The sequence below is a fragment of the Bacteroidota bacterium genome, from assembly GCA_016721765.1.
In the GTDB taxonomy this organism is placed as follows: domain Bacteria; phylum Bacteroidota; class Bacteroidia; order UBA4408; family UBA4408; genus UBA4408.
The window spans coordinates 115001-230343 of the sequence record JADKHO010000003.1 but is presented as its reverse complement, the minus strand read 5'-3'; the positions used below and the strand labels follow the sequence as shown (position 1 = coordinate 230343).

The window sequence follows — 115343 nt, the reverse complement described above, 5'->3', positions numbered from 1 at the left end:
TTATGGCATCTAACAATCGTTTATTACTCGTTTTACCACTTGGGATGGCAGTTGATTTTAGTTTAGCCGTTGCGTAAATATCTGCATACTCGGCAGCAGTATCAGGAATAACAGGTGCTTCGCCAAAAGCAATTTCAATTCCCTGTTCAATTTTTTCTTTTATTTCTTTTCGGTAAGCCGATATAATTTCCTCCGTAAGTACCGCTTCATCCAATAGATATTTTTCAAAAGTGATTAATGGATCCTTTTTTGCCCACTCTTCAAACAATTCTTTCGGAACGTATTTGGTACCTGAAGCTTCCTCATGGCCACGCATGCGAAAGGTCATACACTCCAGCATAATAGGACGCGGGTTTTCGCGAATGGATTCGGCAATTTTTTTAACGGCCTCATACATTTCCAGCACATTGTTTCCATCTACTTTTACCGCTTCAATTCCGTATCCAATGGCCTTATCCACAAAATTTTTGAATTTAAATTGTTGGTTAGAGGGAGTTGAAAGTCCGTAGCCATTGTTTTCGATCACAAAAATTACCGGTAAATCCCATACAGCTGCTACATTTATGGATTCGTGAAAATCACCTTCGCTGGCACCGCCATCTCCTGTAAATACTGCCGTTACATTTCTCTCCTTATTTAACAGGGACGCCAAGGCAATTCCATCGGCAACGCCCATTTGCGGGCCGAGGTGAGAAATCATGCCAACAATGTGGTATTCATTTGTGCCAAAGTGAAAGGAACGTTCCCTTCCTTTTGAGAAACCGGAATATTTGCCTTGAAACTGCGCAAATAATTTTTCGTAAGGGATACCACGACCGGTAAATACGCCCAAATTGCGGTGCATGGGTAAAATATATTCATTTGCCTGCAAAGCTTGAGTGAGTCCTACGGAAATTGCTTCTTGTCCAATGCCCGAAAACCATTTCGAAATTTTTCCTTGACGCAACAAGAGTAGCATCTTTTCTTCAATCATGCGGGGTTCAAGTATTCCTTTGTATAGATTTAGGAGGACATCGTCGCGGTGTTTTTTTCGATCAAACTTCATAATGAGATGTAGCAATAGGATTTAAAATACTGATTTTTTGGGAAAAGAAATAGTGAATTTGTGCGGGTAAAAGTATTAAAAATATTAATTTTGAGGCGCTAAGAGATTCATTCATGAATATTCAAGAAATTATACTCGCCCTCGTTTTTGTGCTTTCAGTTTTTTTTATCGGAAGGCGCATTTATAAAAGCATTTCGGCAAAAAGCTGCGCCAAAGGTTGCGGGGGGTGCAGTACCATTGATTTTTCGAAAATCGATACTTCAAAATTCGAAGCAAAATAAAGGTAATTGAAATAGAACGCGGATTAACGCGGATGATTATGATTTGCGCGGATTTGATTTCGGTCAAATGGAAACAGCTTAGCTTTTTAGCAAATTAAATAAACAGCATTGCTAAGTTTAAGAAGTTTTAGAATAGAACGCTGATTAACGCGGATGATTATGATTTTAGCGGATTTGATTTCGTTCAACTGGAAACAGCTTAGGTTTTTAGCAAAATAAATAAACAGCATTGCTAACTTTAAGAAGTTTTAGAATAGAACGCTGATTAACGCGGATGATTATGATTTTAACGGATTTGATTTCGTTCAAATGGAAATAGCTTAGGTTTTTAGCAAATTAAATAAACAGCATTGCTAACTTTAAGAAGTTTTAGAATAGAACGCGGATTGACGTAGATGATTATGATTTTAGCGGATTTGATTTCGTTCAACTGGAAACAGCTTTGGTTTTTAGCAAATTAAATAAAAAGCATTGCTAAGTTTAAGAAGCTTTAGAATAGAACGCGGATTAACGCGGATGTTTATGATTTGTGTGGATTTGATTTCGATCAAATTCAAATTCCTTAATACTTTTCATAAATCAGACAAAAAAAAATCCTTTCGGTACCGAAAGGATTTTTTTCTTTTTGGAAAAAGAAATTATTACTTAGTCTCTTCCATTTTCTTTGTTGTGTCTGCAGTTGCAGCAGCAGCCATTGAATCTGCAGTAGCCTGAGCTTTAGCAGCTTCCATTTCAGCGTTAGCAGCTTCAGCAGCAGCAATAGAGTCAGCTTTAGCTTGTTCCATTTTAGCTTTTTCTTCTGCACTTGGTCCACACGCTACGAATGCAAACATTCCAGCGATAGCAATTAAAGATAATACTTTTTTCATTTTTGTGTTAAATTGATTATTTAAAAATTTTTGCAAATGTATGCTTTTAATTTAAAAATAAAAACATTATTGATTTTTTTATCTAGCTGAGCATCAATCAAATTAAGAAGGGGTAGTTGAAATTATATCAACTACCCCTATTTTTTCAATTGAAAAAGAGCTAATAAGCAGGGATTATCCTCTGTCTTTATTAAGTTCCTTTACATTTTCCTTTTGTTTTTGCTCTGGAGTTTTAGCTTTTTTTACCGCTCCTTTTGCTTTGCCTTTCATTGCTTCTGCAGCAGCAGCAACAGAATCGGCGATCGCTTTTGCTTTAGCTTCTGCTTCAGCAGCAACCTTAGCAATAGAGTCTTGAGCAGCTTGCGCTTTTGCAGCAGCAGCTTCAGCCTCAGCAGCAGCAACAGCGGCAACAGAATCAGCAGTAGCTTTTGCTTTTTTTGCCATTTCTTCGGCGCTAGGTCCGCAAGAAACAACCGCCATAATGCATAAAGCGGTCATTGATAATAATACTTTTTTCATTGTGTGATTTTTAATTAATTAAATTTAAATTTGGTTAACCGGGCGCAAAAGTAAATTTTTTTGACTGAAAACAAAAAAAATAGTGGCTATTAAAAAAATAGTTTACCTTTGCGGCTCAAATTAAGAATCAAACAATTCACAAAAAATAATCAAACAAAAAAAAAATGAAAAAGAACATCATTATTTTATCATCAGCACTTTTTTTAGGCGCTACAACCTTAATGATTGGTTGTAAAAAAGACGATACTACTGCTCCTGTGGTAACATTAAGTGGTTCAGACACACAAACACTTTCTTTGCAAGGAACATATTTTGAGTTGGGTGCAACTGCAAATGACGATGAAGATGGGGATTTAACTAGTGCGATTTCCATTTCAAATACCATTAATAAGGATTTAACAGGAACTTATACCGTTACCTATAGTGCAACTGATGCTGCAGGAAATGAAGGTACAGCAACAAGAACAATAACTGTTGTAAACGATGCTGCGAAATTTGAAGGAACGTACGCCGTTACAAATCTTTCCTTTTCACCAGCCACTTGGATGCAAACAATTAAAGCTTCAACAACTAAAAACAACCGAGTTATATTTAGTCAATTTGCTCAAAGAACCGGAAATGATAAAGTTTCGGCTGATTTGAACGGTGATTTTCAAGTTGTAGCTTATACAACTGGTCCTTTAGGAACTAACAATTGTACCTTTAATTATGCTACTTCATCTACTTCCGGAACTGTTCCTGCAAAAAATGCATCTGGTAAATGGACCTTTAAATTAACTTATACTGAAGGCAGAGGTGCTGCAGGTGATGTTGGTGCTTGTTCATTCGTAGCTCCTACACCGTTTGTTGAAGATTTCGTTCAGAACTAAGAAATTATATTCATATTATTAAAAGAGGCTGTTCCTAGTGAGCAGCCTTTTTTTTGCCTTTAAACTTCACAATATGTGCTTTGAAATATAGTAACGCTATGTGAAATACAAAAGTAACAACTAAACTAAATGCGTTTCTACTTTCGCAATTTCAATTTTCAATAGCACGCATCTTTTAATGACACGCGAGAAAAATGATAACAGAATCAAAATAAACTGCTCCCTTTCAAAAACAGTTCAATTGCAGAATAGGATGCTTGGAAGGAAGAGAAAAGTAAGAATCAACTATAAACCATAATAAAGCCTCAATCCTATTGCATGCTGCAATTTTAAAGGAGCATTTTGTTCTACTTTTATTTGCTCATAGGAGGGATTGTACACCAATTGAATTTTTGTTTTGGGATTTACATTAAAATTGAAACCCGCCCCTGCAAAGGCTCCAAAACCCACTCCTCCAGGCCTTCTTGCAGTTGCATTTGAATTAGGATTATTAATATCATAATAGCTAGTTAAATCGATTTGCAAATTATTAATTTGAATTTGGTTTTTATCGAATTTAGCCATAGTGACATTTAGTCCACCTTCCACCAAAAAATTTATTTTTTCAGCTGCGTCACCTGCTAAGTGCTGATACCCAACTTGTAGCAAAAGTCTTTGCTCACCTCCAACGATGGCAAAGGTCTGCACCGTTTTTTGTAATTGATTGCCATTGGAATTGGGTCGGGTGGTGATGGTAAAATTGCCGCTAACACTTAATTTACTTGCATTTGCATGAAACACTATGGCTCCATTATCGCTTACCGCATAACGTCCATTTAGTCCTACCAAAAATGCAACATTGTATCTCATATTTACCGGCATATCACTTACGTCGAAATTCCAATCACCGGGTTGAACACCCAACTCTTGCGCAATATAATCAGGTTGCCCGTATGCACCGCTGTATTGGAAATTAATTTTGGTATTCATAAAACTTGTTTCAAAACTATTGCGTTGGCCGCCTAAATCATATCCATATCCATCGTAGTTGTATGCCGAATGTTTATTGGCGAAATAAGAACCAATGTACAAGCCTACCAGAAATTTCTTTTTCTTGGCAGTTGCAACTTGAGTTTGTTCGGGTTCATCGGTATTGGAGTCTTGTGCGATAGCCGGTGCAACAATAAGAAATAGGATAACTAGTAGAAGTTTATTTTTTTTCATGTGCTAAAATTAATTCTATTTTTTCTTTAAAGGTTCAAGTAGTTTCTCAAGTCCATTTAATTTTATTTCGTAAATTGTTTGAAGCAATACACCCAATTTACCTTCCGGAAAACCTTTTCGGTTAAACCACTCCAGGTAAGCCACCGGTAAATTGCACAAAAGTGTGTCTTTGTACTTCCCAAAAGGCATTTTCATTGTAACCAATTGTAGTATTAGGTTGGGATTGGCATCCATAAATAAAGCGCTAATTAATGTTTAAACAATGATAGAAACAAATTTGATTTGTTTTACGTTGAAATAATAGGTATTTTTGAAAAAGAATAAAATTTTTGGCAGCGCACAATAAATTAAAATTACTTGCGTTAGCATATCAATTTTAACAGTTATTAACCTTAAAACCGGGAACCTCTTATAGAAAAATTTCTACTTTTTTATTTACATCATTTTAAAAAAGGAGGTTTCTATGCACACTTCACATCTAAGCGACAGCGAGCTTGTCAGCATGTATCTAAGCGGCCATGAGGCTTCATTAGGAATATTAGTAACGCGCCACAAGAGCCGGGTATTTGGCATGATATGGCAAAAGGTTCAAAACCGAGAACTCGCTGAGGACTTATTTCAGGACACTTTTATTAAAGTCATCAATACTTTAAAAAAGGACGGTTATAATGAAGAAGGCAAATTTGCGCAATGGGTGTTACGGATAGCCCGCAACTTAGTAATGGACCATTTTAGGGACGCCAAGAAATTAAAAACCGTAAGCGGCGGAAATGAATACAACATTTTTGACACCTTGAATTTAAAGGTTTCAAATATTGAAGACCGTATTATTAAAAAGCAAATTCATACCGACTTACGAAGGATGATAGATGCTTTGCCTCGGGATCAACGAGAGATAGTAATGATGCGTCATTTTGAGGAATTAAGCTTTAAAGAAATATCTAAAATTTTAAATATCAGCATCAATACCTCTTTGGGGCGCATGCGTTACGCAATTCTGGGCTTACGCAAGATGATGCATGAAAACAAAGTAATTTTATCGTAACAACAACCTGATTATTGATTCGCCGGAAAAATTTTTCGGTGAATTTTTTTTTGGGGGATACAATATTTTAAAATGAGCTGCGTTAGGGAGGTATATTCATCAAAACAAAAACTATGAGTAAAACCTCTACACTTAAAAAAACAAATTCAATTTCAGCTCATTCAAAATCAGAGAATACGCATTCCTTTGAAGGGCAAGAGCCTTCCAATAGTGTGATACAAGCGATTCTTAATTACTCCAAAGCACTTAGTGTGCAAGCGTCGAAAAACATAAAACATGTGGAGTTGATTTTGAACTAAAAGTAAGAAAGTGAAAATGGAAAGCCGGTTGAACAGCCGGCTTTTTTATTTTTAGCATCTTTGAATCCATTAAACGCAAAAAATTGACACGTAAGGAGCGCTTCGAAAAAGTCATTGACTATTTTAGTATTAATCATCCGATAGCTGAAACAGAGCTACAGTATTCCAATCCTTATGAATTGCTAGTAGCTGTTATACTCTCAGCGCAGTGCACCGATAAGCGGGTAAACATGGTTACGCCTGCTCTATTTTTAGCTTTTCCTAATGCCGAAGTACTGGCTGCGTCGAGCGCTGATGCCGTTTTTCAATACATAAAAAGCATTAGTTATCCAAACAATAAGGCCAAGCATTTGGTGGGAATGGCCAATATGCTGTATAAGGATTTCAACAATGAAGTTCCATCCGAAATTGACCAATTGCAAAAAATGCCGGGAGTAGGAAGGAAAACCGCGAATGTAATTGCTTCGGTAGTTTTTAATAAGCCAGCAATGGCAGTTGATACGCATGTTTATAGAGTTTCGAATCGCTTAGGCTTAACACTAAATTCGAAAACACCGTTGGAAACAGAAAAGCAATTGGTGAAGTTTATACCTGAAAACAAAATCGCTACAGCTCATCATTGGCTCATCTTGCATGGAAGGTACGTGTGTTTGGCGCGAAATCCTAAATGTGGGGATTGTGCCATTAGCCGCTTTTGCAAGTATCATGAAAAAGAAATTAAATCACCCAAATGAAGCTAAATGTGCATCAATAACAGCGATGGCCCTTTTTAAGCGATGCTCATTTGATCCGGAAATTATGCAGTAGTTGGCATTTGATTCACGCAATTCACGTTCGTACCAGCTAAAGAAAAACTCCCTTCGTTCGGGATGCTCCCGCTGTGCATCATATTCCCAAGGCAAATCAATTTGCATTAAGAGATGAAGTGAATAATCATTAGCCGTATACTTTTCGGAAATAAATTTTGGGCACTCGTTAAATGCATTTTGTGCCCAAATCTTAGTTACCAATAAAGTGGTATCGCAAATAAGTATATCTGATGATACTTTAGCCAAGGCTTGCTCCTGAAGCAGCTGCATTCTTGCAATCTCAATAATATCTTCCAAAAGGTAAGGACGATTTAATTTGGCGATATAGGCTCTCGCCACCTCGGGAACAAACTTGCAAGCATAATGTGCGGCCAATTGTTCGGAAAGTACTGATTTTCCTGTAGATTCAGGTCCAACAATTGCAATTTTTAGAAGTTGTTCTTTTGCCAAAATATTTTTTTTTGTTGGATTGCCTTTTGTGAGCTAATAAATTTTACTTTTGGTCAAAGATATTTTTAAAAATCAATCCATTAAAACCGCACGTAACATGAAATTAAAATCAGCTAAAACAGGATTGGCAGCACTTGCTTTTCTTTTTATTTCAAACTTGACTTTTGCCCAAAAAGTTAAAGTGGTTAAAGACAAATTATTGGATAATAAAGTATATGAAATTGAAATAAATGAGGATGGTGCGAAGAAGCCGAAGCCAATTAAAGATGAAATGTCGTTTAAAGCTCAAAAAATAAAATCCAAATATATGGATGAAAAATTCATGCTGAACTCCGGTTTGTATGTAGTGGAAGTTGACACAGCTTATGTAGAGGGCGAAACTGAAGGTTCACAAGTAATGGAAAAAACCATCAGTTTTACAGCTGAAAGCGTGAATGGCGACAAAGAAAAATTAGCTTGGACAGGCTCGGTAACCGGCGAAGATATTGAAGGTACGATTATCCTTTCAAAAAAGGAAAAAGTAAAAAAGCAATGGACTTTTAGCGGCACTCAAAAATCGAAAAAGAAAAAATAATTTCAATTCGAAAGCGTTAAAGAGGTGATTCTGAAAAGAGTCACCTCTTTTTTTTGAGTTATAATAAATCACGTGGTATTGAAAGTTTATACAAAGATGCAAGCTGAAAACAAGTGCAAGGATGAATTTGCAGCCATACGAATCTTTGTTGTTTAATTATTTTATCCGAATTATTTATTGACCTTTAGGTTTTACAAGCAAAATAAAAATATGTTGCTTTATTTAAAGCGGTTTTTGTGGTTTGCTTTTGTAAGCTTCCTTCCTCAATTATCAATGGCTCAGGAACTATGGGGAGCTGCAAACAGTAATTATGCAGGTACTATGGGGCATGAGTTAAATCCTGCATCCATAGTAGCTTGTCCATTTAAGTGGGAGATACATCTCCTTTCGGGGGATGTTTTTGCGATGAATAATTATTTATTTCTTAGTAAAAAGAGTGAGGCAATACGCAAAAGCATGCGTGGTGAAGCCATTGCTGCGGATCGCATTGCCGTAAGAACCAACACACAAGATAAATCCGCTTATGCTTCTGCCTTTTTAAAATTACCAGCATTTATGTATTCCACCCCTGCTTGGGGTCTTGGATTTCATGTATCCACCAGGGTGTTATTAAGCGCTCGCGGGGTTCCCTATCACTTGGCAAATTTTATGAAAGAGGGATTTGATTTTAAACCGCAGCAAAAAATTACCTACACCGGTGGTAAATCAAAGGTAGGTGCGATGAATTTTCATGAGGCCGGAATTACCGGTGGTATTGCTCTAAATACAAGTCCCGAAAATTATTTAACGGCAGGAATTAGCCTAAATTACTTATATGGTTTGAATAGTTTTTATCTTTTGGTCAACAATATAAATTACAATGTGCAGTCTGATTCCTTGTGGGAAATTTATGTAGCCAATGTAGAGTACGGGCACGCCACAGTTGACATAGGAAATACGAGCAATCTCTTTCAAAAAAAAGGTAGCGGATTTGGAGGCAGCATCGGAATTCAATATTACAAAAACAGAGATGAAGCGGCCTATAAGAGTTGCCCCGGCTCAAAGAAATTGAAAAAATACGATTACAAAATTGGTTTTTCAATTATTGATATAGGAAGAATAAAATTCAAAACCAATGCTTCCACTTTTGAATTTAATGATTTGGGTACTGATTGGTTTGGGATAGATACTATAAAAATAAAAAGCATCGGAAATACTGATTCTACTTTTAGTAAGCAGTTTTTTGGTACAAGTAACGGGAGTAAAACTGGATCGGCTTATGCCTTATGGTTACCTGCAGCAGCTTCACTGCAGGTGGATTATTCGGTGACACCTACTATCTATATTAATTTAAGTTTGATACAACGCATTCCTATTAATCCCTATACACTGCGTAGGCCAAATCAATATTCAGTTGCATTGCGGTATGAACGAAAACGATTTGAAGTTTCGATACCCTACAGTTATTACGATTATTTCAGGCATCGAATAGGCTTGTGTTTGCGCTTTGGGATACTCACCCTTGGGACAGATATGATTGGGCCCTATACAGGATTAGCAGATGCTTATGGTTTGGATTTTTACTTTGGTTTGAAGTGGCAGCATTTCGAAAAATGTAAAAAGAAAAGTAAGGTTAGAAGAGATTATATGGGGGAGTGTTTTCAGGAGTTGTAAGTGCGTTTTCATGGGGAAAAGGGAGCTCACAGATTTCGCAGATTTCACAGAATTTTATAAGTCGGCGGCGGTGGCTATTAGTTCGGCTACGTCGAGTACTTGTATGTGTTGTTCTTGTTCTTTTAGTTTTACACCATCTCGCATCATTGTCATACAAAAGGGACAGCCTGTTGCAATTACATTTGGCTTTAATTCAAGGGCATCCTCGGTGCGTTCGATATTTACTTCTTTGAATCCTTTTTCGGCTTCTTTAAACATTTGAGCGCCACCGGCACCGCAGCATAATCCGTTGGCGCGAGAGCGTTTCATTTCGGCTAATTCGGCATCCAATTTTGAGAGGACCTCACGAGGAGCTTCATATACGTCGTTTCCTCGGCCAAGGTAACAAGGATCATGAAATGTAATTTTCTTGCCGGAGAAAGTTCCACCTTCTACTTTAATTTTGCCTGTGTTGAGTAACTCCTGAATCAATTGCGTATGATGAATAACCTCATACTTTCCGCCCAATTCGGGGTATTCGTTTTTTAGTGTATTAAAACAATGGGGGCAACCGGTTACAATTTTTTTTACTTCGTATCCGTTTAGCACCTGGATATTAGTCATGGCTTGCATTTGAAACAAAAATTCGTTTCCTGCGCGTTTGGCTGGGTCTCCGGTACAGGATTCTTCGGCACCAAGCACTGCAAATTTTACATCAGCTTTGTTAAGAATACGCACAATTGCTTTGGATATTTTTTTTGCTCTATCATCGAAACTTCCGGCACAACCCACCCAAAATAATATTTCAGGAATTTCGCCTTTAGCAAGGCATTCGGCCATCGTTGGAACTACTAATTGATTTTCCATATTATTTTATTTCAAAAGCTTAATAAACGATTAATTAAGGTTCTTCTCATTTTTTCTGAATAGAGGCAGTAAGGGAATAGATTCAATAACAGGCATCTTGCTATTTAAGGTGTTCCTATTATTTAAGTTTATAAGTAGATTCGTTTATTCATTTAATTTTCAGTTGCCCAATTCAGTCTATCAGCCGGTGAAAACTGCCATGGAGCTCCGTTGTTTTCAATATTGGTGAACATCGCATTTAGAGCAGCAGGTGCAGCACTTTGTTCCATCACTAAATAACGCCTTAAATCTACAATGATTGAAAGTGGGTCAATGTTAATGGGGCAAGCCTCAGTGCAGGCATTGCAGGTGGTGCAGGCCCATAATTCTTCGGCAGTTATATAGTCTCCTACTAACGATTTATTATCTACAAAATCCGGTCCATGCGCATCCAAATTTTTTCCTACTTCTTCCATCCTATCGCGGGTATCCATCATAATTTTACGCGGAGAAAGCAATTTACCAGTTTGGTTGGCAGGGCAATTGCTGGTGCATCTGCCACATTCAGTGCAACTGTATGCATCCATTAATTGTTTCCAACTTAAATCCGCAATATCCTTTGCTCCAAATTTTGCGGGAGGTGCGTCAGCCGGGGGAAGTGGAGCTGAAGGATCAAGCATTAGTTTAACTTCGTTGGTTACGGATTCTAAATTTGTAAATTGACCTTTGGGTTTTAAATTGGCATAAAACACATTTGGGAAAGCAAGCAAAATGTGGAAATGTTTTGAGTATGGAATATAATTCAGAAAGGCAATTATTCCAATGATGTGAAACCACCAGCATCCGCGCTCTATATAATGCAAGGCAATAGGATTGCTTGGTAAAAAGCCTGTAAGGTAGGTGCTCACCGGAAAATACAATCCTGAACCTACAACCGCATTTTCGCCAAATATTTTATTGGCAGCTTCCGCAAACTCCGGCATGAGCATTCCACCGGTTAATTTGCTAAAACTCATGATAACACCATCGGCAGCATTCATAAATAAAAAAGCTGACATCAAAAGAATTTCGGTGATGAGAATAATATTTGCATCGCTTCTGGGCCAACCATCCAATTCCTTATTCATAAAGCGCTTTAATTTTAAAACGTTTCGACGGACTAAAAATACTGCGCATCCAATTATCACGGCTAATGCTAAAAACTCAAATGAAGCGATCAAGAAATAATAAAAGGAACCCATAAATGCGAAAACTCGGTGGGTACCAAGTAGGCCATCGATTAAAATTTCGAGTACTTCGATATTTATAATAACGAAGCCGAGGTATACAAAAATGTGGAGTATCCCGGCAACAGGGCGCACCACCATTTTGCTTTGGCCGATGGCCACTTTTGCCATAAGTTTCCAGCGTTGGGAAGGATTGTCGTTAATATCAATTTGGCGACCAAGGTTTATGTTGCGTTTAATTTTAGCTGCATTGCGTGCAAACCAAAAAATACCTCCACCAAGTAATAAGGTAAAAAGCAGATTATCTATCCATTCCATAGTTGTGTATAGCTTTAACTAAGTGAATTTATTTGTGTAATACGCGTCTCTTTTATTATTTATCTTTTTTACCAAACACGCTCAAGTGCACATATCGACCCGGATGCTGATTTAAATCAATGATTAATTTATCGAGATTTTTGGAAGCGGAAGTAAGGTTGTTGTAGAGCGAATCGTTATTCACTAAGAGCCCCAATGAGCCTTTTCCTGAATTAATTTTTGCAGCAATGATATCCACGTTTTTAATAGCGGAATTGGCATTGTTGATGGTAGTTGCAATGTTTGCTTTTGCTAAAGAATCGCTAATGCTATTAAAATTTTTAAGAATGTTGGCGAGGTCCTTGTTTCCATTTTTTAAATTCCCTGAAATAGATTCCACATTGGCTAGGATATTATCGAGACGAACTTTTTCGTCGGTTAATAATCCATCTGCTTTAGCGGTAACATTGTTTAAATTCTGTAAAGCGCTTTTCAAATTATTGCTTCCACCTTGATTCAATACACTGTTGAGGTTGGCTACTAGTGAATCGATGGTAACAATTAATTTTTCGGCTTTGTTTTTTATGGGTAAAACCTGATCGCCAATATCATCGAGCATTTTTGATTTTACATCTCCGGCAAGGGTATCGCCACTTTCGGCAAAAACTTTTGCATCGCCCAAGACCAAATTAACGGCTTGTGTTCCAAGAAGTCCGTTCGAAAAAACCATAGCAACTGTATTCTTTGGAATGGTTAAATCGTTTTCCTTTAGGCTAATTTCGACAATCATACTTCCGGAATTATCGGGGTGAAAAAATATTTTATTTACTTGCCCTACTATAAAGCCATTGATAAATACGGGGTTAGCTTCCGTGAGTCCGTCTACATTTTTATAGATGGCATAAAAATGTGTTCTGTTTGTGAAAATATTTTTGCCTTTGAGGAAGTTTAAGCCATACACCAGCAAAAAAATTGCGCCGGCTACCACCAATCCAATTTTTGCTTCTCTCGATAAATTAAATTTCATAGTTTTTACCATTGATGCCGCTTCCTTTTGGAGTGCGGACTTTGTAATTTGTTTTATTTTTTTTGCATCAGTAAGGCATCCTTCATGTTAATTCGCTTGCCCTCTTTAAATGCAACCACAAAAGCTTCTTTAAATCCCTTTTCGCGCATTTGTCGTTGCATTTTTATTGCCTCGTTCGAATCCTCAAAGTTCCCGGCTGTGTATTTAAACATACCATTTTCTTTGTATTCCGAAACGTTTTCAATGTTTTTAAATTGACTCGAAGTTAATGGAATTTTTTTATCTGAACTGGTGAGTTGCACTTTAAAGCTAACAGATTTGTTGGCCAAATTGTTTTGCGGCAGCGGCTCAGGAATATTCGTTTCTACTTTCTTAACTGGCTCTTCCTTTTTGATCGTCGGTAAAGTATCCTTTAATACAGTTGTTTCTTTAACCGTAGTTACATTTGTAGTAGGCTTGTGGTAAAGATTATCTTTAGGTTTTTCCTCCTCGTCAAATGATTTTTTTTCTTCCTTGCGGATAGATTCCGGAATTTTTTCTTCATCCACGTCCCCTTTATATCTGCGGAAAGCGCGATAAATGCTTTCGGCAATTCTTTGCTGGCCTTTATCCGTAACCATAATTTTTTCGTCGTCGGCATTTGTTAGAAAGCCTGTTTCAATTAAAATACTGGGCATGGCAGTATAAACTAAAACGAGAAATCCTGCTTGTTTTACGCCGCGATCAAAGCGTTTATCGCCCTCTCGAAATTCATCCTGAACCAAGGAAGCCATGGTTAAACTTTGTTCTAAAAAAGCATTTTGATAGAGTGTAAAAATGATACTGGCTTCGGGTGAATTGGGATCGAAGCCATCGTATTTCGTTTTGTAATCCTTTTCAAGTAAAACCGATTCGTTTTCGCGTTTTGCAACATCCAAATTATCGGCAGTGCGGTGCAAACCCATACTAAAGGTTTCGACACCAAATGCATTCCCTTTACCTGAATTACAATGAATGGAGATAAATAAATCGGCATGATTGCGATTGGCGATATTGGCGCGTTCGTGCAATTCAATAAACTCATCCTTATCTCTAGTGTAAACTACTTTTACATCGGGATTATTATCGGAAATTAATTTTCCCAGTTTAAGCGCTACCGATAGGGTTACTTCCTTTTCCTTGCCTTTTCGGCCGTGACAACCGGGATCGTGCCCACCGTGACCGGCATCAATTACAACTGTTTTAATTCCTTTTCCTTTCTTCTTCACACCCAACGTTTCTGCCTTCATTGTTGAAATGCAAATACAGCTGAATAGTAGTATTAAGGATAGTTTGAGCGCTAATTTCAAATTTTAATTTACTGCTTTAACACTTATTACGATTTAGCCAATTAACTATTTTAATTAGCTTTGAGCCTTTGTTTCTTAGGAATTTTCACAAAAATAGGATTAAATACTTGCAGCTTAAACGCCCAATACAACTTTTTATTCTCTTCGCATTGTTGATTTCTCAATCAATGGCGTTTGCGGCATTCACAAGCGATTCAACAACAGTATCTAAACCTGCTGAAATAAGCGATTCTACAAAAACAGTTGCTGCTGCTCAGGATTCTGTGAAAATTTCAAAAAGCGCTTTAAAATCGAAGGTTGTTTATTCGGCGCGCGATTCCATTCGTTTAGAAGTGGAGCTGCAAAAAGTGTATTTGTATGGCGATGCGCATGTAACTTATGAAGATACAAAGCTGGATGCCGAACAAATTATACTCGACACCAAAAACAACTTTGTTACCGCCCACGGCATTGTTGATAGCACAGGCAAACGCATTGGGGATCCAAAGTTTACCGATGGCGGACAAGAATTTTCATCGAAAGGAATGAGCTATAACTTTGAAACCAAAAAGGGAAAAATTAATGAAGTGATTACAAAGGAAGGCGAAGGCATTTTGCATGGGGAGCAAGTAAAACGAGATAGCAGCAACAATTTTTTTGTGCGTCATGGAAAGTACACCACTTGTGATTTGGAGCATCCCCATTTTTACATTTCAGCGTCCAAAGTGCGGGTAATTCCTAATGATAAAATTATTACTGGGCCTGCTTATTTGGTAATTGCTGATGTACCAACACCATTAATGCTTCCCTTTGGATTTTTCCCGAATAAAAAAGGGCAAAAATCAGGTATCTTAATTCCCACTTATGGGGAATCGCAAAGCCAGGGCTTTTTTTTAACTGATGGTGGCTATTATTTTGGGATAAGTGATAAAATGAATTTATCAGTTCGTGGCGATATATACAGTAAGGGAACATGGGGTGCTAAGGCGCAAAGTAATTATGCAAAGCGCTACAAATATAATGGTGCGGTTACCTTAAGTTATGCTAATCAAAAATTTGGTGAAAAATATTTGGATACCTATACCAGCTTGCAAAATTTTAGGGTAAATTGGACGCATAGTCAGGACCCGCGTGCTCGACCTGACAGGCGATTCTCGGCAAGTGTTAATGCGGGTTCAAGTGGTTTTGGCAGATATCAAAATACAACATCGCGTCAGTATCTTCAAAATGAATTAAATTCCTCTATTAATTTTAGTAAAAACTGGATTGGCAAGCCATACACCTTTTCTACCTCAATAAACCACAATCAAAATACACTTACAAAATCCATCAGCATTAAATTACCGGATCTAAATTTTTCGGTTGCACGCATACTTCCTTTTCAGAACATTGAAGCAAAGCCGGGCACAAAATGGCTTAAAACATTGGGATTTAGTTACAACACCAATCTTAGCAATCAGTTGGACACTTATGACAGTTTGTTTTTTAAAAAAGGTGTAGACATGACCGCCCGCATGAAGAATGGGATGCATCACAGTATTCCCATTAGCACCTCTATAAAATTATTCAAGTATTTTAATGTGAATCCTACCTTCAACTACAATGAAAACTGGTATTTGCAAACCATTCGTAAGAGTTATAGTTATACGGATGCCGGTGTAGGTGTGCTAAAAATTGATACAGTAAATAAATTTAGTGCCACACGCGATTATGCTTTTAGCACCAATTTAACGACCACAGTGTATGGTATGTATCAGTTTAAACGTGGGAAATTAAAAGCCATGCGGCATGTGCTCACACCTACCGTAGGTTATGGTTATGTTCCGGGCTTAGGCAAGCGTATTTACGGTCCTTGGGGTACCAACGGTTCAAAATCGTCGTATACTATTTACGATGAAACGATATTTAAAGGACCTAATACCAATGAATCGAGCGCTATTAATTTTGGTTTGTCTAACAATTTGGAGTTAAAAGTAAAATCAAGTAAGGATACCGTTTCGGGCTTTAAAAAGATTGGCATATTTGATAATTTATCGGCTTACTCTTCCTACAATATGATTGCCGATTCAATGAAATTGGCACCATTTAATTTGAATATGCGTACGCGTTTGTTGCAAAATGTGGATTTGATTGTGAACAGTACGCTCGACCCGTATCGCTTGGATTCGATGGGTGTGCGAAGAAAAGAGTATGTGTGGACCGAAAAAAATTCACTTGGTAGAATCACAAATAGTAATGCATCGATCAGTTTTAGTTTGAAGAGCAAAGACAAAGTGGCAACCAAATCGGAACCCGAGAACACCAACAATCCTGGAAAAATACCGGGAACAGTTGACGATGATTATGTTGATTTTAGTGTGCCTTGGAGTTTGAATGTGAGTTATAACTTAGCTTATTTTAAACCGGCTTTGGAAAAAACAATTACGCAAACCTTAAGTTTTTATGGAGATGTAAGTATTACCGAAAATTGGAAGGTATCGATTAATTCGGGATTTGATTTTAACACCAAAAAACTTTCTTATACATCGGTAAACATACACCGCGATTTGCATTGTTGGGAAATGCATCTAAATCTTGTTCCACTGGGTCCGCGAAGGAGTTATAGTTTTGAATTGCGTGTGAAATCGAGTGTGCTATCGGATTTAAAAATTCCTAGGAAGCAGGATTGGTATGATTTGAGATAGCTAGCTTTGATTTAAATAAAATCCTAATAATGCTAGTGCCACGAAGACGCAAAGTCACTAAGTGTATTTTTCTCCTTTTTTTTTGAAGTTTTTTGTAAGAAAACCAAAGTATGTTTTAAGTTGATGTTACTTCAGCATTTCCTGCCAAACAAAACACGATTTAAATTGCTTTTGTAAATCTACCTGCGCATTAAACAATCCATACACAGCACTACCGCTTCCGCTCATTGCGGCATATTCAGCACCGGCAGCATAAAGTTTTTCCTTGATTACTTTTACTTCCGGAAATTGCGGAAACACAGAATCTTCAAATTGGTTGTGCACTGCATTTTTCCAAGTGTTAATTGGCTTAAGAATTAGTTTTTCGAGCGATTGGGCAGGCTTTTGCGGTTTTACATTCGCGTAAGCTTCCTTGGTACTGATGTGAATGGGAGGTTTTATTAAAACTAAATACTTATCTTTTAGATTTACATTTATGTGTTCCATTTCATCGCCTTTTCCTTCGGCAAATACGGGCTGATTGCTGATAAAGAAGGAGCAATCACTACCCAATTGGCGGGCATAGTGATGCAATTCGCCAAATGATAAATTAAGTTCGAATACGGTATTTAATGCTTTTAAAAAAAATGCTGCATCGGCCGAACCTCCGCCTAAGCCGGCACCAATAGGAATAATTTTATGTAGGTGAATTTTTATTGGGGGCAAATCGTATTGCTTGGCCAGTAAATGATAAGCTTTAACGCACAGGTTTTCGCTACCCTTTCCGGGGATGGGAATTCCGGTGCTTTTAAATTGTACTTGCTTTTTTGATTTTCCTTTGTATTCAAGCACTTCTAGCACATCGCTAAGGCCAATGGGATAAAAAACGGTCTCGATGTTGTGAAAACCATCGCTCCGCTTTTCAACGATATTTAGACCTAAATTTATTTTTGCATTAGGGAAAACAATCACTTTTGATTTTATCTGGGATGCGAAGTTATTAAAATTGATTGCAATTATTTTTGCTAATTCAATTGGAGTTTTTTTTTAACACATTGGAAGATAGATTTCATAGTCACATGGGGTTAAACTTAAAAGAAAGGTGTTTTAAATTTTTATATTTCTGATGATTTTTAGCTGAGGGTCCTTCCCCGAAAAGGGAGAAAATTTTTTTTATACATTTGCTCTACAAATCCAAAAAAAGAACATGACGATTTTAGATTTTGAAAAACCCATAGGGGAGCTGCTGGAGCAGATTGAAAAGATGAAGGGAGTAGCTGAAAAGACTGGTGTTGACGTATCCAAAACGATTAAAGATTTAGAAGATAAACTCAGCGAAAAGCGCAAAGAGATATATGGCAACCTTACTCCGTGGCAACGTGTTCAACTCTCGCGCCATCCGGACCGCCCCTATACTTTAAGCTATATTAATGCCATTACTGATAATACCTGGATTGAATTATATGGCGATCGAACGGTAAAAGACGATAAAGCCATGGTGGGAGGATTTGGAAGTTTGGATGGACAAACAGTGATGTTTATTGGGCAACAGAAAGGTATCAACACCAAAATGCGTCAGCTGCGAAACTTTGGAATGGCTAATCCCGAAGGCTATCGCAAAGCCTTGCGTTTGATGAAGCTGGCTGAGAAATTTAATAAACCCATTGTCACCATTATTGATACGCCCGGTGCTTACCCCGGATTAGAAGCCGAAGAGCGTGGACAAGGCGAAGCTATTGCGCGCAATTTATTAGAGATGGGACAACTTAAGGTTCCTGTAATATGCATCATTATAGGTGAAGGCGCTTCAGGTGGTGCTTTGGGTATTGGAGTGGGAGATCGTGTGTTGATGCTTGAGAACACGTGGTATTCGGTAATTTCGCCGGAATCTTGCTCTTCCATCTTATGGCGCAGTTGGGACTTTAAAGAAAGGGCAGCCGAAGCATTAAAACTTACGGCAAAAGACATGATGGCGTTGAAGTTGATTGATGGAATTATTGAAGAACCGCTAGGTGGCGCGCATACTTTCCAAAGTGAAGCACATCAAATTGTAAAAGCAGAGATTAAAAAGCATTTAAAAGAGCTTTTAAAACTATCTCCCGAAAAACGTATCGATCAGCGTATTGCTAAGTTTTGTGATATGGGTGTGGTGGTTGAAAATTAATTTCTAGCGGTTGTACAAGAGCTGAAAATCGGCTATTGAATCGACAGCGGTGATTGTATTGACAAGCATTCCTGACGTTAAATCATACATTTTAATAACTTTTCCTTCAGCGGCAAGTACTTGATTATTGCTTGGATCGTAGCGCATTTTTGTTGCACCGGTGCCCGCTTTAAACAAGACATAATTTAGGGGATTGTAAGTAAATTTAAATATTCCGTTTTCGGTACTAATTAAATACACCTCGCTGCTCAGTGCCACCACAGATTTTATTTTTCCTTGCAAAGTAGATGGATAAGAATACGAAAAATTAGTGCCGGAAGCGCCATAAATACTTAGCATTCCGGTATTCCCCTGGTTGTAAAACACAAAAAAATCATTGTCTGTTTTAGGAAACATTTCTACCACATCACCGCTAAAATTTAATTCTTGTACCGCTCCACCGGAAGGATAAAAATAGAGCACCAGTTTTTTTGTACTGCCTGTAAATGCAGCCTGTTCAGATAAAACATATTTTGAGGAGACTCCTGATTTTATTGGATAAAATACATTTTGGGTGGCACTAGCCGTAAATCGAATTGCCCCATCTGCATCATAAGCTTTAACAAATCCTGCATTGTAACTTACAAAACTTAATGCGTTTGCTGTAGTGATATTTCGGTAGGTGGGATAAACTGTTCCTACCGGGTTTTCGCTCCAGGCAACAGAATAATCTCCTAAACGAGTTGCCAGTAGCTTGCCGGAAAATCCACCTGAAGTAATGAGGCGTTTAAGTCTAGAATCAATTGAAGCACCAATAAAATCGCCATCTAGCGAATAAGCAGTAGTAATAGAAAAAACAGAATCCACTTTATATACGGTGTATTGATTTAACGCTTTTCCAATCATATAAACAGCCTTACGTTGCAAGGGCAATTCCTGAATCCCAATTTTACGTATTGTGTTCTCTTCGTTCTCGCCATCGCTGCTGCGCACTGTGAGGTAGTAGCTACCACTTTTAATAGCAGTATTGTCAATTAAGATCGGTTGATCGATGGTTTGCCCATCTTGCACATCATGCAATGTAATAGCCGACAATATTTGTTGTTGGTTTTCATCCAGCACAGAAATTTGTACATAGTCAATTTTTGTTTCATCACTTACTTGAAACTTCACCGGAATAGTTTCTCCCACAGTAAAACTTTGATTTTCTTGAGGTGAAATAAAACTCACAAATGGGGCCTGCGTATCCGATTCCTTCTTGCACTTACATCCCCCGAAAAGGGTAACTATAAGAAGAATTGAAATTACAAATTGCTTCATGAGATGAAAATACAAAATTTGATTGAAAGCGCTAGTCGGCTGCTATGAAATTTATACTATTTGTTGTTGTGTTTGTTTGAAATACTCCTATATGCCGTATTTTCAATGGTGTTTTCTTACTTTTTGCTTGATCAAAAAGTAAGAAAAAAATCAAGGCTGATGCGCGATTGACTAAATTTTGAGTTTGTTTTAAAATCAATAATGCGTTATTAAAATTTCAGTTAATAGCTTATCGACCTCTATCGTAATCCACTATGAGGGTTGGTGTGAGGGCTTGCGATTGGCAGGTTAAAATAAATCCTTCATTAACTTCCGATTCGAGCAGGGCGTAATTCACTTTCATGTTTACTTTGCCTTCTATAAGTTTAGCACGACAGGTACAGCAAGAGCCACCTTGGCATGCATAAGGAGCGTCCAATCCCGCAGCTAAAGCACCCTCTAAAACTGTTTCATCGGGTTTTAATTGAATAACAACTTCATCGTCATCGCAAATAACAGTTACTTGGCTTGCTACAAAACTTAGAGTTGAATCCGCTTTCTCATTGCTTACAGGTGCTGTAAAATATTCCACATGTACTTTTTCTTTAGGCACATTTGATTCCTGCAAAGCAGTCACAACGCTATCCATCATACCGGTTGGGCCACAAATAAAATACTCGTTAGCTGTATTAGTATCAACAAATTTTGAGAGCAACATTTTATTTTTTTCAACATTCATTATGCCTTTAAAAGTAGCATCAATAGGTGTTGAAGGGTTATTTAAAATATGGTAAACACTTAAACGATTTTCAGCATTTGCAGCTAATTCATCGAGTTGACTTTTGAAAATAATGGCGGCTTCTTCTTCATTTCCATAAAACAAGGTAATGGTACTTTGCGGCTCCGCGTTTAAAACCGATTTAATAATGCTCATCATGGGTGTTATGCCACTCCCACCGGCAAATAAAACATAGCTAATTTTATTTGAAGCGAGCAAAGGTGTATGAAAATTTCCCATGGGTGTCATTACTTCCAAGGCATCTCCGGCTTTTACTTTCTCGTTAATATAAGTAGAACCTCTCCCGTCTTTTACTTTTTTAATGGCGACTGTAATTTTTTCATCCGTTAAAGGTGAGCTGCACACGGAGTATGACCTGCGAATTTCCTCGCCGTTGATATGAAGTTTAAGTGTAAGGTATTGGCCGGGCAAATAATTGAATTTGTCTTTTAACAGCTCCGGAACATCAAATGAAATAGCCACGCAATCTTTTGTTTGCTGTGTTACCTCACTCACTTTTAAGGAATAAAAACCCGACATGATGTAGTTTTAAAATTTGAGCGGCAAAATTATCATTTCTTATTAGTATACACACATAGCAGCCATAATTTATCTATTTTCGCGGCCTTTCAAGCCAAGTATGCTAACTATTTATCATAAAACAAACTGCCAAACCAGCATTTCGGTGCTAAATCTGATTAAAGGTTCCGGAAAAAAATATAAAATTAAACTCTATCTCGAGCAACCATTAAACTTGGAAGAGTTAGAAAAATTGCTGCTACTACTGCAGCTGCCGCCAGAAGCTTTGGTCCGAAAAAAAGAAAAAATTTTTCAGGAAAAATATGCACACAAAAAGTTAACCGGTTCTGATTGGCTAAAATTAATTGCGAAACATCCCATATTAATGGAAAGGCCCATTTTAGTAAAAGGGAAAAAAGCAATTATTGGCCGGCCCATTGAGCAAGCAGCAGCGTTTATTTAATAACTGATCTTTATCACAGTTCCTCATTTTTATTCAGCGGGAGTAATTTCTCAAGCCATTTTTAGTTAATTTTACCCACAACAAACGTTTATTTCTTATGAAATTCAGAATCGAAAAAGATACCATGGGCGCTGTAGAAGTGCCGGCTGATAAGTATTGGGGCGCACAAACAGAACGCTCACGCAATAATTTTAAAATTGGTCCAGAAGCCAGTATGCCTAAGGAAATAATTTATGCCTTTGCCTACTTAAAAAAAGCTGCGGCCCACGCAAATTGCGACTTAAAAGTGCTTAGTGCTGAAAAAAGAGATTTAATTTCACGAGTTTGTGAGGAAATATTGGCAAAACAACTCGACGCTGAATTTCCTTTGGTGATTTGGCAAACCGGCTCAGGAACTCAAAGTAACATGAATGTGAATGAGGTAGTGGCCTATCGTGCACATGTGCTTTCGGGGGGTAAATTAGAAGACGAGAAAAAAATTCTGCATCCCAATGACGATGTAAATAAATCCCAATCGAGCAACGATACTTATCCAACTGCCATGCATATTGCGGCATACAAGCAGGCTGTTGATATTACCCTTCCGGGGATGCAAAAATTGCGAGATGCATTAAAGAAAAAAGCAGATGCATTTCAAGTATATGTAAAAACTGGGCGCACCCATTTTATGGATGCAACACCATTAACATTAGGACAAGAGTTTAGCGCCTATGTTCAACAACTTGACAATAGCATGCGCGCTATTAAAAATGCTTTAGAAATGGTTGCCGAACTTGCGCTAGGTGGCACTGCGGTTGGTACAGGTCTAAACACACCAAAAGGTTATGATGTATTGGTAGCGAAAAAGATTGCTGAGTTTACCGGTTTGCCTTTTGTTACTGCTCCTAATAAATTTGAAGCATTGGCCGCACACGATGCCATGGTGGAGCTTTCAGGAGCTTATAAACGAGCAGCTGTTTCATTGATGAAAATCGCAAATGATATTCGTATACTTTCTTCGGGTCCACGCTGTGGAATTGGTGAAATAATTATTCCTGATAATGAGCCGGGATCCTCTATAATGCCGGGAAAAGTAAATCCCACCCAGCCGGAAGCGCTTACAATGGTAGCTGCTCAAGTAATGGGCAATGATGTTGCCGTAAGTATTGGCGGCAGCAACGGGCATTTTCAATTGAATGTGTTTAAGCCATTGATAGCAGCAAATGTGTTGCAATCGGGCCGTTTAATTGGAGATGCTTGCGTTTCTTTTACAGATAATTGCGCTGCAGGTATTGAACCCAACATCCCAATCATTAAACACAATCTCGAAAATTCATTGATGCTTGTTACTGCCTTAAATACCCATATTGGTTATGAAAATGCAGCCAAAATTGCGAAAAAAGCACATAAAGAAAATACCACTTTACGTAAGGCAGCCATTGAATTAGGTTTGCTTACCGATGAACAATTTACCGCATGGGTAAAACCTGAGGATATGTGCGGTTCACTGTAATTCGTGAGCTTTAACATGCGCACAGTAATTTTAATTTTGCTATTTGCCTTTGGGCCGATGTTGGTTTGCGCCCAAGAAGAAATTCATGCCAAGGACACAAAGCAAGAAATCACCATCAAAAAAGATCGCTTTCTTAAAAAAACAAATTGGATTACAGTTGGCTTTGGATACGGACAAAAACTCAATACTACCGATTATTCTTTTCCGGGTTCCTTGAATGCCTATTTTCATGTAAAGAATGTGTATTTCAATGCCGGAATTATGCGCAGTAAATTGGATGTATTGATTGCAAAATACAGTGGCGATTTTTTAACCGATATTCATGGCACCGTTGGTTTCCGCACCGAGAGCCGCAAGAACAGCTTTTCTTATTTTGCCGGACCTAGTTATGTGCATGGATTACTTGACAGTGCTACTACTTATAAAGGAATTGGAGCCTACGCCGAAGTTCAATACATTCAAAAAATTTATTACGATATTGGATTGGGTTCTTCTGTGTTTGTGAATTATAATCGATACTACCCTATTATTGGCATTCGCTTGGATTTTTATTTTAGCAATGCTTTTAGAGGAAGGACAGTTGAGGATGATCGTTTACACTAGTATTGACGAGAAGTCAAATAAGAAAAATTCAATTGCACAAAAAAAGCGCTCAACATTGCTGCTGAGCGCTCCAAAAAATTTATTAAACTTTTTATTTGTTGTGAGAATTGGACGATTTTTTATCCTCTTGCTTCTTCATGTCACCCGCTCTGTCAGCTGATTTATTGTCAGACGATTTTTGATGGTCCATATTTTTCATTTTGTTGTCTTTGTCGTGAGATGCGTTTTTATCTTCGTTTCTCATGTTGTTTTGATTTTTGTCCATTTGATTTTTTTTTTTTGCAGAAGATGAATTTCTACTACGATGTAAAGGTGGGCTTGTTTGCAGCGGGGAGTATTATATAAATTTTTAGAAGTATTACATTATTTACTGAATAGGTAAAATTACCAATCCAAAACATTTCTTCCCTCTAGCTAAACTTTATTCCGAGCGGACTAAAGTGCATTAGTGCTGCATCACATAATTTGAATTCCTAAGTTTTACTTTAGTGTTAAGAGCTGTATTAACAACTGAAAAGTTTATCATTTCCATACTTAACCCTGGGCCAAAAGCGCAGGTAAAAATATTTTTTCCTTGTTCCTTTTCCTGCACTTTAATCTTATCCATTATTCTACGCAACACAAATAGGATAGTGGGTGAAGACATGTTGCCATAATCTTCCAAAACACTCAATGAATCCAATACAGCTGAATCTGATAAACCCAAACTTTGTTTTACAGCTTCGACAATTCGAATTCCACCCGGGTGAATTGCCCAGTAATCGGGGGTGCTGTCATTTTGCTCCAAAAATTCATGTACAGTATCATAAATATTCTCACCAATAGCACTCACAATATGTTTGCTTAAGAACATTTGGAAGGCTCCGGAAGTGATATTCCAAGTCATTAAATCGAGTGTATTTGGGATGTTGGCAGAAGTGGCAGCATCGATACTTAAAACCATTTTATTCTTAGCATGTTTATTATTGTTACCGGTAACCAATACTGCTGCTGCACCATCGGCAAACAATAAATTAGAAAGCACATCTTCATCCGCAATGGAGGGAGAAAAATGAAGAGAGCAAAGTTCGGCACACACAATTAGTATGCATGCATTGGGAACTGCTTGAGCAATATAATTTGCATGCTTGAGTGCTTTGATAGCCGCATAACAACCTAAAAAATTCAAGCCTAACTTCTCAACTTGATTTAAATTATAGTGTTTTGCAACTAAAAATTCAAACCCAGGGGCAAATATTCCGGTGCAACTAACTGTAATGAGATGCGTTATTTCAGAGGGTTCAAGTGTATTAGCAAGAAACAATTTATCAATTGCTGTAATTGCCAAAGGCATTATATTCTCTTTAAAAATTTCGGTTCTTTTTTCAACCGATGGATTATAATTTCCATTCGTAAATAATACTTGTTGTTCTCCCTTAAAATCAGAAATACAACTGTAACGGTTTTTAATTTTTGTTTTATCAGATAAGAAATTCAATTTACGCGAGATAGGATCCTGTCCTGAATCATTCAACGCATGGCTATAAAAATTAACTAATTCAGCATTTGAAACGGCGTATTGAGGAACAGCTGTGGCAATATCTATAAGGTAAGCCATTATAAAAAAATTAAGAACATTTTTGAAAGAAAATAAAAATCAGAATTGAAAGTTGTTGCATCTACTGCGTTATTGTTTAAGGATTTAAAATCCATATAGAATAATTTAAAAAGGTAGCAAAAGAAACCCAAGCTAGGTAGGGAACAAGCAGCCATGCAGCAGGTTTAGAGTAACGCGCGAAACTCACTGTTGTAGCAATAATCAGCGCAAGCATTAAAATTATATCCATTAAAGCCAGCAGTGGATTGTGCATTCGAAAAAAAATAATGCTCCAACTAAAGTTTAGAAAAAGTTGAATCCCGAAAATAAAATACTGTTTGCGCTTATTCACTTCAGCAACCTTATTTTTCCATATTAACCAAAGCGATATTCCCATCATCAAATAAAGAATGGTCCAAACGGGAGCAAATAAATACGGGGGTGGATTCCAAGAAGGCTTATTTAAAGCATCAAACCAAGCATTGTTGCCAGCGTTTGAGAGTAAAGCGCTAAGAATACCCACACTTTCGCATAAAAGAATTGCAAGAATGAACTTGACGAATACTGATATTCCTTTTTTATTACCTAAGCCGGAACTATCGTCTTTAAATGTTTGATCCATCTCTAATCCGGCAAAACCTGCCGCACCTTTTTCTAAATGCTTTTCGTTCTTTAACATTTTGTTGAGTCCTATATTAAAATCTTAAATGCTGCGCACTTTAAATATGTCATTTTACTCACCATCCCTATTTATATTTCGAAGTCAAAAATTCTTAACAATTAAAAAGCGAAAGAGTTTTTACTACCTCCTTCGCTTAAGCTTTATTATTCTTTAAAAAGGAAAAACAAGCGATTCAACATTAGGCTTCTACTAATGTATCACGTAAAGCTTTTACATTGTCGTGATCAGCCTTAATTAAGGCATGCTGTGCATTTAACATCGTTTGTTGTTCGGCCGTGAATTCTTCCTTATTGTTAGCCATTGCATTTGTGTACGTTTCAACTGCAGCGTCTTCTCCAAATTCGCAAGAGTTCAAAATTGTTTTGCGGTCTTTGCCTGTTAAAGCGGCTTTAACATCCATCCAAACACGAAAAAATTTTCCAGTTGTTCTAGTTCCTTCATCCGGTATCCCTCCCAATTTTGTAACTTCTCGAACCAATTCTTGTTTACATTTTTGGCTTGTCGCAATAGATTTGCTAAACAAAGATTTTAGTTCTTGTTCTTCTGTTTCTTTTGAGGCGGTTTCGTAACCTTCCATTCTATCATTGTTTATAATGATGAGTGAATTCAATACTTCTATTGATTTTTCCATTTTTATGTGTTTTATATGCGTGAATAATTTATTTCATTTTTGATAATATTTTTTGACAAACTAAGGAGTGATCAAGATGCAATCTTAAATCAGGTAATGTTGCCGTTGCCCATGCCTTAATATCAAGGTCGGTGCTTTCGTTTGAAGCGGTTTCAAAAAGCTTAATGGCATCTTTGTGCCCATCCACCATCATTTGTGCATAGGTTTTGTCAAAATTAATTCCTGATTTGTCGCTTAATTTTTTATAAACTTCTTGTTCCTTCTCGGTTTGGGCAGCTGGAATAGAAATATTTTTTGTTGCAGCCATAGCAGTTAAGTTAAGCAAGGATTTTGTGTGTGCTTTTTCCATCATTTTGCCTAATTCCTTAACATCGCTTGTTTTGCCACTTTGCTGCGCCAATTGTCCTAAGCTAATCTCCTCCCTATTAATTTCGGCTGCGTTTACTAAAAATTGTACTTCCTTTTCATTTTTATTGTTTTCAAATTTTGCATCATTATACGCTTCCGCAACTTCCTTAGAGTCTTCGGTTTTTTTATTCGAACAAGATGAGTAGCCAAGCATTAAGGCACTAATTAACATAGCCTGCAACATTTTTGATGTGAAGTTTTTCATTTCCCTTTTTATAATTTGAAATATTGTTTTTATAATTAATTGCATTGACCCAACAGCATCCAAATTATTACAAATACTATTATAGTACCTAAGCAACCGCCGCCTAATTTTTGAGCCCCGTATCCTGCAATTAATCCTTTAAAGATGTTATTCATGTTGGAAACTATTACTTCTCAAGCGAGGAATTGCCTTGGTCGATCGGGTTTCTTTGCCCCTCCTCGTTTCCAAGTTGTGGCTCATCAATACCTTCGATACCTTCGTAAGAATCATTTGATTCTCCTTCATCATTTGCAACTACTTCGCGCTTTTTACTTTCTTCACTTTCATCCTCACCTATTTGATGAGTTCTATTTTGCTTGGGGTAAAGAGGACTTGGATTTTGAGTGTCGTTAGCCTGACTTTTTTCTTGTGTGCCATTCTCATTCTTTTGCGTGTGATTATCATTTTTAGTATTGTCCATTTTTATGTGATTTAAGTGTAACGGAATTATTACAATGCAAAATTGAACATCTGTATTCTTGTTTTATTACACAATTCTTTAAAAACCGACCATGATTCACAGCTAATACATAGACAAATGGTTGACGCTACAGCTAAGCATTGTACTTAGTTATATTTGTTTAAGTGCCTATAAATAGGTATTGCCATTCTTAAGAACAAGTGAAATAAAGAGGGCACCAGAAAATCAGAATTTGATAAAACCCTTTAAACATAATGGCATTTTAAGATACATGAATGAAACTTGTTTCCTTGTATCGGATGGATTATTTAGAAAGGAATACATACAGCCTAAACTTAGCTGCTGCGCAAAATTTTATCAATCTTGCGGCCTTTTGCCAGTTCATCTACCAACTTATCCAGGTAGCGTACTTTTTGTGTCAACGGATTTTCAATTTCCTCCACGCGATAGCCACAAATAGCACCGGTAATGAGTTTTGCATTTGGATGGATGGTAGCTTGTTGAAAAAAAGCTTCAAATGTCACTTTCTTTTCAATAAGATGGAAGATTTGTTTTTCTGTGAACCCTGTTAACCATTCAATCACTTCGAGCAGTTCCTTTTGTGTTCTACCCTTCTTCTCTACTTTTGTCAGATACAAAGGATAAACAGTTCCGAAAGTCATTTTCGCTATGCGTTCATTGTGGGTGGCGGTTGTTTTCATTATTAATATCAATTATAATTAGATAAAAGAAACAAACATTAAATCTTGTTATACAATCCAATTCATCAACTATTTTTACGAATCATTCATCCCAATTAAGCTTTGATGACTCACTGTAAGTAGTTTCTTTATACTTTATGCTTCGTACGATACCATACTTTTATTCAGGGCATAAATCATTACTGAAGAAATTACACACATCACTACCGCTGCAAACACTAATGAATTTTCCTTAACCGTTATGCCGATGAGCAAATCTCCTACAAACATTACCAAAAAGAAAATATAAGCCAAAGTGAGCATTGGTATAGATTTTTTTACTGTAGCAAAAGCAAAAATAAATCCCAAGGCAAATTGGCGCGAAGCCCACATGTAAAATAAATAGTCGACGCCCTTTGCAGTTAGGTCAACCGTTTCAAGTACCGATTGAGGAGAAAAGCAAATGGAAAAACTCACCATAATTTCCATTAATGCAAAAATTCCTGATACTACTAGAATCCATTTTGGTACTGTTTGCGATGCTGTTGTCATGATTTATTTAAGTTTAAAAATCGGTTAAAGTTGCTATGTTCTGATTTGCCTTTGAACTAATTTAAATTAAATGATAACATAATGACTTAGGAACATAAATGTAAGCCTTTCTTAAAAAATAGCATCCAAAAAATTGTCATTTCAAATCTATTCTTCATAATTCATTACATCCGGATATTTAAATGAAAAATTCAATTTGCCTTTTAATTTAGCATTGCTCACAATTTTATAATCACACGAAGATTCCTCCTTAAACTTAGGTTGAACCAGTCCTAAACGAAGCGCTTCTTTTGTAAAGAATTCTCTTCTTTTAGGATGTGTATCGGCGCAAGCATTAAAGGTTTCTTGCCAAATATTCTTTTCAATAATTTCCATTATAATGCGAAGGCAATCGTCTCTATGAATAAAATTTACGGATCCATCCGGGTTGCTGATTTTGTGGCCCGAGGGATAAAAATTCCCTGGTTTTCTATCGTAACCAAATAAACCTGCAAATCGAATTATGCAGCTTTCAAAAACGCTGCTATTCCTAAACAAATTCTCGATTTCAACTAACGGTGAATCCAACACTTCAGACGTTTCGGTTACTATATCGTTTGTATTTGGATAAACTGACGTAGAACTAATAAAGAGTACCTTTTTAACCGGCGATTTTTCGATTTCAGTAATCAAGTTTTTAAAGTCATTCACATTTTTTGAAGGCACTGCAATGATCAAAACTTCAGCATCCAAAAAACCAGTCGCTTCATAATTTCTTTGAGATAAATTTATTACAAAAGGCAAAACTCCATTTGACCTCATTGTTTCGAGTTTATCCGTATTGGTAGTTGACCCTTTAACAGTATACCCCATTTGAACTAAATGAATAGCCAGAGGCATTCCCAACCAGCCGCATCCTAAAATACTTATGCTTTGACTCAATGTTTGCTTTGTTTAGTAATTAAAATTAAATGTTGCTGCATAAACTCTTTTGCTCCGAAAACAATATTCAATAAGGTTATGAAATTTCAAAAAATAGATCCATTTCTAAACATCAAACCGCTTCTAATTCCTTGATTTTGCCTTCCATTTCCAGTATTTCAAGAGCAGCAACTTTTTCAATATGTTTATCAATATTTAGGAATTGCAATACCAACCAGGCTAGGGAAATAAATAACGCGAAAGCGAAGAGCGAAACTTGCCAACTAAAATGTTCCTTCACCGGGCCAATTAAAGCCGCAAATGACATTTGTCCTAAGTTGGCTATTGTCATATACAAGGTAAATTGACTCGCCGAAACTTTTTTCCAACAACATTGCATCGCCATTGCAAAAGTGCCAATACAAGCAAAAGTATAGAGTACATTTTGTATCACCATAAATGCATATATAAAATTACGGTTAACCCAATAGATTTTTGAAAATGTGAACACTGAAATTAAAATCACCAAGCCTAAAAAGTAAATATTCATCATTCGCTTTTTACCAAACTTATCAATTAAAATACCTCCCAGTAACATACCAACAATGCCTCCAATTAGCTTTGCTGTTGAATAGTACTGCGAGTAATCTAAATTTGTCCAGCCCAATTCCTTCACTGTGAAAATGGGGAGCAGGGTGGAAACATATTTAAAGCCGCCTTGACTAATAAATAAAAGCATAGCAATTACTAATGAGTTGCGTAATTTAAATACACTGTACAAGGATTTAAAAATGCGTCCCCAACTTTCTAATTGCAAATTTTTTGTGTCGGGTGAAGCTTTTCCAGCCGACCAAGGCACCATTTTTTCACCCGGTCGTTCTCTTAAAAATAAGGGCACCAGCATGATTACACTAATTACAGTTGCCATCATCAGCATTGAGCTTGTAAAACTATATTTGCTCAACACCCAACTTCCAACTGCCAGTGAAATTGATATGCCAATTATCTTTGAACCCCACATAAATCCATTTGCCTTGGCTTGTTGGTCAATTGGAATAATATCTACCGCCATGCCATCGGTAGCTACATCTTGAAAGGCTCCAAAAAAAGAAACAATAAAACCAGCGAGCATCAATTGATTCAGATTATTCAATGGATCGGGAATATAGGCCATGTAGATACAACTTAGCACTAAACCCAATTGACCTAAAATAATCCAAGGTCGTTTTCGGCCCATAGGCAAATAGGTATAGCGGTCCATTAAAGGCGCCACAACAAATTTTAAGCTCCAAGGCAATACGGTTACAACTGCAAAACTTGCAATCTCTCCGGGAGATTTACCGTTCATAGCCATCCATGCCGGAATTCCAAAAGTGAGCATTCCTTCGGGCACACCCTGTGCGAAATACAAGGCAATAAAATTAAAATAGCGTAAAAAAGTATGGTTAGAAAGTGATGTCATAATAGCTCCTTTTAATTAATAACATAACTCTCAATTAATAATTCGAATAAACTGCAGTTACTTTTTATAGTTCGCTTCATACATAGCGATCCATTCCTTAGCACTCATTTTTTTCATCAATTCACCAATGAGTTTATATGGAATTTCTTCCATCTTTTTAAAGCGCACACAGCTTTTTCCCATATCTAATTTTTGTTTACTGTGCTTAGGATACTCGTTCACAAACCAATTCAGTAATTCAGGATCAGCATAAATTCCCATGTGGTAAAAATTGATAGAACCTTTCTGTGAAGCGATACCTGCAAATGGCAGCGGCTCAATCGGCTTGCAGTGGTACCCTGCAGGATAAAGCGAATGTGGAATTACATAGCCTAGTCCACCATAACTTATGGCCGGCTCAAAGCCTTTCGGCAGATTTTTAACAATCACATCATGCAGTTTATTAAATGGTTCAACCCTATCTGCCGGAAGGTTGATGAGTATTTCTTGTACTGTTTTTCCGTTTGCTTTCATCTGATGGTGTCTATTTCAAATAAGACTTTAAAAAATTGGTTGTAAAAGTTAGCATATTGAAAAATAAAGTTTAATACGTTTATGGCTTAAAAACTTACCCTTTTTTCACTTTCTCTAATTTATTTTCATCCTTCCTTTTATTAAAAGACGTTCATAAATTATTAATCCTTGTAAACGTTTCTTATGATTTATCCATAAGGTAATTCAGCTCCGTTACCCCGCACGAAAATTGATGCGTTGAAACGAGCTTAAGTTTAATTTTGTCTTTAATATCAACAAACAAGGGAATACCTTTTCCAAGAATAATAGGATTCACAAATAGCCAATACCCGTCGATTAAGTTATGTTGCATAAGTGAATGCGTTGCTCCTGGACTGCCAAAAATTAAAATGTCGGCTCCATCCTGTTGCTTCAGTTCGTTAATACTAGCAGGAAGGTTTTCGTTAATAATTAGTGTATTTGTCAAATCCTCAGCCTTCATTGTTTTTGACAACACCACTTTGCGCACTTTGCTGTACCATTTTGAATGCTCTCTGTCGTGTTTGCTGGCATTAGGTTTATCGGCAGCTGTTGGCCAGTAATTTTCCATCATTTCAAAAGTAACTCTGCCATAAATAGCAGTATCGCCTTCTCCAATGCGTTTAGCCCCGAAATCAAAAATTTCTTCATTCACTTTAATCCAGTCCATTTCTCCCTTGGGTCCGGCAACAAAGCCGTCGAGCGAGATGTGCATAAATGAAATTATTTTTCTCATACTAGTAAAATTATAACTGTTGTTTAAAGTTTGAGATTGTTTTTACAAAATTAATGCTTCTATAAGGCCCTAAAAAATGATTTAGGAATGTCGTTTATCCGCTGTTCTACAGCAAAAAATAATGCACCCAAATAAGCAATTTTTATTAAAATAAGCAAGCTTTCATTAAACCTTTATTGCGAGGTTATGCAAATTACGAACGAATCCATTGCTTTGGAATTGTTGCTGGTGGTGCTAGACAGGCAATTGCATTTCACATTGGATAGATTGCTTTGGAACAGCAAAACGGGGAATATCGGCGATTAAATGGGGGACTATTTTGGGAATCAAAAGCACAATCGCAAACCAAGTAAAAGTGATATTATTTAATGCCATTCCTTGTAAATGCATATTTTGAAAGCCTAGCATAAAATGTGGACTAGTGAAGAAAGCAGGTTGCCTAAATGCAATAAAAGCGAAGTATTTTATTTCCCTTAAGTTTGTAATTAATTTGCTATCATTCAACTGAAAGGAATTTAATTAATGGCAAGCTTAATTTAAAAAATATACATTGTCGTTAATTATGCCAACAAGTGTTATTATCAATTTGAAAATAAGATTTAAGAGTTAGGCCACAAAGTCCTAGAAACATTCTTAACTTAGTTGCTTATAGCCTTGGTGGCAAAAGAGTAATTGTATATTTAATCGATTGCATTTTCGGTGTCATTGCGGAAAAACAAAAAAAAACATGAAATCCCTTTTCCTAACTTTTTTTCTCCTTTTAGTTTCCATAAGTTTATTTTCACAAAATTGTATTCAAGCAATAAAAGTTGATACTGCTGGTTTTACCATTAAAGATGCACAACGCCGAAACGATGGCACTTTTGTTGTGTCGGGCATATTCGGACAAATAAAACCCATTCAACTTGATACGCTCCTGAATACTGCAACGGATTCTGTCACTAATTTCATTGCCATTCAAGATTCAATAGGGCATTACACTAAAGCGGTCATAGTAAGTCATCATGCTGCTGCTACTGATGAATTTAATATTGCAAAAATAGGTACTTCACCCGATGGAAGTATTTACCTTGTTGGCTCTTATGCCGGAAATAATGTTTATTTGAATAACGCTTTACTTCCGGCTACTTACCGAAATAAACTTATCATTATCAAATATAATTCAAACCTCCAATTTCAATGGGTGAGGGCTAGCAAAAAATCAAATGATTTCTGCGGAGCCTCAGACGTATCAGTAGATTTAAACAACAATGTTTTTGTAAGCGGGTCATTTTCAGCTATCGCTTTTGAGTTTGCTGATACCATCATCTACAATCGTCTTTACAACAATTTCTTTACAAAGTATGACGCAATCTTTATGAAATTGGATTCCGCAGGAAACTTAAAATATATTAAATCGTTAGGCTCAAATTCGAGTGAAGTGGTCAATACATTAACAGCTGACAGTAGTGGTAATATTATCATTACAGGCACTACAAGTAATGCCGCCGGTGGTAGCTTTGATTTTGATGTAAATTACACCTGCCTAGGTTCGCATTTGAGCACTTACTCATTTTTTATGGCTAAATACAGGGGAAGCGATGGTCATTGCATTTGGGGAAAATTGGCAGAATCAGCCACTTCCGGTGAGGGATTTGCTGCCTACAAAACTTGCCTTGCAGAAAATAATAGCATTATTTTAAGCGGCACGGTTCAGGGTCGAATATTTTTTCCTCCCTATACCTATAATAGCCCTACTTCTAAAGGATTTATTGCAAAAATTGATTCCTTAGGTAATAATCTATGGTTTGAAATTGTTGGCGGAACTTACTCAAGTTATGGTAACAAGGTTACGTCCATTGCTTACCAGAACGGAATAATCGCAGTCTGCGGAAAATTATTGGGTAGTTATCCTTATATAGGCAGCTTTCCTTTGTGGGCCGAGCAAACACCAGTGCCAAATAATAATTTTGAAGCATTCTGTGCACAATTTTCGAGTGCCGGTAAATTGCTGTGGGCAAGATCAAATAGAGCCGCGCAATCAAACCTGCTTGAAAATAATGCTGTTTTATTTGATGATGCTGGGAATCAGCTTGTTTGGGGTAACTTTATGTCAAGTCAAACGTGGTACCCCATAACGCTTTCATCTAACAAATCTATTTCATTCTTTGTAAAATATGCAGCTTTTTCTGCAAACCCTGCTTTTACTGTTTCGGCAGGCCCTGATGTTACCATAACTTGTGGTGCTAGTGCAGCTTTAACTGGTAGTGTAACACCCAATAATATTGCTTTTGGGTGGTCAAGTAATATGACAGCCTTTGCTGGATATACTTCTAAAAATCCCACAATAAATCCGGGGTATAATTCTACTTATATTCTTTATAGTGCTTATCAAGGATGTTATAAATCCGATACCGTAAATGTTATTTATTCCAATTATAACCTCACTGTAAATGCTGGTAATGACCTCAATATGTGTGGTAATGGTTCAGCGCAAATTTTTACCACCAGCAATCATGTGGCTACCTATAGCTGGCTTCCAACTGTGTCACTTAGCTCCTCAACAGCCCAAAACCCAATCGCAAATCCAAGTATAACAACTGACTATGTTGTTACTGCAACCTATGCTGGCTGTAAAGCATTTGATACGGTGCGTGTCAATTCAAGAGGAGTGCCACATATTAACTTACCAATTAGTGGGACGGGAGTCGGCGGTGCACCTTTTTTTAAAAAATGCAATGGTGAACTATTCAATTTAAATTTTGGTGATTCGTCTACTCAATTCACAGTTTTTCCTACACAAAACATAACTTATGTAAATAATAATTTAGCAACACTTGTAATACATAATTATGATTATCTAATTGTTACTGCTGTTGATACATTTGGTTGTCGGGCAAGAGATAGTGTTTTAATTAGGGGTATTCCGCTTCTCGGTGCACCCCCTATTATGGGAACACTTAATTCTAGAACGGATTGTCCAGGCGATAGTATAAAGATTAGCATTTATATTAACTCCAGTTTGGATTATCAATACAGTGATGCTTTTTTTGGACTCCGCGCATGGCAAGTAGATTCTTTGGATGGTAAAGGATGGCAGGATATTATGTCGTATACTCCCGACTATGAAATAAAAAGTGTAACGTATAGTTCGATCAGTTATTATTCAAGTTCTTTAATCCTTCTTTCTCCTCAACCAAATCCCCCTGTTTACAAATTTCGTTTTTGGACATCGGATTATTGCGGACCACGAACCTATAGTAATGTTACCACTGTTAATGTTGGTCCCACCCTTATCCAACCATATACTTCTAAAGAACTTTGCTTAGGAAATACAGATTCAATTAGTGTGAATAGCAACAATGCAAATACACAGTATTCATGGGAAATAAAACAAGGAACGTCCTTTGTACCAATACTAAATCAACCCGGATTTATTGTTGCAAATGGCAGATTTCTTAGGTTCGAAAATATCCCACTTTCTTTGGATAGCATAATTGTTAGATGCAAGGTAACAGGGTGTTCAATTTCCTCTACCAATTATAGTAAAAATATTTTGATAACTGTCCCGGATACACTAATTCAAAGCCAAACCTTGAGTCATACTCAATGTGCCGGCACACACGACAGCTTATTTGTGAAAGTTGGAAATGGAACGCATACTTACCAGTGGTTTAAAGATACCGTTCCAATTTTTCTAGGAACGCACCCTATACTTCATTTTTACGGCCTGCAAGCTTCCGCCGGAAATAGTTTCTTTCGCTGCAGAATCACCAACCCCGCTTGTGGTCAGGTATTTTATTCACAGCCAATATGGATTAATGTTCTGCCACAACCTACTTTATCGTGGCCGGGTAACCCTTTAACTCTTTGTGCAACGGATCCCCTATATGCCCTTTCAGGCGCAACTCCTTTAGGCGGAAATTATTATGGCAGTGGTGTCAGTTTAAACACACTCAACCCTTCAACTGCAGGTGTTGGAAGCCATCTCATTAGCTATGCTTACTATGATACGAATGGTTGTGCAAATGCTATAGGAAAGAATTTTGTTATAGATTTATGTACCGGAGTTATAGAAAATGAAAGTGGCGTTTTTAAAGTCTTCAAGAAAAATTCAAGTTTTTATTTTACGCAAGATATTTTTAATGAGGAATATCAATTCACCGTTTATAATACGCTTGGAAAACTAATAGGCTCCCAAAAATTAAAAGGCATTTGTAAGGAATGCATTCTCCCGCTCACTGATATTGCGGGGGGAATTTACTTTTTACAGTTTAAAGATGCTGTCAAACAAAAATCATTTAAAATTCAAATAGAGTAAGCAATTAAGCCCAATCGATTCATAGCAAATAGAAGCGATGCATTAAGTATTTATGTGGAAGCCCAAACTGATACTCCAATTTTACTAAACTTTGGAAGGGAATAATTGTTTTAGTTGCGCAAAAAATTAAACCCTGTTTGTTCCATTAAGATTCTGTATTATGATTAAGGAAGTATAAACTTATCGTTTTCAATGCTTCAAAATATTCAAAAAGGTCTGAGAGTTTTGCGCCATGCGTCAATGCAAGCTTGCACAGCATCAGAAACAATCTATTGCTTTTGACAAGAATTTTTATTCACTTACGGATTTAGCTGCTTTAATAACTTTACACGCTCCTCAAAAGAAATATTATTTTCATTCGGCAGTAGCACTTCACTAAAAAACTGCATCAGCTCCGGTGAATGCTCTTGACTTTTTCGACTGCTTAAATTGTAGTGTGTCAACTTGCTCCACAGGAGCGCTTTTAACTGTGTTTTGTTTTCATTAAACATTTTGGCTTCAAATAACAAACTCCTGCCATTAAAAGAAATCAAACTGCTTTGAATAGTTACGGTTTCCATAAGTTCAGCCGACGCTAGGTAGGCTATTTGTGTTTGCGCAACCACCCATGTATTACCTGTTTCAAGAGCCATTTTGTACACATCAAAATCGTAGTACTTCAACAACTGATCTTCTCTTGCATTGATGATGTAATCAATGTACTTCGAATTGTTTAAATGATTAAAGGGATCACAATCCGGGAAGCGTACTTTTACTTGGCTCTCAAGTTCTTTTAGAAATGGTTTAGTTTGCATATATTTAATTTTTTAGGATTTAGTTTTTATATGTATTTTTTTCTTCGATTATTCATGCATGAATCACTTCATTTTTCCAAACTCCTTATATTATACCGTTCGGTATTTTTATAGCTAAATTTTTTTTAAGCTTTTAGTGAGAGAATTAATTTCTCTAAATACTTCATTGCAATTTTCAGCTCTGTTGGTCTTCCCGTAACTTTTGCTTGCATCACCGCTCCCTCGATGAGTGACATAAAAATAACTGCTACCTCCGCTTCGTTTGTTGCTGCTTTTATTTCGCCACGATGTATCCCTCTCTTTATTTGATTTTCAATGGAAGATTTCCAAAATGTCAATGCATCGGCAGCACGCGCGCGTAATTGGGGATGCGTATCGTCAGCTTCGGTAGAAGTATTAAGTATGGGACAACCACTTTTCAAAAAAGGAATTTTAAGAAAATCACGATACACCCTTGGATATACCAATAATCGCTCAATCGAATTTTCTGATCTCACAATTTGCTCTTTGATGTAATTAGTAACCCTATTAAAGTTATAATCAAATGCCGCTAGTGCTACTTCATCCTTGTTTTCGAAATTGCCATAAATGCTGCCCTTGGTAAGGCCTGTAGCACTTGTTAGGTCAGTAATGGAAGTGCCCACATATCCCTTCTCATTAAAAATGGGCGCTGTTTGCTCCACAATAAACTGCCGGGTTCTTTCTGATTTTGAAATTGAATTTCTCATTTATGCGACAAATATAAAAATAAATATACCAATCGGTATTTTTTAGGAAATAATTTTTCATCCCTAAAGTTGTTGCTTAAATTTAGTTACTACAAGGGCTCAATAAAATAGGATGTTATGGAATGTGCGATTAGCTTTACCATCGTAGTAGGTTAGTATTCCAAATAAAATGAAGACAAGCAGTAAACATACAAACAACAGGGCGCCTACCGCCTCCTAAAAAGGCAGTACAAACGCATATTTAAAAACATCTGCATTAAGCTACACTAAACGAGTGCGTGCGCAGGATCAAATTTTACCATCCATTCAATTCCGAATTTATCTCTAAACATAGCAAAGTAAGTACCATCCGGATTTTCATCAAGTGGCATTTCAATTTGCCCACCTGCTGAAAGTCCATTAAATAACTTGTAAGCCTCTTCTTTGCTTTCTGCAACAATCGAAATTTTACTTCTATTTTCGTTTTCATTTACCCGCCCCATAATTTCCATAATATCATTTGCAAATAAAAAGTTCTGCCCAATAGGCAATGCAATGTGCATGAGTTTATTAGCCTCCTTCTCCGGGATAGGAAATTCATCACTTGCAATGTCTTTGAAGCGGACAATTTTTGTGAACTCTCCGCCAAATACTGATTTATAAAAGGTAAATGCCTCTTCTGCATTTCCGTTGAAATTGATGTGTGGATTAATTTGTGCCATTATATTTAATTGTTTTACATGTTATTATTTAAGTTCTGCTAAAATAATTTTTTTCTGTTTCAAAGTATTTTTCATTGCCTTGTCTCTAACCTTTGGGTCATCGCTGTTAATGAGGTCAAAATATTCAACGGGAACAACCTGCCACGATAAACCGTATTTGTCTTTACACCAGCCACAAGAAGATTCTTCGCCCCCATTTGATGTCAAAGCACTCCAGTAGTAATCAACTTCTGCTTGGTCTTTGCAATTAATCACAAAAGAAACAGACTCATTAAATTTAAAAAATGGACCTGCCGCCAAAATACTTAATTCCATATCTGCAATTTTGATAATGGCTGTTTCAAAGTCTCCTCCACCTGCTTCCGGTGGATTTTTATAGTTGCGATGTTCTTTCAAACTACCGTCTTTAAATATGGATAAATAATAATCCGCTACTGCTTTTGCATCTTTTGTCTCAACCCAAAGACAAGGCGTTATTTTTTGTACAATCTTATCTGTTTTGTTTGTCAAAGTTTGATTCGCTGTTGTATCCATTTCACTTTTGCTCTCGGTATTCTGTTGCGCATTTCCACAAGCCATTGCATTAACTAGTATTACTGCAACCAAAATTTTAAATCCATATTTTTTCATAGTGCTATTAATTTAAATTTGATAATAAAGTTCCTAATTCAGTTAATGTCGCAGTAAAGCCTTCCTTGAAGCCCATTTCAATCATCTTTTCCATGCGCTCAAGAGAATCATTGTATATCGTAATGCTTACTTTGGTTATTTCATTTTGTTCACTAAAATTTAAATCCCAATTTGAACCCGGCAAAAAAGGATTTTCATCTTTGTCTGCAAATACACTAAAAAATTTAAAGTTTGTTTTCGGGCTAATTGAAGTATAATCTTGTATATGCCAACCAATTTCCACTCCATCTGAGTTTGCCATTGCATAAAATCTTCGTCCGCCTTCTCTAAAATCCATTTTTATGGTTTTCGATAGGTATGGTTTAGGAGCCCACCATTGGTCAAGGATTTCCTGTTTTGTAAATGCGTCCCATACAAGTGCAAGTGCTGCATTAAATTCTCTTTCAATGCAAACAGTTTTGGTTGACTTGTCAACCTTGAAGTCAAATAGTAAATTATTCATTTTTTATTTTTTTTAAGTGTTGATAATAGGGTGTCTAATTGATTAAATCGGGTTTCCCAAATCTTTCTGAATTGTTCCATCCACTTGTCAATTTCTTTCATTTTGTCAATTTCAAGAGAGTAATAAATTTCTCTACCTCTTTGTTCTTGTTTTACGAGTTCGCATTCTGTCAAAATGCGTAAATGCTTCGACACGGCTTGTCTTGTCGTATTAAAGTTCTCTGCAATCGCGTTTGGAGTCATTGCGTTTAATGCAATTAAGGTGATTATGGCTCGTCTTGTTGGGTCTGCAACAGCTTGAAAAATATCTCTACGCATTTGTCCTTTTTGTTTTAATGAAACTAATCGGTTGCAAATATATGTGCAACTTTTCGGTTTCGCAATTTTTTTTTATTTTTTTTCAAGATAAATTATCAAGAAGATTTTCTGAGGTTTTAGGGTCGACCTACAATTAAGCCAATTGTCAAGTTCCTATTAAAACCACAAGCATGAGAACGATTTAGAAACTGCTTGGGTTTTAGGTTTGGTAAAAATTCAAATAGGCTTGAGGGGCTTGGTAGGTGGTGTTAATGCGTAAAAATAATTCAATCGAATAAATTATGGCACACAATTCTTTTTGCAGGGACTTCATTTACAAGCATACAAACAACAGGGCGCCTACCGCCTCCCAAAAAGGCGGTACCGGGCTGTCACTACTCGCTCTTTGCTGGGCGGAAAAGCCGGCGCAAAGGAGCTCAAACAGGCCGTTCCATCCCTGTCGCAACTGCACGTTTTATATGTTGATGCATTCAAAAAAATAAAATTTTTGAATGGAATTTTTTATGAGTTACAAACGCATAATAAAACAAGCCCTTTAAATCGAGTAGGACTTAGAGAATTGGCTTGTGTTGAAATGGAATTTTGTTGATGCGTTGCAAACGCATATTTAAAAACATTCTCGTTACACTGCGCTAAACGAGGACGAGTGAAAGGCAAGTAATAGCGTTTTATGAAACTCGAGCGCCGTTTTTAATTGCAACAAATCGAGAAGCACTTACTCCTTAGCAACCGTTATTTTTGCTCAAGTCGCGTTTAAAAAGTATCGTATTATTTTGCGCAATATAGTCGCTCGATATAATCAAATAGGGATGGTTAGGCGAATAGCCTGCGCTGCGGCTTCTTACAATTATTCGGTCATTCACTTTCAGGCTTTTCAACTTCTCAAAATCCTTAGGAATAAATTGCATCATGTATTCCTCGCCCATAATCTTAACTATAAGCCATTTTGGACCCGTTGCATTCGCGTTTGGACGCTGAAAAGTAACAGAGCTAACCACAGCCTCCATATCCGAGAAAGCATTTATGTAATGCTTTATTCTATCATAACTGGCATGTACTTTTTTACCCGCCGGTGAACCCTCCCAAGCTTTGTAATGTATACCATCTGGTGTAGCCTCCCATTTTTTCTTGGCATCCAGTCTGGCTTTTCTATCAGCCGCGGACAAAGGCTTTGGAGATGGCTTTGAAGATGGCTTCGTTTCAGTTTTTTCTTCACGATTTGCAAATACAATTCCGCTCACCACAGCCAAGGGTAAGATCAGCACCAAGAGGATTTTTTTCATACGTTTCATTGCTTATCAAATTGCTAATACGAATCTAGCTAATATTTTCGAAACGAGTGAATTGGGTGGTAAATATTAATGCAAATAAATCATAAATAGTGTTTGACTTTTTATTTCATTGAGTGAAGTGCAATTTTATTTCCTTCTGTGTCGATGATGTGAGCCATAAAGCCATTTCCGCCTATTGACATTTTAGGTAAAAGAATTTTACCTCCGGCTGCTTCCACTTTTGAAAGCGGAACACTTAAATCTTCGCCTCCGTTCAAATACACTAATGCCCCTTTCATGGAAGGTTCAAAACCTTCGTATTGTGCAATTCCTCCTCCCACACCATTTTCCATATCACAAGGAAGCATACCATACTTTCCATCAGGAAAAGGCATTTCCATTATTTCGGCACCATACAATGTTTCGTAAAACTTTTTTGCTCTCGCGAAATCTATAACCGGGATTTCAAACCAGTTGAGTGAATTTGTCATTTTGTTTGATTTTAATTGTTTATAAATGAAATTATTACTTTCCTTTTTTTGATGACTTGGCTTTGCTGTTAAACGCTAAACAAAGATGTATCCAGTACTCAAATTCTTTTTGGTTTTTCATGCCTGTATCATCCAACATTACAGGTACCCAAGCAGACAGGTTTTAAGCTCGGCCTTCAACAAAATACATCTCGATTTCTCCTTTACCTTTGGCTTGTATTTTTCCGCGGGACGTGCAGCGATAATGCTCTTTTACCAGATTGTAAGTGCTTTCACTAATATTTATTTTTCCAGCTTCACCACTGCTTTCCATTCTGCTGGCAGTATTGACGGAATCGCCCCAAATGTCGAATGAGAATTTTTTGATTCCAACTATTCCTGCCACAACAGGTCCAGTATGTATACCGATTCGGATTTCAAAAAAAAGTTTTCCCTCGGCTTCTTTCTTTTCTTTGTAATTCAACATAAATTGCTGTATCTCCATTGCTGCATTCACCACGTCGCTTGCATGTGTTGTATTGGGAACAGGCAATCCGCCTGCCGCCATATAACTGTCGCCTATTGTTTTGATCTTTTCAATACCATGACGTTCTATAATCAGATCAAAAGCCGAGAAACATTCATTGATGTCGGCGACCAATTGTTTTGGAGTTAAATGTTGTGCCATCGCAGTGAAGCCTTTGAAGTCGGTGAAGAGTACAGTGACTTCATCCATCATTTTCGCATCAACTTGTCCTTTCACTTTCAGTTCTTCAACCACATCGGACGGCAGAATGTTGAGCAATAGTTCCTCACTTCGTTTTTTAGCTTGTGAAATTTTATTTCGCTGACGGAAAACTATTCCCCCAAACAAAATGGAAATAGCAAGTCCAGCCGCGATGGAATTTCTGATGTTACGGGCGCGAATGTCTTTTCTTAATTGTTCTTCACGAGTGGCCGCTTCCTTTTTCTCGAACTCATACATCATGGTTTTCTGTGTCATTTCATTGTTGCGCTCTATGTTGTAAACAGAATCATTGAGCGTTTTGTATTGCATAAAATCTTCTAAAGCACCTTTGAAGTCACCTTGCAAACGACGTATGTTGCTGCGTGTTTTGTAAAGCTCGTTCATGTTAGCCACCTGACCCGCCTCCACTTGCAATTGTAGGGCACTATCGACAATACTTCGGGCGGCCTTTAGCGCTTCCAATTTGCTACCTCTGAAATAGTAATCCAGAAATCTTTGGTTGTTGGCTGTTATCAGGGCATAATAAATATTGGCTTTCTGAGAATAAGCACCGCTTAGATCAATTTTCGAAATGTCTTTGGAAAAGGTTGCAATATTCTGCTCAGCTACCGGCAATGCTTCTTCATATTTCTCTTGCGCCATATAGAGTTCTACTGTTCCTACACTGGCAGTCTGCAATAACGAAGTGGACTTGGTTTGCTCACCTAAGCGTTTAGCCTCCTGCAGGGTTAACTCAGCATGCTTGTAGTCTTTAAGATTTTTATACGTCACGAAAAGGTTAATCATAATGATGCCCAAAAATCCATTCTCAGTAGATTTACCAATCAATTCACGAGTCCGCTCAAGGTATGGCAATGCTTTGGCGGATTCATTCATATTGACATATAAGGTTCCGATATTTCCGTTGTAAAGTATCAGACTATTTTTGTTTTTGGTGGCCTCCGCTTTCTTCAGCAGTTTTAAATAGATGTCGAGGGCGCGCAGGTAATTGTTCTGCATCAGGTAAACATTAGCCAGCAATCCACTGAAGGTATCCGCATTTGTCGTATCCTTGTCCACTTCTGCGAGTTCTTTTCCTTGAAGCCATATTTTTTCTGCAGCAAGAAAATCACCTTTGTAAAAGTGCAAAGTCCCTTCAGCCTGCAACACCCGGCGCTTTGCTAATGTGCTACCTGATTTTTCCGCATACTGAGCCGCTTCTTTTAGCAAAGCCGAAACTTCTTCGTATCGCCCTTGGTCAGCAAGCAGTCTGGCCAATTGAGTCATTGTGTTTACACGCGCGGTATCGTACTGATCAGTTTTTAAAACCTTCCGGAGTGAATCTTCAACACGGTTGGTTCCCTCCTTTCCAACACAGGGTTTAGATTGAAAGAAGGCAAGTACAATAAGCAGGGAGGTTTTAATGAGAGTGCGCATAAGCTGAAAATCTTCATGAAAATATCTCTTATTTCTCAAAATTGCAAATGTCCCGCTACACTTATGTTGTGTTGTTGTTTGTCGCAGCATTGTGGATGGTAATTTCGTTTTAATAAGCTGGCGATTTCATATTCTATTCTTATTCATTCGCCAGCTATTGTTTTGGGCATGCCGCTTCCCGAGCTGGAAGGTGAATAAATGAATTTAACGAAAACATAAAAAAATTTCAGACCGTCTTGCTGCTAACGGTATTATTTCCGTAACTTTCTTCTCACAGTTTACAAAATTAAATTGCCTTGCAAAAAAGTTATCTGTTTCACCTTCTTCTTCCAATTAATTGCCTAAAAAATCACAATGTGTCTTTGTCAAAATATGAGTTCTAACGGTTTTCAGATTTGCGCTGGGCGGGTTTTTCAGCACAACTGATCATTTGAAGAAACAAACTTCCTGTACCGCAAAACTGTCTGCTGAGCAGGAAACCCGGCCTTTTGTGTAGGTGCTGTTACCCGCTGAGCTTTATTTGTCCCCGATGAGTTTTTTTGTCAAATTTAATTCTAAGTCTATATTGTTTATTTTATCTATTATGCTCGGTGTAACTGTGTAATTTGGAATTAGTCCTCTGTCCGGATGTTGATAGTTTTCTACAGCCATTCTATAATTCATTAATGGAATTTCAATTCTCACCTTGGTATTTGGCAAAGTAAAGTCAGGGGTAGGTCCAGAACAATTGCCATAATAACCGCCCCCACTTTCCTCGCCAATGAAAACTGCTTTGGTATGAAAATGAAGTTGAGATAAAAATTCGCTGGTAGTCGAAAAACACCATCCATTTATTAACACGTAAATGTTCCCAGCGAATGTTGGAGACAAAGGATTCTGCCTTCCTACATTGGGATGCTGTACGTTGTCAAATGTTCCTTCTTTATTCGGTTTTAACATTCCCGCTGGAGCTTTCATGTCAGGTCTAGTAGTATATTTAAAGCAATCAAAACTTTCTTTGTTCATGCGTAATGATTTATAATAATCAAAAGGTTGATTTACGAAATAAGAAAATAATATTCTGCCGAATTCATCTGTCCCACCTCCATTGTCACGAACATCAATAATTAGATTCGGGATCTTTTCAGAATCTATTTTTTTGAATGAAGCCATAAGAAACTTTTCAAAATTCATTTTATTTTTTTTGTATTGACCTTTATCGAAAGATTTTATTTTTAAAAAAGCGTATTTTTTATCATCGCTTATTTTAAAGAAAGCAGGTTTTTGTTCTTCAATTTTGAAAGGGTATCGATCGTCTGCAATTTTTAGTAATTTATCAAAGGTCAATCCTTGAAGTGTTTTTGTTTTGAGAGTCTTTTCGTTCAATGAAATATACTCTACGATATATCGCTCTGAATAACCATATAACTTACTGAAATATCTTGTGAAATATCGAGAACTTGAAAGTAGTCTGTATTTATGAGTCAAATTATTTCCATCGGAAGGAAATATTTGGAGATATTCTCTGATAAAGTTTTCAATCGAGTGGCCATTTATTGAAATAATTTGCGATCCAAGAAATTCCTTATCATCAAGAGGTGAATAGTTTTTTCTAACATATAATTTATTATCAAAACAATAGACATTAAAGGGAATCGCCGTTGGTCCGTTATCCAAAGAGTCTAATTGTATTTTGGGAGGCACAACTCTTAAATGGCCATCGCCAATTTGCGAAACGACTCTGCATACTAACAACATAAATTCTCTTGCTGTCATGCCTTTATTTAATGCTGAATAGTTGGCATTGAATAAAGAATCAATTGTTGATTTTGATTTATAAATATAAAGCCCAGGATGACTTTCCTCTAAGGATGATCTAAACGCTAAAAAATCTTGTTGCAGTTCTTCAACTGTAAAGGCGCTTTTATTTGATTTATTATTTTGGGCTTCAAGGTTATTACATTCGCAAAAACAAATGTTAGTAATAGCCATTAGTGCTAATATCTTTTTCATTCTATTTACAATTTTTAGTGATCTTATTAAGTGAATTCTTTAGTATTTCAATCTCTGATAGGGTAAATCCCTTAAGAGCTTGCTTTCTATTAGATTCAATAATAGGCGACAACCTTTTAAGTGTTTCTATTCCCAACTTTGTTATACTTAAATCAAATCTTCTTCTGTCTTCTGAATGAAAATTCCTCTCTAAGAAATTTTTGGTCACTAAAATCTCAATAATGCGAGTGATTGATGCGTAGTCTTTGAACACATTTATAGCTATTTGTTGTTGAGTCATACCCGGATTATTTTCTATGGTTTTTAGTACGAGCCATTGGTCGATAGTAATGTCAAATCCTTTCTTGGTTATACTTTTTTGTGCGAACTGCCTGTATGATTTAATTGATTTTTCAAGTGAGTAAAATATTATTTGGTCTAGCTTTTCCATAAATTTTAATTTATTTGATACAAATATAGTTGATATATCAATTAAAGAGTTATCAAACGTGATTTTTTCTAAACGTTCTTAAATTTAAAGGGGCTATGAATTGTCTTATGGAAAGTCTGTAGGTCTACAAGCCTAGCTTGTAAAAGGCTTATTATCGAATCCAAATTAAAATATCCATCAAAATATTGAAAGATTTGCAAATACTTTATCGATAAGCTGCTTTTTAATATCCTCGGCCTAAAACAACAAAATAAATCCCAAGCCAGCACAAAACACTTTAATTTAGTCAGAATTAATAAGCCATTCTCAGCGAATTACTGTATTCTAAGCAATACGTTTGTTTTTATCCAGGAGGGTAAAGCAAAAACGAACTGCAGCTTAGGGAAGAAATGGAATTTTATTGATGCATTGCAAACGCAAATTATAAAAATCCTTGTTGAAAACGAGGATTAGTGGGGGGAACACGAAACCATGCCCTTTGAGTAACTACTGTAATGCGTTGGTGCAACTTCTTGACTTGACTTAGTCTGTTCGAAACGCACACAAGAATCGAAAAGTTGATAATCGTGGTTTAAGCTCGCAGTCATTTGGTTTCAACTATTTTTCCATCTGCTTGGATTTTATATTTCTTCACTCCGCGAGTTTGTGAAGTAAACTTTATTGACATGTCCTTATTTATGCAACCACTTTCGTCTGCAAACCAAGGTACTCTTGCTCCTGAGACACTAAATCCTGTTCCGCCAAAAACAAAAGATGCAATTAAAGTTCTAGAAATAAAATTTCCATTTTTGGTAAAAGTGCAAACAAATTTCTCTGAACTCGAAATGCCGCCTTTTGCAAAAACACGTTCATACAAAACCAAATAAAAACTCTTTGTAGAAATCAGTGAACTGATTGCGTAAAAATCAGAATTCAAGTAGTCGCCAATTGGTTCCTTATCAAGACTATCAATATGCTTGCTGTTCAAGGCGAAGATAAATTTGGTGTTTGGTAATAAATGTTGCTTTACAAATTCCTTTGTCAAGAGGAGAGCACTGTCCTTTTGATAATTATCGTTTTTCTCAAAAACATCTTGTGCTTCACCTTCAATAGTGTCGGTGCGGTAAATAGCTCCGAAATAAACTTGTTCCTCATGTGAGTAAGGTACACAGATTGGAAGGCTGTCTTGTTGGATTACTTTTAGAAAATCAGTTAGCGATTGTCCGTAAGAAACAAACGAAATAAGTAAAGAAATAATTGATAAACTTATTTTGCTGCTCATTTTGTTGTTACTTAATTAACACAATTTCCCCTTCTTCATTTACGGTTATTTTAAATGCTTCTGCTAAAGTAGTACCATCATCATAGCAAGCGCCATCGTAAATATGAATCGTATCCTTGTCAATAAAATAATATCGCAACTTCACATGCTGGTCGCCCCCGCATTCAAAATAAAGAGTTAAGAGTTTACCTATTTGTGTTGCCGGGTCAAGCAAAAGCAGACTTCCGTATATCCCATAGGTTTTTTTAGAGCTATGTTGTCGATAATAATAACATTGATATTTACTTATGTCCGGCAACCTATAAATACAACTGTCCATCTTTCTAACGGCTATGGTGTCAAAATAATAGGCATCACCTTCATACTCTTTATTCAAATCTAAATACTCAATGCTTTTAATAATTGGTGCTTTTATCGTTTTTGCATTATTTATGGAACTGAGTAAAGTTGAAATGTCGGCTAACTCTTTTCCCTCAGGACTTTTAAGTTTTCCGTAATGTTCGTGATCCTCTTCCCAATAGTGTGGATAGTTATACTTGGCAAGGTCGGCACAACCAAATGGGAACGCTGTATTTATCTTGATTTTAGCAGTGTCAGTTTGGATAAACTCATTTTTATTTAATGAAGTCGTGTCTGAAAAGGTGGAATTGTCAGAAGAATTGTATGAACAAGCTGAGATTATTAAACAGGTAATTAGTATGAGTATATATTTATTTTTGTTCGTCATTTGTATTTATTTCTTGCAATCTGTATAGGGTTTGCCAAACTTCAAACCCCAAATGACCAAAACTTGAATTGAAAAACTAATGGTTCATTAACCCCAAAACTGTATTTGGAACACGAAACCTCGCCTTTTGAGCTGGTGCCGTTAAGCGTTGCCGCTACTTTCATCCGTATCATTTAGCTTATCTCCTTCCAACTTTTCAATTGTCTCTTTTGCATTTGCCAATCTGGTCGCTTTGTTTTTCTCCACCAGTTTTACGGTTGTCCACTTTTCTAATTTGTGATGCAAGGGCACAAGCAAAGCTGCAATACAAACTAACGCCAACAACATTAAGATAGGTGAGTGATGCGTAATTCTTTCTAAGAAGGGATGCAATAAAAGATTGAGAAATTCAAAAACAAGTAACAAAGCAATCACTCCAAAAAAAGAAATCAGTTTGGTGTTGGTAATAAAACTACGGCTAAGAAAAAGAAATAGGATTATAAGGCTAACAAGCCCAATGGCGATTAATGCATATTGAATATTTTGCTTTCGCGCAACTTCTGACTTTGTTTTTTCTGCTGCTAACTCTTGTTGTCTTAACTGTTCATTAAACTCAAGTGTTTGCAAGCGGATGATTTTTTCACGACTGAAAACACTATCTCTTGTTGCAATCATTATTTGCTGATACTTGAAAGCACTGTCAATTTTATTTTCCTGTTTATAAAGTTTAGTCAATAGGGTGCTGGCTGATAGTTGTTGAACCAAAAGATTATACTGGCTGTCAATCATAAATCCTTTTGCGGCATAGTAAATGGCTGAATCCCGATGATTGAAACGGTCAAAATGTTCGGCATATTCGCAATAGGCACGCGCAAGTAAGCGATAGTCATTTAACGCTGAACTTAACTGGATGGATTGACGGAAAAATTCAACAGACAATTGCTCTTTACCCATCTTTGAGTAAATGATTCCCATTTCTGATTGAAGTCCTCCACCAAAAACATTTTCACCTTGAAATTTTCTGAAATACAAAGCAAGAGATTCCTGAACATAAGTGTATGCAGAATCCAGGATGCCGAGTTGTTCATAGGATTTTCCTTTGTCAACCAAGACATTAAGTAACACATCATTGTCGGGAATATGCTGAGTTAAATTTTCTGCTTTTGTATAATATTTTATTGCCTCTCGGTAATTGCCTGCATTCCTTTCTACCGATGCTATACCGTTGTAGATTTCTCCTATAAACATAGTGTCGGCAAGTGGCTCCGCAAGTTGCAATGCTTTAAAAGATGCTTCTTTGGCATCAGGATAATTTCCTGCCCACCACAATGAATTCGCAAGGAAAGATAATGCATGTGCTTCTGAACCGACAGGTAAACTATTTCTGTTTTTCATGCTAAGCAACACTGCTTGTTGCGCATAATACACCTTTGAATCATTGCTTATATAACGATACAAGTTGCTTATTACCCATAAGAGTTGAAGTTTTATTTTAGCTTCTTTTTCTACCGTCAGTTGTTGTTTCAAACTGTCAATACGAGTTTGCTGTGCGTTTGTAGCTGCAACGCAAAAGAGAAAAAGGAAAATTAAGCAGAATTTAATTTTTATCATGTTGTAAATATCGCATTTATCACTAGCAATTTCTTGCAGTCAGTTCAAAGTTAGCAAGGGGCCCGAACTTATAGAAAAATACAATGCTTGCCGGAATGTTCTTTTATTTTGGGCCTTCGAAGCAGTATCGTTTATTGAAAAATATTGCATTAGAATTAAACAAATTTCTACCGAAAAATACATTGCACTATTTTGAAGCAGAAATTTCAATCGATCTTCAAACTTAATAAACCTTCTGTCCGCTCAAAATAAGACATCACGCTTGCAAGCATTTAGTAGCAGATTGCACACCTTGTTTTTCATTTTTTGAATTAAAGTAAAACCCAGCAATTCGGTTCAATAAATTGATGGAAATAGAAATTAAGGCAGAGTGAATTTAATGGGTAAGTTAAACTGTACTTTAACTCTGTCACCATCTTGGCTACCCGGAATCCAATTTGGCATAGATTTAACTACACGCATTGCTTCCTGTTCTAGACCGCTACCTCTCTTTACACCGCGTGCTATTTTTTCATTAATAATCTTACCATCGATATCAACATCAAAGCTTACATAAACAGTTCCAGAAATTCCGTTTTGCTTTTCAAATTCAGGATATTTTACGCTGTTAGCTAAAAAATTAAAGAATTTTTCCTCCCCGCCAGGAAATGAAGGCATTATTTCATATTCATAATAAGCTGTGTCAAAACCGCTAGCAGTATAGCATTTTCCACTTTCCATTTTCCCTTGATTAAAAATTTCAATTCTTTTAATATTTCCATTTCTGTAGTATCCGATTCGTTCGCCATTAAGGACTCCGTTTTCACAATTTGCTTTCAATTTTATTGCATTTTTATCTGATGAAAAAAATAATTTTCCAATTCCATTCATCTTATTTTCATGATAATCAGACTCTGAAGTAGGATTCCCATTTTCTGCATAATATGTCAGCAAACCTTCTTTGACTTCAGGATTAAGTGATTTGTAATGTCCAATTGATTGCAACGTCCCATTTATTAAATAATCCTCAACATAAAGAATATTGTTTTCCATTTTTGTAATAATTCTATAATAAACGGCCTCTTCTTTTAAGCAAATTTTATCCCCTTTCATATAAACAGTGTCTGCCTTCTCCTGTCCGAAAGTGGCCAGATTTTTAATCAATAGAATTAGAATTATTAATAGTCTCATTTTAACTGATTTTTTTGAAATTTGCTATTAACGGCATCATTGCCGTAACCACCCTCTCCTAGCACAACATAACCCATCAACAGTGCGAAAAATTTAAGGGTTTCAAGCTTTTCACATTAGTAATTTCATAAAAAAACACAATAAAAATCAATACAACAAATTAATATTACAGTTAATCTAAATTAATTTAAAATGCTTGGGTTAAAAACGCAGTTAAGCAGCACTGCCAGTTTTGAGCACGCAGCATTGCACTTAACGAACTGCTGCGCTAGAGTTGAAAAGGAATTTTACTAGTGCGTTGCAAACGCAAATTATAAAAATCCTCGTTAAAAACGAGGACTAGTGGGGGGGGTGTTTTCATTGATATTAAAATGCTTTAAAACTCTCATTGCTCTTAAAGTATTCCAGCGACTTGGTTTTCCCGCCTGCTCCATTTCAAAATGTGTTTGACCCGGATGCTTTGAAACGATTTTCCATAAACCTTCTTTTGTTCTTTTCTTTAAAATCAAGTCGATTGCCTCCTTCATTCTATTGTCATATTTTACATCTGCTGATTGAAAGTAGTCGAGCGCTTTTAGAATGTCGTAATACCAACGTCCAGGATAATATAATTTCAAAAAGTTAGCATTTATTATTTCACCCGTCTTGTCCGAAAGAAATAAATGGTGCATCAAAATGAACTCGTGAGACTCGTTTTTAGCTTTCAACAGTTCTTTCAATCTGTAAGTATATCCGTTACGTTCATACTCTAAAATTCCTTCCAAAACAGAAAGCGTTGAGTGAAGTGAACTGTGCGTTGCGCCAGATCTATTAGAAAGACAATTGAACCCGCCATCATTCATTTTTTCATTAAGTAAAAAATCAACCACAGACTTTAAACACGCTTCCTCAACTCGAAAATATGCTGCATAATTTAATACCATTCCATTGATGCAGACATCACACTTTTTATTGGTTCCAATAGGCATTATACCACCGTCTGGTCCCTTTAAAGTTTTGAATATTATTTTTAGCGTTTCTTTTATTCGTTTATTGTCGGGTGAAATATTAAGATTCTTTATATCAAGTAATGTATAATGCGTAGAAATCCACTTAGGTTGATAAAAGCTTCGTCCCCAATTACCATCCTTTTTCTGATACGAAAGAAATTTTAACCCCCAACCTTCGGATTCAATTTTCTTTTTAAGTAAAGGCCTGTCTGCATCTAACAAGTCACGAAATGTCTGATATTGAATAGAGACATCACCATCAAGTAGCCAAGCTATTATTTGTTTGTCGGTCATTGCAAATACACCTAACGGGGTTATTCCCGAAGCTATTTTCATAGCATGCAAAATCATTTCGCTATCTGAAAAATTCTTCTAGCATTTTGTACTATTAATGTGCTAATCTAAACAAAAAGATGAAGTGTTTAGTGCCCTCTAAAAAACCAATTTTTGAGTTAAGATTCAAATCTAGTTTTAGGTTTTCAAAAAGCAGCTTTTCAATTTTATTTAAAAACGAAATGCCGCATTAGGGATAGTAGCGGAAATCCTTTTTTTGCGGCAATTGGGCCGGGTAAAAAAAGATTGAAGCGATAGCCCGACCGACGAAGGAGGGAACGCCCAATTTTGATTTGTTGATTAGCTGATTAGCCGATTTGTTGGATTTGGGATTTGGGATTTGGGATTTGGGGATTTACTAGTGAAAGATTGCTTCCTGCCTGGAAATGGAAAGTTGAGTGAAAAGTTTGCATTGTTCCTCGTAATGAACTGAGATAATGAAGGTTTAGCGGGGCATTTTCGCTAAGTTATTGATTTGCTGCTCTTTTTAACAAAATTTCCCAAGCATATTAGGTTAGTTTGGTAAAAAAGACTACTTTAGCAGCCTTTTTCAAAAACCTTCTACAAAAATGGCATTCAAAAGAGACACGAAAGTTAAGAGTAATTTCACCAAAATCACCATCAGCCTTGCTTCTCCCGAATCCGTACTGGACCGTTCAAGCGGAGAAATCCTGAAACCCGAAACCATCAACTACAGAACCTACAAACCCGAAATGGGCGGCTTGTTTTGTGAGCGTATTTTCGGACCTGTAAAGGACTGGGAATGTGCTTGTGGCAAGTATAAACGCATCCGTTACAAGGGCATCGTTTGCGATCGTTGTGGCGTTGAGGTAACCGAGAAAAAAGTGCGTAGAGAGCGTATGGGACACATTAGCCTTGTGGTTCCGGTAGCACACATCTGGTATTTTAAGAGCTTACCCAACAAAATTGGGTATTTGTTAGGCTTACCTACCAAAAAACTCGATACCATTATTTATTACGAGCGATTTGTGGTAATCAACCCGGGTATTAAACAAGCCGATGGAATTAATTACCTTGACTTCCTCTCCGAAGAAGAATACTTAAACGTGTTGGAAACGTTACCAAAAGAAAACCAACATTTAGATGATAATGACCCCAATAAATTTGTTGCCAAAATGGGCGCTGAAGCACTTTACGAATTGCTTGGCCGCTTAGATTTGGATAGCTTATCGTACGAATTACGCGATAAAGCCAACAACGAAACTTCGCAACAACGTAAAACCGAAGCCTTAAAACGCTTACAGGTAGTGGAATCTTTCCGTCAGGCAAATACCCGCGTGGAAAATCGTCCGGAATGGATGGTGGTGAAAGTGGTTCCTGTAATTCCACCGGAATTGCGCCCGTTGGTGCCTTTGGATGGTGGACGTTTCGCGACTTCCGATTTAAATGATCTTTACAGACGTGTGATTATCCGTAACAACCGTTTGAAACGCCTTATAGAAATTAAAGCTCCTGAAGTTATTTTACGTAACGAAAAGCGTATGCTTCAAGAATCGGTTGATAGCTTGTTCGATAACTCACGTAAATCAAACGCCGTGAAAACCGACAGCAACCGTGCTTTGAAATCATTAAGTGATTCATTGAAAGGTAAACAAGGACGTTTCCGTCAGAACTTATTGGGTAAACGTGTGGATTACTCGGCTCGTTCGGTAATTGTTGTAGGCCCTGAAATGAAATTGCACGAATGTGGTATTCCTAAAGATATGGCGGCCGAATTATTTAAGCCGTTTATTATCCGTAAAATGATTGAGCGCGGAATTGTGAAAACGGTTAAATCTGCAAAGAAAATTGTGGACCGCAAAGACGCTATCGTTTGGGACATCCTCGAAAACGTATTGAAAGGACACCCAGTATTACTTAACCGTGCTCCAACACTCCACAGATTAGGTATACAAGCTTTCCAACCCAAATTAATTGAAGGAAAAGCTTTACAGTTGCACCCTTTAGTGTGTACAGCGTTTAACGCGGATTTTGACGGTGACCAGATGGCGGTGCATTTACCTTTAGGAAATGCTGCAATTTTGGAAGCCCAAATGTTGATGCTTGCTTCACATAACATTCTTAACCCTGCTAACGGTGCACCTATCACAGTGCCTTCTCAGGACATGGTTTTGGGCTTGTACTACATGACCAAAGGCCGCAAGAGCGATAAGGATCATAAAGTGAAAGGCGAAGGAATTACTTTTTACTCTGCGGAGGAAGTAATTATTGCCTTTAACGAAAAGAAAGTGGATTTACATGCGCACATTAAAGTAAAAGCAAATGTAAAAGAGGATGGTAAAATTGTTTGGAAATTAATTGAAACTACTGTTGGACGCGTATTGTTTAACCAAGTAGTTCCAGCCGGAGTAGGTTACATCAACGAATTGTTGACTAAAAAATCGCTTCGTGATATTATCGGGTTAATCTTAAAAGTTTCAGGAGTAGCTAAAACAGCAGCTTTCTTGGACGATATGAAAGACCTAGGATTTAAAATGGCATTTAAAGGTGGATTATCTTTTAACTTAGGAGACGTTTTGGTTCCGGAAGAAAAAGAAAAAATGATTGCCGATGCCAACGCGCAAGTAGAGGAAGTGAAAAACAATTACAACATGGGTTTCATTACCAACAACGAGCGTTACAACCAAATTATTGACATTTGGACGCACACCAATTCGCGCTTGACGCAGAAATTGATGACTACCCTAATTAACGACAAGCAAGGATTTAACTCGGTTTACATGATGTTGGATTCAGGAGCACGTGGTAGTAAGGAGCAAATTCGTCAGTTGAGCGGAATGAGAGGATTGATGGCGAAACCACAAAAATCAGGTTCTACCGGCGGTGAGATTATTGAAAATCCGATTATCTCTAACTTTAAGGAAGGTCTTTCGATTTTGGAGTACTTTATTAGTACCCACGGTGCGCGTAAAGGTCTTGCGGATACGGCTTTGAAAACAGCCGATGCGGGTTACTTAACACGTAGGTTGGTTGACGTTTCACAAGACGTTATTATTTGCGAAGACGATTGCGGTACCTTAAGAGGTTTGGTTGCATCGGCTTTGAAAAACAACGAAGAAATTGTAGAAAGCTTATACGACCGTGTATTAGGAAGAACTTCGGTACACGATGTATTGCATCCTTTAACCGGAAAATTAATCATTGGCGGTGGAGAGCAAATTACAGAAGACTTTGCAAAAGAAATTGCAGATTCTCCGCTTGAAGCTGTTGAAATACGTTCGGTATTGACTTGCGAAAGCAAAACCGGTGTATGTGCAAAATGCTACGGACGTAACTTGGCTACCGGAAGAATGGTGCAGCGCGGTGAAGCAGTAGGTGTAATTGCAGCACAATCGATTGGTGAGCCGGGAACACAGTTAACACTTCGTACCTTCCACGTTGGGGGTACTGCATCGAACACCATTTCCGAATCAGGTATTAAAGCCAAGTATGACGGATTGATGGAAATTGATGAATTAAGAACTGTTGAACGTAAAGATGCAGATGGTAAAAAAGTGAATGTAGTAATTGGTCGTTCGGCTGAGATGCGCATCACTGACCCGAATACGGAAATCGTTTTAGCTACAGCAAACATTCCTTATGGAGCGCAATTGTATGTTAAAAACAACAGTACCGTTAAAGCAGGTGAGTTGATTTGTGATTGGGATCCGTTTAACGCGGTTATCATCACCGAAACTGCCGGTAAATTAGAATTCGAAAGCATTGAAGAAGGTGTTACTTACCGTGAAGAATCGGATGAACAAACCGGATTTAAGGAAAAAGTAATTATCGATTCAAGAGATAAAACTAAAAACCCGGTGATTAAAGTTACCGATGGTAAAAAAGAAGTGTTGCGTTCATACAGTATTCCAGTAGGTGCACACATCGTAGTAAACGACAACGCGAAAATGGAAGCCGGACAAATTCTGGTAAAAATTCCACGCTCTTCCGGTAAACTGGGAGATATTACGGGTGGTTTACCACGTGTAACGGAGTTGTTTGAAGCACGTAATCCAAGTAACCCTGCTGTTGTAACCGAAATTGACGGTATCGTAACCTTCGGAAAAATTAAGCGTGGTAACCGCGAAATCGTGGTAGAATCCAGAACAGGTGAAATTAAAAAATACCTTGTTCCATTGGCGAAACACATCCTTGTGCAGGAAAACGACTTTATTAAAGCCGGTATGCCATTGAGCGATGGTGCGATTACACCGGATGATATTTTATCTATCAAAGGCCCAACTGCAGTGCAGGAATACTTAGTGAACGAGGTTCAGGAAGTATACCGTTTGCAAGGGGTGAAAATTAACGACAAACACTTTGAAGTAATTGTTCGTCAGATGATGCGTAAGGTACGTATTGCTGATCCGGGCGATACTCGCTTCTTGGAAGGTCAATTGGCTAACAAAGCAGAGTTCATGGAAGAAAATGACTCTTTCTATGGTAAGAAAGTAGTTATCACTCCGGGTGATTCAACTGCAGTGAAAGCAGGCCAAATCATTACCGCACGTAAATTGCGCGATGAGAACTCGATGTTGAAACGTAAGGATATGAAGGTAATTGAAGCACGCGATGCCGTTGCTGCTACTTCTAGCCAAGTGTTACAAGGTATCACCAGAGCATCGTTGCAAACACAAAGCTTTATGAGTGCTGCTTCCTTCCAGGAAACTACCAAAGTATTGAACGAAGCTGCGGTAAACGGAAAAGTAGACGAATTATTAGGTTTGAAAGAAAACGTAATTGTAGGTCACTTAATCCCTGCAGGAACCGGTTTACGCGAATACGAAAAAATCGTGGTAGGTTCTCAAGAAGAATACGATTTGTTGATGGCTTCTAAGCGCGACAGATTGGTTGAAACAGAAGAGTAAAATAGTTTCTGGTTACACGTTTCAGGTTTCAGGTTGTAAAACTTTAAACCTGAAACATCAGAAACCTGAAACACACAAGAAACCTGAAACAACAAAATGGAAGAACAAAACAACCAGAACCAACTTAACATCGAGTTGAGCGAAGAAATTGCAGAAGGGATATATACCAATTTGGCCATCATAACGCACTCCAATGCAGAGTTTGTAATTGATTTTATTCGCATGATGCCGGGTGTTCCAAAAGCGAAGGTTAAATCGCGTGTTTTAATGACACCACAGCATGCTAAACGTTTGTTACATGCCTTAAAAGACAATGTGCAAAAATATGAATCGCAACATGGTGTGATAAAAGAAGGAGAAAGCAATACAGCTTATCCGATGAATTTTGGCGGGCCTACTGCGCAAGCTTAAATTTATTAATGAAATTATTGAAAGCTCGGAATTTATTCCGGGCTTTTTTTTTGATTTAAAATCTAAAAGAATCGTCAAGCCGGAGGCTTGAAAATAGCTGACGCTCGCAGGATGCGAGCGAGTGTGACGGCAGCATTTAAAATTAAAATTAGCCCCTTCAAATCATGGCGAGTAAAGTGCTAAACCAATGAAAAATAAAAAATAAAAAGATAGTATATTTGTATACTAAAACAATTGAAATGTCGACCGCAGAATTAAACGGAATAAAATTAAGCCTTATTGATTGGATAAACCGTTTGAACGATAAGGATGTAATTTCCTTTTTGGAGGCCTTGCGCGTCTCAAGTGCAAAAAAAGACTGGTGGAATGAGCTTTCACAAGCACAGCAAAAACAAATTCTTCTTGGAATTCAAGATGCTGATGCCGGGAAATTAAGCGACTCCAAAGCATTTTGGAAAAAGGTTAAGAATGCCTAAGTTAAAAATAACGGAAGTCCTTTATTCAGATAGGGCCATTCGAAATGCAATTCTTATAAAGCAATATCTTCTATAGCGATTTTCCCAAAAGGAAGTCGAGTATTTTTATACTTTATTGCAATCCTTCGAAAAAGTTGTAATTGCTTTCCCTGATTTATACCCCAAAACAGTTAAAATGAAAAATATCAGACGAGCTGTCTTGAGCAAGGAGCTTTCCGTATTTTATAGAATCAATACATCTGAAGTTGAGATTTTAGCTATACTTGATAATCGTTGTGATATACAAGAATGGATGTGAAAATGGTTAAGCCAGAGGCTTGGGGATAGCTGACGCTCGCAGGATGCGAGCGAATGTTAGGTAAAACGTTAAGTGGCTTGGTCCTTTTACCCTATTTTGATATGCTGATGCGGTTTACTGAAGTTTGCTCACCAACACTGGTTTTCAAGTAGTAAATGCCGCTGGATAATTCTGCAATGTTCAAACTAACCTCCCTCCCACTGTTCTCAAAATTTTTCAGCCATTTTCCTTCTGCATTAAACAGACTTAACTTGCTCAGCTCTTTTTCGCAGCGCAGGTTTACTACATCCTTAGCTGGATTTGGGAAAATAGTTATTTCTACCGCCCTTTCTTTGATTTCCTTGATGCCAATTGAATTATCGACATCCATACAAACAAATGCAGTTTTAGAAAGGCTGAGGCCATCAAAAAGGGTGTACTCGAAATAATCCTGACCCACATAGCCTGGTGCTGCATTGTAGGTGTAAGATCCATCAAAATTTAAAATAACGGAACCATGGTGAGCATTGCCGATTAACAATGCTTGCAGGTTGCTACCATCCATATCAAAATCATTTTTGAGCAAGCCATTACTTGCCGATACATTAAAAGGAAAACTATCCACACCCAAATAATTATCGCTTATGGCTAAGGCCGGAATATTAAAATCGGTTAAGCCATTTTTAACAATGTTGTAGGAGTCTTTTTTGTATTCCACCGCATCACTTACACTGTTCCAACTCGGCCAAGTGAAACGTGTTGCCGGCGTAAATTTTTGATTGTGATAAAATGCGGAAATCTGAATTCCATCCGAAACCGTATCTTCCGGAGCAGTGGTGGAGCGCTTGTCGTTAAACACGGTCATGGTGCTGGGATCGGTAAAATAGAGCAAGGTCCAGGGAAGACGAATTTTTACGGAGTCATCATAAAGCGTAATCGCATCATCGGAAGAAGCCGGCAAATACTGATTGCGGACTTTTAAATTTCCTACATAAACCAATAAGCTTACGGCATTATTTGTTTTCCAACGCTCAATATTCCACGGAGCACCATCCGTTTGAATGGAATGATACAATTGATTGGCTGGTGCGGTATTGCCCCATATTCCAAAAATATCGTAGGCTTGAGTTACATATAATTGTGCGCTGTAATTGGTTATGTGTAATACAAATTCAGCTCGGTTTTGAACAGTATCTCCGGTTGGCAAAACAGATTCGCCCAGGCTGGAAGCATAGGTATCAAAAGAAATCCAAATATCATCGGGATTTAATAATTTTTCTCCCAGAGACAAATGCAAATTAAAATAATCGTAATCTGCACCGGCATCAATTTTTGTGATGGACTGATTGACATTAAAATTAGCCCAGTTTTGAAGCACATTATTTTTCTTAAATCCAATGAGTCCATAATTTTGTTCGGGGCTCATTACATTGTGCCAAAACACTCTTCGGTTGATGTCGTAATCCAAGGGATAGGTAATCCAGGTGCTTTTAAACCATTCATCAATAAATGCAAAATCCATAGCACCCGCACAATTGGCATCCTTTACATTGTGCAACAAACGAATCATGGTTTGTCCTTGCTCCTTTTGATTGGCTCCGCCATGATTCATGCCGCTGGTGGAATAATGCGCAATTCCCCAACTGGAAGGGACACCTGTTTCAGCAATAATCAAAGGCATTTTTTTATAATGATTTTTCAAATCACTTAAATAGCCGAGATAGCTGTTTTGTCCATAACTATCGAAATAGGTTTGATACGTGGGATCGTCAGAAACAAAGTCAGGATAATAAGGATAGGCATGAAAACTGGCAAAGCAGCCTGCAGGTGCCAAATGAAAATCAATTAAACTAATATCAATAGATGCAGTATCCTCATAACGATACGCTTCGGTGGGATGCGTTAATGGATCTAGTGTGGGCCAACTGGAATAACTTACCGGGCGTTGGGTTTGGTAAGTACTGTTTTCATACTCGACCAAAAAATCTAATTTTTTTGTAACAAATACCTCAGCAGCTTTTGCTTGCACCGAGAAGCGCAGACCGTTGTAAACCGTATCGTTGGGATGCGTTTGATTGGTTTTAATTACCTCTTCCGGAAATGTTTCGCGGCCAATGATGTAACCCATATTCCACTTACTCACATTGGCAGTGTAGGTTCCATAAGCTTTTCCAAATCGTTGTCCTATCACTGCATTTCCATGCACACAATTCACATTTTCTTGAATTTCTTTTTGGAAGGAGCTGTCTAAAAAATAAAGGTCTTGATTGTAATTGGGCAATTCCTCTTCGAGCCAAACACCTTGAAAAAAATACAATGGATTACTAGGATTTGCCAAATTAAAAGAATCCAACACTTCATAAAAACGCGGGTAATGCAGTGTGTACAATCGAATGCAATTGAATCCTGCCTCTTTAATTAAAGCAAACCAGCGACTGTATTGACTGCGAGAGACAACCAACTCGCCCGGGAAGGTTCCAGGTACCGCCACTCCTAAGTTGCAGCCCTTTACAAAAAAAGGAATGTACTCACTTTTGTTCCAAATTTTTAGGTGAACACTATCGGTAGTAAAGGGATAAACAGTATCGCGCGGACAGACCTGTTGGGCGAAACTAAATTTTGTAAGCAGAATAAAAAAGAGCGTTTTGAGGTAGTTCATTCTTGCAGTTTTTTTGTAAAAATAGCAAACCTTTTTTGAACGCCATTTTTTCTTTGCGCGCCCTTTTGTAAGGAACCATTCCTAAGCATATAACTGCGTTGTGGTTCAAATACTATTTCACCAATTCGCCCAATATTTTTTTTAATGCTGTTTCGGATTGTTTTTGATTGAAGCGAGCATTCACCAACCGGGCTATTGCTGCTTCATAGCTGCTTTGGCTTTCCTTTATTTCGAGGTAATTTCCCAGGCCTAGTTTTAATCGCTCACTTGCAATGGCGAGACTTTGCTTAGCGAGCAAATTATTCTCCTCTTCGAGTTGCAAAATTTCTTTATCACTCAACCAATTTAAATAAGCTATATTGGCCGCAGTAAATAACTGGCTCTTGCTACTCTCTACTAGCAACGAGCTATTAAGGTAATTTATCTTCGCCACTTTTAATTGATTCTTGGTATTGAATCCGTTGAAAACATTCCAAGAAAAATTAATTCCTACCGTATACCCGAGATTTTGATTTAACAAAGCAAATCCGGCAGCATTCTCTGTTTTGCCAAATAGATAACCAGAGCTTAGGCCCACACGCGGCATACTTTGCGAACGAATCTCTTTAATGGATTGAGCAGAAATGAGTACACTTTTTTGAGCAAACAAAAGACTTGTATTCGATTTTTCGATGCGTTGGCGAATTTGATCCATGGATTGTTGCGCTTCAAAAACAAAATTTGTATCCACCCCAAAACTTTGATCTGATTCAGCTTTGAGCAGCTGCAATAAATTGCTTTTGTACTCATTCAACAAACTTCTTTGAGTTAGCAAATTGGATTTTTGAGCATTGAAATCCAATTTTGCCTGAAGCAATTCCACATTAGAACCCGAGCCAATATCCAGCTTTTTCTGTGCTACTTTTATACGTTCTTCGCTCACTTGCATGGCGGCTTGTATTCCTTTAATAAGTTGCTCTTGCTTTACAATTTGATAATAAAAAGAGGTCACCTTTTCGATGGTGTTTTCGAGCTGAATTTTAAAACTCAGTTCGCCTTGTTCTTCCAGTAAATTCAATCGTTCCTTGGTAGCAAACATTTTCATACCATCAAAAATGGTCCAGTTTAAATAAGCACCTGCTGTAATAGAATTGGAACTAACTCCATTTTTATCGACACTTAAACCGCTCGAAAATTCTTGTCGTGTGGAGTTATTTGACATGCTTCCGGTTGCATTAATATCTACTCTTGGAAGAAAACCGGCCGCGCCATAGGTATTCTGCACTTCGGAAATGGTGGAATTATTTTTGGCAATTTGAATATCGAAATTATTTTTCAATGCCATTTCCACCGCTTGCTCATAGCTTAGTTTTCCTTCAATTTGTGCAAGGCTTGCAAAGGGAAATAATAATAAAACAAAAACTATCTTTTTATACATGTTGTGTTTTATTTTTGGATAAATAAGAATAGATAGCAGGTATCACGAACAGCGTTAAAATCAGTGCAAATAAAATTCCACCTACCACAACAATCCCCATACCCATGCGGCTTTTAGCACCAGCCCCTATAGCGAGTGCGATGGGTAATGCACCCAAAGCTGTTGCAATACTTGTCATTAAAATGGGACGCAAACGAGCTGCTGAAGCGGCAATTATAGCTTCTTGCTTAGCCATACCCTTTTCGCGCAATTGGTTGGCAAATTCCACAATTAAAATTCCATTCTTAGTGACCAGTCCAATGAGCATGATGATTCCGATTTGACTGAAAATATTTAAGGTTTGATTAAAATACCAAAGTGATAAAATTGCTCCAGCTAATGCCAGTGGCACGGTGAGCATAATAATAAACGGATCGATAAAACTTTCGAATTGTGCAGAAAGAACCAAATAAATCAAAACCAAAGCGAGTAAAAACGCAAATAAAATATTGGAAGAACTTTCTGCAAAATCGCGTGAAGGCCCGGTAAGCGCTGTTGTAAAGCTATCATCAAGCACTTGTTTTGAAATTTTTTCCATTTCTTTTATCCCATCCCCAACTGTTTTTCCGGGAGCAAGTCCGGCTGATACCGTAGCAGACTGATAGCGGTTATAGTGATAAAGTTGCGGCGGCGAGCTCTCCTCTTCCAATTTTACAATGTTATCTAACTGAATTAAATCACCGCTTGCATTTCTAAGATAAAGGGATTTAATATCCAGCACCTCATCGCGGTTTTCGCGGCTGAACTGTCCAATTACCTGATATTGCTTACCATTCATGGTAAAATAATTGAAGCGTTGTCCACTTAAAGCCAACTGTAAGGTTTGAGCAATATCCATAACCGAAACACCCAAATTGCGGGCCTTATCGCGATCTATGGTGATGTTTATTTCGGGCTTATTAAATTTCAAGTTGCAATCCACACCTTGAAATATTGGGCTTTTATTTGCCTGCTCTAAAAATTTGGGAAGCTTATCCTTTAGCTTTTCAAAGTTTTGCGCCTGCAACACAAACTGCACCGGTAAGCCTACTTTGGCGCCTCCACCTACCGAAATACTTTGTTCTTGAATGGCAAATAGTTTTCCTTGCGGGAAATTTTTTGCATTCTTTGAAATGTAATCTGCAATTTTTTGTTGACTTCGTTTACGTTCACTAGCATCCGTTAAGGCCAAGCGCACAAATGCTGTATTCACCGCACCAGAACCACTAAAATTGGGCGCAGTAACGGTTAACAATACCCTTTTTTCGGGAACAGAATCCAACACAAATTGGGTAAATTCTTCTACAAAATTATCGGTATATTCATAAGAAGAACCTTCGGGCGCAGTCATTAATACACGCAGCCAGTTTCTATCTTCAAGGGGTGAAAGTTCACTTTGCAAGGTAGAACCTAATCCGAATATTAACGCTATAGAAGCCGCCAAAATTGCCAATGCCAACCAACGTCGCTTTAAGAATACTGTGAGCGACTCACTGTAATTGCGAATCATGTTTTGGAAAAAAGGTTCCGTTGCTTCATAAAATCTACTCTTCTTTGGATTTTTTTTCACCAAACGTGCATTGAGCATTGGTGTTAGTGTGAGTGCTACAAATGCCGATATAAGTACCGCTCCGGCTAACACCACCCCAAACTCACGGAACAATCGACCTACAAATCCTTCTAAAAAAATTACCGGCATAAATACCGCGGCCAAAGTGATGGAGGTAGAAATTACAGCAAAATAAATTTCTTTTGACCCCTTGTGTGCCGCTTCAATAGGGCTTAAGCCATCTTCAATTTTCTTATAAATATTCTCGGTCACCACAATGCCATCATCCACCACCAAACCGGTTGCCAGTACAATTGCCAGCAGTGTGAGCACATTCACCGAATAGCCTAACAAATACATGATAAAAAAAGCTCCTATTAAGGAAACCGGAATATCAATCAAAGGGCGCAGCGCAATCAACCAATCGCGAAAAAATAAATAAATGATGATAATTACTAAAACCAGCGCTATTCCAAGTGTTTCGATTACCTCGGTGATGGATTTTTTAATAAAGAGTGTATTATCCAGGGCAATTCCAACCTTAAAATCTTTAGGTAAATCTTTTTTAATTTGATCGAGGCGTTTATAAAACTCATTGGATATTTCCAAATAATTTGCACCGGGTTGCGGCACCAATCCAAGCCCAATCATAGGTGTGCCTGATTGCTTAAGCATCGTTTCTTCATTATCGGGTCCAAGTGTAGCTTCTCCAATATCGCTAAAGCGGATAACCTTATCACCGATTGATTTTAGAATAAGGTTATTGAATTCGGCTTCTGTCTTTAAACGTCCAACTGTTTTTAAAGTAAGCTCACTTGTGTTCCCTGCAATTTTACCGCTGGGTAATTCCACATTTTCTTTATCCAAAGCAACCTTCACATCTTGCGGGGTGAGGCCATAAGACGAAAGTTTTACAGGATCCATCCATAAACGCATGGCGTATTTTTTTTGACCCCATATTTGGATAGTACTCACACCGGGTATTGTCTGCAAGCGTTCGGCAATCACATTTTCGGCGTAATCACTTACTTCGAGTTGGGTGCGTGAGTCGGATTGAATGGTGAGTGAAAGCATCGCATCCGAATTTGCATCTGATTTGGTAACTGTTGGCAAGCCATCAATATCTTGAGGCAACTGGCGAGCCGTTTGTGAAACCTTATCGCGCACATCGTTTGCTGCTGCTTCGAGGTTTGAACTTAAATTAAATTCCACCGTAATTACACTTGAACCTTGATTGCTGGAAGATGTTATGGTCCGAATACCATCGATACCGTTAAGTGCCTTTTCGAGTGGTTCTGTAATTTGCGATTCAATAACATCGGCATTCGCTCCCGAATAAGTGGTGCGCACCGTAATGATTGGCGGGTCGATAGAAGGAAATTCCCTCACACCTAAATAGGAGAAGCCAATGCCCCCAAACAATATAATGATTAAACTCATTACAATGGCGAGAACCGGGCGATTGATGCTTATGGATGAAATATTCATGGTTCTTATTTTCTATTTTTTCAACTCAACAATTTTAACAAGAGCATCGGGCTTGAGCGACATTATACCGGTAACAATAAGCGTATCCCCTTCTGCCACCCCTTCCAAAATTTCGATGCGAGCATCGGTTCTGGTGCCGGTTATAACTTTTTGTGGCACTGCTTTTCCTTCTTTGCAGAGATATACCTTTTTTCCTTTTAATTCAGGAATAATGGCTTCGGTTGGAACCATAAAAGCATTGTGATTTTTTGAAGATTTTAACTGCACTTGCGCAAAAGCACCTGGAAATAGTCTATCATCAGAATTTACGAACGTTGCACGAATAAGAACATTGCGAGTTTGCGCATCAATTTTGGGTTCAATTGCAATTACATTTGCGTGAAATTTTTTGTCAATTGTACTGAGTCTAAAAAAAACAGAATCACCAACTGCCACTGTACCTGCATATTTTTCGGGAATTGAAAAGTCAAGTTTTAAAACAGCGGTTTGCTGCATGCTTGCAATACGTGTAGCGCTATTTACAAAACTTCCTTCACTCACTTGTTTAAGTCCAATCCTTCCCGAAAAGGGCGCATAAATTTCAGTTTTTGCAATGAGTGCTTTGGTATAATCCATATCGGCCGAAATAGTTTGCAATTGATTCGCCGATGCATCGTATTCCTCCTGACTCACACCGCTAATTTCCAACAAACTTTTTAAACGCACTTCCTTCTCCGTTGCTAGCTTCAATTGCACTTGTAGTTTCTTTAATTGCGCCTGTAATTCAGCATCGTTAATTTTTGCCAGCAAGGTGCCTTTCTCTACTCTAGTTCCTTCCTTAAATCCAATATAGGTTAATTTACCCTGTACTTCAGGATATAACTGCACTTCTTCATTAGCGATAATTGTTCCTGATGAAAAAATTATATTCTCGAGATCCACACCATGCACTACAAAACCGCTTACTGTTACAACTGAAGGCTTTTGAGGGCCACCTTTAGACTGCGTTCCATTATCAGGTTTCAGAAAGAGCAGCTTAACTGCGGCCAATACTGCGATTATGAAAAGAATAAAAAATAATGTTTTTGATTTCATTTGCGGGAATTTGCTTTTTTATAATTGATATAAATTTTTTGGGTGGGCAGGTGCTCCAAATTTTTTTGAATTAAGGAAAGGTGCTTGTACAATTCCTTTTGCTTTTCTTTTGAGATTCCATGAAGCGCTTCTTTGTTAACGCTATCAATAGCTTGATGAATCTCAGGTAGCAAGCTTATTGATTTCTTTGTAAGTTCAACTAAATAAGCCCTTCTATCGTTTGGATTTAAGAGCTTTTTCACGTATTTTTTTTTGATAAGATAATCGATGATTCTAACCATAGATACTTTATCAATCTTTAACTTATCGCAAATGTATTGCTGAGAACACGGTCCTTCAGAATCTTCGATAACCACCAGAACCGAATAGTAGCGTTCAATCTCTAAATGCTCCAAGCGCTTGGTTAGTGCACCAAAATAAGTTTTTGCTAATACAGCTAAAGATCTGCCGAAAGGCAAAACATCGCATAAATTTGAATTCATTTCAATTTCTTAGTAATACAATATTAGTTATAATTAGTAATAGTTAATAGTATTAACTATTTTAATGCATCAATTTAACATTAAAGCACTAGTTAAACTTAACTAAAAAGCTAATTATCTGTGCTTTACAAAACACACAGCCAGTTATTGCAGGTTTCCATATCAGTTGTGCTAATGCACAGGATACAGAACTGCGAATTTTGAAATTCTTGAAAAGGAAATTTAAATTGGAACGATTTCATAAAACGATTCCAAACTAAAGTTGATGGCTATAAGTAGTCCGAAATGCTAATGAAAAGCTATTGTACTGAAAAGTGAAATTCGATTGAAAAAAGGTATCCTAGAAAATAAAGTCTTTATTAATTGATTCTAGTTTTTCCTATCCGCCTACTCCAAGCCTTCCGATTTCATAATGGATGCGATTCCACCAAAGATATCGTAGGATTCCGTTTTTACAGCGCCGCCCAGTTCAGGCACGTACCACCCCTTGCTATATAAAACCATGTAACCGAGTTTGTTCGTAAACTGCTTTTTAATCATCAGCTTTTCTCCTTTAGCTTGCAAGCGAGCCGCAGCTTTTTCTTGCTCTTTAGCTACTTCTTCATCGGCCGACTCGTAATTGGTATTCATTTTTCCTTTGGTCCAGGACTCTGATTCGATGATATAGGCTTTGTACTTTACACCACTAATAGTTACCTCTTCCACACCTGTAACTGTTTGATTAACGCCTTGTATACTGTGCGCTGAGAAAGAAAGATTTTGTCGAACTGCAACATCGATGGTATTATACACCGCTCTTGTTTTCAACTCAATTGTAGGTCCGAGTACATAATCCCCGTTAGAATTTGGTGCATAGCCAAAGCCATTGCTTGAGCTGGTGCTGTAATGACTAAATACTTTCTTTTTTACAGTTAAATCGGTGGAGGTTGGAAATGTGAAAGAGATGTCTTCAAAGGTTGGCAATACATCGCCGACTTTTAATTTCATAGGTAAAATTTGAATTCCTTGAAGTGAATATCCAATTGGATTTTCTTCAGTACCCACTAATACCGGTCCTCGATTACGCGCAAGAAACAAAGTATCCGCGCGACACACTAAGTAACTGAAATAGTCCTTCCCTCCCACATTATAGCCAATTTGATACTCATCCGCATCTTTCAATTTATTTTTTTTGATGTGAAATTCCATCGTATAATTGCTTGCAGGAGGAACAGTTCCGGCTAGGACTGATGCATTGTAAGCAGCCACCATTTCATCTTTTTTGTCCTCCTTTGCTTTAAGGAATTTGGGATCGCCGGAAAGAGGATTGGTGTAAGTAATAATTTTCAACTTTGTTAAATCCCCATCCTTAATTGAAAGATTACATTCTTGCGAAAACACAACTTTGCTTAGGCCCAGAATTGTTATAGCGAATAGTAAAATTTTGTTCATTGGTTTATAAGTTTAGTTATACCGTTTTGGTGAGTGAAAAGTAATTGGGGTAAAGCCAAATATAAATACCCATAAAGAGGGATTTTTATGTACGTACTAGTACGGAGCCTTGCAAATAAAACTATGCCTCTTCTTTGTAATAAATTTTATAAAATTTCCGACCATCCTTCTCCACTCCTTGCTCAATCATTTCTTTATTTCCATGGATGTAGATGTGAAAATTCTTATCCAATTTTAAAACACTTTTAAAAATTCGTGCTTGTTTTTTAACAACGGTTTCGGAAATATCAAAATTATCGACTAAGTCTATTTCATTGTCTTCGCGATACATTTTATCAAACTTTCGGAAGGATTTTATTACGTCAGTATCTTGAAAAACTTCGCTCTCAAACTCTCCCTTGTTGAAGTTATCATGGGTTTTAAAATATTCCATAGAACGATTGAGCAAATCAATTTGATCTGTTTTGCTCACTTCAAAATCTTCGGGCAAACCGGCTGTAACAAAGGTTTTAGTGAGGGTTAAAAAATCCTGCGTGTGATGGTATTCATCCTGACACGGACGAATCATTAAAAAATTATCTCGCCAGTACTGAGCTTCAGGTCCTTTATTGCGCTTATCTACAATACAAATTTTATATCCATTATCTGCATCCGTATCTAAAATCAAACACCCTTTATCCAGCTGTTCGATGTTAATTCCTTCTTCATACAAAAGTTGGAAATTCTCGGCATTAGAAGCATTCACTTGAAGAAAAGCTTGTCGATGTTCAGATTTAAAGATTCCCACAGCATTCACCACATGTCCTTTTACCGATAGATTTGTAAATAAGGCAATGAACAAATCGCCTGATTTAATTTGAGGATGATTTGTTACTTCGTAGAGGTGTTTTGCAATATCCGTTGCCTGCTTTTGAAAATCTTTCTTTCGTTCAAATATTTTGCGGCAATAAATAAAAAGTGGATTTAGTTCAAATTCTTGATTGCTGAAGGTAAAGTTGTAGAATTCTTCATTCTTAAAAGAGGAAAGGAAATACTGAAACAATAAAGCTTCCAATCGTTTATCTTTTAAATCAAGCTCTTCCTTCGAATGTTGCAGCCGTTCCCCATTGGTTTTATTACCGATATGGTGAACCGAAATATTTGCTATTTGTGTGTTAGTAGAATCAATCATTTAGTTTCGATTTAAGTTCAATCCTTCCTTTACTTGCGGATAAATGAAAAAATTACTTTCCAGTTAAATACCAAAATAGAAATCAATATACAAGTATAAGCTATTAATTGAGCAGCACTGATTTGCTCATCAAAATATAGAAAAGCAATTACAAAACTGAGTAAAGGATTAATATATAGCAAAATCCCCATTGTGGAACTATTCACCTCTTTTAATGCAAATAAATTTAAAAAAAGAGGTAAGATGGTAAATACAACAGCGAGTATACTAATTTGAAAATAAAAAGAGGCATCATAGCTTACATGACTTGAAAAGAAAGGAAAAAATGGCGCCAATAGCAGTGCAGAAGATAACATCTGAAAAGTAAGAATTACCATTTTATCAAGGTAAACATTCTTTCGTTGTGATATGAGGTAGAGCGCGTAAGAAACAGCTACAATCATGCTATAAGCTAAATCAACAGCTGAGTGCATTCCTAAAATGGTGCAGCTAACAGCACTTATGGCAACCGCCGTCCATTGAATTTTACTTAGTTTTTCTTTTATAATAATTCCCGCCAAAACAGTGGTAAGAATGGGACAAACCAAATAAGCAAAAGCTGCAGTCTTAATGCTTATTGTATTCATTACAAAAATGTAAAAAAACCAATTTGCAGTAAGCAATAATCCGCCCACAATGGTTAGCAAAACAGTTTGTTTTCGGTGCTTAACAGTAAGTTTTTTAAAAATTGTTCTTTGTGCTAAAAAGTTCTTGGGTCGGAGAAAAAAAGTAAAAAGGCTAATTATTCCGGCTGCAAAAAAAATCCGGAAAAACAACAAATCAAGCGAAGCATAAATATGGAGGGGTTTCAGCGAAAAGCTAATAAAACCCCATATTACAAAGGAAGCTATCGCAGCTAAATAATAATTTACATTTTTCATAAACGGGGCAAATTTAGTGATTTAACCAAGTACTGTTAATTAAAAGAAGCTATGCATCAACATGTGATGCCGGTTCAAACCTACTTTTGTAAAAACATTACAACATGCTGGAGCAACTGAAAAATTTTTACGAGCGAAACAAAAAGTATTTTATTGTTGATTTTATCATGTATCTCGTAATTATTCTGGGCGTAATAATTTGCATGCTTATAATTATTTAAGCAATCATGCATTATCGCTTACGACATATTTTTCGATCATCCTTTTTGATTTTTATGGTGCTGCTCTATTCCTGCCGGACCAGCAAAACTAGAGAAACCCGCAAGGATGATTTAAACCAAAACGATCGTGCTCAAAAAACAAAAGTGCTTTTGCACACTGCCTTATCCTATAAAGGAACAGCTTATAAAGCAGGCGGGATCGACAAAAAAGGAATGGACTGTTCGGGTTTGGTAATTACCTCCTTTCAAAAAATTAATATAAATCTTCCTCGAACTTCGAAAGAACAAAGTAGCATCGGCATTCCCATAAAAGAAAGCGAAGCGCAAGCAGGTGACCTTCTGTTTTTTGCAACAAGTGGTAAATCAAAAGGAATAAATCATGTGGGAATAGTGACCGCGGTCTCGGTTGAAAAAGGAGTTATTTTTATACATTCCACAGTAAAGGCGGGAGTTATGGAAGATAATTTATCAGCTCCCTACTACCGAAATAGCTTTATTAAAGCGATGCGGGTTTACTGATAATTTTCGCGTTTAAGCGTTTCCAACTTTTCCACTTTCAGGTATTTTTGCTTTTTACCGATTTTATAGCCTACAATTGCAGCCCCACTATATTCAAAAGGCTTTGTTTGGGTTGCAACTGCCTCTTCAATATTTTGATGCATTGGATTGGCTACCAACTTCCTTGCAGTTACTTCAATGGTATCACCTGCAGCAAAACTAGCAGATGCACCTGAGCGCTTTGCAGAAAATGCTTGCACTTCATAGTAGGCTCCACCAATCCACACCTGATCAATTTGTAATTTTTTTGAATTAACAGGAGCAATGAACTTTATTGAGTAGGTAGTACCTGAAGGGCTTCCAGCAGCACCACCAACAAAATCTTGGGAGGTAGCTTTTACTAAAATCAGGTTATGACTTTTACATCCGGCAATAGAAGCGTTTGAAAAAAGTAAATACAAAATAACTATTAGGGAATTTTTCATTTGCATTTAATTGACCTTTACTTTTAATGTGTTTTTTACCTTAATTGCTAGACTTTTTGCATGCTCCAGCGAATCGTTGAGAACTGTAACATGTCCCATTTTCCGAAAGGGTTTTGTGATTTTCTTTCCGTACAAATGCACGTACACTCCTTCCTCTTGAAGCACTTCTTCTAAACCCTCATAAAATGCATTTCCTTCAAATCCCTGTTCACCCAACACATTCAACATCACAGCAGGCTTTATTAATCGGGTTGAGCCCAAAGGTAAATTTAAAATTGCCCGCAAATGTTGTTCGTATTGGGAGGTGTAATTTGCTTCAATAGTGTGGTGTCCGCTATTGTGCGGACGCGGTGCAATTTCGTTCACCAATAATTCTCCGGTGCGGGTAAGAAAAAATTCGACCGCTAAAATTCCCACCAGTTGCGTTTTCTCGATAATTTTTTGCGCAATTCCTTGAGCTTCGAGTTCAATTTCTTTGGAAACAGCAGCCGGCGCGTATAAAAACTCCACCAAATTAGCATCCGAATTAAATTCCATCTCCACCGCCGGAAACAACTTGACTTCACCAGATAGATTTCTGGCGGCAATTACAGCAATTTCTTTTTCAAAATCCACAAACTGCTCGAGTATGCTGGGAGCATCAAAAGCTTTTTCTATATCCGCTTCGGTACGCAATTTTCCAACTCCTCTCCCATCGTAACCACCCTTTCGAAGTTTTTGCATTAACGGAAAATCGGCTTTATGCTTCAGTAATTGGTTCCTATTTTCAACCAGAAAAAAAGCTGCTGTTGGGACTTGGTTATCTTGATAAAATTGCTTTTGTAAACCTTTGTCTTTAATCATTCTTAGCACAGCGGGCTGCGGATATACCGGCAATCCTTCAGCTTCCAGTTTTTCGAGTGCTTCAATATTTACATTTTCAATTTCGATTGTAAGCAAATTCACCTTTTTACCAAAAGCGTATACAGCATCAAAATCATTCAAATCCCCTACATAAAAATCGCTGCAAAGCTCTGCGCACGGTGCATTTCTATCGGCATCCAAAATACTTATTGAAACATTGTAATTAATTGCTTCTTGTATAAACATGCGCCCCAATTGCCCACCACCGAGTACACCCAGCTTGAAATTTTTATCACTAAATTTTAACATGACACAAATATAATTGTTATTGCGGTGCAGTGCTTTTGTATTTTGTTATACTTTTGAAAATTGAGTCAATGAAATTATGCCTGAAAAATTAAATTGTAGGAAGCAACTAAAGGAACTTAAATGCTGTATCCTTATCCCTACCTATAATAATGCGCAAACGTTGGAACAAGTTATTCTTTCAGTTTTAGAATATACTGACCAAGTGCTTATTGTAAACGATGGTGCTAGCGATGCTACTCGTCAAATACTTGAAAAATATAAGGAGCTAAAGGTGTATACCCATGAAGTAAACCTTGGCAAAGGACTTGCCTTGCGCCATGGCTTTGATTTTGCCATTCAACACGGTTATAACTATTGCATTACCATCGATTCGGATGGGCAGCACCAAGCGGCGGATATTCCAAAATTCATTGCTAAACTCGAGGAATCGCCTAACTCCATCATTATGGGTGCCCGAAATATGAACCAATCGAGTGTTCCCGGAAAAAGCAGTTTCGGTCATAAATTTTCTAATTTTTGGTTTCGGTTTGAAACCGGTATAAATTTACCCGATACGCAATCCGGTTATCGACTTTATCCTTTGCACCCACTAAAAAAGATACACTTTTTTACCACTAAATTCGAATTTGAAATTGAAGTAATTGTAAAAGCGGCCTGGCGGGGAATCCCTGTTGTATCGGTACCTGTAAGTGTATATTATGCGCCAAAAGAAACCCGCATTTCCCATTTCAGGCCTGTACCGGATTTTACCCGAGTTAGTATATTAAACACCTATCTCGTAGTATTGGCAGTGCTTTGGCACATCCCAATTCGATTTATTAAAAATTTAACTTGGACCAACATAAAAGCCTTTTTCAAAAAGCACTTTCTTAACCCGGATGAAACTCCTTTGCAAAAATCTATTGCCATTGGATTTGGTGTATTTATGGGCATAATTCCCATATGGGGTTTTCAATTAATTACTGGCATTGCACTCTGTCATTTGTGGAGGATTAATAAGGCAATTTTTATTACGGCTGCGCACATCAGCGTGGCGCCAATGATTCCATTGGTGGTATACTTCAGCTTTTTAACCGGTGGGTTGGTGTTGCATGAACCCAGCTCTATTCGTGAGTTTACTTCGTTTATTTCTTTAGATGTGGTTAAACAAAACATTTTTCAGTATGTTATTGGCAGCATAGTATTGGCAATTGCATCAGGACTGTTTTTCGGTTTATTCAGTTATTTTTGCATGATGATTTTCGGGAAAAGAAAAAGGGGAGCAATTTAATATATGTCGATTTTTTTCATAGCTATTTTTCGTTTTTTTAAAAGAAACAGGATATTGTTTTTCTTGTTTCTTGCCACGCTTTTAGCCGGAGTTGGCTACTTTGCTTCGAAGATTAAATTGGAAGAAGATATCAGCAAAATGCTGCCCGGGGATAAAAAAGTGGAAAAACTAAATTTTGTTTTTCAAAACTCTAAGTTCCTTGATAAGCTTGTTGTGAATGTTAGTTTAAAAGATTCCACGCTAGAGAATCAGGAGGCCCTTATAAGCTTTGCTGATACTTTAACACAACGCATTCAACACAAATTTGTTCCGAGCCATGTAAAAGAAATTACTTCCAAAATTTCGGATGAATTGATGTATGCCGTTTTCAATTCATTTTACGATAACCTTCCCGTTTTTATTGAAGATAAAGATTATGTAGAACTTGATAAAATGATAGAAGACAGTGCTATTTATCAAGCACTGAATCGTAACTATAAAACACTCCTCTCACCTGCCAGTATGATTCTTAAAAAGAATCTTGGGCGTGATCCATTAAGCATAACTCCACTTGCCTTAAAAAAACTGCAATCGCTTCAGTTTGATGATAATTTTGAAATTGTAGATGGGTACATTTTTACGAAAGACAAAAAACACCTACTTTTTTTTATAACTCCACTAGCTCCCAAAAAGACTGCGCTCAATGCCGAATTAATTCACGGCTTGGATGATCTTATTGAGCAAATTTCTAATGAAAATCCAAGTGTTAATACCGATTATTTTGGAAGCGTGGCTGTTGCGGTAGCAAATGCCGAGCGGATTAAAAAAGATGTAACCATGACTGTTTCCATAACAGTGCTTATTTTGTTTTTATTTATTTCATTTTTCTTTCGAAGAGTTTTCATTTTCTTTTTGATTTTTTTACCAGTGATTTTTGGTGCCGGCTTTTCTTTGGCGGTTTTGTTTTTAATTAAAGGCTCGGTTAGTGGCATTGCTATTGGTGCCGGTTCTATTGTTTTAGGTATTGCGATAAATTACTCTTTGCATTTTTATACCCATTACCGGCATACCGGTTCCATTATTCAAAACCTTAAGGATCTTGCCGAACCCATGACTGTGGGAAGTTTTACCACCATTGGTGCATTTCTTTGTTTGCTCACTATTAAATCGGAAGCATTGCAAGACTTCGGAATGTTTGCGGCTTTTAGTTTAATAGGCGCCTCTCTATTTACCTTATTGGTGATGCCACATTTTTTTAAAGAAGAAATTCACATCGAAAGCCACAAATCTAATTTTATTGATTCCCTTTCTGCTTATTCATTTAATAAAAACAGAGGATTAATTTTAGTTGTGAGTCTGGCAACACTTGTATGCCTATACTTTTCTCAAAAAGTGGAATTTGAGAGCGACGTGATGAAAATGAATTATATCACCGAAAAGCTGGCTAAATCCGAAAACAATTTAAACCGAATAAGCAATGTTTCTTTAAAATCGGTGTATTTAGTATCGAGCGGAAAAAACCTTAACGAAGCCTTGTTGGCCAATGAAAAAAATACTGCCGAACTCGAAAGTTTAGTTCAACATCATACCATTCGAAAATACTCTTCAGTAAGTTCTTTGCTGCTTTCAACACAATTGCAAAATGAGAGAATTGATCGTTGGAAAAAATACTGGACCACTGAAAAAATAAATCGTGTTAAGCAATCACTTCACACACATAGTGCTGCGTTTAAGTTTAAAGCATCGGCGTTCGACAGTTTTTTTGCTTTGATTGAAAAAGATTACCAGCCTTTATCCGATTCCACTTTTAACAATTTGAAAACCCTTTTTCTGGACAATTACATTTCAGAAACAGCACATCAAACCTCTGTTGTAAGCCTCATTAAAGTGGATGCCCAGCACGAAGATGCAGTGGTTCATGCCTTTCGCGAAAATGAAAGCTTAAGTGTTTTCAATAAAAAATACATGACCGAAAAATTTATTGAAATCATCCAAAATAACTTCAATAAGATTTTAATTTTTTCCTCCATTTTGGTTTTAATCACCTTGTTGATTTCTTATGGCAGAATAGAATTAGCGTTGATTACGTATCTGCCCATGCTCATTAGCTGGATATTGATTTTGGGTATAATGGCAATCTGTGGCATCAAATTCAACATCATCAACATTATTATTTCCACTTTTATTTTTGGATTAGGGGATGACTACAGCATTTTTATCATGGATGGTTTATTGGGTGAATATAAAAATGGTAAAGAAAATCTCACTTCTTATAAAACCTCTATTTTCTTATCGGCTTTTACCACATTAATTGGTATTGGAGTCTTAATTTTCGCAAAGCATCCAGCTTTAAAATCGATAGGACTCATTACCATAATTGGGATGTTTTGTGTTTTACTGGTGGCGAACACCATTCAGCCCTTGCTCGTAAAATACTTGCTCGAAAAAAATGGCAAAAAGCGCGTCGTGCCCATGACTTTTATAGATGTATTTATTACGTTTATTGCCTACACACTTTTTATTGTGGGTTGTATTTTGCTTACTTTGATTGGGGTTATTTTCTTTGTTTTAATACCATTCAAATCGCGCAAACTAAAACTTTGCTATCATTATTTGATTATGCAATTTTCGCGATTGCAGATTTATTTGATGTTTAACATTCCTAAAAAAGTACTCAATCCGAGCGGTGAAGATTTTTCAAAACCGGCCGTAATTATTGCAAATCATCAATCACATATTGATTTGCCTTTGGTGATGATGCTCCACCCTAAATTATTAATATTAACGAATGATTGGGTGTGGAATAATCCGTTTTATGGTTTTGTTGTGAAGTTTGCCGACTATTACCCTGTAAGTAACGATGTAGAAAAGGAAATGGATTTAATGCGTGCCAGGGTTGCAGAAGGCTATTCTATTTTAATTTTTCCGGAAGGAACGCGCTCTGTTAATGGAAAAATACAACGTTTTCACAAAGGGGGATTTTATTTGGCCGAAAAACTTGGCATCGATGTACTTCCCATTATCCTTCATGGGGCCAGCGATTGCATGACTAAAACAGAAAATTTTCTAAAGAATGGCAGCATTACTGTTTCCATTTTGCCTCGCATCAAAAAAGAGGACATGCAATTTGGAATGAGCTATCAGGAAAGAACAAAAGCCATCTCAAAACATTTTAAATCGGAATTCTCGAAAATAGTTTTTGCGCAAGAAACGGTGGATTATCACAAGCGAAAATTAGCGAAAAACTACATCTATAAAGGCCCTGTGCTGGAATGGTATATGCGCATTAAAATTAAGCTGGAAGACAATTATAGGCTTTTTAATTCCTTGCTTCCTCTGGAAGGCAAAATCACAGATATTGGTTGTGGATATGGATTCTTAACGCACATGTTGAGCTTTGTTTCGGAAAAGCGAACTGTGATTGGAATTGATTACGATGAAGAAAAAATAGAAGTGGCAAAACATTGTATTTCGAAAAAAGCAAGCACTGCTTTTTTTGCTGCAGATGTTACCAACTATGAATTTGAAAAAAGTGATGCCTTTATTTTGAGTGACGTATTACATTATTTAACTGCGAATCAGCAAGACTTGTTAATTGAAAATTGTGTCAAAAATTTAAATCCGAATGGAATGATTTTAATTCGAGATGGGAACAAGGATTTGCAAAAGCGCCACTGGGGAACTCGCTACACAGAATTTTTTAGTACTAACTTTGGATTTAACAAGACTCAAAATAAACTTGAATTTTTATCCGGAAAAGACCTATTGAAAAGTTTGTCAAAATACAAATTGAAGATTGAAATAATTGACAATACGAAGCTCACGAGCAATATGATTTACGTATTACGCAATACCTAAAATACGGTGTTTGTGATACAATGAATGAATTACAAAAAAAGTTCAAGCAGCAAAAAATAAGTTAGGACGGAATTTTTATTAACATTAATAACAAACAGCATAAATTGAAATACGATTTTGTAATCATAGGAAGCGGTTTAGGTGGGCTACAATGTGCATATATCCTGAGTAAAGAAGGATATAATGTATGTGTGTTAGAAAAGAACCGGCAAATTGGTGGTAACCTGCAAATATTTGTACGCGACAAAGCCATTTTTGATACCGGAATTCATTATATCGGCGGGCTGGATAAAGGTCAAAATTTGTTTACCTATTTCAAGTATTTCAACTTGATGGATAAGTTAAAATTAAAAAAACTGAATGAGGATGCATTTGATATCGTAACTTTTGACAATGATACGACACAATACAAATATGCGCAGGGTTACGAAAATTTTAAGGAGACTTTGCTTGAATTGTTCCCTAGTGAAAAATCCGCTTTGGATCAATATTGCGCTAAACTGCAGGAAATAAGCGATTATTTTCCGCTCTACAATGTTAAGTTTGCTCCCAAAAGCGTTCTAGAAACAAAATTCTTAGAAATAAATACACGTGATTATATTGCCTCTATAACATCAAATGAAAAACTAAGAAATGTTTTGGCTGGCACTAATGCACTGTATGCAGGTGTTGGTGATAAAACTCCACTATATGTGCATGCTTTAGTGATTAATACTTATATTGAAAGTGCTTGGAAATGTATCGATGGTGGAGCACAAATCGCATTCTTGTTATCAAAATCAATTAAAGCGATGGGTGGAACAATTCGAAATTATTCGGAAGCCGTAAAATTTAATTTTTCGGGAGATACAATCAACTCGGTTGAGCTTAAATCAGGTGAGTGTATTGAGGCTTCACATTTTATTTCAAATGCGCATCCTTCAAATACGCTAGAAATGCTCGAACCCGGAAAAATTAGAAAATCCTATGTGAGCCGCATACAAAGTTTAGAAAATTCAATCTCTGTTTTTATTGTTCACATTGTTTTTAAAGAAAACAGTTTCCCCTATCTCAATCATAATTACTATCACCATAAATATAACGATGTGTGGCGCAGCATTCAATATGCTGAGAAAAATTGGCCCGAAAGTTACGCTGTATTTACCCCTCCAAGTTCTCGCTCGCTTGAATTTGCCGAAAGCATGAGTGTTATGGCCTATATGCATTACGATGAAGTGAAAGAATGGGAAAATACATTTAATACTATACCAAAACACATCAGCAATCGGGATGCTGCTTACCAGGATTTTAAAGCCATAAAAGCTGAGAAATTGTTACAGGAATTGGAAAAGAAATTTCCGGGAATACGCACAAAAATTCGCACTTACACCACTTCCACCCCTTTAACCTATCGTGATTATATTGGTACAAATGATGGCAGTATGTATGGCATTTTAAAGGATCATAAAGACCCCTTAAAGACTTTTATATCTCCCAAAACCAAGGTTCCTAATTTATATTTAACCGGTCAAAATTTAAATATGCACGGTGTACTTGGAGTTACAATTGGCTCAGTAGTTACTTGCTCCGAAATAACCGGACAAGAATACTTGGTAAAAAAAATACTTTCGGCTTAGTTTTTAATCTCTTAAACTTTCATCTTCACTCAAAACCTTTGTACTGTGTTTTAAGGTTCTAAGAATTAAGGCAGCAGCGGCGGTAACTATCAATACAACTATGTATTTATTGCTTAAAATAAACTGATGATACGTAAAATAATTGCGTAAAAGCTCCACAAAAATAAAACTGATAACCGTCGCCAAAACCCCTGAATACTCACGACGTAAAACAGTTTTTAATGAAAACGCCGTGGTGCTGGGAATGAATTTACCAAATGCGGGTATAAATGCTGGTGCTTTAAGCGACCAATCAAGGTACTCCTGACCAAATTTTTTTTCCAAAAAACGCTCTTCGGCAAACATGATTCGCTCATAATACAACCAAAAAAGCAGACTGGTTATCAAAAAGAAGGAGAAACTACCCACAAATACTACAATTCCAATCCACATAAAATAATTGCCTAAATAAAGCGGATGGCGCACAATACTGTATACACCTGTGCTATTCAACACATTGGCCACTTGTTCTTTCGTATTTCGTCCGGAAGTGCCTTTTGGAGTGGTACCTATTGCATAGGCTCTAAATAAAAATCCAACCACAGTTAAGGTGACTGCCAGCAGTTTAACAAATTTTAATGTTTCATGATCTATCGGGTCCTTAGAAACAAAATAAATAGCAGGAACCGCAATAATAAAGAGAATAACGGGTAATTGTCCGCGGTATTTAAACAAAAAATTTCCGGATGATTCAAACGAATGAAGGAGGGCCATCTTTTTTTAGAGATAAATAATTTTGTATATTAAAAAATTTGTATATTTTGCGGTGGTTAAACCATAACCGAGGCGAAAGTAAACATTTCCCTCTGACTAATAAAATCAATACTGATGGCAAAAACTAAAGCAAAAGCTAAGGTTAAAACCGTAGTTAAAAATAAAGCAAAAGCAAGTCCTGCTAAGACTACTACTAAAAGGAGTATTCCTGCAAAAAAAACAGCGGTAAAAAAGAGCATACCTGCTAAAAAAATTGTAGTAAAAAAGACTGCATCAAAAAAAATTGAACCTGCTAAAAAGGCTCCAGTTAAAAAGAGTCCTGTAAAATCAGCACCTCTGAAAAAAATTGAAGCAAGCAAAAAAAAACTTACAGGGAAAGTTAGTGGTGCAAATAAAGCGGATTCAAAAAAAATCGTAAAACCTATACCGGCTATCAAAAATAAAACACAAGAAAAATCTCCCGTAAAAGCCAATGATAAAAAATCGGGACCGACGAGCGAGCTGGTTGTAAAAAAGGCAAAATTTGAATTCCCAAAGAAAAGAGCCGGTCGGAAACCTAAAAACAAAGGCGATGAAGATGATGGATTTGAACTATTAGAGGTTCCGAAATTAGAACCCATTAATAAAAAGGCTCCTAAGAAAAAATTCATCATTCCGGTTAGTCAGGAAATTTATGTAAATCCTAATGCTAAACAGGTTGCCATTCCTAAAAACATTGGTACCTATAAAAAATTTGAAATCGAATTCCCGATTCATGCTTCTCCCTATATTATTTACAGCTTTATCAGCACTCCTGCAGGACTTTCTGAATGGTTTGCCGAAAATGTAAACGTGCGAAACGATGAATATACTTTTCTTTGGGATGGAAGTCAACAAACGGCAACTTTGCTTTCAAAAAAAGAAAACACGTTCATGAAATTCCGGTGGAACGATGAACCTGATTTTACTTTTTTTGAGTTTCGAATTGTTGTGGATGAAATCACGCAAGATGTTGCTTTTTGGGTAACTGATTTTGCTGAAGATGAAAAATCACAAGAAGCTTCGGAGATGCTTTGGCACAGCCAAATTGATGCGTTGATTCATGCAATGGGCGCTTAATTCATTCTTTCTTCAGAACTTCCTTTTAATATTATTTCAAAAGCTCAGCTTTGAAAAGTCTGCATAAGTATATCCTCAAATCTTACTTAGGTCCTTTTGTTGCCACCTTCTTTGTTGTGCTCTTTATGCTGCTCATGCAGTTTGTGTGGAAATACATTGATGATTTAGTGGGGAAAGGATTAGAATGGTATATTATTGCTCAACTCATGTTTTATGCTGCGGCAACCTTTGTTCCGCTTGCCTTACCATTAGCCATACTGATTTCGAGTATTATGACTTTCGGAAACCTTGCTGAGCATTACGAACTGGCAGCTTTGAAATCCGCAGGTATTTCCTTGCAAAAAATTATGCGGCCATTAGTAATTGCTTCCATTTGCATCAGCATTTCTGCTTTTCTATTCGCCAATTATCTGCTCCCGGTGGTAAATCTAAAAATGGGATCCCTTTTATACGATATCAGGCAAAGCAAACCAGCCCTCGATTTAAAGCCCGGAATTTTTTATAAAGACATAGATAACTATGTAATACGTGTGCAGGAAAAAAGTAAAGATGGAAAATATCTTTATAACATGATGATTTACGACCATAGTGCCAGACGTGGTGCCAACAAAGTAATTATTGCACAAAAAGGCCAGATGCAAATGTCGGCCGATAAGAAAAATTTATTGCTTACCCTCTACAATGGAAAAACCTACGAAGAAATTTTTGATGACAAAACCAACAGCGTTAGAAAATCGTTATTGCGCAGTGTTTTTGAAAAGCAAGTAATTCGATTCGATCTAACTTCCTTTGGTTTTGAACGCACCAATGAAGAACTTTTTAAAGACAATTACCAAATGTTAAATGTGGCGCAGCTTTCAGCCGAAGTGGACACACTTCGCCTTAAAGGAAAAGAACGTAATAAGGAGTTTGCTGCAGGGTTTTCAGCATTTATTAGAAACCCCGGAATTAAAAATCCCTCACTCACTACACACCCTATTAATACGGCTGATTATTTCGATAATTTTCAACGAGCCGACAAGGAGCGAATTTTAGAGGCCGCCTTAAATACAGCACGCAACTTTAAGTCTCAGTTAAATTCCAATGCCGAAGAAATTGAACATCGCACAAATAATATCAATAAACATCTTATAGAATGGCATAAGAAATTTACTTTATCATTTGCCTGCCTTGTGCTCTTTTTTGTTGGTGCGCCATTAGGAGCAATTATCCGTAAAGGGGGCATTGGAATGCCGATGGTAGTTTCGGTAATATTCTTTTTGTTTTTTCATGTCATGAACATTATGGGAGAAAAATTCTCTAAAGAAGGTGTGCTCCCTCCCTATCAAGGAATGTGGATGGCCTCTTTTGTGTTGTTACCAATTGGCATTTTTCTTACCTCCAAAGCAACCAGCGATTCAGCCCTATTTGACATAAATAGCTACTTAAAAGTATTTCGTATTTTTTCGCGTAAAACAAGCAATGAAAATACTCCAGCTGTGCAATAGAATTCCTTTCCCTTTGGCTGATGGGGGCGCTATTGCCATGTTTGCCATGACTAAATCCTTTGCAGATGCGGGTTGCGAAGTGGATATGCTGGCTATAAATACTAAAAAACATAAGGTGGATGTGGCCACTTTACCAGCATGGTTTTCACAAAAAACAAAGCTCTATGCTGTGGAGGCCGATACCGACGTAACAGCACTTGGGGCATTTCTAAATTTATTTTCTACCGCTTCTTATAACCTCGTACGCTTTGATATTCCGGCTGTTCATGCAAAGTTGAAGGAGCTTCTAGCCCAAAACAAGTACGATGTTATTCAGTTAGAAGGCTTTTTTTTATCCAAATACATTCCAACCATTAGGTCCAATTCAAATGCCCTCATTTCAATGAGGGCGCACAATGTGGAGTTTCTGATCTGGGAAAGAATGGCTGCCGCAACTGCATCGCCTTTAAAAAAATGGTACCTAAATTTGTTGGCAAAACGTTTAAAAAAAGAAGAGCTGGATATCCTTAATAAAGCGGATTGTATTATTCCCATTTCGGAAGTCGACCAACAAAGTTTCAAACAACTTGGTGCTATTGTTCCTATGCATGTTAGCACTGGCGGTGTAGACGAAACGCTTCTTGAGAAACAATTGCCCGTATCGAATGAACTTTCTCTTTTTCATTTAGCTGCTATGAACTGGCAGCCCAATGTGCAAGCAGCAACTTGGTTTTTAGAAAAAATATGGCCGCTTATTCATCCAAAGTTTCCTGATTTAACCCTATACCTGGCCGGAAAAGACATGCCTGCATCCTTTTTTCAAATGCAGTCAAACCAAATAAAAGTACTTGGTAGTGTTACTGATGCACATGCTTTTATGAACGCCAAAAACATTATGATTGTTCCGCTTTTATCGGGCAGTGGTATGCGCATAAAAATAGTAGAAGGACTTGCCTTAGGGAAAGTTATTATTAGCACCAGCATAGGAGCAGAAGGAATTGCATGTGAGGATAAAAAAAATATTTTAATTGCTGATACTGCTCATGATTTTGCAGCCGCAATCGAGCTTGCTCTTAAGGATAAGGCGCTGTGTGCAACGCTTAGTAAAAATGCGAAAGAATTGGTAAAACATACCTATACCAACTCAAGTATAATTAAAAGTTTGTTAGCATTTTACAACGCACTATTAATTTCACAAAAACAAGATTCTTCTATCGCGAACTAGGTTTTAAATAGTTTTTCTTACTTAAAAAGCCCAAGGAATAAGATACTTTAAAATTAGTCTACAAATCATTTCTCTTACCCGCTATCGCTTTCGAAAAAATACTTCACACTTTCGCAAACAAAACATTTATCTTCGCAAAAAAATAAACCTGTGATATCCGCATTGGAATTAATTTATTGGCTCTCCATTTTTTTTGTTTTCTACTCCTATGTGATTTTTCCGTTGGTACTAAATTTTTATGCTTTAAATAAAAGTCAAAACAGTTTCATTCATGAGTCCCATTCCTCCGAATTACCTGAAATAAGTATCCTGCTTGCGGTTTATAATGAAGAGTTAGTGATTGAGCAAAAGTTGCATACTACATTTAATACAAACTACCCACTCTCTAAAATTAATTTTTTTATTGGTTCCGATTCTTCAACGGATGCCACTGATAGTATCATACAAAAGTACCAGCAGAAGTATCCACAATTGCATTTAAAAGTTTTTCCACAGCGCACCGGTAAAGCCGGGATTGTGAATCAGCTGGAGCAACGAGCAAGTTCCGAAATTTTAATACTTACTGATGCCAATGTATTTTTTGATAAGGATACCCTTTATAATTTGGTGAAACATTATAAGAACGAAGAAATTGCGCTTGTAGGGGGCAATATCATTAATCAACAGTTGCATAAAACCGGAATTTCGATACAAGAAAAAACATACCTGAGCAGAGAAAATAAAATAAAATTCCAAGAAGGAGTCGTTTGGGGAACTATGATTGGTGCCTTTGGTGGTTGTTATTCCATTCGAAAAAAATATTTTTCACCGGTTCCGCCCAAATTTTTTATGGATGATTTTTACATCACACTTGCGGTTTTGGAACAAGGAAAAAAAGCGATCAACGAATTAAATGCAAAATGTTATGAGGACGTTTCTAATAAAATATCGGAAGAGTTTCGCCGAAAAGTGCGCATCTCAATAGGTAATTTTCAAAACTTATTTCGCTATAAAGGACTTTTAGTTTCAAGCTACCCCGGTCTTTCTTTCTGTTTTTGGAGCCATAAAGTTTTGCGCTGGCTGGGTCCATTCTTTATTCTTGCCATCCTAATTGCTAATTTATGGTTAATCGATAAAAGTTATTTCTATTTCCTTACTTTACTTGCACAGCTGGTGTTATGCGCTGTTCCTGTGTTGGATGAGCTGCTTAAAAAAGTGAATATACACCTGGCTTTACTTCGATTTATAAGTCACTTTTACTTAATGAACTTAGCCTTATTGCTTGGTTTCTTTCGCTTTGTTTTTGGTGTGGAGTCAAATGTGTGGAAACCCACTCAACGTTTTCAACAATAAATTTAAGCAAATCTTAAGGTTGCTCTTAGTGTGTTTAAAGAATTACAAATGCATCTTTGCAGCAACAAAATCAATACTTCTAATTAAATCAAAAAAATGAAACAATTCATGTCATTTTTGCCACTACCCTGCTCCTTTTGCACTACTCCGACAGCAATACATCTGAAATGCCCGCAAATACGAAAAAAACCATGCAGCGCTCAAAAATAAATGTGTTCAAAAATAACCTGCAAGCAATTATGAATAAAAACCCGAATAACACCTACGAAACAATTGCTCCAATTCGATGTAGAATTTCAATGATGAGTACTGAAAAATTTATAAAAATGATAACACTTAATTCTTAAATTAGTTTTTGTTGTTGGTAAGGGAAATCCTTATAAAATTGAGGGATTCTTAAAACCAAATCAAGAATTTATCACATACTCTGCTAAAATTATGCTAGCTAAAATTATTGATTTTTCTATTCACAATAAGCTCATCATCGGCCTGTTTGTTATCGCACTTATAGGTTATGGTTCCTATCAGGTAACAAAACTCCCAATTGACGCAGTGCCCGACATTACCAATAATCAAGTGCAGGTAATTACAGTTGCACCTTCCTTGGGTGCCACCGATATTGAACGCTTGGTAACTTTTCCGATAGAATTAGCGAATAGCAATATTTCCGGATTACATGAAATTCGGAGCTTTTCGCGATTCGGACTTTCACTGGTTACTATTGTTTTTGATGATGATGTGGATGTTTATTGGGCCAGACAACAAGTAGCCGAACGTTTACAACAAGTGCAAGCCGATTTACCACAAGGTGTGGGCTCCATTTCAATGGGACCTGTAAGTTCAGGACTTGGCGAAATCTATCAGTATACCGTACGTGCCAAAGAAGGCTATGAAACTAAATACGATGCAATGGAATTGCGCACCATTCAGGATTGGGTGGTACGTCGGCAATTACTTGGTGTGAAAGGTGTAGCCGATGTTAGCAGTTTTGGCGGAAAATTAAAACAATATGAAATAGCTGTTGAACCTACAAAATTAAAAGCATACAATCTCACCATTACGGATGTTTTTAATGCGTTGGAAAACAACAATCAAAACACCGGTGGAGCCTACATCGAAAAAGGGCCGGCTGTATTATATATCCGAAGCGAAGGTTTGCTTGGAAGTTTAGAGGATATAAAATCAGTGTTTATTAAAAACACCTCAACGGGTGCCCCGGTGCTTATTGGCGATGTTGCAGAAATTCGCTTTGGCCATGCAACACGTTACGGCGCGATGTGCTACAACGATAAAGGGGAAGTGGCTGGTGCTGTGGTGATGATGTTGAAAGGAGCAAACAGCAGCGACGTAATTAAAAATGTAAAAGAACGTGTGGCACAAATTCAAAAAACGCTGCCGGAAGGTGTGCTATTAGAGCCCTTTTTAGACCGCACAAAAATGGTAAATAACGCCATTGGAACGGTAGAAACAAATTTACTCGAAGGTGCCTTAATTGTGCTGTTTGTGCTTATTCTCTTCTTGGGAAATTTACGTGCCGGATTTTTAGTGGCATCGGTAATTCCATTAGCCATGTTATTTGCGGTAATATTAATGAACCAATTTGGTGTGATAGGAAATTTAATGAGTTTGGGAGCTTTGGATTTTGGGCTAATTGTGGATGGTGCAGTTTTTATTGTAGAAGCGGTATTGCATCAACTTACCCACAGCAAACATTTTGCTCATCTAAATCAATTGTCACAAAAACAAATGGATGATGAAGTATCCGGCTCCTCCAAAAAAATAGCGCGCAGCGTAGTCTTCGGACAATTAATTATTTTAATTGTGTACTTACCCACATTTGCGCTCCAAGGTATTGAAGGAAAAATGTTTATCCCAATGGCACAAACTGTGGCTTTTGCATTATTGGGTGCTTTTATACTTTCTATTACTTATATTCCTATGATGAGCGCACTTATTATGAGTAAGACAATTACGCACAAGAAAACTTTTTCCGACAAAATGATGGAGTTTTTTGAACGCCATTTCCAAAACGGATTAAGTAAAGTTTTAAATTATCCAAAAACAGTTATTGGATTGGCAGTTGCATTATTTGCAGTTTCCATGATGGTACTATCCGGAATGGGTGGCGAATTTATTCCCGCATTGGAAGAAGGTGATTTTGCTGTGGAAACTAGAATCCTTCCGGGGAGTAACCTAAATGCCACAATCGAACGCACGCAACAAGCTGCACACATTCTTAAAACTCAATTCCCCGAAGTGCAACAGGTAGTTACAAAAATAGGAAGCGGAGAAATTCCAACCGACCCAATGCCCATGGAAGCTGCTGACATGATGATAATTTTAAAAGATAAAGAAGAATGGACTTCTGCAAAAACATTTCCTGAACTATCCGAGAAAATGAGTAAAGCAGTCGCAGATGTTCCAGGAATCTTAACAAGCTTTCAATATCCCGTACAAATGCGATTCAATGAATTAATGACCGGTGCAAAGCAAGATGTAGTATGCAAAATTTTTGGTGAAAACATGGACACCCTTGCGCACTTTGCAGCAAAATTAGGAGCGCTCTCTGCATCAGTAGAGGGTACAAAGAATATTTATGTAGAACCGGTTACCGGAATGCCTCAAATTATTATCAGTTATAATCGAGCAGCCATCGCACAATTCGGGCTTTCGGTTAACGATGTGAACCGTGTTATAAATACCGGTCTAGCCGGGCAATCAAGCGGATTTGTATTTGAAGGCGAAAAAAAATTTGATATGGTGGTGCGCATTAACAGCGATCAAAGAAAAAACTTAGAGGATGTTAAAAATCTTCTAATTCCAACCCCAAGTGGTTCGCAAGTACCCTTGTATCAGCTTGCAGAAGTTGCGCTTAAAGATGGTCCTAATCAAATTCAACGCGAAGATGCTAAACGCCGTATTGTGGTGGGATTTAATGTGGGTGGAAGAGATGTTCAATCAATTGTGGAGGAATTACAAAACAAGGTTGATAACAAACTAAAATTACCCGCAGGATATTACATAAGTTATGGTGGCGCATTTGAAAATTTAAATGCTGCAAAAGCACGCCTAGGAATTGCTGTTCCGATTGCGCTTTTATTGATTTTTCTTCTCCTCTATTTTTCCTTTAATTCGATCAAGCAAGGCTTACTTATTTATTCTGCCATACCACTATCGGCGGTTGGAGGCATTTTTGCATTAGCATTACGTGATATGCCCTTTAGCATTTCTGCCGGTGTTGGATTTATTGCCTTGTTTGGTGTTGCCGTATTAAACGGAATCGTTCTAATTGCTGAATTCAATAGGCTGAAAGAAGAAGGTTGGCACGATACCAGAAAAATTGTACTCATGGGAACAAAAATAAGATTGCGTCCGGTGCTCATGACTGCCTTTGTTGCTTCACTTGGATTTTTACCTATGGCAATAAGCAACGGAGCCGGTGCTGAAGTGCAAAGACCATTGGCTACTGTAGTGATTGGAGGGCTCCTGTTGGCAACCTTTCTCACCTTATTTGTATTGCCAATTTTATATATACTTTTTGAAAAAGGTTTTGGAGCATCGCATAAAAATTCAACTTTGATTAAAACTATTCCAACCATCATAATTATTACATTTTTTACTACTTCCGTTTCAGCTCAAACACCTCTTTCGTTAAAAGCCGCAATCGATAGTGCTTGCGCTAACAACCTCTATTTCAAAACTCAAAAATTAAATTCAGAAGCTTTTGCTGCATTAAAAAAATCGGCTTTCGATGTATCAAAAACAGCCATATCAGCCGAATATGGACAAATAAATAGCGCTTATACCGACTCGAAATTTTCGGTTTCTCAAAGCTTAAAATTCCCAACCGTATATGTGAAACAAAATTCCATTTTAAATCAAGAATGGAAAAATGCTGAACTAAACTTAGCCTTGAGAAAAGCAGAATTGAGAAAAGAAATTAGCTTAATTTACGTTGAATTGCAACACACAAAACAGCTTAAAAATGTATTAGTAAAATCAGACAGTTTGTATGCTTTGTTTCTGAAAAACGCAGAACTAAGATTTAGCAAAGGAGAAAGTAATATCCTTGAAAAAAACACAGCCTCTTTGCAACAACTGCAAATTAATATGCAGTTGCAAGAAGTGGAACAGAGCTATATAAATTTAGTTTTGGAATTTAATATGCTGTTAAATACGCATGTCAGTTACACTGTCGAAGAGCAGAATACAAAATTGATTTCACCAATTGTATCCGATTCAAGTGTAATTTTTCAGCATCCTCACCTGCGCCTGCTTGCACTAAATCAAACCTTGACCAACTCCCGAATTAAATTAGAAAAAGCAAATCTTCTTCCCGATTTATTTGTTGGCTACACCAATGGAAGCATCACCGGTGTGGGAGCAGATAATAATTATTACGCAAGGTCAAATCGATTTCAGGCCATTCAAGCAGGCATCGGGATACCGCTCTTTTTTGGGGCTCAAAAATCAAAAATTTCTGCCTTAAAAATACACGCGCAAATTGCAGCAAACGAAACAAAAGCCGGCAATCAATCTCATCAAACTAAATACAAACAAGCACTTCAAGTGTACACTACCAATTTAAAACTGATAAATTATTATGAGTCTTCAGCGAATAACAGTGCTAACGAAATGCTTAAAGCTGCAACTCAACAGTTCAACGCCGGCGAAATCAATTACCTCGAATGGGTCATGCTTACCAATCAGGCAATTAGTATTCAAACCGATTACCTAAGTGCACTTAAAAAATTAAACAACAGCATCATCGAACTTAATTACCTTACCAATCAATATTAAAACAGTATGAAGAAATACAGGTTAATCAGCATTTTTAGCATCTTTTTATCCGCTTTGCTTTTGGCTGCATGTGGAACTGAACCCAAAGCTGAAAATGAAATCGCTGCCAGTTTATCACCAAAAAATCAAATCCAACTTAATGCCGCTGAACTAAAAAACACCCCAATTGTCAGCGGAAAAATGGAAAGCAGATCGCTGTCAACTAATTTTAAAGTGAGCGGCTTAATTGATGTTCCCCCTCAAAATTTAATTTCGGTTAGTATTCCCTTAGGGGGATTTTTAAAATCCACTAAACTGATGCCGGGGATGCATATTTTTAAAGGCGAAACCATTGCGGTGATGGAAGATCAACAGTACATACAATTGCAGCAAGATTACCTTACAACAGAGGCTAAATTAAAATACGCCGAGGCAGAATTTAACCGCCAACGTGATCTAAATTTAAGTAAAGCCGCCAGTGATAAAGCATTTCAACAAGCTGAAGCCGAATTCAAAAGTTTAAAAATTGAATACCGTTCGCTCAGTGAAAAACTGCAACTCATTGGAATAAATCCACTGCTGTTAACCGAAAATAATTTATCGCGTAGTGTTGCAATCCCATCTCCTATTGATGGATATGTATCGGCAGTGCATGTAAATATTGGAAAATATGTAAACCCCAGCGATGTTTTATTTGAATTGGTAAATCCGGAAGACATCCATCTTGCCTTAACTGTTTTTGAGAAGGATATCGATAAATTGTTTATTGGTCAAACGCTATTAGCCTACAGTAATTCTAATCCCGATACAAAATACCCTTGCGAAATTATCTTGATTGGGAAAGACCTTTCAGCTGAAAGAAGCGTGGAAGTGCACTGCCATTTCGATAAGTTTGATAAAAAATTATTACCCGGAATGTTTATGAATGCAGAAATTGATGTGAATAAAAAAAACACCTTTGCCATCCCCGAAGAAGCCGTTGTAAATTTTGAAGGAAAAAATTATGTGTTTATTGCTAAGGGAAACAACCAATTTCAACTCTTAGAAGCCGAAACAGGAATCCTCGATAAAGCGTTCATTGAGCTTAAAAACGCTGAAAACTTTCGTGACAAACAAATCGTGTTTAAAGGAGCTTACAATTTACTGATGAAAATGAAAAATATTTCAGAAGATTAAAATACTTGCTTCAATAGTTGCCCCCATCATAAAAGGAGCTATACAATTTCATTACATCCGCTCAGGAACCTCAATTCCAAGCATAGCCATACAATTTTTTATAATGTGGGAAACACTTTCACTTAGTTGCAAACGAAAAACCTTAATGCTTTGATTCTCCTCCTTTAATATGGAGTAATCGTGATAAAATGTATTGTATAACTTTACTAATTCATATACATAGTTTGCTATCATAGCCGGACTGTGACTCAATGCCGCTTGATTTATGATAACCGGAAAATCATATATCCATTTAATAATTTCCTTCTCCTTTTCATTCATCTCAGGTACACCGCCAACATCAAGGATTTCATTGGCTAGCGCTTTGCGAAGAACAGATTTAATTCTCGCATAAGTATATTGAATAAAAGGACCTGTATGTCCATTAAAATCGATTGACTCGGCAGGATTGAACAGCATTTTTTTCTTCGGATCCACTTTCAGCATGAAATACTTTAATGCGCCCATTCCAATCGTAGTGTATAATTTATCTGCTTCCTCAGTTGTAAATCCTTCGGTCTTTCCAAGCTCCTTTGTAGTTTGCTCAGCAGTTGCAATCATTTCATCCATCAAATCATCCGCATCCACAACCGTTCCTTCGCGCGATTTCATCTTCCCTTCAGGCAATTCCACCATTCCATAACTCAGGTGAAACAAGCCATCTGCCCACACATAACCCAATTTTTTTAAAATTAAAAACAAGACTTTAAAATGATAATCCTGTTCATTGGCCACTACATACGTGAGGTTGTTGAAATTATAATCCTTGGCGCGAAGCACTGCTGTGCCAATATCCTGCGTCATATACACCGAAGTTCCATCACTGCGCAAAAGTGTTTTTTCATCTAAGCCATCCTCCGTTAAATCAATATAAACCGATTTATCGGCCCTGCGATGCAACACTTCCTTTTCTAAACCTTCCTCAATTATATCCTTACCCAATAAATAGGTATTTGATTCGTAATAAATTTTATCAAAATCAACTCCAATTTTTTTATACGTAATATCAAATCCTGCATACACCCAACTGTTCATCATTTTCCACAAATGAATTACCTCCGCATTACCATCTTCCCAATCTCGCAACATTTGTTTTACTTCCAACATTAAAGGAGCATTTTTTTCTGCTTCTTCCTTGTTTGTACCTTGCGCTATGGAATCAGCAATTTGTTTTTTGTAATGTCTGTCAAATTCCACATAATATTTGCCAACCAAATGATCGCCCTTAATACCACTAGTTTCTGGTGTTTCGCCGTTGCCATATTTTTTCCAGGCAAGCATGCTTTTGCAGATGTGTATTCCACGGTCGTTTACAATATTTACTTTAACAACCTTGTTTCCATTCGCTTTTAAAATCTCACATACCGAATAACCCAACAAACAATTGCGCACATGACCCAAATGCAAAGGTTTATTGGTATTAGGACCACAATATTCAACCATTTGAACGGGTGCATTTTCAGTGATCGGCTGAATGCCGTAGTTCGGATTCTTCTTTATTTCCGAAAAAAAACCTAACCAGTAGGAATTGGCTATTTCCAGATTTAAAAATCCTTTCACCACATTAAAGGCTGCTACTTCTTGCACCTCTGCTCTCAACCATTCTCCTAATTTTTGCGCTGTTTGCTCAGGCGATAACTTCGATGCGCGCACAAATGGAAATACCACCAAGGTTAGGTCCCCAGCAAATTCGGTTTTGGTTTTTTGAAATGTAATTTGAGCACTTGGAAATTCAACTCCAAATAAGCTTTGTAATGCGGTAGCAGTTTTTTCTGCTAAAAGAGTTTCAATTTTCATATAAGTCAAACGTCATTGCCAGCAAAGCGAAGCATTTTTTATTCGAAAAGCGCGCAATACCATTTAATCCAGAAGGATGGAATCGCATCGTTTCGCATTACTGCAAGACGTATCAATTATTAATTAGTTATTTGCGAAACCACCTTCTGCAAAATCTCAAAGGTGTTTTCAGCCATCAGGTTTTCCTTATCAAGCGTTGGATTTACTTCGCAGATTTCAAAACAACACACTTTTTCATTTTGAATTAAGCGCACACACAAACTTCCTGCTTCCTTCTCTGTAATTCCATTTCTTACAGGTGTTCCTGTCCCTTTCGAAATAGAAGAATCCATGCTATCCACATCAAACGAAATGTAAATCAAATTACACTGACTCAAATGCGATAAAGCTTCACGTGCAATTTTTTCAACACCGTTTCGCTTCACCTCTGCTGTGGTAAAAGCTTTTACTTTATGCTTTTTAAGCAAAAAAGATTCCTCCGGTTCAATGTCGCGCACGCCAATATACACAAGGTCTTTATAATTTATTTTGGGGGATATATTTCCCAGTTTTTTCAACTTGTTCCACAATTCAATGGTATCCTTATCAGGCTTATTCATTTTGTTGGATACATTATCTTCAGCTAAACTAGCAGCCAAAGGCATACCATGCATATTACCGGTAGGAGTTGTATAAGGCGAGTGGATATCAGCATGCGCATCAATCCAAATTACACCTAAACGTTGCTTGGGATAGGCCATTTTAATTCCGGCAATGGTACCGCCCGCAGTACTGTGATCGCCGGCCAAAACCAATGGAAAGCCATTCCTTTTTAAAGTAGTAGACACTTCTGCCGCTAACTTCTCATACAAAGAAATAATTCCTTTAATACGCTTAGCATAAGGACTACCTTGGGTTTCAAACAACAAGTGATTTTGGTGTGGTATCTCCACAGAATCGATTTGTTTGAATAGAGAACTTCCATAATCCAGTGCTGCAATTTTTATGGCATCCACACCCAAACTGGCACCGCGGGTTCCTGCACCGATTTCTGATTTAACTTCAATAAACTTTAACTTCTTCATAAAATAAATTTGTTTTTATAGCTCTAAAAAAAATGCAAATTGTATTCATAATAATTGCACTTTTACATTCCGATTTCTAACAAAATTCATCAAGGCAATGCAAAGCAAATACAGTGATCTGATTCATCAAACTTTTGATTTTCCACAAGAACCCTTTAAAGTGGTGGACGATGAACTTTATTTTAATGATATTCCACTCATGGAAATCATTAAGAAATACGGAACTCCTTTGAAAATTTCCTATCTCCCTAAAATAAGTTCGCAAATTCAAAAAGCAAAACGACTTTTTAATGTTGCCATTGCCAAAGCCGATTACAAAGGGACTTACAGCTATTGCTATTGTACCAAAAGTTCTCACTTTTCATTTGTGCTCGAAGAAGCGTTAAAAAACAACATCCACCTCGAAACTTCGTCCGCATTTGACATCCCTATTATAAAGAACTTATACCAAAATCAAAAGATAAACAAAGATACATTTATTATTTGTAATGGCTATAAACGCCCATCCTACACACAATACATTGCCGAATTAATTAACGATGGCTTTACAAATGTGATTCCCGTTTTGGATAATAAAAATGAAATTCTGGCCTACGAAAAAGCAGTAAAAGGAAAATGCAAACTCGGAATTAGAATTGCAGCCGAAGAAGAACCCAATTACGAATTTTATACCTCTCGTTTAGGAATTCGCTACAAAGACATACTCGATTTTTACCTTCAAAAAATAAAAACCAATCCAAAGTTTGAGCTTAAAATGCTCCATTTCTTTGTAAATAAAGGCATTCGGGATACTTCCTATTATTGGACCGAATTAACTAAATGCATAAATGTTTACTGCGAATTAAAAAAGGTTTGCCCGGAACTCGATTCACTCGATATTGGAGGCGGATTTCCGATTAAAACATCGCTCAGTTTCGATTACGATTACGAATACATGGCGGAGCAAATTGTGCAGCACATTAAAAAAATATGTGAGGAAAAAGAAGTTACCGAACCCAATATATTTACGGAGTTTGGAAGTTTTACGGTTGGCGAAAGTGGCGCCGTACTCTATTCTACGGTTGAGCAAAAACAGCAAAACGACAGCGAAGTATGGAACATGATTGATAGTTCTTTTATCACCACATTACCTGATACCTGGGGAATTAAACAGCGCTTTATTTTGCTTGCCATCAATAATTGGGACAAAGATTACGAACGGGTTAATTTAGGTGGTTTAACTTGTGATGGCGACGATTATTACAATGCCGAATCCAATGTAAATCAAATATTTCTTCCTAAACTCGAAAAGAAAAACCCGCAATACCTGGGATTCTTTCACACCGGCGCGTATCAGGAATCGATTGGTGGATATGGCGGAATTCAACATTGCCTTATTCCTGCACCCAAACATGTTATTGTGGATTTAGATGAGAATGGTGAAATTGTAACTCGGCTATTTGCCAAAGAACAAAGTTTTAAAAGTATGTTGAAAATTCTTGGCTATTAAGTTTTAAATTTTCACAATGGTTGTTGCACTTGGTTATCTGGCTTCTGCATTTCTTGCTTATTCCCTTATGGTGAATAATGCCCTTAAATTTAGATGGCTCAATTTGGGAGGAAATGTATTTTTTATCCTTTACGGGATATTAATTTCTGCCTTTCCGGTGATAATTGCCAACTCCATCTTACTGGCCATTAATTGTTTTCAATTGGTGAAGCTTTTTTTTAGCAAAGAATCCTTCGAAATGCTTCCATTTGAACAGGAAGGTGTTTTACTTACCAAGTTTGTAGAGTTCTATCGAAAAGACATTGATAAATTCTTTCCTGATTTTAAGTTTAATCCGCATCCAAGTAATATTTCATTTGTAGTGATTCGCGATTTAGTGATTGCCAATATTTTTGTAGCGAAACTAAACGAACAAGGCGAAGCCATTGTGGAAATTAATTACACCCTCGATAAATACCGTGATTATAAAATTGGGCGCTTTATTTTTGAAATGGAACGCGAATTTTTGATTTCAAAAGGAGTGAAACAAATTGTTTACGAAAAGATGAACAATAAAAACCATTTGCGCTTCCTAAAAGTGATGGGATTCACCATCAGCAACAAAAACGGCAACAATCACTGTGTCAAAAAACTCATTTAGTCTACTTTTTTCGATTGTTAAAAGGTCTGTTTAAAACTTTCGTAGCACCTACAAATTAACCTTTTGATTTTCTTCTTAGTATTGAATTGATTTAGAATGAGAAGTGTGGTTGAAATAATGTAGGCTAATTTTTATTCCCAATGAAGTTCAGAATACTATACATTTCTATTTTAACAATTCTTGCCCTGCTGGTGATGCTCCTAGGCTGTAATTCATTTACAACAGGCAAAATTTCGGAAGGTACAATCGAATACCAAGTATCTTATCCTCCCGGACATAAAGACGATTTTATGACCAGTATGTTGCCGGCGATTATCAAATACAACTTCAAAAACAACGAAGCCAGTGTTGATTTAGAAATCAGTATGGGCATTGTGAGCACTTCACTTATTGCTAATTTAAATAAAAAGCAAGTGATGCAAACACTTTCCGTAATGGGTAAAAAGTTTGCTGTTATATTAGATACGGTTGGTGTTCAAAAATTGCTAGCAAAAGAACCAAAAAGCTTTATCACCTTTAGTAACGAAACCAAAAAAATTGCCGGCTACAAATGCTTTAAAGCAAGGGTTAATTTTGAATCCGATACCATTCCCGATTTCGATGTGTATTATACCAAAGACATTAATATTGAAAACCCCAATTGGAGCTCACCTTTTAATGCGATTAAAGGTGTGTTGATGGAATTCCGCATCAAAAAATACGGCATCGAAATGATTTTGACTGCCAAAAATGTCATCAAAAAAGAAATCGAAGACGGCCATTTTGAACTCTCTCCCGATTATAAAATAATTTCAATGGACGAGATGGATAAAATGTTTACCGATATGAACTAGGATTTTACTCCTTATAGCTGGCGCAAGTTTGCAACTTGACTAGCTCGATTAGAAACGAAAATCAAAAATTAAAAAAGGATATCCGGTTTCTTGATTCGTAATGTCAATTCGATACAGCAAAACAAACTCCTTTATTATAAACTATTTATTTAATCGTTCAGCGAATTTATTCCTTGTTCTTTAAGTTTTTCTAATGCATCCTTCATTGCCTTAACTTGTTCAGGTGGGTGTCCTTGCCAATTAGTAACTTCTCCAACTATTTTAAATGCTTGGGTTGAACGATACGATTTTGTTGGGTTTCCTGGAAATTTTTTATCTGTTAAGTCAGGGTCATCTTCGATTGGTCCTGTTGGTTCAACTAAATATATTCTTTCGCGTGCTGTACCAAAAGCAAGTTCAGCACCCCAAATAGCTGCGTCTAATGTCGCGGACAGAAAAATATACTTTGCATTTTTTCGCTGTCCATAATTCGAATTGAAACCCACTTCAATAAACTCACCAAGTTTAAAGTCAAACCTTGTTCCGTGAAAATAGGTCTGTGCAAAAGGTGTTGCGCTTTGACCATTTGATTTCTTTTCGTTACTATTTTTCGCCATCGTTTAAATTACTCGAGATAGTTTAAGTGTTTATTCGATTGTCGTTTTATTATCATCGCAAGCGATGCGCGGTTGGGCGATGTGGCAGATTTTTAAGCACCAAATTTCAATCGAATTCCTAATTTTAAACCCTGTACAAAAGTTTCACAGAATCACATCAGTAGTCCTATTACAAAACTGATGTTAGCGGTAAGTTGTTTCATCAATCGGTAATCATTACCACTTTTTTTATGTAATTGTTTTCTATTAATTCAGTAACTATAAATTGTGCCACATCAGAATTACTAATTTGAAACCTTGAACTTTCGGTTGGTCGGTTGATTGTAAAAGTTCCACTTTCCTTTTCATTAATAATTTCTGTCGGTCTTACTATTGTCCAATCGAGGTCTGATTGTTTTACAAATTCTTCTTGAATGGTATGGTCTTTAAATGAAGCATTCAAAATGTCATTACTCAAAACCATTTCTTTGAATTCGTTAGGCATATATTCCCAACTATCACCTGATCCTTGTGCACTCATACAAATAATTCGCTTAGTACCTTTCTTTTTCATTGCTGAAATCACATTTGCTGTTCCTTTCGACATAGTGTCTAAACTGCTATTGTTGAAACCTAATGAAAGAACTACTTTGTCATCTTGGTCAATAAGTTTATCTACAGTGTCTTTGTCAAGCACATTTCCAACTTGATATATCAAGTTAATTTGATCATCTTTTTTTTGTCGTGTCAATATACAAACACTTTGCCCACTGTTAAGTAGTTTTTGAACAACAATTTGTCCAACGTCTCCTGTTCCTCCAAATACAACTACTTTCATTTTGTATCAACTTTAATTAGATCTATTTTCCTTGTGTTGTCATTTTACCATCAACGCTTTCTGTTTGCAACTTGTGCCTTTTATTTATTTACTCAAGCGCTTCAATCCCAACATCGGCAATTCATAGCCGGGCGCTAGCAACAATGCACGATTATAATCCTTTGCAGCTGCTTGAATATCTCCCATAGCCTCAAAACTCAATCCACGCATATATACAGCTTCTACATAAGTGCTATCACAATTAATAGCGTCAGAAAAATGCTTTGCAGCTACTCTAAAAATTTTTAAATATTCGTAGTGAATATATCCCAAGTTGTAATTTGCATATTTATTTTGTGGATCCATTTTTAGAAGTTCTGTATAGGTTTCAATGGCTCGGTTCAACTGATTATTTTCCTGATAAAACATACCCATGTTGTACCTTGCTTCAATGCTTTTAGGATCGAGCTTCAATGCATTTTTATAATAATCCAAAGCTAATGGATTATGCCTCGCTTCAAACAAAAGTCCCAATTGAATATAGGCATTGTAATACTGAGGATCCTGTTCAATGGTGGTTTGAAAACTCGAAATGGCCTTAGTAGTATCTCCCAGTTCTTTAAAATCCATTCCCTTTATGAAATAGGCTTTGGGCGTATTGATATCCAATTTTAAAACCTTATCTAAATACTCAATGGATTTTCGATTGTCTTTCACATACAAATACAATTCAGCCATGCGCATCAAAGCCTCCTTATTATCGGGTTTCAACAAAAGGCTTTTCTCGAGCGAACGCTTCGATTGTGCTGATTTTCCACTTGCAAAAAAAATATCCGAAAGGGTAACATAAAAATCCGAATTGCTCGAATCCAAGGTTATTGCCTTCAAAATATCCTTGGAAGCCAAACTTAAATCCTTTTGCTCAAAATAATAATTCGCACGGGTATTATAATTTATGGCATTATCCGGTGCGGCTGCAATTAATTGGTTTAAGGTATCCAGCTTATTCGGTGCTGAATTGGTAACTGCAACTTGCTTGCTGTCGGATGCCGGCTTACACGCGCCAAGTAAAATTATAAGCATTCCAAGCCAAGCGCATTTCATCATTTTAAATTTCATAATAGTTCAACTAAAAAACAAAGAGAATGCAAGATAGCTAAAGCTGCCTGCATTCTCTTATTTTGGTTTACTCGTAAGTTTATTCTTTTACAAGAGCTTGTTTAATTTTATCTTCCAATTCATCCGCCAATTCAGGATTGTCTTGCATTAACTGTTTCACACCATCGCGACCTTGACCTAATTTTGTATCGCCATAGCTAAACCAAGAACCGCTCTTTTTAATAATGTTGTGTTCCACACCCAAATCCACAATTTCACCCACTTTCGAAATCCCTTCACCATACATGATGTCGAATTCAGCTAAGCGGAAAGGAGGCGCTAATTTGTTTTTAATCACTTTCACCCGAACACGATTTCCGTTCACGGTATCAGCATCCTTCAATTGCCCGATTCTGCGGATATCCAAACGAATGGAAGCATAAAACTTCAATGCATTTCCACCGGTAGTAGTTTCCGGGTTGCCGAACATTACTCCGATTTTTTCACGCAATTGATTGATAAAGACGCAGCAACATCCCGTTTTATTAATGGTTCCGGTGAGTTTACGCAACGCCTGACTCATTAAACGAGCCTGTAATCCCATTTTCGAATCGCCCATCTCCCCTTCAATCTCGCTTTTGGGAGTCAAAGCCGCAACCGAGTCAATCACAATAATATCAATGGCTCCCGAACGAATTAAATTTTCGGTAATTTCCAATGCTTGCTCTCCGTTATCCGGTTGTGAGATTAATAAGTTCTCCGTATCCACACCAAGCTTTTGTGCATAAAAACGATCAAAGGCATGCTCCGCATCAATAAACGCCGCAATACCTCCTGCTTTCTGACACTCTGCGATAGCATGCAAGGCAATAGTTGTTTTTCCGGAAGATTCCGGGCCATATATTTCCATCACCCTCCCTTTTGGAAATCCGCCAATACCAAGAGCAATATCCAATCCGATAGAACCGGTTTTTATTACCTCAATAGCTTCGATGGCTGAATCGCCCATTTTCATAATGGCACCCTTGCCGTAAGTTTTTTCCAACTTATCCATGGTAAGTTGAAGCGCTTTCATTTTTTCTTTGTTGATCTCCTGCGCTGCGTTTTTAGGCTCCTTCAACTCTTTGGTTTCTTTGCTCATTGTTTGTGTTTTTTACGTGTTTAATTAGCTCTTACAAAGAAGCAAAATCTTTCAGGATTTTACAATCATTTTTAGGAGCTTGTTAATAATATCATCCTATTTGATGATGCAAAGATAAAGTGGTATTGCGTCAAAGTATGACGCCACAAAATTTTTCTAAAATTTAAAATTCTATTTCGATTCTTGACCTTAAACTACAACCTGCTTCCGCAACAAATCCTCAAATGAATCCCGCTCACGGATAAGCTTTGCTTGGCCATTTACCAGCATTACTTCTGCAGGTTTTAAACGCGAGTTAAAATTACTACTCATCTCAAAACCATAAGCGCCGGCATTCTGAAAACAAAGTATGTCGCCTTCTCTCACTTCATTTAACACTCTATCCCAGGCAAATGTATCGGTCTCACAAATATTGCCCACCACCGTGTAGATGCGCTCTGCGCCTTCGGGGTTCGATAAATTACTAATCGTATGGTATGCATCATAAAACATGGGGCGTATCAAATGATTAAAGCCTGAATTCACCCCAATAAAAACAGTAGCGGTGGTTTGCTTAATGACATTCGCACGAACTAAAAAATAGCCACATTCACTCACCAAAAATTTACCCGGTTCAAACCAAATTTCTATAGGTGTTTTTGTTTCTTCTTCAAACTGCTTTACCACTTCATTCAACTTTTGGCCCAGTGTTACCACATCCGTTTCCTTATCCTCTTTTTTATAAGGCACCTTAAACCCGCTTCCTAAATCAATAAATTTTAAATTGTCAAAATGCCGAGCGATATCCAGCAATACTTCAAATCCTCTAAGAAAAATTTCAATATCCTTTATCTCGCTTCCGGTATGCATGTGCAAACCTTGAACATTCAGCTTTGTAGTTTTCACCACACGTTCAATATGGCGCAGCTGATGTATCGAAATTCCAAATTTGCTATCAATATGCCCGGTCGAAATTTTATAATTGCCACCCGCTTCAATGTGTGGGTTAATGCGAATGCAAACAGGATAAGACCCTCCAAACTGATTTCCAAACTGCTCGAGCAATGAAATATTATCGATATTAATATTCACACCCAAGTCCTTTGCTTCCACCAGCTCTGTAAAATCAACACAATTGGGCGTAAATAAAATATTTTCCGGTGTAAAACCGGCAAGCAATCCAAGTTTCACTTCATGAATACTTACACAATCCAAAGAGGCACCTAGATGTAATAAATGTTTTAAAATATTAATATTGGTAAGTGCTTTACAGGCATAAAAAAAGCGCGTCTTGTGCCCGCTAAATGCGGATGTGAGCTTTTGATACTGCGCAGTTATTTTTTCGGTTTGATATACATAAAGCGGCGAGCCAAATTGTTCCGCAAGGGCAAGCAAAGTTTGATTAGAGGGTGTAGTCATGGTAAGATGAAAATAAATTAAAATAAATTAAAATGAAGGATTAACAATGCCTGCAGAGGACAATGCAGAAAGAAAAAAACCTCTCAAAATATGAGAGGCTTTTAAATTATAAACCTACTTTTTTCTTAATTCCTTCGGTAGTGTCGGAACTTGGTCGCTCCAGCGGATGTCCTAATGCCCTGTCCCAAATTAAGGAAGCCAGCACACCTAATGCTCTGGATACACCAAATATTACAGTATAAAACTCATACTCCTTTAATCCATAGTGCAACAACAATGCTCCCGAATGCGCATCCACATTAGGCCAAGGATTTTTTATCTTTCCGGTCGATTCCAATATCGGAGGTGCTACCTCATACACCATTTGTACAATTTCGCACAATTCATCACTTTTTATGTAGGTGCGGTAAAACTCTTGCTGAGCAGTAAAACGTGGATCTGTCTTGCGCAATACGGCATGTCCATAACCCGGAACAACTTTTCCTTCGGCTAATGTTTGCTTTATATAATCTGCAATTTGCTGTTTAGTTGGGAAGGTTCCGCCAATATCAGCACGTAATTTTTGCAACCAAATTACCACTTCCTGATTTGCCAAACCATGCAAAGGCCCCGCCAATCCGTTCATTCCCGAAGCAAATGAATAATATGCATCACTCAATGCCGATCCAACTAAGTGGGTAGCATGCGCCGATACGTTACCTCCTTCATGATCCACATGTATGGTTAAATACAAGCGCATCAAACGCTTCATATCAAACTGTTCAAAGCCTAACATGTGCGCAAAATTTGCAGCCCAATCTAAATTATGATCCGGCTCAATGTGCACCCCATTATGATAGGTTCTGCGGTATATGTATGCGGCAATACGAGGCAAACGTGAAATCAAATTCATCGAATCCTCATACATGTAATCCCAATAATCTTTTTTGTTTATACCTTTTCGGTAAGCCGAATAAAACAAGGATTCGGTTTGCAAGGCAATTATCGCTGCACTAAATTGCGTCATTGGATGCGCATTCGCAGGCATGCTATCAATAATATCGAACACATGTTTCGGAACATTACTTCTGCGCGCCCAGTTATTACCCAACTCCACTACATCTTGCACGGTTGGCAATTCACCCAATAACATCAAGTAAAAAATTCCTTCCGGAAGCGGCTCTGTACCTCCTGGAGCTTTTGGCAACTTTTCATGCAACTCAGGAATGGAATATCCTCTAAACTTAATACCAATTTCCGAATCCAGCTTTGAGGTTTCAGTTATCATCCCCAACATGCCTTTCATTCCCTGATACACTTGCTCTACCGTGTAGTTTCCTAATACAAAACTTCCATGCTCCTTCACCAAAGTCTTTACTTCGGCGGCTACTGCCGGATATTTCGCTGCAAACTTTTCCTTTAATGTGTCTTTCATTGCTGCCATCGCTGACTCCTCCTATTATTTTTAGTTATTTTTATTTGAATTGCTTACTGACTTTTACTTACTGTATTCTTTTAAAATTATCGTGCGTATTTAAAACTCTTGCCCAAATAGCGGGCACTGCTTCCCAACATTTCTTCAATACGCAACAACTGATTGTATTTCGCAATCCTGTCGGAACGTGAGGCTGAACCAGTCTTAATTTGACCGGTATTCAATGCCACCGCTAAATCTGCAATAGTTGAATCCTCCGTTTCTCCACTGCGGTGACTCATAACTGCAGTGTAAGATGCATTATTCGCCATACTTACCGCGTTAATCGTCTCCGTTAAGGAACCAATTTGGTTTACTTTTACAAGGATGGAGTTTGCAATACCATTGTCAATTCCTTGCTTCAAGCGATTTACGTTGGTTACAAATAAATCGTCACCTACCAATTGTACTTTATCACCCAATACTTCGGTTTGCTTTTTCCATCCATCCCAATCGTCTTCTGCTAAGCCATCTTCAATTGAAATCAATGGATATTTTTTTGTCCAATCTTCCCAAAAGGAAACCATTTGCGAAGAAGAAAGTTTATCACCACTTGATTTTTTAAAGTGATATACCTTTTCATCCGCCAAATAAAACTCGCTAGATGCCGCATCCATCGCAATAAAAATATCTTCACCGGGTTTATATCCTGCCTTTTCAATCGCTTGCATCACCACTTGAATCGCTTCTTCATTCGATTTCAAATTGGGTGCAAAACCTCCCTCATCCCCAACATTTGTGCTGTATCCCTTTGCTTTCAATACATTTTTAAGGTGATGAAAAACTTCAGTACCCATTCGGATAGCATTCGTGAAATTCTCCGCTCCTACCGGCATAATCATAAATTCCTGAAAATCTATGCTATTATCAGCATGAGAACCCCCATTAATAATGTTCATCATGGGTATGGGCAAAGTATTGGCATTTACGCCACCTACGTAGCGAAACAAGGGTTGGTTGCTTTCTATAGCAGCAGCTTTTGCCAGAGCTAATGATACACCTAAAATTGCGTTAGCCCCTAAGTTTCCTTTGTTTTCAGTGCCATCCAAGTCAATCATTGCCTGATCAACCAAGTTCTGTTCAAATACCGATTCTCCGATTAATGCCTCGCGAATTTTGGTATTCACATTATTTACTGCAGTTAGCACACCTTTTCCAAGATAAGCCTTTTTATCACCGTCTCTCAACTCCACCGCTTCATGCGTTCCTGTTGAAGCGCCTGATGGGACAGCTGCTCTACCTAAGGCTCCAGAATCGGTAATAACATCCACCTCTATAGTCGGATTGCCTCTCGAATCAAGTATTTGACGTGCTTGTATATGCGATATAAAACTCATAAATCGAATTTTTAGAATAAAAATTAGCGTCTCAAAAATAGATAAATATTTGAATAGCACGGCTATTAAAGCCCTTAAAATAATTGCTTTTTAATTTTTTAAGTTTTCCGAATATGCTTACCCGCAATTTTACCTAATTATGAAATTTTAACCTAATTATATGAATTTATTATGAAACGCTGCCTATCAAAAATCATCTCTGAACTATGAAAAGACTGGCCTATGAGAAATTGACGTTAAGAAATTTGAATTCATTTTTAAGCGTGGGCCTGTGCAAGCAATCCTCGAGCGAGACCTCAAGTTTGATTGTTAATACTATGTATTATCGAGCGCTTGGGTTGCTTCGCAATTAAGGCAAAGCCGAATCACGAATACCTTTGAAATTAAACAAAAAATGAGTAAAAATTAACTTACATTTTTATGCTTATCAGCTTTTATACCTATACGTGGCATTTGATTTAATCCAGATCATCATTTTAGTTTTACCAAATTTTCATTCAGTTTGAATCAAGAACGAAAAGGACCGGCCTATGAGAAATTGGCGTTAAGAAATTTGTATTCATTTTTTTGCGCGGGCCCTGTGTAAGCAATCCTCGAGCGAGTCAGTGATTTTGATTGTTCCAAAAATCATTTCGAGCGCTTGGGTTGCGCTGTAAAAATTAATTCAAATTTTAGCCAATTTATCATAAGCCTAGATTTTTTGTTACCTTTTTGATCATGCAAAAAGTAAAAAAACATAATGGTGCTAAGGAATTTGATTGAATCTAATAAGCCACCATGAATACATAAACTAAATAAATAAGGTACACCAAGTTGAAGGAAAAGGGTTTTTAAATTCTCAATAAATCAACATAAAAAAGTATTGGTTTCAATAATTTTTAAATCTAGGTATAAATGCAGATAATCAAACTTACAAAAGTTCAACGCTTACATTTGCGCGGATTGTGCTTGGATTATACTGATTTTACAAAGGCTTTGCTGACCCATCCCTTTAATAGCCAAAACCATAGCAACATGATTCTCATCAGTATTTACAGGGCGGTAAACATATTCAAGTACTTTTGGTTAATCTAAAAAACCAAAAATGAAAAAATTTGCCACACTTCTAATTCTGCTTTTTACCGTCTTAATTAATGGTTGTAAAAAAGACGAGAGCACAACCGAAACACCTGAAGATACAACACCTGCTTGCACACCAACTGTGGTAGAGGTAACAACAAACATTAGCAGCCCAACCACTTGGGATCCTTGCCACATTTATGTTATAAATGCCAGTTCCATTGATGTTTCTAGCACCCTTACCATTCAAGCAGGGACAATAATAAAATTCAAAAATAATGTGTTCGACAATGCCATTACAGTTAGCGCTACCGGACAAATAAACGCTGTTGGAACTGCCGACAAACCCATTGTTTTTACCTCTTTTAAAGACGATGCCAACGGAGGCGATACGAATGGCGATGGCACAACTAGCACACCTGCAAGAGGCGACTGGGGCGGAATTGTGATGAATACCAGCAGCTGCGTTTATAAGTATTGCACCTTTTTGTATGGTGGCGAAGGTCCTAGCCCGGGTGCCGGTCAACCTACTTTGGAGTTTCAGAGTTTTTATGGCATAATCGACCGTTGCACTTTTGCCTTTTGTGGGGGTGAAGCGGTTTTCAATGGCTATGGAGTGGTAGATGCGCGCAGTTGCCACGATACCAATTTTAAATTAACGAATTCTATTTTTTACGGATGCATTAAACCCGTTTTTATCAATCCCTTTCTGAGCATCGACAACAGCAATGTATTTCATAACCCCAACAACGCCGCACAAAAAAACGATTTCAATGGAATCTTTATCACCAATGAAGCCAACGAAGCATTAAGCGATGTAAGCTGGCTCGAAGACGAAGTTCCCTTTGTGCTCACCGGTTCACTTTACATCACCCATCCCGGCACTAAACTCATTCTAGCGGCGGGCGTTATCATCAAAGTAAAAGACAGCCCTGCTCCCGGAAATAAAATCACTTATAAAGAAGGTATGAATTCCATTCAAGGCTATGGGTTACCCGGAGTTTATTTTACCAGTTACCTGGATGACGCACACGGTGGCGACACCAATGGCGATGGGAACGCAAGTTCTCCCGCTTTTGCCGATTGGTATGGCATTCAAGACATCACCGCATCCATTTCTACCAATAACTTTTGTTACAATTGGAGCAACATTTTATATGCGCAGTATCCTTGATGAATTGGAGAATGGTGCATTTATTAAGTTGAAAATTATTTTAAATGCACAAGAATGTAAGTATTACGCCAGCGGGAATAGTTTAGTATTCAGAATAGAGGAATTAAATAAATTAATTTTTAAAGGCTTTGACTAATTGTTTAGTGTTATCAGAAAATATTATTTCAACGATATAGACACCATTTCGTAAAAGGTTCGTCTCTATCTTGCGAAAGGGTTCACTGCTCTTTTCAAGAATCTTTTCTCCAAACACGTTTAATATACTAACATGAGATATATCTTTTTTAATAGACACTTCAAGATTTAATTCATTAGCAAATGGATTGGGATAGATAATACTATAAGATTCAACCTCTATTTTTTCAATTGAGTTTAAGGTATCGAATTTTAATTTACAGATATATAATGAATCGAAATTAAAAGTTGGAGGTGAAGCATAATCCCAACCTGTTGCATAAAGTGAAGTATCAAACTTCTCTATGGATTTAAAATTACATTTGTTAGAACTTTCATAAATCCACTTTTTAATCCCACTGATATTAAAAGATACCGCAAAGGCTCCAGCTTGAGATAAATTAATTGACTTGCAGCTTCCCCCAAAAATAAGAGAGCTATCTTGAACTAATAGTGCATCATAAAAAATTCCTCCACCACCACCATTTGTAGAATCATATTTCCAACTCCAATCAAAACTTCCATCCTTTTTAAATTTATTTATTACAGGAACTCCCTGACCTCCGCCACCAATTGAAATATAGCCAAATAAGTAACAGTCATTGTCATAATCTAGTATTAAACCATTTAAGTTTTCCCAATCTGCCGTATTAGTATTTGCATATGACTCGAACCACTTTTGGTTACCGCTACTATCAATTTTTATCAAATAAAAATCGTAATCATTAGGCCCGGAAGTTTTTTTAATTTCACCGCCAACATAAATATTGGCAGAATCATCAATTACAGCATCTTTAGGATAAATATAGAGATGAATAGAATCAGTGAGAATTTTTGACCAGACTATATTTCCACTTAAATTATACTTCAAAACTTTAGTATCAAAGCCAGGTAAGCAACACGCTGTAACACCAGTTATATATGAATTACCCAATTTATCTTGTTCAACATCAACAAAAAAATTATTATAATTTGCATATGTTGTATCCGCCCAATTAAGCACACCGCTGCTGTCGTATTGAAGGATAAAACTATTCTTATAACCAGTTATCCACGAATCCATATAACCCACAACACATACATACTTATTTTCAAAAAGCTTCATTCTATTAATTCCGCCACCCATTTGAAGATTATTTCCCCATTTCCTTACCCACAATAAATTCCCATGAGTATCATACTTAAGAACAAGGGATTGGCTAAAATCCGGGGGTGGTACACTGCTGTCAAAATTAGTCCGTCCGGCAATATAAATATTATCAAAGGTATCCAAGGCAATATCAAATGCTTTATCAGGGTAGGAAGTAACTGAATCCACATAAATTTGTTGCCAGATGATATTCCCATTTTTATCTTGCTTGATAATTCTTATCCGGGAATAGTCTCCCAGGCTAGATATATAATCTGTAGAGCCAACCACAATTATATTTCCCTGGCTATCGGCTTTAATAAACTCACCGCTTCCTTCCTTTTCTTTATACTCCCAAACAATTGCAGGTGATTGTTGCGCATAAGATGCCCAAGAGATAAGCAAAAACAAAAACAAAAAACTCCTTTTTATAAAAACATCAATCGATGTATTAACCATTTTACTTAAGATTAAAATTGAAAAGTTTAAATTTCAAAAAGCGAATTAATAAACTAAACGGTGACACAAAACAGCTGAGTATACTAAAAAGCCTTTGCCACAAGCACTTATATATTGTTAAAACGAATTAAGTCATTTATTATTGAATGGCAATGGTCTATCCCAAAATAAAAACAAAAAACCCGACCTGCCTGCGCAAGTCGGGTTTTGAGTGAATCACAAATCGGGTTATTTCGTTTTCACTGCTTTAATAATTCGTATCTTTTTTCCGTCAGTAAACTCAATCATATAAACCCCTTCCGATAAATCAGAAGCATCCACCCGCAATGATTTTGCACCACTGGTTTGGTTGTTGAATACAAGTTGTTTTACCACTCTTCCATCAATGCTTCTAACCGTACAGTTTACATCTGCCATTGAGCTTAGCGTTAAGTTAACTGTAAAGAAATCACGGATAGGGTTAGGTGAAATAAATCCTGCATCTGCTGCATTCACTGCTGGAATTCCCAGAGGATTTATCAAGAGCAAATTAGCATCGTTAGTGGCAACCGGAGCATTAAAATCAAAATAAATATCTGCCTTATCCAATATAGTATGACCGGCGCTTAATCCGGCGTTAGCATTCACTCTAAAATTAATAAATCCATGACTCGCAGGCTCATTGTGCGTAGAATCTTCAAGCATTATATTAGGAAAAACAAAACTCAAATGATTTCCATTGCGGCTAACATTCGCTGTATGACTAGCTCCCAACAATACAAAACTGGAAGCATCCAAATCGGCCGATAAATCATCCAATACCGAAACATTCACAGCAGGCGCATTCCCAGTATTTTGAAAATTAATGGTATAGTCGATAGTTTGATTCGGATTTACACTTGAAATTACCTGATACGTTGGGTCGTTGTAATTGCTGGAGACAACCAATTTATTATTAGGATCCCAAGAACCCGTTATGGTTTGATGCACCGAATCAAAATTGTTTGAAAGGTTTACATCAATTCCATTATTCGCAACAACATCTACAAACTCAAGTGTTGAAGCACCGAGTGTAATTCCAATATTTGCAGTAAAACGCACATAAAAGCTACGGCTTGTTCCCGGCGCCATTAATGGAATATTCCAAGAAATTGTTTTGGTGCTTGTATTAACTGACGTTTGTGTAGGAGTTGCATTCGTAAAATTTAACGCAGCATCATACTGCATCGTGAGGGTTGCTGTAGTAGCATTTGCTCCCACATTATTTACATAAATGTCATACCAAGAAGGAAAGCCTGGTGTTACGGTAGTATGCGGAATAATGCTAACCGATAAATTAGTAGAACCGGGAATGACATAAATACCAAAATTATTATTGGAAGATGTTGAGCTATTCGTAACAGTGCAGCTATAAGAAGAAGGTGTTGAAAGTGCATATCCTGCATAAATTCCACTTGGCGAAAACGAAACAGTATAGGTTCCCGGCAATACTGTGAGTTGATAATGCCCATACTGATTGGTATATCCCCAATAATTTCCTGCATGCACACTTTGATAAGGAATGGCTGATTCATTCGAATCAAACAATCCATTATTATTAGCATCTACAAAAATATCTCCCTCTATAAAACCTTGATTGTACTGTATACCAAAATTATAACCGCAATGCATTCCGCCACCACTTATAACTACATTATTATAAAAAGCACAACCACTTGAATCATCAGCTGGGATACTAAAGGAACTTAATGTACCCATTGTACAAAACCAAATAGAGTAGGTTCCTGAAGGCACTGCTGCCGTGTAATGCCCGGTGCTGCTATCCACATAAGCATAATACTGACTATTATTTCCATAAATAGTTAAATAGCCATAGCCCGGTAATTCAGTTGAATCTTGAATTCCATTTCCGTTTACATCATTAAACACATTTCCACAAATAGTATCTGTATATGCAGGGCTAGCAACAATACATCCCTGATATGTACATCCATTCGTATCTGTAATGGTAACACAATAAGTTGTTGGAAAAGTAACAGAAACAGCCGGATTAGAAATTGTTGGATTGCTTAATCCAACGGAAGGCGACCAAATATAGGTGTATGGACCAGTGCTATTATTCACCTGCGCATTTAAAAAACCATTTTGCGTATCATAACTTAAATTTGCAGTCAGGTTGCAAGCTTGAGTTCCCACATATACTGTATCCCAATCAGTACTACTACATCCATTGCTGGTGTTAATAGTTAAAGTAACCAAATAAGTTCCTATTGAATTGTATGTGTGTGTTGGATTTGCAATATATGCATTCCCGCCATCCCCAAAACTCCAGGTATAAGATGAAATAGTGCCAATTGAGGTACTGCTGCTATCAGTAAAACTAACAGTAGAACTTCCTGGTGTTGTTTGAGTTAAAAATGAAGCCTGACAAGTTGAATTAGAAGTTACAGAATAGCAAGATTGAGTTACACATCCCATCATATCTGTTATGGTTACGCAATACACACCTGGACTAAATGCCTGAGTAGATTGGCCTGTTCCACCGGTAATTGTCCAATTATAGGTATAAGGAGGTGTCCCACCAACCACATTCGCAGTTAAGGTTTGCACCAATTGAGCATGTGAAATGTAAGCATACATATTACATTGCGGTACACCTACCCAAACGGTATCATAATAGGTACTGTTGCAACCCGTACTTGTAGTTATGGTCAACATCACTCCATAGGTTCCAACTGAATTGTAAGAATGAACCGGGTTTGCACCTGTCCCATTCGAATTATCCCCAAAGTCCCACGAATATCCGGTAATGGAACCTAGGGTCACCATACTCGAATCGTAAAAGTTAACAGTAGTTGATCCCGGCGCATTGTAATATACAAATCCGGCATAGCATTGGGCTCTGGCTGCACTAAAGGAAAGAAATGCAAGGAGCATCGAGAATAAAATTTTTCTTTTCATTTTTTTATGGATTAAATTTAATATTTCAAAAATAGGAACGGATTAGGCGGGCAACAAATCTAAATCCTCATTTTCTTACCTGTTAAAGCACTGAATATATTTAACGAAGAGAAGCAAGCTTAATGAAATGCTAAGAAAAATAAGCAACATGCAAACATAATGCTAATTAAAATCTTACTTATTCAAGACTCAAACAACCATCGGCTTTTTCTCGCTTATCGAAACGCGCATGTTTTCAATAAATTCATCAAATAAATAACGCGAATCGTGCGGACCGGGTGATGCTTCGGGGTGATACTGCACGCTAAAAACTTTTTTAGTCTTCATACGCATGCCTTCTAAAGTATCGTCATTGAGATTGATATGGGTTATTTCTAAATCCTTATGCTTTTTTACATCCTCTGCATTCACCGCAAATCCATGATTTTGTGAGGTTACTTCACACTTTCCGCTAACTAAATTTTTTACCGGATGATTTATTCCGCGATGACCATTGTGCATTTTGTATGTTCTTACTCCCAGCACTTCAGCAAGTAATTGATGACCCAAGCAAATTCCAAAAACAGGTTTATCTGAATTTAGAATTGATTTTATGGTTTCATGAGTATATCCCATGGCAGAAGGATCACCTGGACCATTCGATAAAAAATAACCAGTAAATGATTCCGAACTTATTTGTTCGAAAGTAGTATTGTAAGGAAACACCTTTACATAACATCCACGCTCAACCATACACTGTAAAATGTTTCTTTTAACCCCGAAATCCAATACTGCAACTCGCAAATCAGCATCTGCATTACCAAGGTTATATGGTTTTTGGGTAGATACTTTAGAGGCCAGTTCTAAACCTTCCATACTCGGAACGGTTTTTAATCTCAGTTTCAATTTTTCGATATCCAATTCTTCCGAAGAAATGATAGCATTCATCGCACCTTTATCTCTAATATGTTGCACCAAAGCACGCGTATCAAGTTCCGAAATCCCAACACAATTTTGATTGCTTAAGAAATCTTGCAAACTTCCTTCTCCTGCTTTGCGCGAATACATTTCACTGAAGCTTTTGCAAATCAAGCCCGAAATTTGAATCTTACTCGATTCAATTTCTGAAGCGTGCGTGCCATAATTTCCAACATGTACATTGGCCATCAACATCAGTTGGCCATAATAGGAAGGATCAGTAAAAATTTCTTGATATCCGGTCATCCCGGTATTGAAACAAATTTCTCCAAAGGCAGTACCAATTTTTCCAATTGCTACGCCACTATAAACAGTGCCATCTTGTAATACCAACAACGCTTTTTGCTTCTCACTTAGCTTCATAGTAGGGGGGATAATGGCCGATAAATCGAACGCGGGCAAAATTAATCTAAAATTCAGCGAAGGCAAAATTGGGAAGCGCCTTTTGTTAACATTTTATCTTCAACCGATAAAGTCTAGTTTGAAAACAACCAGCTTAAACCAAATCGAAAGGTCCTTCCTGGCAACAGGTAACTGGGGGTAAATGCATACTGTCCTCCGGATAAACCATAATTTAAATGATCCACTTTAAAAAATACGCGTGCCTGACGTATTTTAAAATTGATAAAGAAATCAAGTGCAGGATACCCTCCAATCTGTTTGGTTTTTTGATAATAAAAAGATGCAAGCGCAGGTTGATAGGCCAATCCATAATACTTCGAACAATACATAACATCAAAGCCAATCTGTAGGTCCATCGCCTTTTTAAAAACCATACGCGACCAGTAAATCGAATTTCGTGTAAATAACTTGGGCAGCCCCAGTATATCGGAATCAGAAATAACCTTTTGATAAACAACTCGCGCATTGATGTAAAACGAACCAAGCTTTAATAGTTTCTCAAAATTACCCGATAAAAAGGAAAGCTTGTCGCTCATTTGGGCGGGCAAAGAATTTGAATCCAAAAAGACATAACGGTCCAAATTGCTATATTGAACACTTACATTAAAAATATTTTTTGAGCTGAATTGAATAGCAGCACTTTGTTCTCTGCCGGCGCCAAAATTATTTTTCCATATAAAATGATTCGAATAATAGTTTTGGAAATTATACTCCTGTGCTCTCTCCTGAAAAGACCCAATAAAATCCAAATTAAACGCATACTTGGTCG

96 protein-coding genes (2 of these 96 running past the window's edge) are annotated in these 115343 nt (G+C 37.2%); 30 read left to right on the top strand and 66 right to left on the bottom strand.

Going from position 1 to position 115343, the window contains the following annotated elements; translation table 11 throughout:
• A protein-coding gene (locus IPP32_13915; GenBank protein MBL0049177.1) for a dehydrogenase E1 component subunit alpha/beta crosses the window boundary here: on the bottom strand, positions 1 to 1045 show its 5' portion. The gene continues 935 nt to the left of window position 1, outside the view; the window shows 1045 of its 1980 coding nt (coding positions 1-1045); its start codon is at positions 1043 to 1045; its stop codon lies beyond the left edge, outside the window.
• A gap of 113 nt (positions 1046 to 1158) precedes the next feature.
• Here IPP32_13915 and IPP32_13910 point away from each other — a divergent pair, with 113 nt between their 5' ends.
• Positions 1159 to 1326, top strand: a complete 168-nt coding sequence (locus IPP32_13910; GenBank protein ID MBL0049176.1) for a FeoB-associated Cys-rich membrane protein — start codon at positions 1159 to 1161, stop codon at positions 1324 to 1326.
• A 641-nt stretch (positions 1327 to 1967) separates the two neighbouring features.
• On the opposite strand, the gene IPP32_13905 is transcribed toward IPP32_13910, so the two are convergent.
• Complete coding sequence (locus tag IPP32_13905; GenBank protein MBL0049175.1) at positions 1968 to 2195, bottom strand: hypothetical protein; 228 nt, start codon at positions 2193 to 2195, stop codon at positions 1968 to 1970.
• A gap of 174 nt (positions 2196 to 2369) precedes the next feature.
• Entirely contained in the window at positions 2370 to 2714 is a 345-nt protein-coding gene (locus tag IPP32_13900) for a hypothetical protein (protein MBL0049174.1), read from the bottom strand.
• A gap of 164 nt (positions 2715 to 2878) precedes the next feature.
• On the opposite strand from IPP32_13900, the gene IPP32_13895 reads away from it, so the two are divergent.
• Complete coding sequence (locus IPP32_13895) at positions 2879 to 3583, top strand: DUF5011 domain-containing protein (GenBank protein ID MBL0049173.1); 705 nt, start codon at positions 2879 to 2881, stop codon at positions 3581 to 3583.
• Positions 3584 to 3868: 285 nt separating this feature from the next.
• Here the strand turns inward: IPP32_13895 and IPP32_13890 are convergent, their stop codons facing one another.
• Both IPP32_13890 and IPP32_13885 read right to left on the bottom strand, forming a co-directional pair.
• Entirely contained in the window at positions 3869 to 4786 is a 918-nt protein-coding gene (locus tag IPP32_13890) for a hypothetical protein (GenBank protein ID MBL0049172.1), read from the bottom strand.
• Positions 4787 to 4801: 15 nt separating this feature from the next.
• Complete coding sequence (locus IPP32_13885; protein ID MBL0049171.1) at positions 4802 to 5020, bottom strand: DUF3820 family protein; 219 nt, start codon at positions 5018 to 5020, stop codon at positions 4802 to 4804.
• A 229-nt stretch (positions 5021 to 5249) separates the two neighbouring features.
• On the opposite strand from IPP32_13885, the gene IPP32_13880 reads away from it, so the two are divergent.
• The 3 genes from IPP32_13880 to nth all read left to right on the top strand — a co-directional run bounded on the left by IPP32_13880 (position 5250) and on the right by nth (position 6864).
• Positions 5250 to 5831: a sigma-70 family RNA polymerase sigma factor gene (locus tag IPP32_13880; protein MBL0049170.1), complete on the top strand. Its 582-nt coding sequence runs from the start codon at positions 5250 to 5252 to the stop codon at positions 5829 to 5831.
• Positions 5832 to 5944: 113 nt separating this feature from the next.
• Positions 5945 to 6130: a hypothetical protein gene (locus IPP32_13875; protein MBL0049169.1), complete on the top strand. Its 186-nt coding sequence runs from the start codon at positions 5945 to 5947 to the stop codon at positions 6128 to 6130.
• 83 nt (positions 6131 to 6213) lie between these two features.
• Entirely contained in the window at positions 6214 to 6864 is a 651-nt protein-coding gene (nth, locus tag IPP32_13870; GenBank protein ID MBL0049168.1) for an endonuclease III, read from the top strand.
• Here nth and IPP32_13865 read toward each other — a convergent pair.
• Positions 6853 to 7389, bottom strand: a complete 537-nt coding sequence (locus tag IPP32_13865) for an ATP-binding protein (protein MBL0049167.1) — start codon at positions 7387 to 7389, stop codon at positions 6853 to 6855. The genes nth and IPP32_13865 overlap by 12 nt on opposite strands.
• Positions 7390 to 7486: 97 nt before the next feature.
• Between IPP32_13865 and IPP32_13860 the strand changes: the two genes are divergently transcribed.
• Entirely contained in the window at positions 7487 to 7963 is a 477-nt protein-coding gene (locus IPP32_13860; protein ID MBL0049166.1) for a hypothetical protein, read from the top strand.
• Positions 7964 to 8173: 210 nt separating this feature from the next.
• On the top strand, positions 8174 to 9616 hold the full coding sequence (locus IPP32_13855) for a hypothetical protein (protein ID MBL0049165.1): 1443 nt from the start codon (positions 8174 to 8176) through the stop codon (positions 9614 to 9616).
• 54 nt (positions 9617 to 9670) lie between these two features.
• On the opposite strand, the gene IPP32_13850 is transcribed toward IPP32_13855, so the two are convergent.
• The 4 genes from IPP32_13850 to IPP32_13835 form a co-directional block, all read right to left on the bottom strand.
• On the bottom strand, positions 9671 to 10462 hold the full coding sequence (locus IPP32_13850; GenBank protein ID MBL0049164.1) for a (Fe-S)-binding protein: 792 nt from the start codon (positions 10460 to 10462) through the stop codon (positions 9671 to 9673).
• A gap of 152 nt (positions 10463 to 10614) precedes the next feature.
• Complete coding sequence (locus tag IPP32_13845; GenBank protein MBL0049163.1) at positions 10615 to 11985, bottom strand: (Fe-S)-binding protein; 1371 nt, start codon at positions 11983 to 11985, stop codon at positions 10615 to 10617.
• A 55-nt stretch (positions 11986 to 12040) separates the two neighbouring features.
• Positions 12041 to 12991: an MCE family protein gene (locus IPP32_13840; GenBank protein MBL0049162.1), complete on the bottom strand. Its 951-nt coding sequence runs from the start codon at positions 12989 to 12991 to the stop codon at positions 12041 to 12043.
• Positions 12992 to 13044: 53 nt separating this feature from the next.
• Positions 13045 to 14259 carry an N-acetylmuramoyl-L-alanine amidase gene (locus IPP32_13835; protein MBL0049161.1) on the bottom strand — a complete coding sequence of 405 codons (1215 nt, stop codon included), beginning with the start codon at positions 14257 to 14259 and terminating at the stop codon, positions 13045 to 13047.
• A 167-nt stretch (positions 14260 to 14426) separates the two neighbouring features.
• Here IPP32_13835 and IPP32_13830 point away from each other — a divergent pair, with 167 nt between their 5' ends.
• On the top strand, positions 14427 to 16982 hold the full coding sequence (locus tag IPP32_13830) for an LPS-assembly protein LptD (GenBank protein MBL0049160.1): 2556 nt from the start codon (positions 14427 to 14429) through the stop codon (positions 16980 to 16982).
• A 126-nt stretch (positions 16983 to 17108) separates the two neighbouring features.
• On the opposite strand, the gene IPP32_13825 is transcribed toward IPP32_13830, so the two are convergent.
• Complete coding sequence (locus IPP32_13825) at positions 17109 to 17933, bottom strand: 4-(cytidine 5'-diphospho)-2-C-methyl-D-erythritol kinase (GenBank protein ID MBL0049159.1); 825 nt, start codon at positions 17931 to 17933, stop codon at positions 17109 to 17111.
• A gap of 235 nt (positions 17934 to 18168) precedes the next feature.
• On the opposite strand from IPP32_13825, the gene IPP32_13820 reads away from it, so the two are divergent.
• Positions 18169 to 19125 (top strand): acetyl-CoA carboxylase carboxyltransferase subunit alpha, encoded by a 957-nt coding sequence (locus tag IPP32_13820; protein ID MBL0049158.1) that lies wholly within the window; start codon positions 18169 to 18171, stop codon positions 19123 to 19125.
• Between the two features lie 3 nt (positions 19126 to 19128).
• Here the strand turns inward: IPP32_13820 and IPP32_13815 are convergent, their stop codons facing one another.
• Positions 19129 to 20424 carry a hypothetical protein gene (locus IPP32_13815; protein MBL0049157.1) on the bottom strand — a complete coding sequence of 432 codons (1296 nt, stop codon included), beginning with the start codon at positions 20422 to 20424 and terminating at the stop codon, positions 19129 to 19131.
• 229 nt (positions 20425 to 20653) lie between these two features.
• Positions 20654 to 21721, bottom strand: coding sequence for a 2Fe-2S iron-sulfur cluster binding domain-containing protein (locus IPP32_13810; protein ID MBL0049156.1), 1068 nt, complete (start codon positions 21719 to 21721; stop codon positions 20654 to 20656).
• Positions 21722 to 21821: 100 nt separating this feature from the next.
• On the opposite strand from IPP32_13810, the gene IPP32_13805 reads away from it, so the two are divergent.
• The 3 genes from IPP32_13805 (at position 21822) to IPP32_13795 (ending at position 24258) form a co-directional block, all read left to right on the top strand.
• Positions 21822 to 22163: an arsenate reductase (glutaredoxin) gene (locus tag IPP32_13805; GenBank protein ID MBL0049155.1), complete on the top strand. Its 342-nt coding sequence runs from the start codon at positions 21822 to 21824 to the stop codon at positions 22161 to 22163.
• A 97-nt stretch (positions 22164 to 22260) separates the two neighbouring features.
• A complete protein-coding gene (gene fumC / locus IPP32_13800; GenBank protein MBL0049154.1) occupies positions 22261 to 23655 on the top strand; it encodes a class II fumarate hydratase in 1395 nt (464 codons plus the stop codon).
• Positions 23656 to 23670: 15 nt separating this feature from the next.
• Complete coding sequence (locus IPP32_13795) at positions 23671 to 24258, top strand: hypothetical protein (GenBank protein ID MBL0049153.1); 588 nt, start codon at positions 23671 to 23673, stop codon at positions 24256 to 24258.
• A 91-nt stretch (positions 24259 to 24349) separates the two neighbouring features.
• Here IPP32_13795 and IPP32_13790 read toward each other — a convergent pair whose 3' ends face one another.
• The 13 genes from IPP32_13790 to IPP32_13730 all read right to left on the bottom strand — a co-directional run bounded on the left by IPP32_13790 (position 24350) and on the right by IPP32_13730 (position 33585).
• Positions 24350 to 24523, bottom strand: a complete 174-nt coding sequence (locus IPP32_13790) for a hypothetical protein (protein MBL0049152.1) — start codon at positions 24521 to 24523, stop codon at positions 24350 to 24352.
• 180 nt (positions 24524 to 24703) lie between these two features.
• Positions 24704 to 25855, bottom strand: coding sequence for a type III polyketide synthase (locus IPP32_13785; GenBank protein ID MBL0049151.1), 1152 nt, complete (start codon positions 25853 to 25855; stop codon positions 24704 to 24706).
• 76 nt (positions 25856 to 25931) lie between these two features.
• The gene (locus IPP32_13780; protein ID MBL0049150.1) at positions 25932 to 26456 is read right to left on the bottom strand and encodes a tryptophan-rich sensory protein; all 525 of its coding nucleotides are present in this window, start codon (positions 26454 to 26456) and stop codon (positions 25932 to 25934) included.
• Between the two features lie 238 nt (positions 26457 to 26694).
• Complete coding sequence (locus IPP32_13775) at positions 26695 to 27153, bottom strand: PA2169 family four-helix-bundle protein (GenBank protein MBL0049149.1); 459 nt, start codon at positions 27151 to 27153, stop codon at positions 26695 to 26697.
• 22 nt (positions 27154 to 27175) lie between these two features.
• Positions 27176 to 27760 (bottom strand): DUF4142 domain-containing protein, encoded by a 585-nt coding sequence (locus IPP32_13770; protein MBL0049148.1) that lies wholly within the window; start codon positions 27758 to 27760, stop codon positions 27176 to 27178.
• A gap of 166 nt (positions 27761 to 27926) precedes the next feature.
• Positions 27927 to 28220, bottom strand: coding sequence for a hypothetical protein (locus IPP32_13765; protein ID MBL0049147.1), 294 nt, complete (start codon positions 28218 to 28220; stop codon positions 27927 to 27929).
• Positions 28221 to 28555: 335 nt separating this feature from the next.
• Positions 28556 to 28921, bottom strand: coding sequence for a DUF2200 domain-containing protein (locus IPP32_13760; GenBank protein MBL0049146.1), 366 nt, complete (start codon positions 28919 to 28921; stop codon positions 28556 to 28558).
• Positions 28922 to 29056: 135 nt separating this feature from the next.
• Positions 29057 to 29452, bottom strand: coding sequence for a hypothetical protein (locus IPP32_13755; GenBank protein MBL0049145.1), 396 nt, complete (start codon positions 29450 to 29452; stop codon positions 29057 to 29059).
• A gap of 147 nt (positions 29453 to 29599) precedes the next feature.
• Positions 29600 to 30331 (bottom strand): NAD-dependent epimerase/dehydratase family protein, encoded by a 732-nt coding sequence (locus tag IPP32_13750; protein ID MBL0049144.1) that lies wholly within the window; start codon positions 30329 to 30331, stop codon positions 29600 to 29602.
• A gap of 154 nt (positions 30332 to 30485) precedes the next feature.
• Positions 30486 to 31814, bottom strand: a complete 1329-nt coding sequence (locus tag IPP32_13745) for an MFS transporter (protein MBL0049143.1) — start codon at positions 31812 to 31814, stop codon at positions 30486 to 30488.
• Between the two features lie 57 nt (positions 31815 to 31871).
• Positions 31872 to 32327, bottom strand: a complete 456-nt coding sequence (locus IPP32_13740) for a DUF1801 domain-containing protein (GenBank protein MBL0049142.1) — start codon at positions 32325 to 32327, stop codon at positions 31872 to 31874.
• Positions 32328 to 32508: 181 nt separating this feature from the next.
• Positions 32509 to 33081, bottom strand: coding sequence for a dihydrofolate reductase family protein (locus tag IPP32_13735; GenBank protein ID MBL0049141.1), 573 nt, complete (start codon positions 33079 to 33081; stop codon positions 32509 to 32511).
• Between the two features lie 234 nt (positions 33082 to 33315).
• On the bottom strand, positions 33316 to 33585 hold the full coding sequence (locus IPP32_13730) for a hypothetical protein (GenBank protein ID MBL0049140.1): 270 nt from the start codon (positions 33583 to 33585) through the stop codon (positions 33316 to 33318).
• A 223-nt stretch (positions 33586 to 33808) separates the two neighbouring features.
• Between IPP32_13730 and IPP32_13725 the strand changes: the two genes are divergently transcribed.
• On the top strand, positions 33809 to 37381 hold the full coding sequence (locus IPP32_13725; protein MBL0049139.1) for a hypothetical protein: 3573 nt from the start codon (positions 33809 to 33811) through the stop codon (positions 37379 to 37381).
• Positions 37382 to 37680: 299 nt separating this feature from the next.
• On the opposite strand, the gene IPP32_13720 is transcribed toward IPP32_13725, so the two are convergent.
• The 16 genes from IPP32_13720 to IPP32_13645 all read right to left on the bottom strand — a co-directional run bounded on the left by IPP32_13720 (position 37681) and on the right by IPP32_13645 (position 53411).
• Positions 37681 to 38175, bottom strand: coding sequence for an acyl-CoA thioesterase (locus IPP32_13720; GenBank protein MBL0049138.1), 495 nt, complete (start codon positions 38173 to 38175; stop codon positions 37681 to 37683).
• A 125-nt stretch (positions 38176 to 38300) separates the two neighbouring features.
• Positions 38301 to 38903, bottom strand: coding sequence for a TetR/AcrR family transcriptional regulator (locus tag IPP32_13715; GenBank protein ID MBL0049137.1), 603 nt, complete (start codon positions 38901 to 38903; stop codon positions 38301 to 38303).
• A gap of 266 nt (positions 38904 to 39169) precedes the next feature.
• Complete coding sequence (locus IPP32_13710) at positions 39170 to 39604, bottom strand: VOC family protein (GenBank protein ID MBL0049136.1); 435 nt, start codon at positions 39602 to 39604, stop codon at positions 39170 to 39172.
• A gap of 24 nt (positions 39605 to 39628) precedes the next feature.
• Complete coding sequence (locus IPP32_13705; GenBank protein ID MBL0049135.1) at positions 39629 to 40138, bottom strand: VOC family protein; 510 nt, start codon at positions 40136 to 40138, stop codon at positions 39629 to 39631.
• Positions 40139 to 40241: 103 nt separating this feature from the next.
• Positions 40242 to 40736 (bottom strand): SRPBCC domain-containing protein, encoded by a 495-nt coding sequence (locus IPP32_13700; GenBank protein MBL0049134.1) that lies wholly within the window; start codon positions 40734 to 40736, stop codon positions 40242 to 40244.
• On the bottom strand, positions 40733 to 41053 hold the full coding sequence (locus IPP32_13695) for a winged helix-turn-helix transcriptional regulator (GenBank protein ID MBL0049133.1): 321 nt from the start codon (positions 41051 to 41053) through the stop codon (positions 40733 to 40735). Before IPP32_13695 ends, IPP32_13700 begins: the two co-directional genes overlap by 4 nt.
• A gap of 722 nt (positions 41054 to 41775) precedes the next feature.
• Positions 41776 to 42336, bottom strand: a complete 561-nt coding sequence (locus IPP32_13690; protein MBL0049132.1) for a hypothetical protein — start codon at positions 42334 to 42336, stop codon at positions 41776 to 41778.
• A gap of 110 nt (positions 42337 to 42446) precedes the next feature.
• The gene (locus tag IPP32_13685; GenBank protein MBL0049131.1) at positions 42447 to 42815 is read right to left on the bottom strand and encodes a VOC family protein; all 369 of its coding nucleotides are present in this window, start codon (positions 42813 to 42815) and stop codon (positions 42447 to 42449) included.
• Positions 42816 to 42978: 163 nt separating this feature from the next.
• Positions 42979 to 45048 carry a hypothetical protein gene (locus IPP32_13680; GenBank protein ID MBL0049130.1) on the bottom strand — a complete coding sequence of 690 codons (2070 nt, stop codon included), beginning with the start codon at positions 45046 to 45048 and terminating at the stop codon, positions 42979 to 42981.
• A 426-nt stretch (positions 45049 to 45474) separates the two neighbouring features.
• Entirely contained in the window at positions 45475 to 46950 is a 1476-nt protein-coding gene (locus tag IPP32_13675; GenBank protein ID MBL0049129.1) for a hypothetical protein, read from the bottom strand.
• A 1-nt stretch (position 46951) separates the two neighbouring features.
• Positions 46952 to 47380: a MarR family transcriptional regulator gene (locus IPP32_13670; GenBank protein ID MBL0049128.1), complete on the bottom strand. Its 429-nt coding sequence runs from the start codon at positions 47378 to 47380 to the stop codon at positions 46952 to 46954.
• 583 nt (positions 47381 to 47963) lie between these two features.
• Complete coding sequence (locus tag IPP32_13665; protein ID MBL0049127.1) at positions 47964 to 48641, bottom strand: hypothetical protein; 678 nt, start codon at positions 48639 to 48641, stop codon at positions 47964 to 47966.
• A 7-nt stretch (positions 48642 to 48648) separates the two neighbouring features.
• A complete protein-coding gene (locus IPP32_13660) occupies positions 48649 to 49368 on the bottom strand; it encodes a hypothetical protein (GenBank protein MBL0049126.1) in 720 nt (239 codons plus the stop codon).
• 141 nt (positions 49369 to 49509) lie between these two features.
• Positions 49510 to 50958 (bottom strand): tetratricopeptide repeat protein, encoded by a 1449-nt coding sequence (locus tag IPP32_13655; protein ID MBL0049125.1) that lies wholly within the window; start codon positions 50956 to 50958, stop codon positions 49510 to 49512.
• Between the two features lie 360 nt (positions 50959 to 51318).
• The gene (locus IPP32_13650) at positions 51319 to 52128 is read right to left on the bottom strand and encodes a TonB family protein (GenBank protein MBL0049124.1); all 810 of its coding nucleotides are present in this window, start codon (positions 52126 to 52128) and stop codon (positions 51319 to 51321) included.
• Between the two features lie 326 nt (positions 52129 to 52454).
• Entirely contained in the window at positions 52455 to 53411 is a 957-nt protein-coding gene (locus IPP32_13645; GenBank protein ID MBL0049123.1) for a hypothetical protein, read from the bottom strand.
• Positions 53412 to 54019: 608 nt separating this feature from the next.
• Between IPP32_13645 and rpoC the strand changes: the two genes are divergently transcribed.
• The 3 genes from rpoC (at position 54020) to IPP32_13630 (ending at position 59205) form a co-directional block, all read left to right on the top strand.
• Entirely contained in the window at positions 54020 to 58318 is a 4299-nt protein-coding gene (gene rpoC / locus IPP32_13640) for a DNA-directed RNA polymerase subunit beta' (GenBank protein MBL0049122.1), read from the top strand.
• A 96-nt stretch (positions 58319 to 58414) separates the two neighbouring features.
• On the top strand, positions 58415 to 58729 hold the full coding sequence (locus IPP32_13635; protein MBL0049121.1) for a DUF3467 domain-containing protein: 315 nt from the start codon (positions 58415 to 58417) through the stop codon (positions 58727 to 58729).
• 239 nt (positions 58730 to 58968) lie between these two features.
• Positions 58969 to 59205 (top strand): hypothetical protein, encoded by a 237-nt coding sequence (locus IPP32_13630; protein ID MBL0049120.1) that lies wholly within the window; start codon positions 58969 to 58971, stop codon positions 59203 to 59205.
• A 389-nt stretch (positions 59206 to 59594) separates the two neighbouring features.
• On the opposite strand, the gene IPP32_13625 is transcribed toward IPP32_13630, so the two are convergent.
• From IPP32_13625 to IPP32_13590, 8 genes are all read right to left on the bottom strand, one after another.
• Positions 59595 to 62141 (bottom strand): cadherin-like domain-containing protein, encoded by a 2547-nt coding sequence (locus IPP32_13625; protein MBL0049119.1) that lies wholly within the window; start codon positions 62139 to 62141, stop codon positions 59595 to 59597.
• Between the two features lie 112 nt (positions 62142 to 62253).
• Positions 62254 to 63558 (bottom strand): TolC family protein, encoded by a 1305-nt coding sequence (locus IPP32_13620; GenBank protein MBL0049118.1) that lies wholly within the window; start codon positions 63556 to 63558, stop codon positions 62254 to 62256.
• A complete protein-coding gene (locus IPP32_13615) occupies positions 63551 to 66613 on the bottom strand; it encodes an efflux RND transporter permease subunit (GenBank protein MBL0049117.1) in 3063 nt (1020 codons plus the stop codon). The genes IPP32_13620 and IPP32_13615 overlap by 8 nt, the downstream gene beginning before the upstream one ends.
• A 12-nt stretch (positions 66614 to 66625) precedes the next feature.
• A complete protein-coding gene (locus tag IPP32_13610; protein ID MBL0049116.1) occupies positions 66626 to 67687 on the bottom strand; it encodes an efflux RND transporter periplasmic adaptor subunit in 1062 nt (353 codons plus the stop codon).
• On the bottom strand, positions 67684 to 68169 hold the full coding sequence (locus IPP32_13605) for a MarR family transcriptional regulator (GenBank protein ID MBL0049115.1): 486 nt from the start codon (positions 68167 to 68169) through the stop codon (positions 67684 to 67686). The genes IPP32_13610 and IPP32_13605 overlap by 4 nt, the downstream gene beginning before the upstream one ends.
• A 387-nt stretch (positions 68170 to 68556) precedes the next feature.
• Entirely contained in the window at positions 68557 to 69600 is a 1044-nt protein-coding gene (locus IPP32_13600) for a hypothetical protein (protein MBL0049114.1), read from the bottom strand.
• A 121-nt stretch (positions 69601 to 69721) separates the two neighbouring features.
• Positions 69722 to 70771: a nucleoid-associated protein gene (locus IPP32_13595; GenBank protein ID MBL0049113.1), complete on the bottom strand. Its 1050-nt coding sequence runs from the start codon at positions 70769 to 70771 to the stop codon at positions 69722 to 69724.
• Positions 70772 to 70800: 29 nt separating this feature from the next.
• A complete protein-coding gene (locus IPP32_13590; protein ID MBL0049112.1) occupies positions 70801 to 71691 on the bottom strand; it encodes an EamA family transporter in 891 nt (296 codons plus the stop codon).
• Between the two features lie 227 nt (positions 71692 to 71918).
• On the opposite strand from IPP32_13590, the gene IPP32_13585 reads away from it, so the two are divergent.
• Entirely contained in the window at positions 71919 to 72431 is a 513-nt protein-coding gene (locus tag IPP32_13585) for a C40 family peptidase (protein MBL0049111.1), read from the top strand.
• Here the strand turns inward: IPP32_13585 and IPP32_13580 are convergent.
• Both IPP32_13580 and IPP32_13575 read right to left on the bottom strand, forming a co-directional pair.
• The gene (locus IPP32_13580; protein ID MBL0049110.1) at positions 72425 to 72895 is read right to left on the bottom strand and encodes a hypothetical protein; all 471 of its coding nucleotides are present in this window, start codon (positions 72893 to 72895) and stop codon (positions 72425 to 72427) included. The two genes, IPP32_13585 and IPP32_13580, sit on opposite strands and share 7 nt — an antisense overlap.
• A 6-nt stretch (positions 72896 to 72901) precedes the next feature.
• Complete coding sequence (locus tag IPP32_13575; GenBank protein ID MBL0049109.1) at positions 72902 to 74047, bottom strand: 5-(carboxyamino)imidazole ribonucleotide synthase; 1146 nt, start codon at positions 74045 to 74047, stop codon at positions 72902 to 72904.
• Positions 74048 to 74123: 76 nt separating this feature from the next.
• Between IPP32_13575 and IPP32_13570 the strand changes: the two genes are divergently transcribed.
• The 3 genes from IPP32_13570 (at position 74124) to IPP32_13560 (ending at position 80770) form a co-directional block, all read left to right on the top strand.
• Entirely contained in the window at positions 74124 to 75317 is a 1194-nt protein-coding gene (locus IPP32_13570; GenBank protein MBL0049108.1) for a DUF2062 domain-containing protein, read from the top strand.
• A 3-nt stretch (positions 75318 to 75320) separates the two neighbouring features.
• On the top strand, positions 75321 to 79154 hold the full coding sequence (locus IPP32_13565; protein ID MBL0049107.1) for an MMPL family transporter: 3834 nt from the start codon (positions 75321 to 75323) through the stop codon (positions 79152 to 79154).
• 83 nt (positions 79155 to 79237) lie between these two features.
• Positions 79238 to 80770 (top strand): NAD(P)/FAD-dependent oxidoreductase, encoded by a 1533-nt coding sequence (locus IPP32_13560; protein ID MBL0049106.1) that lies wholly within the window; start codon positions 79238 to 79240, stop codon positions 80768 to 80770.
• A gap of 3 nt (positions 80771 to 80773) precedes the next feature.
• Here the strand turns inward: IPP32_13560 and IPP32_13555 are convergent, their stop codons facing one another.
• Positions 80774 to 81523, bottom strand: a complete 750-nt coding sequence (locus IPP32_13555) for a DUF1295 domain-containing protein (protein ID MBL0049105.1) — start codon at positions 81521 to 81523, stop codon at positions 80774 to 80776.
• A gap of 714 nt (positions 81524 to 82237) precedes the next feature.
• Between IPP32_13555 and IPP32_13550 the strand changes: the two genes are divergently transcribed.
• From IPP32_13550 to IPP32_13525, 6 genes are all read left to right on the top strand, one after another.
• Positions 82238 to 82621, top strand: coding sequence for an SRPBCC domain-containing protein (locus IPP32_13550; GenBank protein ID MBL0049104.1), 384 nt, complete (start codon positions 82238 to 82240; stop codon positions 82619 to 82621).
• A 50-nt stretch (positions 82622 to 82671) separates the two neighbouring features.
• Positions 82672 to 84108: an LptF/LptG family permease gene (locus IPP32_13545; GenBank protein MBL0049103.1), complete on the top strand. Its 1437-nt coding sequence runs from the start codon at positions 82672 to 82674 to the stop codon at positions 84106 to 84108.
• Positions 84083 to 85312, top strand: coding sequence for a glycosyltransferase (locus IPP32_13540; protein ID MBL0049102.1), 1230 nt, complete (start codon positions 84083 to 84085; stop codon positions 85310 to 85312). The genes IPP32_13545 and IPP32_13540 overlap by 26 nt, the downstream gene beginning before the upstream one ends.
• Positions 85313 to 85462: 150 nt before the next feature.
• Positions 85463 to 86644 carry a glycosyltransferase gene (locus IPP32_13535; protein ID MBL0049101.1) on the top strand — a complete coding sequence of 394 codons (1182 nt, stop codon included), beginning with the start codon at positions 85463 to 85465 and terminating at the stop codon, positions 86642 to 86644.
• Positions 86645 to 87082: 438 nt separating this feature from the next.
• Entirely contained in the window at positions 87083 to 91444 is a 4362-nt protein-coding gene (locus tag IPP32_13530) for a CusA/CzcA family heavy metal efflux RND transporter (protein MBL0049100.1), read from the top strand.
• Positions 91445 to 91450: 6 nt separating this feature from the next.
• Positions 91451 to 92599, top strand: coding sequence for an efflux RND transporter periplasmic adaptor subunit (locus IPP32_13525; GenBank protein ID MBL0049099.1), 1149 nt, complete (start codon positions 91451 to 91453; stop codon positions 92597 to 92599).
• Positions 92600 to 92650: 51 nt separating this feature from the next.
• Here IPP32_13525 and IPP32_13520 read toward each other — a convergent pair whose 3' ends face one another.
• Entirely contained in the window at positions 92651 to 94435 is a 1785-nt protein-coding gene (locus IPP32_13520) for an arginine--tRNA ligase (protein ID MBL0049098.1), read from the bottom strand.
• Positions 94436 to 94554: 119 nt separating this feature from the next.
• Positions 94555 to 95499, bottom strand: coding sequence for an arginase (gene rocF / locus IPP32_13515; GenBank protein ID MBL0049097.1), 945 nt, complete (start codon positions 95497 to 95499; stop codon positions 94555 to 94557).
• A 97-nt stretch (positions 95500 to 95596) separates the two neighbouring features.
• Between rocF and IPP32_13510 the strand changes: the two genes are divergently transcribed.
• The 3 genes from IPP32_13510 (at position 95597) to IPP32_13500 (ending at position 98461) form a co-directional block, all read left to right on the top strand.
• The gene (locus IPP32_13510; protein ID MBL0049096.1) at positions 95597 to 96988 is read left to right on the top strand and encodes an arginine decarboxylase; all 1392 of its coding nucleotides are present in this window, start codon (positions 95597 to 95599) and stop codon (positions 96986 to 96988) included.
• 16 nt (positions 96989 to 97004) lie between these two features.
• Positions 97005 to 97628 (top strand): hypothetical protein, encoded by a 624-nt coding sequence (locus tag IPP32_13505; protein MBL0049095.1) that lies wholly within the window; start codon positions 97005 to 97007, stop codon positions 97626 to 97628.
• 140 nt (positions 97629 to 97768) lie between these two features.
• Positions 97769 to 98461 (top strand): hypothetical protein, encoded by a 693-nt coding sequence (locus IPP32_13500; protein ID MBL0049094.1) that lies wholly within the window; start codon positions 97769 to 97771, stop codon positions 98459 to 98461.
• Between the two features lie 149 nt (positions 98462 to 98610).
• On the opposite strand, the gene arr is transcribed toward IPP32_13500, so the two are convergent.
• From arr to eno, 7 genes are all read right to left on the bottom strand, one after another.
• Positions 98611 to 99057 (bottom strand): NAD(+)--rifampin ADP-ribosyltransferase, encoded by a 447-nt coding sequence (gene arr, locus IPP32_13495; protein ID MBL0049093.1) that lies wholly within the window; start codon positions 99055 to 99057, stop codon positions 98611 to 98613.
• A 202-nt stretch (positions 99058 to 99259) separates the two neighbouring features.
• Positions 99260 to 99874: an NAD(P)H-binding protein gene (locus tag IPP32_13490; protein ID MBL0049092.1), complete on the bottom strand. Its 615-nt coding sequence runs from the start codon at positions 99872 to 99874 to the stop codon at positions 99260 to 99262.
• A gap of 84 nt (positions 99875 to 99958) precedes the next feature.
• Complete coding sequence (locus IPP32_13485) at positions 99959 to 100960, bottom strand: tetratricopeptide repeat protein (protein ID MBL0049091.1); 1002 nt, start codon at positions 100958 to 100960, stop codon at positions 99959 to 99961.
• Between the two features lie 91 nt (positions 100961 to 101051).
• Positions 101052 to 102092, bottom strand: a complete 1041-nt coding sequence (gene recA, locus IPP32_13480; protein MBL0049090.1) for a recombinase RecA — start codon at positions 102090 to 102092, stop codon at positions 101052 to 101054.
• A 189-nt stretch (positions 102093 to 102281) separates the two neighbouring features.
• Positions 102282 to 103490 carry a diaminopimelate decarboxylase gene (gene lysA / locus IPP32_13475; protein ID MBL0049089.1) on the bottom strand — a complete coding sequence of 403 codons (1209 nt, stop codon included), beginning with the start codon at positions 103488 to 103490 and terminating at the stop codon, positions 102282 to 102284.
• 106 nt (positions 103491 to 103596) lie between these two features.
• Positions 103597 to 104904, bottom strand: a complete 1308-nt coding sequence (locus IPP32_13470) for a citrate (Si)-synthase, eukaryotic (GenBank protein ID MBL0049088.1) — start codon at positions 104902 to 104904, stop codon at positions 103597 to 103599.
• 86 nt (positions 104905 to 104990) lie between these two features.
• A complete protein-coding gene (gene eno, locus IPP32_13465) occupies positions 104991 to 106280 on the bottom strand; it encodes a phosphopyruvate hydratase (protein ID MBL0049087.1) in 1290 nt (429 codons plus the stop codon).
• Positions 106281 to 107364: 1084 nt separating this feature from the next.
• Here eno and IPP32_13460 point away from each other — a divergent pair.
• On the top strand, positions 107365 to 108513 hold the full coding sequence (locus tag IPP32_13460; protein ID MBL0049086.1) for a hypothetical protein: 1149 nt from the start codon (positions 107365 to 107367) through the stop codon (positions 108511 to 108513).
• 112 nt (positions 108514 to 108625) lie between these two features.
• Here IPP32_13460 and IPP32_13455 read toward each other — a convergent pair whose 3' ends face one another.
• The 4 genes from IPP32_13455 to IPP32_13440 all read right to left on the bottom strand — a co-directional run.
• Positions 108626 to 110275, bottom strand: coding sequence for a T9SS type A sorting domain-containing protein (locus tag IPP32_13455; GenBank protein ID MBL0049085.1), 1650 nt, complete (start codon positions 110273 to 110275; stop codon positions 108626 to 108628).
• A gap of 228 nt (positions 110276 to 110503) precedes the next feature.
• Positions 110504 to 113215, bottom strand: a complete 2712-nt coding sequence (locus tag IPP32_13450) for a PKD domain-containing protein (GenBank protein MBL0049084.1) — start codon at positions 113213 to 113215, stop codon at positions 110504 to 110506.
• A gap of 189 nt (positions 113216 to 113404) precedes the next feature.
• Entirely contained in the window at positions 113405 to 114535 is a 1131-nt protein-coding gene (carA, locus tag IPP32_13445; GenBank protein MBL0049083.1) for a glutamine-hydrolyzing carbamoyl-phosphate synthase small subunit, read from the bottom strand.
• Positions 114536 to 114648: 113 nt separating this feature from the next.
• Positions 114649 to 115343, bottom strand: the 3' portion of a protein-coding gene (locus IPP32_13440; protein ID MBL0049082.1) for a hypothetical protein. Its footprint extends 1183 nt past the window's final position; only the last 695 of its 1878 coding nucleotides appear in the window; its start codon lies off the right edge, out of view; the stop codon is at positions 114649 to 114651.

Coding starts and splice junctions, on each gene's coding strand:
- IPP32_13510 (MBL0049096.1), top strand. CDS start 95,597: ATGCAAAGCAAATACAGTGATCTGATTCATCAAACTTTTGATTTTCCA.
- IPP32_13725 (MBL0049139.1), top strand. CDS start 33,809: ATGAAATCCCTTTTCCTAACTTTTTTTCTCCTTTTAGTTTCCATAAGT.
- IPP32_13805 (MBL0049155.1), top strand. CDS start 21,822: ATGCTAACTATTTATCATAAAACAAACTGCCAAACCAGCATTTCGGTG.
- IPP32_13575 (MBL0049109.1), bottom strand. CDS start 74,047: ATGTTAAAATTTAGTGATAAAAATTTCAAGCTGGGTGTACTCGGTGGT.
- IPP32_13675 (MBL0049129.1), bottom strand. CDS start 46,950: ATGAAAAAGATATTAGCACTAATGGCTATTACTAACATTTGTTTTTGC.
- IPP32_13910 (MBL0049176.1), top strand. CDS start 1,159: ATGAATATTCAAGAAATTATACTCGCCCTCGTTTTTGTGCTTTCAGTT.
- IPP32_13645 (MBL0049123.1), bottom strand. CDS start 53,411: ATGACCGACAAACAAATAATAGCTTGGCTACTTGATGGTGATGTCTCT.
- IPP32_13785 (MBL0049151.1), bottom strand. CDS start 25,855: ATGGCTTACCTTATAGATATTGCCACAGCTGTTCCTCAATACGCCGTT.
- rocF (MBL0049097.1), bottom strand. CDS start 95,499: ATGAAGAAGTTAAAGTTTATTGAAGTTAAATCAGAAATCGGTGCAGGA.
- IPP32_13665 (MBL0049127.1), bottom strand. CDS start 48,641: ATGAGCAGCAAAATAAGTTTATCAATTATTTCTTTACTTATTTCGTTT.
- recA (MBL0049090.1), bottom strand. CDS start 102,092: ATGAGCAAAGAAACCAAAGAGTTGAAGGAGCCTAAAAACGCAGCGCAG.
- IPP32_13735 (MBL0049141.1), bottom strand. CDS start 33,081: ATGAGAAAAATAATTTCATTTATGCACATCTCGCTCGACGGCTTTGTT.
- IPP32_13555 (MBL0049105.1), bottom strand. CDS start 81,523: ATGGCCCTCCTTCATTCGTTTGAATCATCCGGAAATTTTTTGTTTAAA.
- IPP32_13670 (MBL0049128.1), bottom strand. CDS start 47,380: ATGGAAAAGCTAGACCAAATAATATTTTACTCACTTGAAAAATCAATT.
- IPP32_13680 (MBL0049130.1), bottom strand. CDS start 45,048: ATGCTGCGACAAACAACAACACAACATAAGTGTAGCGGGACATTTGCA.
- IPP32_13650 (MBL0049124.1), bottom strand. CDS start 52,128: ATGAGACTATTAATAATTCTAATTCTATTGATTAAAAATCTGGCCACT.
- IPP32_13835 (MBL0049161.1), bottom strand. CDS start 14,259: ATGAAGGCAGAAACGTTGGGTGTGAAGAAGAAAGGAAAAGGAATTAAA.
- IPP32_13655 (MBL0049125.1), bottom strand. CDS start 50,958: ATGATAAAAATTAAATTCTGCTTAATTTTCCTTTTTCTCTTTTGCGTT.
- IPP32_13525 (MBL0049099.1), top strand. CDS start 91,451: ATGAAGAAATACAGGTTAATCAGCATTTTTAGCATCTTTTTATCCGCT.
- eno (MBL0049087.1), bottom strand. CDS start 106,280: ATGAGTTTTATATCGCATATACAAGCACGTCAAATACTTGATTCGAGA.
- IPP32_13855 (MBL0049165.1), top strand. CDS start 8,174: ATGTTGCTTTATTTAAAGCGGTTTTTGTGGTTTGCTTTTGTAAGCTTC.
- IPP32_13840 (MBL0049162.1), bottom strand. CDS start 12,991: ATGAAATTTAATTTATCGAGAGAAGCAAAAATTGGATTGGTGGTAGCC.
- IPP32_13795 (MBL0049153.1), top strand. CDS start 23,671: ATGCGCACAGTAATTTTAATTTTGCTATTTGCCTTTGGGCCGATGTTG.
- IPP32_13895 (MBL0049173.1), top strand. CDS start 2,879: ATGAAAAAGAACATCATTATTTTATCATCAGCACTTTTTTTAGGCGCT.
- IPP32_13705 (MBL0049135.1), bottom strand. CDS start 40,138: ATGGATACAACAGCGAATCAAACTTTGACAAACAAAACAGATAAGATT.
- IPP32_13635 (MBL0049121.1), top strand. CDS start 58,415: ATGGAAGAACAAAACAACCAGAACCAACTTAACATCGAGTTGAGCGAA.
- IPP32_13740 (MBL0049142.1), bottom strand. CDS start 32,327: ATGAAAGCAAACGGAAAAACAGTACAAGAAATACTCATCAACCTTCCG.
- IPP32_13500 (MBL0049094.1), top strand. CDS start 97,769: ATGAAGTTCAGAATACTATACATTTCTATTTTAACAATTCTTGCCCTG.
- IPP32_13745 (MBL0049143.1), bottom strand. CDS start 31,814: ATGACATCACTTTCTAACCATACTTTTTTACGCTATTTTAATTTTATT.
- IPP32_13660 (MBL0049126.1), bottom strand. CDS start 49,368: ATGACGAACAAAAATAAATATATACTCATACTAATTACCTGTTTAATA.
- IPP32_13905 (MBL0049175.1), bottom strand. CDS start 2,195: ATGAAAAAAGTATTATCTTTAATTGCTATCGCTGGAATGTTTGCATTC.
- IPP32_13490 (MBL0049092.1), bottom strand. CDS start 99,874: ATGAAAGTAGTTGTATTTGGAGGAACAGGAGACGTTGGACAAATTGTT.
- IPP32_13455 (MBL0049085.1), bottom strand. CDS start 110,275: ATGGTTAATACATCGATTGATGTTTTTATAAAAAGGAGTTTTTTGTTT.
- IPP32_13590 (MBL0049112.1), bottom strand. CDS start 71,691: ATGAAAAATGTAAATTATTATTTAGCTGCGATAGCTTCCTTTGTAATA.
- IPP32_13530 (MBL0049100.1), top strand. CDS start 87,083: ATGCTAGCTAAAATTATTGATTTTTCTATTCACAATAAGCTCATCATC.
- IPP32_13710 (MBL0049136.1), bottom strand. CDS start 39,604: ATGGCACAAATTAATCCACACATCAATTTCAACGGAAATGCAGAAGAG.
- IPP32_13605 (MBL0049115.1), bottom strand. CDS start 68,169: ATGAATTCAAATTTATGCGATGTTTTGCCTTTCGGCAGATCTTTAGCT.
- IPP32_13770 (MBL0049148.1), bottom strand. CDS start 27,760: ATGAAAAACTTCACATCAAAAATGTTGCAGGCTATGTTAATTAGTGCC.
- IPP32_13450 (MBL0049084.1), bottom strand. CDS start 113,215: ATGAAAAGAAAAATTTTATTCTCGATGCTCCTTGCATTTCTTTCCTTT.
- IPP32_13790 (MBL0049152.1), bottom strand. CDS start 24,523: ATGGACAAAAATCAAAACAACATGAGAAACGAAGATAAAAACGCATCT.
- IPP32_13460 (MBL0049086.1), top strand. CDS start 107,365: ATGAAAAAATTTGCCACACTTCTAATTCTGCTTTTTACCGTCTTAATT.
- IPP32_13880 (MBL0049170.1), top strand. CDS start 5,250: ATGCACACTTCACATCTAAGCGACAGCGAGCTTGTCAGCATGTATCTA.
- IPP32_13815 (MBL0049157.1), bottom strand. CDS start 20,424: ATGAAGCAATTTGTAATTTCAATTCTTCTTATAGTTACCCTTTTCGGG.
- IPP32_13715 (MBL0049137.1), bottom strand. CDS start 38,903: ATGAGAAATTCAATTTCAAAATCAGAAAGAACCCGGCAGTTTATTGTG.
- IPP32_13890 (MBL0049172.1), bottom strand. CDS start 4,786: ATGAAAAAAAATAAACTTCTACTAGTTATCCTATTTCTTATTGTTGCA.
- IPP32_13845 (MBL0049163.1), bottom strand. CDS start 11,985: ATGGAATGGATAGATAATCTGCTTTTTACCTTATTACTTGGTGGAGGT.
- IPP32_13755 (MBL0049145.1), bottom strand. CDS start 29,452: ATGACAACAGCATCGCAAACAGTACCAAAATGGATTCTAGTAGTATCA.
- arr (MBL0049093.1), bottom strand. CDS start 99,057: ATGGCGAAAAATAGTAACGAAAAGAAATCAAATGGTCAAAGCGCAACA.
- IPP32_13505 (MBL0049095.1), top strand. CDS start 97,005: ATGGTTGTTGCACTTGGTTATCTGGCTTCTGCATTTCTTGCTTATTCC.
- IPP32_13695 (MBL0049133.1), bottom strand. CDS start 41,053: ATGCGTAGAGATATTTTTCAAGCTGTTGCAGACCCAACAAGACGAGCC.
- IPP32_13690 (MBL0049132.1), bottom strand. CDS start 42,336: ATGAAAAAAATCCTCTTGGTGCTGATCTTACCCTTGGCTGTGGTGAGC.
- IPP32_13585 (MBL0049111.1), top strand. CDS start 71,919: ATGCATTATCGCTTACGACATATTTTTCGATCATCCTTTTTGATTTTT.
- fumC (MBL0049154.1), top strand. CDS start 22,261: ATGAAATTCAGAATCGAAAAAGATACCATGGGCGCTGTAGAAGTGCCG.
- IPP32_13630 (MBL0049120.1), top strand. CDS start 58,969: ATGTCGACCGCAGAATTAAACGGAATAAAATTAAGCCTTATTGATTGG.
- IPP32_13610 (MBL0049116.1), bottom strand. CDS start 67,687: ATGAAATCAAAAACATTATTTTTTATTCTTTTCATAATCGCAGTATTG.
- IPP32_13595 (MBL0049113.1), bottom strand. CDS start 70,771: ATGATTGATTCTACTAACACACAAATAGCAAATATTTCGGTTCACCAT.
- IPP32_13565 (MBL0049107.1), top strand. CDS start 75,321: ATGTCGATTTTTTTCATAGCTATTTTTCGTTTTTTTAAAAGAAACAGG.
- IPP32_13720 (MBL0049138.1), bottom strand. CDS start 38,175: ATGCAAACTAAACCATTTCTAAAAGAACTTGAGAGCCAAGTAAAAGTA.
- lysA (MBL0049089.1), bottom strand. CDS start 103,490: ATGACTACACCCTCTAATCAAACTTTGCTTGCCCTTGCGGAACAATTT.
- IPP32_13570 (MBL0049108.1), top strand. CDS start 74,124: ATGCCTGAAAAATTAAATTGTAGGAAGCAACTAAAGGAACTTAAATGC.
- IPP32_13625 (MBL0049119.1), bottom strand. CDS start 62,141: ATGAACTACCTCAAAACGCTCTTTTTTATTCTGCTTACAAAATTTAGT.
- IPP32_13900 (MBL0049174.1), bottom strand. CDS start 2,714: ATGAAAAAAGTATTATTATCAATGACCGCTTTATGCATTATGGCGGTT.
- IPP32_13750 (MBL0049144.1), bottom strand. CDS start 30,331: ATGCCTCTGGCTATTCATTTAGTTCAAATGGGGTATACTGTTAAAGGG.
- IPP32_13600 (MBL0049114.1), bottom strand. CDS start 69,600: ATGAACAAAATTTTACTATTCGCTATAACAATTCTGGGCCTAAGCAAA.
- IPP32_13520 (MBL0049098.1), bottom strand. CDS start 94,435: ATGAAAATTGAAACTCTTTTAGCAGAAAAAACTGCTACCGCATTACAA.
- IPP32_13620 (MBL0049118.1), bottom strand. CDS start 63,558: ATGTATAAAAAGATAGTTTTTGTTTTATTATTATTTCCCTTTGCAAGC.
- IPP32_13875 (MBL0049169.1), top strand. CDS start 5,945: ATGAGTAAAACCTCTACACTTAAAAAAACAAATTCAATTTCAGCTCAT.
- IPP32_13765 (MBL0049147.1), bottom strand. CDS start 28,220: ATGGACAATACTAAAAATGATAATCACACGCAAAAGAATGAGAATGGC.
- IPP32_13860 (MBL0049166.1), top strand. CDS start 7,487: ATGAAATTAAAATCAGCTAAAACAGGATTGGCAGCACTTGCTTTTCTT.
- IPP32_13685 (MBL0049131.1), bottom strand. CDS start 42,815: ATGACAAATTCACTCAACTGGTTTGAAATCCCGGTTATAGATTTCGCG.
- IPP32_13485 (MBL0049091.1), bottom strand. CDS start 100,960: ATGATGAAATGCGCTTGGCTTGGAATGCTTATAATTTTACTTGGCGCG.
- carA (MBL0049083.1), bottom strand. CDS start 114,535: ATGAAGCTAAGTGAGAAGCAAAAAGCGTTGTTGGTATTACAAGATGGC.
- IPP32_13810 (MBL0049156.1), bottom strand. CDS start 21,721: ATGTCGGGTTTTTATTCCTTAAAAGTGAGTGAGGTAACACAGCAAACA.
- IPP32_13540 (MBL0049102.1), top strand. CDS start 84,083: ATGAAAATACTCCAGCTGTGCAATAGAATTCCTTTCCCTTTGGCTGAT.
- IPP32_13700 (MBL0049134.1), bottom strand. CDS start 40,736: ATGAATAATTTACTATTTGACTTCAAGGTTGACAAGTCAACCAAAACT.
- IPP32_13580 (MBL0049110.1), bottom strand. CDS start 72,895: ATGAAAAATTCCCTAATAGTTATTTTGTATTTACTTTTTTCAAACGCT.
- IPP32_13615 (MBL0049117.1), bottom strand. CDS start 66,613: ATGAATATTTCATCCATAAGCATCAATCGCCCGGTTCTCGCCATTGTA.
- IPP32_13780 (MBL0049150.1), bottom strand. CDS start 26,456: ATGGATCAAACATTTAAAGACGATAGTTCCGGCTTAGGTAATAAAAAA.
- IPP32_13470 (MBL0049088.1), bottom strand. CDS start 104,904: ATGAAAGACACATTAAAGGAAAAGTTTGCAGCGAAATATCCGGCAGTA.
- IPP32_13850 (MBL0049164.1), bottom strand. CDS start 10,462: ATGGAAAATCAATTAGTAGTTCCAACGATGGCCGAATGCCTTGCTAAA.
- IPP32_13760 (MBL0049146.1), bottom strand. CDS start 28,921: ATGAAAACAACCGCCACCCACAATGAACGCATAGCGAAAATGACTTTC.
- IPP32_13820 (MBL0049158.1), top strand. CDS start 18,169: ATGACGATTTTAGATTTTGAAAAACCCATAGGGGAGCTGCTGGAGCAG.
- rpoC (MBL0049122.1), top strand. CDS start 54,020: ATGGCATTCAAAAGAGACACGAAAGTTAAGAGTAATTTCACCAAAATC.
- IPP32_13885 (MBL0049171.1), bottom strand. CDS start 5,020: ATGGATGCCAATCCCAACCTAATACTACAATTGGTTACAATGAAAATG.